The organism is Agrobacterium vacciniicorymbosi (assembly GCF_040427045.1).
Lineage (GTDB): Bacteria > Pseudomonadota > Alphaproteobacteria > Rhizobiales > Rhizobiaceae > Agrobacterium.
Map to the genome: position 1 here is coordinate 57,672 of NZ_JBETMF010000010.1, position 113,794 is coordinate 171,465.

Annotated in this window: 113 protein-coding genes, 1 tRNA gene and 1 pseudogene (1 of these 115 running past the window's edge); 70 read left to right on the forward strand and 45 right to left on the reverse strand. The window is 58.3% G+C overall.

The genetic code is table 11. The features are described from left to right. Positions 1-24: 24 nt before the first annotated feature. The 6 genes from ABUK73_RS16180 to ABUK73_RS16205 all read left to right on the forward strand — a co-directional run bounded on the left by ABUK73_RS16180 (position 25) and on the right by ABUK73_RS16205 (position 6,048). The gene (locus ABUK73_RS16180) at positions 25-576 is read left to right on the forward strand and encodes a YcxB family protein (protein WP_353578180.1); all 552 of its coding nucleotides are present in this window, start codon (positions 25-27) and stop codon (positions 574-576) included. After that, entirely contained in the window at positions 570-986 is a 417-nt protein-coding gene (rbfA, locus tag ABUK73_RS16185) for a 30S ribosome-binding factor RbfA (RefSeq protein WP_062587336.1), read from the forward strand. Before ABUK73_RS16180 ends, rbfA begins: the two co-directional genes overlap by 7 nt. Positions 987-989: 3 nt before the next feature. Continuing rightward, a complete protein-coding gene (gene truB / locus ABUK73_RS16190; RefSeq protein WP_113087283.1) occupies positions 990-1,937 on the forward strand; it encodes a tRNA pseudouridine(55) synthase TruB in 948 nt (315 codons plus the stop codon). Positions 1,938-2,142: 205 nt separating this feature from the next. Next, positions 2,143-2,412, forward strand: coding sequence for a 30S ribosomal protein S15 (gene rpsO / locus ABUK73_RS16195; protein ID WP_113087282.1), 270 nt, complete (start codon positions 2,143-2,145; stop codon positions 2,410-2,412). A gap of 301 nt (positions 2,413-2,713) precedes the next feature. After that, a complete protein-coding gene (gene pnp, locus ABUK73_RS16200) occupies positions 2,714-4,855 on the forward strand; it encodes a polyribonucleotide nucleotidyltransferase (RefSeq protein ID WP_353578181.1) in 2,142 nt (713 codons plus the stop codon). Between the two features lie 173 nt (positions 4,856-5,028). Beyond that, positions 5,029-6,048 carry a class I SAM-dependent methyltransferase gene (locus ABUK73_RS16205; RefSeq protein WP_353578182.1) on the forward strand — a complete coding sequence of 340 codons (1,020 nt, stop codon included), beginning with the start codon at positions 5,029-5,031 and terminating at the stop codon, positions 6,046-6,048. 58 nt (positions 6,049-6,106) lie between these two features. Here ABUK73_RS16205 and ABUK73_RS16210 read toward each other — a convergent pair whose 3' ends face one another. Further along, complete coding sequence (locus ABUK73_RS16210; RefSeq protein ID WP_113087279.1) at positions 6,107-7,051, reverse strand: AEC family transporter; 945 nt, start codon at positions 7,049-7,051, stop codon at positions 6,107-6,109. A gap of 315 nt (positions 7,052-7,366) precedes the next feature. Here ABUK73_RS16210 and ABUK73_RS16215 point away from each other — a divergent pair, with 315 nt between their 5' ends. Next, the gene (locus tag ABUK73_RS16215; RefSeq protein WP_113087278.1) at positions 7,367-8,359 is read left to right on the forward strand and encodes an adenosine kinase; all 993 of its coding nucleotides are present in this window, start codon (positions 7,367-7,369) and stop codon (positions 8,357-8,359) included. A 9-nt stretch (positions 8,360-8,368) separates the two neighbouring features. On the opposite strand, the gene ABUK73_RS16220 is transcribed toward ABUK73_RS16215, so the two are convergent. Continuing rightward, entirely contained in the window at positions 8,369-8,905 is a 537-nt protein-coding gene (locus ABUK73_RS16220) for an SH3 domain-containing protein (RefSeq protein ID WP_113087330.1), read from the reverse strand. Positions 8,906-9,089: 184 nt separating this feature from the next. Between ABUK73_RS16220 and ABUK73_RS16225 the strand changes: the two genes are divergently transcribed. Then, positions 9,090-10,094, forward strand: coding sequence for a 2-hydroxyacid dehydrogenase (locus ABUK73_RS16225; RefSeq protein ID WP_353578183.1), 1,005 nt, complete (start codon positions 9,090-9,092; stop codon positions 10,092-10,094). Positions 10,095-10,100: 6 nt separating this feature from the next. Here the strand turns inward: ABUK73_RS16225 and ABUK73_RS16230 are convergent, their stop codons facing one another. The 7 genes from ABUK73_RS16230 to ABUK73_RS16260 all read right to left on the reverse strand — a co-directional run bounded on the left by ABUK73_RS16230 (position 10,101) and on the right by ABUK73_RS16260 (position 16,242). Further along, a complete protein-coding gene (locus tag ABUK73_RS16230; RefSeq protein WP_353578184.1) occupies positions 10,101-10,574 on the reverse strand; it encodes a GNAT family N-acetyltransferase in 474 nt (157 codons plus the stop codon). Then, complete coding sequence (locus ABUK73_RS16235; RefSeq protein WP_353578185.1) at positions 10,571-11,332, reverse strand: molybdopterin-synthase adenylyltransferase MoeB; 762 nt, start codon at positions 11,330-11,332, stop codon at positions 10,571-10,573. Before ABUK73_RS16235 ends, ABUK73_RS16230 begins: the two co-directional genes overlap by 4 nt. Before the next feature lie 40 nt (positions 11,333-11,372). Beyond that, complete coding sequence (gene recF / locus ABUK73_RS16240) at positions 11,373-12,497, reverse strand: DNA replication/repair protein RecF (protein WP_353578186.1); 1,125 nt, start codon at positions 12,495-12,497, stop codon at positions 11,373-11,375. 101 nt (positions 12,498-12,598) lie between these two features. Further along, the gene (locus tag ABUK73_RS16245; protein WP_353578187.1) at positions 12,599-13,228 is read right to left on the reverse strand and encodes a nucleoside triphosphate hydrolase; all 630 of its coding nucleotides are present in this window, start codon (positions 13,226-13,228) and stop codon (positions 12,599-12,601) included. Then, on the reverse strand, positions 13,225-14,007 hold the full coding sequence (locus ABUK73_RS16250; protein WP_062451711.1) for an ATP-binding cassette domain-containing protein: 783 nt from the start codon (positions 14,005-14,007) through the stop codon (positions 13,225-13,227). Before ABUK73_RS16250 ends, ABUK73_RS16245 begins: the two co-directional genes overlap by 4 nt. Before the next feature lie 11 nt (positions 14,008-14,018). After that, positions 14,019-15,083, reverse strand: coding sequence for an ABC transporter permease (locus ABUK73_RS16255; protein ID WP_353578188.1), 1,065 nt, complete (start codon positions 15,081-15,083; stop codon positions 14,019-14,021). 136 nt (positions 15,084-15,219) lie between these two features. Then, positions 15,220-16,242: a sugar ABC transporter substrate-binding protein gene (locus tag ABUK73_RS16260; RefSeq protein ID WP_113087271.1), complete on the reverse strand. Its 1,023-nt coding sequence runs from the start codon at positions 16,240-16,242 to the stop codon at positions 15,220-15,222. A gap of 272 nt (positions 16,243-16,514) precedes the next feature. Here ABUK73_RS16260 and ABUK73_RS16265 point away from each other — a divergent pair, with 272 nt between their 5' ends. Continuing rightward, entirely contained in the window at positions 16,515-17,780 is a 1,266-nt protein-coding gene (locus ABUK73_RS16265) for an ROK family transcriptional regulator (RefSeq protein WP_353578189.1), read from the forward strand. 38 nt (positions 17,781-17,818) lie between these two features. Here the strand turns inward: ABUK73_RS16265 and rhuM are convergent, their stop codons facing one another. Next, a complete protein-coding gene (gene rhuM, locus ABUK73_RS16270; RefSeq protein WP_353578190.1) occupies positions 17,819-18,856 on the reverse strand; it encodes a RhuM family protein in 1,038 nt (345 codons plus the stop codon). Between the two features lie 229 nt (positions 18,857-19,085). Then, positions 19,086-19,175: transfer RNA gene (locus tag ABUK73_RS16275), tRNA-Ser, on the reverse strand. 234 nt (positions 19,176-19,409) lie between these two features. Here ABUK73_RS16275 and ABUK73_RS16280 point away from each other — a divergent pair. The 10 genes from ABUK73_RS16280 to deoA all read left to right on the forward strand — a co-directional run bounded on the left by ABUK73_RS16280 (position 19,410) and on the right by deoA (position 28,712). After that, positions 19,410-19,727, forward strand: coding sequence for a hypothetical protein (locus ABUK73_RS16280; protein WP_353578191.1), 318 nt, complete (start codon positions 19,410-19,412; stop codon positions 19,725-19,727). 67 nt (positions 19,728-19,794) lie between these two features. After that, positions 19,795-20,445 carry a peptide-methionine (S)-S-oxide reductase MsrA gene (msrA, locus tag ABUK73_RS16285; RefSeq protein ID WP_353578192.1) on the forward strand — a complete coding sequence of 217 codons (651 nt, stop codon included), beginning with the start codon at positions 19,795-19,797 and terminating at the stop codon, positions 20,443-20,445. A 297-nt stretch (positions 20,446-20,742) separates the two neighbouring features. Then, the gene (locus tag ABUK73_RS16290) at positions 20,743-21,735 is read left to right on the forward strand and encodes a BMP family lipoprotein (RefSeq protein ID WP_353578193.1); all 993 of its coding nucleotides are present in this window, start codon (positions 20,743-20,745) and stop codon (positions 21,733-21,735) included. An 82-nt stretch (positions 21,736-21,817) separates the two neighbouring features. Further along, a complete protein-coding gene (locus ABUK73_RS16295) occupies positions 21,818-23,323 on the forward strand; it encodes an ABC transporter ATP-binding protein (protein WP_353578194.1) in 1,506 nt (501 codons plus the stop codon). 19 nt (positions 23,324-23,342) lie between these two features. Further along, positions 23,343-24,446, forward strand: coding sequence for an ABC transporter permease (locus ABUK73_RS16300; protein WP_353578195.1), 1,104 nt, complete (start codon positions 23,343-23,345; stop codon positions 24,444-24,446). A 5-nt stretch (positions 24,447-24,451) separates the two neighbouring features. Beyond that, the gene (locus ABUK73_RS16305) at positions 24,452-25,423 is read left to right on the forward strand and encodes an ABC transporter permease (RefSeq protein ID WP_353578196.1); all 972 of its coding nucleotides are present in this window, start codon (positions 24,452-24,454) and stop codon (positions 25,421-25,423) included. Between the two features lie 3 nt (positions 25,424-25,426). Then, complete coding sequence (locus ABUK73_RS16310; protein ID WP_113087265.1) at positions 25,427-25,816, forward strand: cytidine deaminase; 390 nt, start codon at positions 25,427-25,429, stop codon at positions 25,814-25,816. Further along, positions 25,816-26,616 (forward strand): purine-nucleoside phosphorylase, encoded by an 801-nt coding sequence (locus tag ABUK73_RS16315; RefSeq protein ID WP_353578197.1) that lies wholly within the window; start codon positions 25,816-25,818, stop codon positions 26,614-26,616. The genes ABUK73_RS16310 and ABUK73_RS16315 overlap by 1 nt, the downstream gene beginning before the upstream one ends. 2 nt (positions 26,617-26,618) lie before the next feature. Then, positions 26,619-27,392 (forward strand): deoxyribose-phosphate aldolase, encoded by a 774-nt coding sequence (gene deoC, locus ABUK73_RS16320; protein WP_353578198.1) that lies wholly within the window; start codon positions 26,619-26,621, stop codon positions 27,390-27,392. A 6-nt stretch (positions 27,393-27,398) separates the two neighbouring features. After that, on the forward strand, positions 27,399-28,712 hold the full coding sequence (gene deoA, locus ABUK73_RS16325) for a thymidine phosphorylase (protein WP_353578199.1): 1,314 nt from the start codon (positions 27,399-27,401) through the stop codon (positions 28,710-28,712). Positions 28,713-28,715: 3 nt separating this feature from the next. Here the strand turns inward: deoA and ABUK73_RS16330 are convergent, their stop codons facing one another. Then, entirely contained in the window at positions 28,716-29,249 is a 534-nt protein-coding gene (locus tag ABUK73_RS16330; protein ID WP_353578200.1) for a retropepsin-like aspartic protease family protein, read from the reverse strand. A 775-nt stretch (positions 29,250-30,024) separates the two neighbouring features. Between ABUK73_RS16330 and coaBC the strand changes: the two genes are divergently transcribed. From coaBC to ABUK73_RS16345, 3 genes are all read left to right on the forward strand, one after another. Further along, positions 30,025-31,230 carry a bifunctional phosphopantothenoylcysteine decarboxylase/phosphopantothenate--cysteine ligase CoaBC gene (gene coaBC, locus ABUK73_RS16335; protein WP_353578201.1) on the forward strand — a complete coding sequence of 402 codons (1,206 nt, stop codon included), beginning with the start codon at positions 30,025-30,027 and terminating at the stop codon, positions 31,228-31,230. Further along, positions 31,227-31,589, forward strand: coding sequence for an MmcQ/YjbR family DNA-binding protein (locus ABUK73_RS16340; RefSeq protein WP_353578202.1), 363 nt, complete (start codon positions 31,227-31,229; stop codon positions 31,587-31,589). Before coaBC ends, ABUK73_RS16340 begins: the two co-directional genes overlap by 4 nt. Before the next feature lie 93 nt (positions 31,590-31,682). Continuing rightward, positions 31,683-32,504 carry a DUF3800 domain-containing protein gene (locus ABUK73_RS16345; protein ID WP_353578203.1) on the forward strand — a complete coding sequence of 274 codons (822 nt, stop codon included), beginning with the start codon at positions 31,683-31,685 and terminating at the stop codon, positions 32,502-32,504. 235 nt (positions 32,505-32,739) lie between these two features. On the opposite strand, the gene ubiB is transcribed toward ABUK73_RS16345, so the two are convergent. Together ubiB and ubiE are read right to left on the reverse strand one after the other, a co-directional pair. Continuing rightward, positions 32,740-34,314, reverse strand: a complete 1,575-nt coding sequence (gene ubiB, locus ABUK73_RS16350; protein WP_353578204.1) for a 2-polyprenylphenol 6-hydroxylase — start codon at positions 34,312-34,314, stop codon at positions 32,740-32,742. Positions 34,315-34,354: 40 nt separating this feature from the next. After that, positions 34,355-35,131 (reverse strand): bifunctional demethylmenaquinone methyltransferase/2-methoxy-6-polyprenyl-1,4-benzoquinol methylase UbiE, encoded by a 777-nt coding sequence (gene ubiE / locus ABUK73_RS16355; protein WP_353578205.1) that lies wholly within the window; start codon positions 35,129-35,131, stop codon positions 34,355-34,357. 146 nt (positions 35,132-35,277) lie between these two features. Between ubiE and mutM the strand changes: the two genes are divergently transcribed. The 4 genes from mutM (at position 35,278) to dnaA (ending at position 39,830) form a co-directional block, all read left to right on the forward strand. Further along, on the forward strand, positions 35,278-36,174 hold the full coding sequence (gene mutM / locus ABUK73_RS16360) for a bifunctional DNA-formamidopyrimidine glycosylase/DNA-(apurinic or apyrimidinic site) lyase (protein ID WP_353578206.1): 897 nt from the start codon (positions 35,278-35,280) through the stop codon (positions 36,172-36,174). Positions 36,175-36,192: 18 nt separating this feature from the next. Continuing rightward, a complete protein-coding gene (locus ABUK73_RS16365; RefSeq protein ID WP_353578207.1) occupies positions 36,193-36,966 on the forward strand; it encodes an enoyl-CoA hydratase in 774 nt (257 codons plus the stop codon). Positions 36,967-37,220: 254 nt separating this feature from the next. Continuing rightward, a complete protein-coding gene (rpsT, locus tag ABUK73_RS16370) occupies positions 37,221-37,487 on the forward strand; it encodes a 30S ribosomal protein S20 (RefSeq protein ID WP_062451605.1) in 267 nt (88 codons plus the stop codon). A gap of 873 nt (positions 37,488-38,360) precedes the next feature. Then, the gene (dnaA, locus tag ABUK73_RS16375) at positions 38,361-39,830 is read left to right on the forward strand and encodes a chromosomal replication initiator protein DnaA (RefSeq protein WP_454892382.1); all 1,470 of its coding nucleotides are present in this window, start codon (positions 38,361-38,363) and stop codon (positions 39,828-39,830) included. A gap of 357 nt (positions 39,831-40,187) precedes the next feature. Here the strand turns inward: dnaA and ABUK73_RS16385 are convergent. From ABUK73_RS16385 to rph, 6 genes and pseudogenes are all read right to left on the reverse strand, one after another. Beyond that, a pseudogene (locus ABUK73_RS16385) lies at positions 40,188-40,459 on the reverse strand (CopG family ribbon-helix-helix protein). Positions 40,460-40,533: 74 nt separating this feature from the next. Next, positions 40,534-40,890: a GNAT family N-acetyltransferase gene (locus ABUK73_RS16390; protein WP_353578208.1), complete on the reverse strand. Its 357-nt coding sequence runs from the start codon at positions 40,888-40,890 to the stop codon at positions 40,534-40,536. 115 nt (positions 40,891-41,005) lie between these two features. Then, entirely contained in the window at positions 41,006-41,461 is a 456-nt protein-coding gene (locus ABUK73_RS16395; RefSeq protein ID WP_353578209.1) for an HIT family protein, read from the reverse strand. Between the two features lie 42 nt (positions 41,462-41,503). Beyond that, on the reverse strand, positions 41,504-42,670 hold the full coding sequence (hemW, locus tag ABUK73_RS16400; RefSeq protein ID WP_353578210.1) for a radical SAM family heme chaperone HemW: 1,167 nt from the start codon (positions 42,668-42,670) through the stop codon (positions 41,504-41,506). Between the two features lie 38 nt (positions 42,671-42,708). Further along, positions 42,709-43,353, reverse strand: coding sequence for an RdgB/HAM1 family non-canonical purine NTP pyrophosphatase (gene rdgB / locus ABUK73_RS16405; protein WP_353578211.1), 645 nt, complete (start codon positions 43,351-43,353; stop codon positions 42,709-42,711). Between the two features lie 16 nt (positions 43,354-43,369). Beyond that, positions 43,370-44,086 carry a ribonuclease PH gene (rph, locus tag ABUK73_RS16410; RefSeq protein ID WP_062451601.1) on the reverse strand — a complete coding sequence of 239 codons (717 nt, stop codon included), beginning with the start codon at positions 44,084-44,086 and terminating at the stop codon, positions 43,370-43,372. A 160-nt stretch (positions 44,087-44,246) separates the two neighbouring features. Here rph and hrcA point away from each other — a divergent pair, with 160 nt between their 5' ends. Together hrcA and grpE are read left to right on the forward strand one after the other, a co-directional pair. After that, positions 44,247-45,338 carry a heat-inducible transcriptional repressor HrcA gene (gene hrcA / locus ABUK73_RS16415; RefSeq protein WP_113087252.1) on the forward strand — a complete coding sequence of 364 codons (1,092 nt, stop codon included), beginning with the start codon at positions 44,247-44,249 and terminating at the stop codon, positions 45,336-45,338. 126 nt (positions 45,339-45,464) lie between these two features. Further along, positions 45,465-46,100, forward strand: a complete 636-nt coding sequence (gene grpE / locus ABUK73_RS16420) for a nucleotide exchange factor GrpE (RefSeq protein WP_113087251.1) — start codon at positions 45,465-45,467, stop codon at positions 46,098-46,100. A 139-nt stretch (positions 46,101-46,239) separates the two neighbouring features. On the opposite strand, the gene ABUK73_RS16425 is transcribed toward grpE, so the two are convergent. The 7 genes from ABUK73_RS16425 to lptC form a co-directional block, all read right to left on the reverse strand. Continuing rightward, positions 46,240-47,391 carry a dienelactone hydrolase family protein gene (locus ABUK73_RS16425; protein ID WP_353578212.1) on the reverse strand — a complete coding sequence of 384 codons (1,152 nt, stop codon included), beginning with the start codon at positions 47,389-47,391 and terminating at the stop codon, positions 46,240-46,242. 83 nt (positions 47,392-47,474) lie between these two features. Continuing rightward, positions 47,475-47,936: a PTS IIA-like nitrogen regulatory protein PtsN gene (gene ptsN, locus ABUK73_RS16430; protein WP_113087249.1), complete on the reverse strand. Its 462-nt coding sequence runs from the start codon at positions 47,934-47,936 to the stop codon at positions 47,475-47,477. Between the two features lie 79 nt (positions 47,937-48,015). Beyond that, entirely contained in the window at positions 48,016-48,591 is a 576-nt protein-coding gene (hpf, locus tag ABUK73_RS16435) for a ribosome hibernation-promoting factor, HPF/YfiA family (RefSeq protein ID WP_113087248.1), read from the reverse strand. A 224-nt stretch (positions 48,592-48,815) separates the two neighbouring features. Further along, the gene (gene rpoN, locus ABUK73_RS16440) at positions 48,816-50,363 is read right to left on the reverse strand and encodes an RNA polymerase factor sigma-54 (protein WP_353578213.1); all 1,548 of its coding nucleotides are present in this window, start codon (positions 50,361-50,363) and stop codon (positions 48,816-48,818) included. 182 nt (positions 50,364-50,545) lie between these two features. Then, positions 50,546-51,352, reverse strand: coding sequence for an LPS export ABC transporter ATP-binding protein (lptB, locus tag ABUK73_RS16445; protein ID WP_353578309.1), 807 nt, complete (start codon positions 51,350-51,352; stop codon positions 50,546-50,548). A gap of 16 nt (positions 51,353-51,368) precedes the next feature. Continuing rightward, a complete protein-coding gene (locus tag ABUK73_RS16450) occupies positions 51,369-51,947 on the reverse strand; it encodes an LptA/OstA family protein (RefSeq protein ID WP_113087245.1) in 579 nt (192 codons plus the stop codon). A 13-nt stretch (positions 51,948-51,960) separates the two neighbouring features. Continuing rightward, on the reverse strand, positions 51,961-52,626 hold the full coding sequence (gene lptC / locus ABUK73_RS16455; RefSeq protein WP_353578214.1) for an LPS export ABC transporter periplasmic protein LptC: 666 nt from the start codon (positions 52,624-52,626) through the stop codon (positions 51,961-51,963). A 244-nt stretch (positions 52,627-52,870) separates the two neighbouring features. Between lptC and sppA the strand changes: the two genes are divergently transcribed. From sppA to trmB, 26 genes are all read left to right on the forward strand, one after another. After that, entirely contained in the window at positions 52,871-53,824 is a 954-nt protein-coding gene (sppA, locus tag ABUK73_RS16460) for a signal peptide peptidase SppA (RefSeq protein WP_353578215.1), read from the forward strand. Between the two features lie 2 nt (positions 53,825-53,826). Continuing rightward, positions 53,827-54,156: an integration host factor subunit beta gene (locus ABUK73_RS16465; RefSeq protein WP_268753650.1), complete on the forward strand. Its 330-nt coding sequence runs from the start codon at positions 53,827-53,829 to the stop codon at positions 54,154-54,156. A gap of 227 nt (positions 54,157-54,383) precedes the next feature. Next, a complete protein-coding gene (locus ABUK73_RS16470; RefSeq protein ID WP_353578216.1) occupies positions 54,384-54,734 on the forward strand; it encodes a lipopolysaccharide assembly protein LapA domain-containing protein in 351 nt (116 codons plus the stop codon). A 166-nt stretch (positions 54,735-54,900) separates the two neighbouring features. Next, on the forward strand, positions 54,901-56,076 hold the full coding sequence (locus tag ABUK73_RS16475; RefSeq protein WP_353578217.1) for a class I SAM-dependent methyltransferase: 1,176 nt from the start codon (positions 54,901-54,903) through the stop codon (positions 56,074-56,076). Further along, positions 56,073-56,933, forward strand: a complete 861-nt coding sequence (locus ABUK73_RS16480) for a TrmH family RNA methyltransferase (protein WP_062451590.1) — start codon at positions 56,073-56,075, stop codon at positions 56,931-56,933. Before ABUK73_RS16475 ends, ABUK73_RS16480 begins: the two co-directional genes overlap by 4 nt. Then, complete coding sequence (gene lspA / locus ABUK73_RS16485; RefSeq protein ID WP_353578218.1) at positions 56,933-57,427, forward strand: signal peptidase II; 495 nt, start codon at positions 56,933-56,935, stop codon at positions 57,425-57,427. The genes ABUK73_RS16480 and lspA overlap by 1 nt, the downstream gene beginning before the upstream one ends. A gap of 229 nt (positions 57,428-57,656) precedes the next feature. After that, entirely contained in the window at positions 57,657-59,903 is a 2,247-nt protein-coding gene (locus tag ABUK73_RS16490) for a PAS domain-containing hybrid sensor histidine kinase/response regulator (RefSeq protein ID WP_353578219.1), read from the forward strand. Positions 59,904-60,001: 98 nt separating this feature from the next. After that, on the forward strand, positions 60,002-60,883 hold the full coding sequence (locus tag ABUK73_RS16495) for a GNAT family N-acetyltransferase (RefSeq protein ID WP_062451588.1): 882 nt from the start codon (positions 60,002-60,004) through the stop codon (positions 60,881-60,883). 177 nt (positions 60,884-61,060) lie between these two features. Next, positions 61,061-63,712: a DNA mismatch repair protein MutS gene (gene mutS, locus ABUK73_RS16500; RefSeq protein WP_454892383.1), complete on the forward strand. Its 2,652-nt coding sequence runs from the start codon at positions 61,061-61,063 to the stop codon at positions 63,710-63,712. Positions 63,713-63,840: 128 nt separating this feature from the next. Further along, entirely contained in the window at positions 63,841-66,669 is a 2,829-nt protein-coding gene (locus ABUK73_RS16505) for a [protein-PII] uridylyltransferase (RefSeq protein WP_353578221.1), read from the forward strand. 7 nt (positions 66,670-66,676) lie between these two features. Then, on the forward strand, positions 66,677-68,278 hold the full coding sequence (gene murJ, locus ABUK73_RS16510) for a murein biosynthesis integral membrane protein MurJ (RefSeq protein WP_353578222.1): 1,602 nt from the start codon (positions 66,677-66,679) through the stop codon (positions 68,276-68,278). Positions 68,279-68,383: 105 nt separating this feature from the next. Next, positions 68,384-69,448, forward strand: coding sequence for a tryptophan--tRNA ligase (gene trpS, locus ABUK73_RS16515; protein ID WP_113087320.1), 1,065 nt, complete (start codon positions 68,384-68,386; stop codon positions 69,446-69,448). 94 nt (positions 69,449-69,542) lie between these two features. Continuing rightward, a complete protein-coding gene (locus ABUK73_RS16520) occupies positions 69,543-70,034 on the forward strand; it encodes a universal stress protein (protein WP_062451584.1) in 492 nt (163 codons plus the stop codon). A 133-nt stretch (positions 70,035-70,167) separates the two neighbouring features. Beyond that, positions 70,168-70,731, forward strand: coding sequence for a NifU family protein (locus tag ABUK73_RS16525; RefSeq protein ID WP_062451583.1), 564 nt, complete (start codon positions 70,168-70,170; stop codon positions 70,729-70,731). Positions 70,732-70,750: 19 nt separating this feature from the next. Next, the gene (gene tsaB / locus ABUK73_RS16530) at positions 70,751-71,419 is read left to right on the forward strand and encodes a tRNA (adenosine(37)-N6)-threonylcarbamoyltransferase complex dimerization subunit type 1 TsaB (protein ID WP_353578223.1); all 669 of its coding nucleotides are present in this window, start codon (positions 70,751-70,753) and stop codon (positions 71,417-71,419) included. 39 nt (positions 71,420-71,458) lie between these two features. Continuing rightward, on the forward strand, positions 71,459-71,953 hold the full coding sequence (locus ABUK73_RS16535; protein ID WP_353578224.1) for a GNAT family N-acetyltransferase: 495 nt from the start codon (positions 71,459-71,461) through the stop codon (positions 71,951-71,953). A gap of 64 nt (positions 71,954-72,017) precedes the next feature. Further along, the gene (locus ABUK73_RS16540) at positions 72,018-72,446 is read left to right on the forward strand and encodes a Fur family transcriptional regulator (protein ID WP_113087234.1); all 429 of its coding nucleotides are present in this window, start codon (positions 72,018-72,020) and stop codon (positions 72,444-72,446) included. 32 nt (positions 72,447-72,478) lie between these two features. Further along, positions 72,479-73,279, forward strand: a complete 801-nt coding sequence (locus ABUK73_RS16545; protein WP_353578225.1) for a lysophospholipid acyltransferase family protein — start codon at positions 72,479-72,481, stop codon at positions 73,277-73,279. A gap of 113 nt (positions 73,280-73,392) precedes the next feature. Next, complete coding sequence (gene miaB, locus ABUK73_RS16550) at positions 73,393-74,790, forward strand: tRNA (N6-isopentenyl adenosine(37)-C2)-methylthiotransferase MiaB (RefSeq protein ID WP_353578226.1); 1,398 nt, start codon at positions 73,393-73,395, stop codon at positions 74,788-74,790. Positions 74,791-74,836: 46 nt separating this feature from the next. Next, entirely contained in the window at positions 74,837-75,892 is a 1,056-nt protein-coding gene (locus tag ABUK73_RS16555) for a PhoH family protein (RefSeq protein WP_353578227.1), read from the forward strand. Between the two features lie 181 nt (positions 75,893-76,073). Continuing rightward, entirely contained in the window at positions 76,074-76,580 is a 507-nt protein-coding gene (gene ybeY, locus ABUK73_RS16560; RefSeq protein ID WP_353578228.1) for an rRNA maturation RNase YbeY, read from the forward strand. 17 nt (positions 76,581-76,597) lie between these two features. Then, positions 76,598-77,734, forward strand: coding sequence for a hemolysin family protein (locus tag ABUK73_RS16565; RefSeq protein WP_353578229.1), 1,137 nt, complete (start codon positions 76,598-76,600; stop codon positions 77,732-77,734). Positions 77,735-77,934: 200 nt separating this feature from the next. Further along, positions 77,935-79,524, forward strand: a complete 1,590-nt coding sequence (gene lnt, locus ABUK73_RS16570; protein WP_353578230.1) for an apolipoprotein N-acyltransferase — start codon at positions 77,935-77,937, stop codon at positions 79,522-79,524. A gap of 145 nt (positions 79,525-79,669) precedes the next feature. Beyond that, positions 79,670-80,089: a helix-turn-helix domain-containing protein gene (locus ABUK73_RS16575; protein ID WP_113087227.1), complete on the forward strand. Its 420-nt coding sequence runs from the start codon at positions 79,670-79,672 to the stop codon at positions 80,087-80,089. A gap of 174 nt (positions 80,090-80,263) precedes the next feature. Next, positions 80,264-81,529, forward strand: a complete 1,266-nt coding sequence (gene metK / locus ABUK73_RS16580) for a methionine adenosyltransferase (RefSeq protein WP_353578231.1) — start codon at positions 80,264-80,266, stop codon at positions 81,527-81,529. 107 nt (positions 81,530-81,636) lie between these two features. Continuing rightward, entirely contained in the window at positions 81,637-82,335 is a 699-nt protein-coding gene (gene trmB, locus ABUK73_RS16585) for a tRNA (guanosine(46)-N7)-methyltransferase TrmB (protein WP_353578232.1), read from the forward strand. Positions 82,336-82,338: 3 nt separating this feature from the next. On the opposite strand, the gene ABUK73_RS16590 is transcribed toward trmB, so the two are convergent. Then, positions 82,339-83,238 (reverse strand): ribokinase, encoded by a 900-nt coding sequence (locus ABUK73_RS16590; protein ID WP_353578233.1) that lies wholly within the window; start codon positions 83,236-83,238, stop codon positions 82,339-82,341. Between the two features lie 49 nt (positions 83,239-83,287). Beyond that, positions 83,288-84,484, reverse strand: coding sequence for a DNA recombination protein RmuC (locus ABUK73_RS16595; RefSeq protein WP_353578234.1), 1,197 nt, complete (start codon positions 84,482-84,484; stop codon positions 83,288-83,290). Between the two features lie 149 nt (positions 84,485-84,633). Between ABUK73_RS16595 and def the strand changes: the two genes are divergently transcribed. Genes def through arsC form a run of 4 tightly spaced genes read left to right on the forward strand, consistent with a single transcriptional unit; the run spans position 84,634 to position 87,322 of the window. After that, positions 84,634-85,146: a peptide deformylase gene (gene def / locus ABUK73_RS16600; RefSeq protein ID WP_353578235.1), complete on the forward strand. Its 513-nt coding sequence runs from the start codon at positions 84,634-84,636 to the stop codon at positions 85,144-85,146. A gap of 52 nt (positions 85,147-85,198) precedes the next feature. Then, positions 85,199-86,134 (forward strand): methionyl-tRNA formyltransferase, encoded by a 936-nt coding sequence (fmt, locus tag ABUK73_RS16605; protein WP_353578236.1) that lies wholly within the window; start codon positions 85,199-85,201, stop codon positions 86,132-86,134. Next, positions 86,134-86,940, forward strand: coding sequence for a tRNA pseudouridine(38-40) synthase TruA (gene truA, locus ABUK73_RS16610; protein ID WP_353578237.1), 807 nt, complete (start codon positions 86,134-86,136; stop codon positions 86,938-86,940). The genes fmt and truA overlap by 1 nt, the downstream gene beginning before the upstream one ends. Continuing rightward, positions 86,918-87,322: an arsenate reductase (glutaredoxin) gene (gene arsC, locus ABUK73_RS16615; RefSeq protein ID WP_353578238.1), complete on the forward strand. Its 405-nt coding sequence runs from the start codon at positions 86,918-86,920 to the stop codon at positions 87,320-87,322. Before truA ends, arsC begins: the two co-directional genes overlap by 23 nt. A 246-nt stretch (positions 87,323-87,568) precedes the next feature. Here the strand turns inward: arsC and ABUK73_RS16620 are convergent, their stop codons facing one another. The 4 genes from ABUK73_RS16620 to dapD are packed head-to-tail and all read right to left on the reverse strand — an operon-like array spanning position 87,569 to position 90,858. Continuing rightward, the gene (locus tag ABUK73_RS16620; protein WP_113086402.1) at positions 87,569-88,165 is read right to left on the reverse strand and encodes a hypothetical protein; all 597 of its coding nucleotides are present in this window, start codon (positions 88,163-88,165) and stop codon (positions 87,569-87,571) included. Positions 88,166-88,191: 26 nt separating this feature from the next. Continuing rightward, the gene (locus ABUK73_RS16625; protein ID WP_353578239.1) at positions 88,192-88,806 is read right to left on the reverse strand and encodes a hypothetical protein; all 615 of its coding nucleotides are present in this window, start codon (positions 88,804-88,806) and stop codon (positions 88,192-88,194) included. Then, a complete protein-coding gene (gene dapE, locus ABUK73_RS16630) occupies positions 88,793-89,986 on the reverse strand; it encodes a succinyl-diaminopimelate desuccinylase (protein WP_353578240.1) in 1,194 nt (397 codons plus the stop codon). The genes ABUK73_RS16625 and dapE overlap by 14 nt, the downstream gene beginning before the upstream one ends. 17 nt (positions 89,987-90,003) lie before the next feature. Continuing rightward, the gene (gene dapD, locus ABUK73_RS16635) at positions 90,004-90,858 is read right to left on the reverse strand and encodes a 2,3,4,5-tetrahydropyridine-2,6-dicarboxylate N-succinyltransferase (protein ID WP_353578241.1); all 855 of its coding nucleotides are present in this window, start codon (positions 90,856-90,858) and stop codon (positions 90,004-90,006) included. A 137-nt stretch (positions 90,859-90,995) separates the two neighbouring features. Between dapD and ABUK73_RS16640 the strand changes: the two genes are divergently transcribed. Continuing rightward, positions 90,996-91,856 (forward strand): LOG family protein, encoded by an 861-nt coding sequence (locus tag ABUK73_RS16640; protein WP_353578242.1) that lies wholly within the window; start codon positions 90,996-90,998, stop codon positions 91,854-91,856. Between the two features lie 149 nt (positions 91,857-92,005). On the opposite strand, the gene ABUK73_RS16645 is transcribed toward ABUK73_RS16640, so the two are convergent. Beyond that, complete coding sequence (locus tag ABUK73_RS16645) at positions 92,006-92,950, reverse strand: nucleoside hydrolase (RefSeq protein ID WP_353578243.1); 945 nt, start codon at positions 92,948-92,950, stop codon at positions 92,006-92,008. Positions 92,951-93,132: 182 nt separating this feature from the next. Between ABUK73_RS16645 and ABUK73_RS16650 the strand changes: the two genes are divergently transcribed. After that, complete coding sequence (locus ABUK73_RS16650; protein ID WP_112497855.1) at positions 93,133-93,558, forward strand: Hsp20 family protein; 426 nt, start codon at positions 93,133-93,135, stop codon at positions 93,556-93,558. Positions 93,559-93,615: 57 nt separating this feature from the next. Beyond that, positions 93,616-93,873, forward strand: a complete 258-nt coding sequence (locus tag ABUK73_RS16655) for a BQ00720 family protein (protein WP_113086283.1) — start codon at positions 93,616-93,618, stop codon at positions 93,871-93,873. A gap of 61 nt (positions 93,874-93,934) precedes the next feature. Here ABUK73_RS16655 and ABUK73_RS16660 read toward each other — a convergent pair whose 3' ends face one another. Then, positions 93,935-94,570, reverse strand: coding sequence for a trimeric intracellular cation channel family protein (locus tag ABUK73_RS16660; RefSeq protein ID WP_353578244.1), 636 nt, complete (start codon positions 94,568-94,570; stop codon positions 93,935-93,937). A 93-nt stretch (positions 94,571-94,663) separates the two neighbouring features. Between ABUK73_RS16660 and ABUK73_RS16665 the strand changes: the two genes are divergently transcribed. Continuing rightward, the gene (locus ABUK73_RS16665; RefSeq protein ID WP_353578245.1) at positions 94,664-95,182 is read left to right on the forward strand and encodes a hypothetical protein; all 519 of its coding nucleotides are present in this window, start codon (positions 94,664-94,666) and stop codon (positions 95,180-95,182) included. Positions 95,183-95,191: 9 nt separating this feature from the next. On the opposite strand, the gene ABUK73_RS16670 is transcribed toward ABUK73_RS16665, so the two are convergent. Further along, positions 95,192-95,899: a YoaK family protein gene (locus ABUK73_RS16670; protein ID WP_353578246.1), complete on the reverse strand. Its 708-nt coding sequence runs from the start codon at positions 95,897-95,899 to the stop codon at positions 95,192-95,194. 306 nt (positions 95,900-96,205) lie between these two features. On the opposite strand from ABUK73_RS16670, the gene exbB reads away from it, so the two are divergent. The 4 genes from exbB to ABUK73_RS16690 all read left to right on the forward strand — a co-directional run bounded on the left by exbB (position 96,206) and on the right by ABUK73_RS16690 (position 99,826). Then, entirely contained in the window at positions 96,206-97,318 is a 1,113-nt protein-coding gene (gene exbB / locus ABUK73_RS16675) for a tonB-system energizer ExbB (RefSeq protein WP_353578247.1), read from the forward strand. Positions 97,319-97,320: 2 nt separating this feature from the next. Beyond that, complete coding sequence (gene exbD / locus ABUK73_RS16680; protein WP_353578248.1) at positions 97,321-97,809, forward strand: TonB system transport protein ExbD; 489 nt, start codon at positions 97,321-97,323, stop codon at positions 97,807-97,809. Then, the gene (locus ABUK73_RS16685) at positions 97,806-98,750 is read left to right on the forward strand and encodes a TonB family protein (protein WP_353578249.1); all 945 of its coding nucleotides are present in this window, start codon (positions 97,806-97,808) and stop codon (positions 98,748-98,750) included. The genes exbD and ABUK73_RS16685 overlap by 4 nt, the downstream gene beginning before the upstream one ends. Before the next feature lie 86 nt (positions 98,751-98,836). Next, entirely contained in the window at positions 98,837-99,826 is a 990-nt protein-coding gene (locus ABUK73_RS16690) for an Ldh family oxidoreductase (RefSeq protein ID WP_353578250.1), read from the forward strand. Positions 99,827-99,840: 14 nt separating this feature from the next. Here the strand turns inward: ABUK73_RS16690 and phnN are convergent, their stop codons facing one another. The 9 genes from phnN to mepA form a co-directional block, all read right to left on the reverse strand. Beyond that, positions 99,841-100,443 carry a phosphonate metabolism protein/1,5-bisphosphokinase (PRPP-forming) PhnN gene (gene phnN, locus ABUK73_RS16695; RefSeq protein WP_353578251.1) on the reverse strand — a complete coding sequence of 201 codons (603 nt, stop codon included), beginning with the start codon at positions 100,441-100,443 and terminating at the stop codon, positions 99,841-99,843. Continuing rightward, on the reverse strand, positions 100,440-101,576 hold the full coding sequence (locus tag ABUK73_RS16700; RefSeq protein WP_353578252.1) for an alpha-D-ribose 1-methylphosphonate 5-triphosphate diphosphatase: 1,137 nt from the start codon (positions 101,574-101,576) through the stop codon (positions 100,440-100,442). Before ABUK73_RS16700 ends, phnN begins: the two co-directional genes overlap by 4 nt. Continuing rightward, the gene (locus ABUK73_RS16705; protein ID WP_353578253.1) at positions 101,573-102,262 is read right to left on the reverse strand and encodes a DUF1045 domain-containing protein; all 690 of its coding nucleotides are present in this window, start codon (positions 102,260-102,262) and stop codon (positions 101,573-101,575) included. Before ABUK73_RS16705 ends, ABUK73_RS16700 begins: the two co-directional genes overlap by 4 nt. A 462-nt stretch (positions 102,263-102,724) precedes the next feature. Then, a complete protein-coding gene (locus ABUK73_RS16710; protein ID WP_353578254.1) occupies positions 102,725-103,360 on the reverse strand; it encodes a 2,3-bisphosphoglycerate-dependent phosphoglycerate mutase in 636 nt (211 codons plus the stop codon). A gap of 21 nt (positions 103,361-103,381) precedes the next feature. After that, positions 103,382-104,209, reverse strand: coding sequence for a 4-hydroxy-tetrahydrodipicolinate reductase (gene dapB, locus ABUK73_RS16715; RefSeq protein WP_353578255.1), 828 nt, complete (start codon positions 104,207-104,209; stop codon positions 103,382-103,384). A 23-nt stretch (positions 104,210-104,232) separates the two neighbouring features. Continuing rightward, positions 104,233-106,017, reverse strand: coding sequence for an ABC transporter ATP-binding protein (locus tag ABUK73_RS16720; protein ID WP_353578256.1), 1,785 nt, complete (start codon positions 106,015-106,017; stop codon positions 104,233-104,235). Between the two features lie 95 nt (positions 106,018-106,112). Continuing rightward, complete coding sequence (locus ABUK73_RS16725; RefSeq protein ID WP_353578257.1) at positions 106,113-107,129, reverse strand: glucokinase; 1,017 nt, start codon at positions 107,127-107,129, stop codon at positions 106,113-106,115. 31 nt (positions 107,130-107,160) lie between these two features. Continuing rightward, positions 107,161-107,535: a methylglyoxal synthase gene (locus ABUK73_RS16730; protein ID WP_353578258.1), complete on the reverse strand. Its 375-nt coding sequence runs from the start codon at positions 107,533-107,535 to the stop codon at positions 107,161-107,163. Between the two features lie 100 nt (positions 107,536-107,635). Beyond that, positions 107,636-108,697 carry a penicillin-insensitive murein endopeptidase gene (gene mepA / locus ABUK73_RS16735; protein ID WP_353578259.1) on the reverse strand — a complete coding sequence of 354 codons (1,062 nt, stop codon included), beginning with the start codon at positions 108,695-108,697 and terminating at the stop codon, positions 107,636-107,638. Positions 108,698-108,870: 173 nt separating this feature from the next. Between mepA and ABUK73_RS16740 the strand changes: the two genes are divergently transcribed. From ABUK73_RS16740 to ABUK73_RS16755, 4 genes are all read left to right on the forward strand, one after another. Beyond that, complete coding sequence (locus ABUK73_RS16740; RefSeq protein WP_353578260.1) at positions 108,871-110,715, forward strand: extracellular solute-binding protein; 1,845 nt, start codon at positions 108,871-108,873, stop codon at positions 110,713-110,715. Positions 110,716-110,860: 145 nt separating this feature from the next. Continuing rightward, positions 110,861-111,952, forward strand: a complete 1,092-nt coding sequence (locus ABUK73_RS16745) for a microcin C ABC transporter permease YejB (protein WP_353578261.1) — start codon at positions 110,861-110,863, stop codon at positions 111,950-111,952. Then, a complete protein-coding gene (locus tag ABUK73_RS16750; RefSeq protein ID WP_353578262.1) occupies positions 111,952-113,097 on the forward strand; it encodes an ABC transporter permease in 1,146 nt (381 codons plus the stop codon). Before ABUK73_RS16745 ends, ABUK73_RS16750 begins: the two co-directional genes overlap by 1 nt. Next, positions 113,094-113,794, forward strand: the 5' portion of a protein-coding gene (locus ABUK73_RS16755) for an ABC transporter ATP-binding protein (protein WP_353578263.1). 949 nt of this gene lie beyond the right edge of the window; 701 of the gene's 1,650 nt are visible here — the first part of the coding sequence; its start codon is at positions 113,094-113,096; its stop codon lies beyond the right edge, outside the window. The genes ABUK73_RS16750 and ABUK73_RS16755 overlap by 4 nt, the downstream gene beginning before the upstream one ends.

Here is a 113,794-nt window from a genome sequence, read left to right on the forward strand (position 1 = left end):
TTTGCTGGTTTGATGGAGTGGACAATGTCCTATGCGTTTACAGAACTGGCGGCATCGCCGCCGGTTCTAAGCTACGTCTTGACTGAGAAAGACTACAACGCGATGGCCGATGCAGGACGCAGTCGGGCAACGCGTTACCTCAATAAATGGGCTTTTTGGCCGTTTGTTATTCTCAATGTCGGCTTTTCTGCATGGTTCATTGGAAAAGCGATCCAGGCGGACCGCCCCGTCGAGTTGGCATATGTGTGTAACGGCGCTATCGCAGTTTTGATGGTTCTGGGCCGCTTCTGTTTTGTTCCATGGATGCGTCGATGGCACATTCGCCAGTCCAAGCTGGACGGCAGGAGCTACGAAATTCGTTTCGGACAGGATGGCGTAGAGATGTCGGCTGGTGGGCTCTTCTCACGGATCAACCGTTCCGAAGTTTTGAATTATAGCGAAACCGAAGATTATTTCTTTTTTTGGATCAATCGGTTTCAAGCTATTATTGCCCCGAAGCGGGCTATTGATACCCCGCAAGGGGAAGCTGCGCTGCGCGCCTATGTGGCAGACGCGAAATGGAAGAAACGATGGTAAAAGCAACATCATCCGCGCCCTCGCAACGCATGCTGCGCGTTGGCGAACAGGTACGCGCCGCGGTGACCCAAATTCTGCAACGCGGAGAAGTCCGTGACGATCTGATCGAAAAGACGGTGATTTCCATCTCGGAAGTCCGTATGTCGCCCGATCTGAAGATCGCAACCGCTTATGTAACGCCGCTTGGCGTTTCCGATCACACCGACACGATTGCGGCCCTGAACCGCCACGCGAAATATCTGCGCGGGCGTCTGGGTCCGCATTTGCGGCAGATGAAATACGTGCCGGAACTGCGCTTCCGCGACGATACGAGCTTCGACAACTACAAGAAGATCGACGCGCTGCTGCGTTCGCCGGAGGTGCAGCGCGATCTGGGACCTTCAAACGAAAAAGACGACGAACAGAACTGAAGCATGTCCAAACCACGCAAACAGCAGAACCGTAAGCCCAAGGGCCGGCCGATTTCCGGCTGGCTCATTCTCGATAAGCCTTTCGATTTCGGCTCCACGGAAGCCGTGTCGAAGATCAAATGGCTCTTCAATGCCCAGAAGGCCGGTCACGCCGGTACACTCGATCCGCTCGCCTCCGGCATGCTGCCTATTGCGCTGGGCGATGCCACCAAGACCGTTCCTTATGTGATGGACGGGCGCAAGATTTACGAATTCACCGTCACATGGGGTGAAGAGCGTACCACAGACGATATGGAAGGCGAGGTTCTCAACACGTCCGCTGAGCGCCCGAACGAGCAGGCCATCCGCGATCTTTTGCCGAATTATACCGGCACGATCATGCAGATCCCGCCGCAGTTTTCGGCCATCAAGATCGCCGGCGAGCGCGCTTACGATATCGCCCGCGGTGGCGAGGCCGTGGAAATTCCCGCTCGCGAAGTGGAAATCCATCGCATCACTCTCATCGCCTGCCCGGATGCCGATACCGCGCATTTCGAAGTCGAATGCGGTAAAGGCACCTATGTCCGTGCGCTTGCCCGCGATATGGGCCGCGATCTCGGCTGCTACGGCTTTATCTCGGAACTTCGTCGCTCCATGGTCGCGCCCTTTGCGGAAGACGCCATGGTGCCGCTTGCAAAGCTGGTGGAGTTCGAAGCCATCGAAGATCGCGATGAGCGGCTGGCGGCACTCGATGCCTATCTGATCGATACGTCGGAAGCCCTGTCGTCACTGCCGCATCTCATCATCAATGACGATCAGGCCCACCGGCTGAAGATGGGCAACCCGATCCTGCTGCGCGGACGCGATGCGCCGACGCAGGAAATGGAAGCCTATGCCACGGCACGCGGCAAGCTGATTGCCATTGGCGAGATCGCCGAGGGTGAATTCCGCCCCAAGCGTGTTTTTGGTTAAAAGCAGGCGCGGAAACAGCAATGTTTCCGGCCATCTGTTGCCGGATAGACCAAAGAGCCGGTTCCAATCGCCTCTTTCCTTTATGGACCAATTGGTTTATAGGCAGCGGCAGCTTGGGCAGAGCCCGCGCTATTGAATGGCCAGTGCTGGACGACATCCCGGCGCTTGGCGTCCCGATTTTCCTTAAAATAGAAAGGATAACACGATGTCGATCACTGCAGAGCGCAAAGCCGCCCTCATCAAGGAATACGCAACCGTCGAAGGCGACACCGGTTCGCCGGAAGTTCAGGTTGCCATTCTGACCGAGCGGATCAACAATCTGACCGAACACTTCAAGGGTCACAAGAAGGACAACCACTCCCGTCGTGGCCTTCTGACCATGGTTTCCAGCCGCCGTTCGCTTCTTGATTATCTCAAGAAGAAGGACGAAGGCCGTTACACCAAGCTGATCACCAGCCTCGGCGTGCGTCGCTAAAAAACTTCCGGCGGGGTTCGATAGGATTCTCGCCGGTTTTTCTTTCGGCATTGTGCTGAAACACTGATGTTTGCGCCTGATACGCGCAATTTGGAAGAGACGGGCCGGATGGGCCGGTGCCGTCTGATACAACCGATGACCTGTCATGGGGCAGGATTGCCGGATGCTTTTGCAACGCCTTGGGGCGTTGCCGTGTTTCCAAGGGAACATGTCGCAAAGCGCCCTGCTGTCTTGCCCGTGATACGTTGAAGCCCGCGTGTTTTCCCCTCGTGTGAACCGCGGCTACATTTAAGGACAAGATATGTTCAATCAACACTCCGTGGAAATCGAATGGGCAGGCCGCCCGCTCAAGCTTGAGACCGGCAAGGTTGCCCGTCAGGCAGACGGCGCCGTCATCGCCACCTATGGCGAAACCATGGTTCTGGCGACCGTCGTTTCTGCAAAGTCTCCAAAGCCCGGTCAGGACTTTTTCCCGCTGACCGTCAACTATCAGGAAAAGACCTACGCCGCCGGTAAGATCCCAGGTGGCTATTTCAAGCGCGAAGGTCGTCCTTCTGAAAACGAAACGCTGGTTTCGCGTCTGATCGACCGCCCGATCCGCCCGCTTTTCCCTGAAGGCTACAAGAACGACACGCAGGTCGTTGTTACCGTCATTCAGCACGATCTGGAAAACAACCCGGACGTTCTGTCGATGGTTGCTGCTTCCGCAGCGCTCACACTGTCTGGCGTTCCTTTCATGGGCCCGGTCGGTGGCGCACGCGTCGGCTACATCAACGGCGAATATGTCCTCAACCCGCATCTGGACGAGATGGACGAATCGGTTCTCGACCTCGTCGTTGCCGGTACGCAGGACGCCGTTTTGATGGTTGAGTCCGAAGCCAAGGAACTCAACGAAGAAATCATGCTCGGTGCCGTCATGTTCGGTCACCGCGGTTTCCAGCCGGTTATCGACGCGATCATCAAGCTCGCTGAAGTTGCCGCCAAGGAGCCACGCGAATTCGAACCGGAAGATTTCTCCGCTCTCGAAGCTGAAATGCTCGGCCTTGCCGAAGCTGAACTGCGAGATGCTTACAAGATCACTGAAAAGGCTGCCCGCTACAACGCGGTTGACGCCGTCAAGGCCAAGGTCAAAGCACACTTCCTGCCGGAAGACGGCGAAGCCAAGTACACGGCTGAAGAAATCGGCGCGACCTTCAAGCACCTTCAGGCAAAGATCGTTCGCTGGAACATTCTGGACACCAAGAGCCGCATCGACGGTCGCGACCTGTCCACTGTTCGTCCGATCATCTCTGAAGTCGGCCTTCTGCCACGCACCCACGGTTCGGCACTTTTCACACGCGGCGAAACCCAGGCCATCGTTGTTGCCACACTCGGCACCGGCGAAGACGAGCAGTATGTCGATAGCCTGACGGGCATGTACAAGGAACGCTTCCTTCTGCATTACAACTTCCCTCCCTACTCGGTTGGTGAAACAGGCCGCATGGGCTCCCCGGGCCGTCGCGAAATCGGTCACGGCAAGCTGGCATGGCGCGCAATCCGCCCGATGCTGCCAACACCTGAGCAGTTCCCTTACACGCTGCGCGTCGTCTCCGAAATCACCGAGTCCAACGGCTCGTCCTCCATGGCAACCGTCTGCGGCACATCGCTGGCACTGATGGATGCAGGCGTTCCGCTTGCCAAGCCCGTTGCCGGTATCGCCATGGGCCTTATCCTCGAAGGCGAACGCTTTGCGGTTCTGTCGGACATTCTGGGTGATGAAGATCACCTCGGCGACATGGACTTCAAGGTTGCCGGTACGGCAGACGGCATCACCTCGCTGCAGATGGACATCAAGATCGCCGGTATCACCGAAGAGATTATGAAGGTCGCGCTGGAGCAGGCTCAGGGCGGTCGCAAGCACATCCTCGGTGAAATGGCCAATGCCATCACCGAAAGCCGTGGCCAGCTCGGCGAATTCGCACCGCGCATCGAAGTCATGAACATTCCGGTCGACAAGATCCGTGAAGTCATCGGCTCCGGCGGCAAGGTCATCCGCGAAATCGTTGAAAAGACAGGCGCGAAGATCAACATCGAAGATGACGGCACCGTCAAGATCGCCTCGTCCTCGGGCAAGGAAATCGAAGCCGCTCGCAAGTGGATCCACTCCATCGTTGCAGAGCCGGAAGTCGGTCAGATCTACGAAGGCACCGTCGTCAAGACGGCTGATTTCGGCGCATTCGTCAACTTCTTCGGCGCCCGTGACGGCCTCGTTCACATCTCGCAGCTGGCGTCTGAGCGCGTTGCCAAGACCTCCGACGTCGTCAAGGAAGGCGACAAGGTTTGGGTCAAGCTGATGGGCTTTGATGAACGCGGCAAGGTTCGCCTGTCCATGAAGGTTGTCGACCAGACAACCGGCAAGGAAGTCGCTGCCGACAAGAAGAGCGAAGGCGAAGCTGCCGAATAAGGCGGGCTTGCGCTTAACCGTTTTGAGGCGCGGGATTTTTACCCGCGCCTTTTTTCTATTGTTAGAGCGTCTTCGCTTTCCAGAAAGCGCGAAAACGCTCCATTGTTCTAACGCATTGTCCGCACGCAAAACCGCTTCGTACGTTTGCTGGAAATGCTCTTAAGGATGCTCCGATGAGCCGTGACGCTGTCAAAACCCTGCTCCACCCCTTTGCCGCAGATATGCTGGCTGCGCCCAAAGCAGGCGAGCGTGTCTTGTTTCTGGGTGCGGAAGCAGGCGCGCCGCGTCTGGATGGTTTCGATGCCGAGATCACCGCAGTCCAGAACCTGCGCCCGCTCTACCGCGCGCTGCAGGCGCAGGGCGCACAGGTCACACCTGACATTTCCGGCGAGGATTATGATGCGGCCTTCATTCTGTGCGGCAAGCATCGCGGCGAAAACGAAAACCGTCTGGCTGAAGCCCTGACACGCGTCAAGGCTGGCGGTCTAATCGTTGCTGCCGGTTCCAAGGAAGACGGCATCGTCACGCTCCGCAAGACCTTGTCGAAGCTCGGCATCGAAGCCGAATCGACACCGAAATATCATGGCGTCGCCATCTGGTTCGGACGTCCCGAAGATGTCTCGACCACCGTTTCCAAGCTCAAGCAGGACGCCGTCACCATCGAGCGCCGCTTTACCGCCATGCCCGGCATGTTCTCGCATGATCGCATCGATGGCGGTTCCGAGCTTCTGGCATCGCGCCTGCCGACGGATTTCGATGGCAATGCTGCGGATTTCGGCGCTGGCTGGGGTTACCTCTCCATCATGCTCGCTGAGAAGTCTTCGCGCACCGCCCGTATCGACCTGTTCGAAGCAGACTGGAACGCGCTGGAATTTGCCAAGACCAATCTTCTGGAAAACTGCCCGCGTCTGACGACCCGCTTCTTCTGGCAGGATCTGGCCGCCGAGCCACCGAAGGAAAAATACGACCTCATCATCATGAACCCGCCTTTCCATGCGGGTGGACAGGCAGCCGAACCGGCGCTCGGTCAGGCACTGATCAAGACCGCAGCGACGGCGCTGCGCAGCGGCGGCAAGCTGCTGATGGTCGCCAATCGCGGCCTGCCTTACGAGACGATCCTCTCGACCGAGTTCCGCAAGAGCGAAGAAGTCTGCCGCAATTCGCGCTTCAAGGTCTTGAGCGCGCAGAAGTAGTCCGAAACGGACGCCGGCCTCGGCTGCTTGGAGCGTTTCCATTTAACAAGGAAACGCTCTAGCTCAGCAGCCAGGCCCAGAGCGATACGCTCAGCACGCCAAACAGGGTGGAAATGCTGATCGTGGAGGCCGCAATGCTGTGGCCAATGCCGAAGCGGTTGGCCAAGAGCCAGGAATTGATGCCTGTTGGCACGCAGGATGTCAGAACCAGTGCCGCGGTCCAAGCGGGGCTGAGGCCCAGTGCATGGGCCATCAACCACACGCAGGCTGGCATCAGGATCAGCTTGAAGGCCGTCATGGTCACGGCGATGCGCAGGTTGCCGCGGATGGGATATTTGGTGAGCGCCATGCCCAAAGAAATCAGCGCTGCCGGGCCTGCCATGCTGGCCACCTGTTCGATGACCGTTGTCATCACCACCGGCATCGGTAGCCCAATCATGTTGAAGCCAAGTCCCAGAACGAGCGCAATCACCAGCGGGTTCTGCGCCAGATTGCGGCCAACCTGTTTTAAGACAGCAAGCGCGCTGCGCTTTTCGCCGCCCGTCACCTTGTGGGTGGCGTTCTCCATCAGAATTGTCCCGGCAATCATCATGATCGGCAGGTGGACGACCAGCAGAATGGAGATCGCAACAATCCCGTCGCTGCCGACAGAGCGTCCCACCAAGGGCAGGCCGATAAAGATGTTGTTGGCAAAGGCGGATGAAATACCGGCGATGACGCTGACGCGCAGATCCTGTTTGAAGATATGGCGGGTCATCATCTGCCCAGCCGCCCAGGTAATGGCCACGCCGGTAAAATAGGTCAGCCACAGCTTGAACGGCGATGCGCCATGGAAATCCGCTGCGGCCAGCGTGCGGAAAATCAGCGTCGGCACGGCGATCTTGAAGACGAAGTCGCTCAGCACATCGCCGGCTTCCGCTTTGAAAAGCTTTGCTTTGACGGTCAGCCAGCCAATGAGGATGAGAAGGAAGATCGGCGCGACATTAACGGCGACAGCATACATTGCGGAGAGACTTTCGCGGGCCTGAGACGCTTTCGGTCTAACGCATCTATCTTGACCGAACAACGCCAACCGCGCCCACAAAAGAAAAAAGCGAGGTCGCCCCCGCTTTCATCCGCTTGCCCCACCAGTACATCCGTGATGACGCAATGGGCATTCTATACCAACGCTGCATGACAGACACATGACGCGATCTTTTTTTGTGGCATTGAGGTTCTGTTGCAACCAGCACGCGGTTTTAGCTTTTCTTGTCCGTAGAAATCTTTAAGACCGAGTTCCGGATAACGCATCCGTCGATGCGGTTCGGACAAGAGGCTCATGACAAAATTCGACGTATTGACCGTTGGCAATGCCATCGTGGACATCATCTCCCGTTGCGATGATCGCTTTCTCAACGATAACGCCATCACCAAGGGTGCGATGAACCTGATCGACGCGGAACGCGCCGAACTGCTTTATTCCCTCATGGGCCCAGCTCTCGAAGCCTCCGGCGGCAGTGCTGGCAACACGGCGGCGGGCATTGCCAATTTCGGTGGACGCGCGGCCTATTTCGGCAAGGTGGCCGAAGATCAGCTCGGCGAGATTTTCCAGCACGATATCCGCGCCCAGGGCGTGCACTTCGAAACCAAGCCGGAAGGCACCTTCCCGCCAACCGCACGCTCGATGATTTTCGTCACCGAAGATGGCGAGCGTTCGATGAACACCTATCTCGGTGCCTGCGTCGATCTAGGCCCTGAGGATGTCGAGCCAGCGGTGGTTGCCGAATCCAAGGTCACCTATTTCGAAGGTTATCTGTGGGACCCGCCACGCGCCAAGGATGCGATCCGCGATTGCGCCCGCATCGCGCATGAAAATGGTCGCGAAGTTTCGATGACACTCTCCGACAGCTTCTGCGTCGGTCGTTACCGTGACGAGTTTCTGGAGCTGATGCGCTCCGGCACCGTCGATATCGTCTTCGCCAACAAGCAGGAAGCGCTCTCGCTTTACGAAACCGATGACTTCGATCTGGCACTGACGAAGATCGCTGCCGATTGTAAGATCGCAGCTGTCACCATGAGCGAAGAAGGCGCCACCATCGTTCGCGGCGCGGAGCGTGTGAAGGTCGAAGCCTACCCGGTTTTCGACGTGGTGGACACGACGGGTGCTGGCGATCTCTTCGCCTCCGGCTTCCTTTATGGCTACACGCAGGGACGTTCGCTGGAAGACAGCGGCAAGCTCGGCTGCCTGGCCGCCGCTGCCGTCATCCAGCAGGTCGGCCCGCGTCCCATGTCATCGCTGAAGGCGCTGGCGGAAAAGCACGGTCTTGTTTGAAGGCTTGTCTTATTTAAAGGCTTCGCCGGGATAGGCACCCCAGATTTCCCCTTGAGAAACCCAGCCGGTCACCTGATCGGCCTGGGCCTTGCACCAGTCGCCATTACACTCACCGATCCTGATCTGAACACCCGGCTCCAGCTTGGCAACGACGGATGCGCCGGATTGCGCTTCGCGGCGCATGTTGACGTAGACGTCCTTGCCCTTGCCGCGCATCCATGGGGCCGCGACGGCGGTGCGCTCGCCAGACAGCAGCGCCTGGTTAACCCAGCCTTCGGTGCCATCGGCATCGCGAATGCGTCGCCAGTTCTCATATTCCTGAATGATTTCGACAGGCATGCCTGACTTCATATACATCCAGGACACGGCGTAATCCGTGCTTGGCCCGATGCGCATGTTGACGCGCCGCGATTTCAGGCTGACGAAGCGCGGTAGCGGCAGGCCGCTTGCGCCCTTGGCAGCGCCCTGCGCAAACGCAGGGGCGCTTGCGGCGTCGAGAAAACCCAGCGACAATGCAATGCAGACAATAGAAACAATGCTACGCATGCCGGTTTCCGTTTCCTTGCGGTTTAGCAATTGAGATGACGATCGGGCCCACCATTTCCGAAGTCGAGGACGGCAACATGCGAGATTTGTTTGTCTTCGCCCGTGGGTCTGGTAGAAACGCCCGTGGTGAAGGAAATTATCGCTCTTTTTGGTTAACGACCTCTGAACAAGGTGCCATCGGACAATGACGAATAAGAAGAGACCAACCGTCTATTTGACACGCAAATTGCCGGATCTGGTCGAAACCCGCATGCGAGAGCTGTTCGACGCGGAACTGAACATTGAGGATGCTCCCCGCTCCAAGGACGAGCTGATTGCGGCCATGCAAAAAGTCGACGTGCTGGTGCCCACCGTCACGGACCGTATCACCGCCGAGATGATCGAGCAGGCAGGCCCGCAACTGAAGCTGATTGCCGGTTTTTCCAACGGCATCGACCATATCGATGTGGATGCCGCCGCCCGCAAAGGCATCACCGTCACCAATACGCCCAATGTGCTGACCGAAGACAGCGCCGACATGACCATGGCCCTCGTTCTCGCCGTCCCACGCCGTCTGGTGGAGGGGACACGCGTTCTCGCCAATGGCTCGGATGAATGGCTGGGCTGGTCGCCCACATGGATGCTGGGGCGGCGTCTTTCCGGCAAGCGCATCGGCATCGTCGGCATGGGCCGCATCGGCACGGCGGTCGCACGCCGCGCCAAGGCCTTTGGCCTGTCGATCCATTATCACAACCGCAAGCGCGTCAATCCGGCCACGGAAGCAGAACTCGAGGCGACCTATTGGGACAGCCTCGACCAGATGCTGGCGCGGGTCGATATCGTCTCGGTCAATTGCCCCTCGACACCAGCCACCTATCACCTGATTTCCGCCCGTCACCTCGCGCTGATGCAGCCGACGAGCTACATCGTCAACACGGCTCGCGGCGATATCATCGATGAAGCGGCGCTGATCCGTTGCCTGATAGACGGCAAGATTGCCGGTGCGGGTCTGGATGTTTTCGAAAACGAACCGGTCGTCAATCCCAAGCTCATCAAGCTCGCCAAAGAGGGCAAGGTCGTTCTCCTGCCGCACATGAGCTCGGCCACCATCGAAGGCCGGATCGACATGGGTGACAAGGTCATCATCAACATCCGCGCCTTTTACGATGGCCACCGCCCGCCCAACAGGGTCTTGCCGGGCCGCAATTGAACCAGCTTAATCGAGGTGCTTGGTCATCTCGATTGATGTCGTGCGGCTATAGCCCGGATGGGAATTTTCAGCGGTCTTGGCAAAACCCCAGGATGAGAAGCGCTGGTGATTTCCCACAAGCTCGATGCGCGTTTCGAGCCGAAGCGCTGGCAGCCCAAGGCCATGGGCCGTCTCTTCGGCTATGCGCAGCAGTGCTGAACCGACACCCTTGCCCTGCGCCGAAGGCGAAACGGCCAGCTTGCCAACATAGAGGCTCGCCGCTTCCGGCTTGCAGAAAATACATCCCATCAACTCACGGCCATCCAGCGCGACAAAGGCGATTTCGTCTTTGGCTTTCTGCGCCAGAGTATCCAGTGTCAGCCTGTGCGCGGAAGACGGCGGGTCGATGACACCATCCATATAGGCGAATGACGACAGGATCAGCGCCAGCAGTTCCTCGAACTGCTCGAAGCGTGCATCTAGCCTGACGATCTCGATCATGATCGCTCCCGTCTGCGCTTGTAGCGAACCGTATCGAAACGCGCCGCCAGCGCATCATATAACAACAGCCGCCCGATCAGCGGCTCGCCTGTCTGGGTGATCAGCTTGATCGCCTCCATCGCCATGATCGTGCCGATGACGCCGGTCAGCGCTCCGACAATGCCGGTTTCGGCGCAGGATGGAACGACGCCCTCCGGCGGTGGTGCGGGAAAAAGATCGCGGTAGCCCGGCAGCAAGGTGCCATCCGGCCCGGTCTCATAGGGTTTCAGCACGGTGACGGAACCATCGAACCGGCCCACAGCGCCCGTCACCAGCGGCACCTTTGCCGTTTCCGCCGCATCGGCTGCCGCATAACGCGTGTCGAAATTGTCGGAGCCATCGATGACCAGATCGAAACCCTTGAGGTAGTCCTGTGCCCAGACCATGGAGAAACGTTCTTCGAAATGCAGCGTCCGCACATGCGGGTTTAGCCGCGCAATGGAGCGGCGTGCGCTCTCGGTTTTCTGCTCGCCGATGGTGCCGGTATCGTGAATGACCTGTCGCTGGAGGTTGGACAGCGAAACCACATCGTCATCGATCATGCCGAGCGTGCCAACGCCCGCCGCCGCCAGATAATAGAGCACCGGCGCACCCAGACCACCCGCGCCGATGACCAGCACCTTGGCCGCCTTCAGGCGCTGCTGGCCCAAACCGCCGATTTCCGGCAGCAGAATATGGCGTTTGTAACGTTCGATTTCCTCTGGCGTCAGGGGGTCCAAAGTGGCGTCTCCAGTCATGATCAACTGGATTTAAGCACTATCACCCGACGCTTCCATGGGAAACATTGAAAAACTGCGCCCGGTCACCCAGACCTGCAAACATGGAGGCATCCGTGCCGGTCATGAAGCTCTGGCCGCCCAGCGCGTGGATGAGATCGAACAAAGCGGCGCGTCTGCCCTCATCCAGATGGGCGGCGATTTCGTCCAGCAGCAGAACCGGCGCATAGCCCGTCATATTGGCGGTCAGCTGCGCATGGGCCAGAACCAGCCCGACAAGCAGCGCTTTCTGCTCACCGGTCGAACAGCGGCCCGCATCCATGTCTTTTTCAGCATGGCGCACGAAGAGGTCGGCGCGGTGTGGGCCATCCAGTGTGCGCCCGGCGGCAGCATCGCGGTAGCGATTGTCCTTGAGTGTCGCGAGATATTCGTCTTCCAGATCGACCGCCGGACGGTGAAACTCACCATCCATAAAACCCGAAAGCGTCAGAGACGCCGTCGGAAAATTCGCATCATTGCTGCGGCTGTCGATCAGCGCTTTCAGGAGCCCCAGCATTTCATGACGCGCAACCGCCATTGAAATCCCCAGTTCCGCCATCTGTTTTTCGATGCCCTCCAGCCAGACGGGATCGAAGCGGCCATCCGACAGGAGACGATTGCGCCCGCGCATCGCCTTTTCGAAATCACTCGCCCTTCGCCCGTGGCTGGGGTCCAGCGACAGAACCAGCCGGTCGAGAAAACGGCGGCGGTCGGATGAGGAGCCGGTGAACAGGCCATCCATGGCCGGTGTTAGCCACAACACGCGAAGATGGTCGGTCAGTTCATCGACGGATTTGACCGATGTCCCGTTCAGCCGCAGGCGGCGTGACAGCGCCTCGCCTTCACCCTCGACACCGGTGCCAATGGCAACCTCGCCATCCATGCCGTTGACCTCGGCAAAAATGGAGAAGCCCACGCCCTCCGCGCCAACGCGTGTCACATCGGAAAGGGTGGCCCGACGCAGCCCGCGCCCCGGCGACAGAAAGGAGATGGCTTCCAGCAGATTGGTCTTGCCCGATCCATTGTCGCCCGTCAGCACCACATGGCGTGCATCAAGACGCAGGGCAACCTCCGCATAATTGCGAAACTCGCTCAGTTTCAGCCGGGAAAGAAAAACCTTGGCAGTCATGCTGCATCCAGAATCGTCATGGGATCATGACCTACAACATGCGACCGAAAATCGGAATGGATTTTGAGAAAAAGCGGGCGTTGAACAGCGGTTTGAAGCCGCTAGTCCCAGATATCGATGCTGACATCCGCACCCACGGAGTTTTCGACCACGCGTTTGCCGTTCGGCAGATCGTTCTCGTAAAGCTTGGCATGGATGCCGGCCTCGTCCAGCCCGTATCCAACCCAGCGATCCCGCAGCCGCTGCTCCAGAACCTCAACCGATGGGCCGACGAAAATCGAAAAGTCAAAGCTGCTTTTCAGCCGCGACCATGGCTCTTCATTGAGCAGAAGATAGTTGCCTTCCGCCAGAATGAAACGCGTATCCGGCGAAATCGCACGCGCCGAGGCAATGGCAATCTCCCTGGAACGGTCGAACACCGGCACCAGCACTTCCTGATCCGCCTTGCGGACGGCGGCGACAATGTCGGAGAAACCGCGCACATCGAAAGTCTCAGGCGCACCCTTGCGGGCCAGCAAGCCGCGATGTTGCAGAATGCCGTTGTCCATGTGAAAGCCATCCATGGGCAGGACTTCGGCTTTTTCACCGCGTCTGGTCAGCTCGTCCCGTAGCGCATCGGCCAGAGTAGACTTGCCGGCCCCAGGGGGACCGGCAATGGCAACAATGAAGCGGGGATTGTCTGACGCACGCGCGACGATGTCGTCAGCCATCGCATCCAGTGTCATGGTCATGCGGCAAGCGTCTCTCTGGGCGGCTCCTTGGCGCCTGTCATGAAGGCCACCGCATCCGACATCGTATATTCCTTCGGATTGATCACGCAGAGACGCTTCCCAAGCCGGTGGATATGGATACGGTCCGCCACTTCGAACACATGCGGCATGTTGTGCGAAATCAGCACGATGGGCAAACCGCGAGAGCGGACATCGAGAATAAGCTCCAGCACACGCCGACTTTCCTTCACGCCCAGTGCTGCCGTCGGCTCGTCCAGAATGACGACCTTGGAGCCGAAAGCCGCTGCACGTGCCACGGCCACGCCCTGACGCTGACCACCAGACAGCGTTTCCACCGACTGGTTGATGTTCTGAATGGTCATCAGGCCCAGTTCGGACAGCTTGTTGCGGGCAAACTTGTCCATGGCGGCGTGGTCGAGCTTGCGCAGAACAGAGCCCATGAAGCCCGGTTTCCGCAGCTCGCGCCCCAGAAACATGTTGTCGGTAATCGACAGGGCAGGGGACAGCGCAAGGTTCTGGTAGACGGTTTCGATGCCAGCATCGCGGGCTTCGAGCGGGGTCTTGAACTGCACCGGCTTGCCATCCAGCCTGATCTCGCCTTCGTCAGGGCGGATCGCGCCTGAGAGAGCCTTGATCAGGGAGGACTTGCCAGCACCATTATCGCCGATGACGGCAAGGATTTCGCCCGGGTAGAGATCGAAATCCGCATGGTCGAGGGCTGTCACGCGGCCATAGCGCTTGACGAGGCCATGGGCGGAAAGAATGGGTTGCTTGGTCATATCAACAGTCATCACACGCCTGCCTTTCTGATCCATTGGTCAATTGCAACGGCAGCGATGATGAGCCAGCCGGTCAGCATGACCTTCCATTGCGGGTCGGCACCCAGCATGTTGAGGCCCATGGAAACAACACCCACGAGCATGGCACCGAACAGCGTTCCCAGAATGGAGCCACGTCCGCCAAACAGCGAGATGCCACCGATAACAGTCGCCGTAATGGCCTGAAGGTTATAGTCGGTCACCGCAGCAGAGGGCGAGATGGAGCCGTTTCGGCCAATCGCAACCCAGGCTGCGAAGGCAGCGATGACACCTGCAACGGTATAGACGCTCAACAGAACCTTGCGGGTCTGAATACCGGAAAGCTTTGCCGCTTCCGGATCGTCACCCACGGCATAGACGTGGCGACCCCAGGCCGTGTGGTTGAGAATGTACCAGAGCAGGGCAACCAGCAGCACCATGGCGATGACGCCGAGCGTGAAGATGGCGGTACCGATGCGGAAATTGGTGGCGAAAATCTGGAGAAGCGGTGCGTTTTGCGAAACATCGGCATCGCGGATCGTCTGGTTCGCCGAATAGATGAAATTCGTCGCCATGACGATATTCCACGATCCGAGCGTTACGATGAAGGGCGGCAATTTGACGACGGCTACCAGAAAGCCGTTGAACAGACCGCACAGCCCGCCAACCACGAAACCGGCCAGAACCGCAATTCCGCTCGGCAGTCCGTAGGTCACGGCTACATTGCCCATCACCACGGATGAAATGACCATGACCACGCCAATCGAAAGATCGATACCGGCGGTGAGGATGATCAGCGTCTGCGCAGAGCCCAGAATACCGACTACGGCGATCTGCTGCAGGATCAGCGTCAGCGTATAGGATGAAAAGAAACGCCCGCCGATGGTCAGACCGAAAATACAGACTGACAGGATCAGCACGATCAGCGGCACCGCCGCCGGGGTCGAGTGCAGGAAATGCTGCGCGCGTTTCAGGGGTGAAATTTTCTGGTGTTCGAACGACGCGACATTCTTGTCGCTGCCGTCAAGCACCTGCTCGAATTCCTGTATACCGCTCATGGTTTCTCCTCCCGCTCGCCAGCCCAAGTCATCCAAGGCGCCCGATCTTTAGCCGGATAATCTGACAGCGAAATCTTCTGGGCGAAACCGGCCGGAACGATGTTCCGACCGGTATGGGTTTATCGAAGGGTAGGGATCAGCCCCAGCACTTGGCCAGGCCTTCCTTGACGCTGATCGAAGGTACGCCGGAAACCGGCTTGTCGGTGACGAGCGATACGCCTGTGTCGAAGAAGGACTTGCCTGCAGTCGGCTTTGGCTTTTCGCCGGTGTCAGCGAACTTCTTGATCGCTTCTACGCCGAGGGCCGCCATCATCAGCGGGTATTGCTGCGATGTAGCGCCGATCACGCCTTCCTGAACCGACTTCACGCCTGGGCAACCGCCGTCAACAGATACGATCAGCACGTTCTTTTCCATGCCGACGGCCTTCAGCGCCTGATAGGCACCAACGGCAGCAGGTTCGTTAATCGTGTGGATGACATTGATGCCTGGATCCTTCTGGAGAAGGTTTTCCATGGCCTTGCGGCCGCCTTCTTCATTGCCGTTGGTCACGTCATGGCCAACGATACGCGGATCGACTTCATCGCCAATCTTGGTCGGGTCCTTGGGGTCGATACCGAAGCCGATCATGAAGCCCTGGTCGCGCAGAACGTCGACGCTCGGCTGGTCAGGCGTCAGATCGAGGAAGCCGACCTTGGCATCCTTGACCTTGTCGCCCATCGTGCCCTTGGCCCATTCGCCGATCAGCTTACCAGCCAGAAGGTTGTCGGTCGCAAAAGTCGCATCGGCGGAGTCGACCGGGTCGAGCGGTGTATCGAGAGCGATCACGAGAACGCCTGCGTCACGCGCCTTCTTGATGGTTGGAACGATGCCCTTGGTGTCCGATGCAGTGATCAGAATGCCCTTTGCACCATCGGCGATGCAGGATTCAATTGCGGCAACCTGGCTTTCGGAATCGCCGTCGATCTTACCGGCATAGGACTTCAGCGTCACGCCGACTTCCTTGGCCTTGGCGGTCGCGCCTTCCTTCATCTTGACGAAGAAGGGGTTGGTATCTGTCTTGGTGATGAGGCAAACCGACGTATCGGCGGCAGATGCCACGGATGCAAAAGAAACGCCAAGCGCAAGCGCGCCGAGAAAGGCGGAAACGGTGCTTTTCATGTAGTCCTCCCAGTGATGAGACAAGTGCTTCTTGTGAAGCGACTGTTGCGGCCCTTCTCCTCCAAGATCGGGTGCCACTGCCGCAGATGGAAACACCAAATGAAGAAAGTGTCAATAAATAAATCCAATTGAATTATTAATTCCTTGTGGCATCTTATGAATTCCGTAATCGCTGGGAAATGTGGTGGGAGGACACCGCTTTTCCCGGACTTCGTGCTTGCGGAGCATAGGTCCAGACGGCATAGACGTCGCTGGCCGGGGAGGAAATGCGAATGACACGCTCAGCGGAGCCGATACAGCACGCGGCAGCAAATGCGCCGGATTTGAGTGGCGGCGCCAACCAGGTTCGCGTTCGCGCCTATAACGAGCGCCTCGTTTTGTCGCTGGTGCGACGCCACAGCGGCCTTTCAAAAGCAGAAATCGCCCGCAGAAGCGGCCTTTCGGCCCAAACCGTGTCGGTCATCATGCGCTCGCTGGAAAACGACGGGCTTCTCATCCGTGGTGAGCCCCTGCGCGGAAAGGTCGGCCAGCCCTCTACACCCATGCGGCTCAATCCCGATGCCGTCTTTTCCTTCGGTGTGAAAATTGGGCGCCGCAGCGTCGATCTGGTGCTGATGGATTTCGTCGGGCGCATCCGGCTCAAACTCCGCAACACCTACCCCTATCCCATGCCCGAATGGATATTGCCCTTCGTCATCGATGGCATTGCGGAGCTGGAAGCGCGACTGACGCCGAGTGAACGGCAAAGGATCGCCGGCATCGGCGTCGCCGCTCCCTTCGAACTCTGGAGCTGGGCACAGGAAGTTGGCGCGCCGCAAAAGGAAATGGACCGCTGGCGCGGTGTCGATTTGCGGGCGGAGATTGCCGGGCAGGTAAATTATCCGGTCTTCCTCCAGAACGATGCGACCAGTGCCTGCGGTGCCGAACTGGTCTTCGGTGTCGGCCAGAACTCTCCGGATTTCCTCTATGTTTTCATCGGCTCCTTCATCGGCGGCGGCGTGGTGTTGAACTCCGCCCTGTTTTCGGGCCGCACCGGCGCTGCCGGTGCCATCGGCCCGCTACCGGTTCAGGGCCGGGATGGATCGACTGTGCAATTGCTCAAGATCGCTTCCATTTTTGTGCTCGAAGACATGCTGCGCGAAAGCAATATCGATCCAAAACCGTTGTGGTTCTCACCGGATGACTGGGTGGATTTCGGAGAGCCGCTGGAACGCTGGATACAAAACACCGCCGCCGCACTGGCACAAGCCGTCGTCGCCGCCGCATCCATCATCGACTTCGCCTCCGTCATCATCGACGGCGGTTTCCCTAGCTGGGTCCGCGCCCGCATCACCGCCGCCACCCGCAAGGCGCTCGACCTGCACGACCTCCAAGGCGTCGTCGTCCCAGAAATCCTCGAAGGCGCCGTCGGCAGCCAGGCCCGCGCCATCGGCGGCGCAAGCCTTCCACTGTTTTCGAGATATCTGCTGGATCAGAACGTGCTGTTCAAGGAAACGGCGGGATTTGCGGAACAGGGTAATGCGCGTGTTTCGCAGTGAGCGCTTCACGGCTCCCAAACGCGTAGATTGGAAACCTGTTATTTTTTGCCGCGTGGAGCTTTCGGCAGCGCTTTCGCAACTCTTGCCAATTCATTGATCATGCCTTTGGCCAGTTGTTGCCGTTCTAGTTTTCGCTGCTGATCAAACTGGTCGTACTGGGCCTCCGCATGACGTTTTGCTTGTGCCGAACTGACACTCCCGCCATCCTGTAGCACGCGACGGCCAAGGCCTTTCAGTTGCTGTTCCAACAGTCGTTCAGCATCCTGCATGACGACCAGACGGCCGATATCCAGCTGATCTTCAAAAATATCCAGAAGGATTGTTGTCAGCCTGTTGAGTTCTTTCACCTCGGCTTCTGCAAGGTAGTTTTTGGAAACCGTCGTATCCGTTTTTCGAATATTGTCATTGGGCCACGTTTGCAGACCCATGTTTTCCGTGTCGTGATTTGCGCGGGACACAACAATTTCCGCGGGCGTTTGAGACACTACGGCAAAGATAAGCTTGGCCTGCGTGTGCTGATAAAATTCGCGAGCGGTGTCAGTCGAGCCGTCGTAGTCCTGGCACATGGCGCAAATTTTGCGAAGTTCAGCATAAATATTCGCCTCATCAGAACGAATGTCTCTGATGATTTCCTTGAGTTCGGCAATTCTTGAAGCGTTTTCAGGCTGCTTCAGACGAGGCGCATCAATAACGAAACCCTTCTTTGCGAACTGCACAAGAATGGTCGTCGCCCATCGTCTGAACAAAGTCGCTTGGGTTGATGATACGCGGTAGCCTACGGATATCACCACGTCGAGATTATAAAGGATCGCGGGTCTACCATGAGTTGTTTGCACTTTTTGCAAAGAAGTCGCTTCAGATAATTCGCCTTCTTCAAATATGTTGGTGATATGCCGGGAAATGCTGGAGACGTCGCGTCCGAACAACTCGCCTATTTGCGCTTGCGTCATCCAAAGGGTGTCCCCTTCGTATTTGATGTCCAGCCGCAGACCTTTATCGGTGCCGTAAACGAGAAACTTGTCTCCCGTCTGCGCATCCTCAAAGAGGTGGATAGGTCCATCGATGTCGTCGCTCATATAACTCCCCGTTTCAGCATATGTACCACAGCGACAGTCTCAACCTCACGACCGGTCCTTCGCCGGTTTCGCTTTAGTGAGCTCTGTTGGTCTCGACAGAGCTGCACCTGCTGAAAACAGCTTAAAGCAATTCCCGAGATCAAAACAAGAACAAGCGCGCCCGACGACGAAAAAGCTTGGACAAACGAGAGGTGGGTATGTGGAAAAATCAACAATTTGTTGAAGAGGATGGCGGACAGGGTGGGATTCGAACCCACGGTACGCTTTCACGCACACACGCGTTCCAGGCGTGCGCCTTAAACCACTCGGCCACCTGTCCGTCTAAACGTCTGCATGTTTGGGAAAACTGCAAATCACTGGAACGGCGCGATATATACCGATGAATTCGCGGGGATCAACCCGGAATCTGACAGTTTTTTTATTTGTGCAATAAATCCTTCGCATTGGTGCGATTGCAAAGCATGCTCGGCCTCTTTATCCAGAGGGTAGGATGCGCGGGTCAGATGCGCGTTTGTGGGGCAGATATCTGCATGGAAATCGGGAGAGTGTGTTCGTGAAAGCGGTTTTCCGGTTCATCAGTTTTGTTTTTCTGGCAGCAGCCGTCGGCGTCGGCGTACTGGATTCGATCCGTTCGGTTTCCACCTCCTCGGTCGATCTCCTGAGCGCGCAAGATGCCTGGGTGAAGTTTTTTCCTGCCTCGCTTGCCATGGCAGAAGGGCTTGTGGCGCACTATATTCACCCCGAAGCGTGGCGTTGGGTCGCAAACGGCCTGTCTGCGGTTCCTGCCTTTGCAATTCTTCTTGGCCTTTCCCTCCTGTTCTGGATGGCTGGCTATAAGAAGCGGAAGGTCATGGGCCGCTTTTCCGCCTGAGACGATCTCGTCACGCACATGATGCAGAAACCAGATGGCGACCCTTGAGGGGCGCAAGGAGAATGCAATGTTCGGATTTGATACCCAGTCCAAGAAAACCACCATGCCGACCCCGGAAACCGCCTATCCCGGTCGAGAAGAAGCCGTCGCCGTGCCGGAGCATCATTTCGTCAATGGCAATCCGCTGAAAGAGCCTTATCCGGATAATCTGGAAACGGTCTATCTCGGCATGGGCTGCTTTTGGGGTGCGGAGCGCCTGTTCTGGAAGACGCCCGGCGTCTGGGTAACGGCAGTCGGTTATTCCGGCGGCATCACCCGCAACCCGTCATATCAGGAAACCACCACGGGGCTGACCGGCCATGCCGAGGTGGTGAAGGTGGTCTATGACCCCGCCAAGGTTTCTCTCGCGGCTCTGCTCAAGACATTCTTCGAAGAACATGATCCGACGCAGGGCATGCGTCAGGGCAATGATGTCGGCACGACCTATCGCTCCGTCATCTACACCACCAGTGATGCGCAACTGGCGCAAGCCAAGGCCGCCCGCGATACGTTCCAAGAGGCTTTGAAGGCTGCCGGACACCGCCCTGAGATCACCACGGAAATCGAGCCACTGGACATCTTCTATTATGCTGAAGACTATCATCAGCAGTATCTGGCGAAGAATCCCGGTGGTTATTGCGGCCTGCGCGGTACGGGCGTCAGCTGCAATATTGGATAAAATTTGCGAGCCGCCCGCTCGTGACATCACAAAGCCCGGCGATATCTCATATTCGCCGGGCTTTGTTTTTGCTCGTTGTTTTAGCAGATTGCCTGCGCAGAACAGGCCGATTTGCCGTAAAAACGCGCAGTTAACGGTTTTTCCACCGGGTCAAAAAAACCGGGTGAATTTTTCTTGCAGCCGTGCAAGGATATCCTTACGCACAGTCAGAAAGACTGGCAGTTCCGCAGACATGCTCTTAACTGGGCTTGCGGGAGGACCCTTTAAAAAACCAAACTGCAACAACAGGGCTGCACAATGAAAAAATCCCTTCTGACGCTTTTCGCGCTGGCCGCGATGTCGGCTTCCGCTTTGGCTGCGGATATCAAGCCTGCGCTGGTCTATGGCACGGGCGGCAAATTCGACAAGTCGTTCAATGAGGCTGCTGCCGCAGGCGCCGAGAAGTTCAAGGCGGAGACGGGCACCGAATACCGCGATTTCGAGCCGACCAGCGACACGCAGGGTGAACAGGCAATTCGCAACTTCGCAAGCCGCGGCTTCAACCCGGTTGTTGCCGTTTCCTTCGCCTGGACCTCGGCCATGGAAAAGGTTGCTGCAGAATTCCCCGACACGAAGTTCGTCATCGTCGATTCCGTTGTTGAACTGCCGAATGTGCGCTCGGTCGTTTACAAGGAAGAAGAAGGTTCCTACCTCGTCGGTCTTCTGGCCGGCATGGCATCCAAGACCGGCAAGGTCGGCTTCATCGGCGGCATGGACATTCCGTTGATCCGCAAGTTCGCCTGCGGTTACGCACAAGGCGCCAAGGCTGCCAACCCCAAGATCGAAGTCTTCCAGAACATGACCGGCACCACCGGCGCTGCCTGGAACGACCCGGTTCGCGGTGGCGAGCTGACCAAGAACCAGATCGACCAGGGCGCGGACGTGATTTACGCGGCAGCCGGTGCGACGGGTCTCGGCGTTCTTCAGACCGCAGCCGACAACAAGAAATTCTCCATCGGTGTGGACAGCAACCAGAACCACCTGCATCCGGGCTCCGTTTTGACCTCCATGGTCAAGCGCGTCGATCTGGCCGTTTACAACGCATTCAAGGACACCAAGGACGACAAGTTCACCGGTGGCGTCACGTCTCTGGGCGTGAAGGAAGATGGCGTTGCCTATGCACTTGACGACAACAACAAGGCGCTGATCACGCCGGAAATGACGGCTGCTGTCGATAAGGCAAAGGCTGACATTATCGCTGGCACGGTCAAGGTTCACGACTATATGTCGGACAATTCTTGCCCAAAGTGATGTGATTTTTCGGATCAGGGCGCATCGCGAATTCCGCGCTGCGCCCTTTTCATATCCAGCTCCGGAGACGTTTGGGTTGACGATGGAACCTGCAATCGAGCTTGTCGGTATCGATAAAAAATTCGGCACCGTACATGCCAACAAGAATATCAATCTCACCGTTGCCAAGGGGACGATCCACGGCATCATCGGGGAAAATGGAGCGGGAAAATCGACGTTGATGTCGATTCTCTACGGCTTCTACCATGCCGATTCCGGTGAAATCCGCATCGACGGCAAACCCGTCAACATTAGGGATAGCCAGGCCGCCATCGATGCCGGCATCGGCATGGTGCATCAGCACTTCATGCTGGTCGAGAATTTCTCGGTGCTGGAAAACATCATGCTGGGTGCCGAAGGCGGCGCTTTGCTGGCCAAGGGCACGGCGGCGACCAGGAAAGAACTGAAGCGGCTGGAAGACGAGTACGGCCTCGAGGTCAATCCCGATGCGATCATCGAGGATTTGCCGGTAGGCCTTCAGCAGCGCGTTGAAATCCTCAAGGCCATGTATCGCGGTGCCGAAATCCTCATCCTCGATGAGCCGACCGGCGTGCTGACACCGGCTGAAGCCGATCACCTCTTCAAAATCTTGGGCGTGCTGCGCGATCAGGGCAAGACCGTCATTCTCATCACCCACAAGCTGCGCGAAATCATGGCCATTACCGATGAAGTCTCGGTCATGCGCCGCGGCGAAATGGTCGCCACCCGCAAGACCTCGGAAACGACGGTCGAGGAACTGGCAGAACTCATGGTCGGTCGCCGCGTGCTTCTGCGTGTGGAAAAGGGTGAAACGAACCCCGGTGAAGTCCTGTTTTCCGTCCGCAATCTCACTGTCAAGGACAGCCGTGGTGTGACCATGGTGGACGATGTGTCCTTCGATGTGCGCGCTGGCGAAATCGTCGGCATTGCCGGTGTGGCCGGTAACGGCCAGTCGGAATTGCTGGAAGCCATTGCTGGCATCCGCAAACCCTATTCCGGTGAAATTCTCATGGGCGGCAAGACGGTCGATAAGGTCGATCCCGCCATTCTGCGCAAGCTGGGTCTGGCCCATATTCCCGAAGATCGCCACCATATGGGTCTGGTCCTGAAATTCGAGGAATACGAGAACTCCATCCTCGGCTATCACCGCGATGACCGTTACGGTAAAGGCATGTTCCTCAGCCCAGAAGCCATCCGCAAGGATGCCATCGAGAAGATCGAGAAATACGATATCCGCCCGCCGAATGCCCGGCTGAAGACCGCTAATTTCTCCGGCGGTAATCAGCAGAAGATCGTCGTTGCGCGCGAAATCGAACGCGATCCCAAAATGTTGATCATCGGCCAGCCCACGCGTGGCGTGGATATCGGTGCCATTGAGTTCATCCATCGCCGCATCATCGAAATGCGCGATGCGGGCAAGGCCATTCTGCTGGTTTCGGTGGAGCTGGATGAAATCCGCTCTTTGTCGGACCGCATTCTGGTGATGTTCGCGGGCCGGGTCGTCGGAGAAAAAACGGCGGAAGCCGAAGAACAAACGCTGGGCCTGATGATGGCCGGCATCGCCGCATAAGGCAAAGGCTTTAAAGCTCATGAGTACAGCTTCCGTCCCTCTTCCCAACTGGATCAGCTACGGCCTTCTGCCGTTCCTGAACATCGTCACCGCCTTTTTCATCTCCGGCCTTGTCGTCTGGGGCATTGGCGAAAATCCCTTTGCAGCATTGCGGCTTCTGATCGAAGGTTCGCTGGGCCGAGGTGACGCCATCGGCTTCACCCTGTTTTATACCACCAGCTTCATCTTCACCGGCCTGTCGGTGGCGGTCGCCTTCCATGCGGGCCTGTTCAATATCGGCTCGGAAGGTCAGGCCTATATCGGCGGTTTGGGCGCTGCCATGGTCGCGCTGGCACTGGACCGCTACGTACCCTGGTATGTCACCATGCCCTTCGCGGTCATCGGTGCTGCGGTGTTTGGTGCGGCCTGGGCCTTCATTCCCGGCTGGCTCCAGGCAAAACGCGGCAGCCACGTCGTCATCACCACCATCATGTTCAACTTCATCGCAGCTGCGCTGATGGTCTATCTGTTGGTCAACGTCTTCATCGTCCCCGGCAAGATGGCGCCGGAAACCCGCACCTTCCTGCCTGGTGGCCAATTGCCGAAGCTGGACTGGTTGATGGCGATGTTCGGCCTGAAACTCGGCCCCGCGCCCTTCAACGTGTCCTTCCTCATCGCGATCGTTGCCGCGTTTCTGGTCTGGGTGCTGATCTGGCGCACGAAGCTGGGTTATGAAATGCGCACGCTCGGCATCAGCCCGTCGGCTGCGGTCTATGCGGGCATTCCCTATTCGCGCACCGTCATCATCGCCATGCTCATCTCTGGCGGCTTAGCGGGCATGATGGCGCTCAACCCGGTCATGGGTGCGTCGGCACGTTTGCAGGTGGAGTTCGTCGGTGGCGCAGGCTTTGTCGGCATTGCCGTGTCGCTCATGGGCCGCAGCCATCCGCTTGGCATCGTCTTTGCGGCTCTGCTTTTCGGCATCCTCTATCAGGGCGGTGCCGATCTGTCGTTTGAAATGCCCAACATCACCCGCGAGATGATCGTCGTCATTCAGGGTCTCGTCATCCTGTTTGCAGGCGCGCTCGAATATATGTACCGCCCCGCTGTGGTGCGGATCTATCAGCAATTTGTGAAGAGGTAAGGCCCATGGAAACCTTCGATATGCTGGTCAGCATTCTCGGTTCGACCGTCCGCCTGACCATTCCGCTGCTGTTTACGGCCCTTGCAGGCCTGTTTTCGGAACGCGCCGGTGTGTTCGATATCGGTCTTGAGGGCAAGATGCTGGCTGCGGCCTTCGCATCCGCATGCGTTGCCTATCTCACCGCCGATCCATGGGCGGGTCTTGCCGCCGGTATCGGCGTGTCGATCTTCTTCTCGCTTGTGCACGGCTTTGCCGTCATCACCAACCGGGGCAACCAGATCGTCTCGGGCGTGGCGCTCAACTTCGTCGCCGCTGGTCTCACCGTCGTTCTGGGGCAAGCATGGTTTGGGCAGGGCGGTCGCACGCCGCAGATCACTGGCGAAGGCCGTTTCACGCCCATCATTCTGCCGGGCGTGGATGTCATGCGGGAAATTCCCTTCATTGGCCCGCTCTATGCCAATGTCATCTCGGGTAACAATATCCTCACCTATCTCGCCTTCATCGCCGTGCCGATTTCCTGGTGGGTGCTTTACCGCACGCGCTTTGGCCTTCGCCTGCGCGCGGTGGGTGAAAATCCCGGCGCTGTCGATACGGCTGGCATTTCCGTGACATGGATGCGCTTCCGCGCCGTCATCGTCGCCGGTTTCCTCTGCGGCTTTGCCGGAACATATCTGGCCGTCGCACAGTCCGCCGCCTTCATCGCCAATATGTCTGCGGGCAAGGGCTATATCGCGCTCGCGGCCCTGATCTTCGCCAAATGGAAGCCGGTGCCGGTCATGTTCGCCTGCCTTCTGTTCGGTTTTCTGGATGCTGTCGCAAACTTCATGCAGGGCAAGGCCATTCCGGGTATCGGTGAAGTGCCGGTCCAGATTTTCCAGGCGCTGCCTTATATCCTCACCTGCATTCTGCTGGCCGGTTTCATCGGCGTTGCCAAGCCGCCGAAGGCCGGTGGCGTTGCTTACTCGAAGGAGCGTTAAACCATGTCTCATGAGCTTTTCGAAGCCGCCCGCGAGGCCATGGCCTTTGCCCACGCACCCTATTCGAAGTTCCCCGTCGGTGCTGCCATCCGCGCCGAAGACGGCAAGATCTACAAGGGCGCCAATATCGAGAACCTGTCCTTCCCTCAAGGCTGGTGCGCGGAACCCTCCGCCATCAGCGCCATGGTCATGGGCGGGGCAAAGAAGATCACCGAAATCGCCGTCATCGCAGAGAAACTGGCGCTCTGCCCACCCTGCGGCGGCTGCCGCCAGAAGATCGCGGAATTCGCATCTGCCGATACGAAGATCTATCTCTGTGACGAAGCGGGCGTACAGAAGGTCATGACCATGGACGAACTCCTGCCCTTCAGCTTCAAGACAGAGCTGCCTTGATGGATCACGCGATCATCGATGTGCTCGTGGACAGGCTGAACGGGCTGATGCCGCGCACCGCCGTGGTTCTCGGCTCCGGCTTAGGCTCCCTGGTGGACGAGGTGACCGACCCGATCCGCATTCCCTATGTCGATATTCCGGGCTTTCCGGAAAGCGCCGTCTCCGGCCATGCGGGCGAACTGGTCGCTGGTTATCTGGGTGGCCAGCCCATCATCATGCTGGCCGGTCGTGTGCATTATTACGAACAGGGCGACGCGAGCGCCATGCGCCCGGCCATCGAGGCTTTGGCAGGCATCGGTGTGCAGTCTCTTATTCTGACCAATTCCGCAGGCTCCGTTCGACAGGACATGCCACCCGGATCGGTCATGCAGATCACCGATCACATCAATTACTCCGGCATGAACCCGCTGATTGGCGAAGACAGCGACCGCCGCTTCGTCGGCATGACCAGCGCTTATGACGCTGACCTGTCGCTTGCCATGCGCAATGCCGCCATTCGCGCAACCGTGCCGCTGTTTTCGGGCGTTTACATGTGGTTCTCCGGCCCAAGCTTCGAAACGCCTGCGGAAATCCGCATGGCCCGCACGCTGGGTGCGGATGCTGTTGGCATGTCCACGGTGCCGGAAGTCATCCTCGCGCGCTTTTTCGGGATGCGCGTTGCCGCCGCTTCCGTTATTACCAATTACGGTGCCGGCATGACCGGGGCCGAACTGAGCCATGAAGAAACCAAAGACATGGCGCCCATAGGCGGCAAGAGACTGGCCGCAATCTTAACGGAAATGATTTCAGGAGGAAATTGAGCATGGAACTTCAGCGCCCGCGCGAAGCCGCCGCTCTCGCCTTGTCCTTGCTGGACCTCACCAATCTCAAGGAAGACTGCACGCCGGAGCAGATTGCCGCTCTGTGCCAGAAGGCCCATACGCAGTATGGCACCACGGCCGCCATCTGCATCTGGCCGCGCTTCGTGGCGCAGGCCCGTGCCGCCTTCGGCAAGGATCACTCGATCCGAATCGCAACCGTCGTCAATTTCCCCTCGGGCGATCTCGATGTCGCAACCGTGGTTGGCGAGACGGAACGCGCCATCGCCGATGGTGCCGATGAAATCGATCTCGTCATCCCCTACAAGAAATTCATCGCAGGCGATGAAAACGCGGTGTCAGACATGGTCGCTGCCGTGCGCACGGCCTGCGTTGCCCCGGTTATGCTGAAAGTCATTCTCGAAACAGGCGAGTTGAAGGACAAGGCGCTTATCCGCCGCGCATCTGAAATCGCCATTGCCGAGGGTGCGGATTTCATCAAGACCTCCACCGGCAAGGTATCAGTCAATGCCACGCTGGAAGCCGCCGACATCATGCTGCAGGCTATCAGGGACAGCAAAAAGAAGGTCGGCTTCAAGCCTGCCGGTGGCATCGGCACGGTGGAAGACGCAACGCTTTATCTGCGTCTGGCGGAAACCATCATGCAGCCCAACTGGGCCATGCCATCTACCTTCCGCTTCGGCGCATCCGGCATTCTGGACGATATTTTGAACGTGCTGGGCGGCGGCGAACCGGCCAAGTCCGCCAGCGGATATTGATCTGACATGATCCCGCAGGAAATCATCCGCCGCAAACGCGATGGACAGGCGCTGACGGCGGATGAGATTTCCGCCTTCATCAGCGGTTTGTCCAGTGGTTCGATTTCCGAAGGACAGGCCGCAGCCTTCGCCATGGCCGTCTTCTTTCGCGGCATGAACCGGGATGAGACGGTGGCGCTGACGCTTGCCATGCGCGACAGTGGCGATGTTCTTTCCTGGGCCGATATCGGCAAACCCATTGCCGACAAGCACTCCACCGGCGGCGTGGGCGACAATGTCTCGCTCATGCTCGCCCCCGTCGTTGCCGCTTGCGGTCTGGCGGTCCCGATGATTTCGGGCCGTGGCCTTGGCCACACCGGCGGCACGCTGGACAAGCTCGAAGCTGTTACCGGCTATGATGTGATGCCGGATGAGACCCTGTTTCGCCGCACGGTTAAAGATGTCGGTTGCGCCATCATCGGCCAGACGGGCGATCTCGCCCCCGCCGACAAGCGGCTCTATGCTATCAGAGATGTGACCGCGACCGTCGACTCCATCCCACTGATTACGGCCTCCATCCTGTCCAAAAAACTGGCCGCCGGGCTGGAAACACTGGTGCTGGATGTCAAATTCGGCAGTGGCGCTTTCATGCTCAGCGCCGACGAATCGGAACTGCTGGCCCGTGCGTTGGTGGACGTCGCCAATGGCGCAGGCGTCAAAACCTCAGCCCTCATCACCGATATGAACGAGCCCTTGGCGGATGCCGCAGGCAACGCTCTGGAAATCGTGCATTGCCTAGATTTTCTAAGCGGCAAGAAGGCCGGAACTCGCATCGAAACACTGGTTCTCACCTTCGCCGCTGAAATGCTCGCGCAATCCGGCGTCGTCTCCAGTCTTTCGGAAGGCGAAGACGTGGCGCGCAAGGCGCTTGCCTCCGGCGCGGCCATGGAGCGTTTCGGCCAGATGATCTCGGCCCTCGGCGGCCCCTTGGATTTCATCGAAAAGCCGGGCCAGTATCTCAAACCCGCACCGCATATCGCGCCTGTTTTGGCAACCGAGACCGGGTTTCTATCCTCCTGCCAGACACGCGATCTCGGCATGGCCGTGGTCAGCCTCGGCGGCGGTCGCCGCCACCCAAGCGATGTCATCGATCATCGTGTGGGCATTTCGGATATCCTGCCCTTGGGAACGAGGGTGGAGAAGGGCCAGCCGATTGCCATGGTGCATGCGGCAACGCAGGAGAGCCTAGCCATGGCCATTCAGGACGTGTCTGACGCCTATGGCCTGTCGCAGGAAACGCCCGACGAACAGCCGATCATCGTTTCGCGCATCGGTGCCTGAACGCTATCGGGTTAGAATCAGCCTGCCGTTTTCCGATTTGAAGGATTTGAGCTGCTTCAGAAAGCTCATGCCGATCAGCACCGTGTCCAGCCCGCCATCTTTCGAAACGGCTGCCTGCACGTTGCGCGCAACGATATTGCCGAGCTCGACCCTCTCCAGTGTAATGACGGCAACGGATTTGACGCCGTTTGCGGTTGAGGTCTGATATTTATAGTCACTGTCCTTCAGCACATAACCCAGCCGCCGGGCAGTGCTCTCATCAAAGGCAACCAGCGAAGCGCCGGTATCGATCATCCCTTCGATCTGCTTTCCATTGATTCTAAGCTTGGCGGCATAGTGGCCACGCCTGTCGGCCGTCAGCGTCACCGTGCCTGCACTTGGCGGCGGCGCCGGCGTGCTGGCTTTGGTTACCGGTAAAGCAGCGCTGTTCGCCTCCGTCTCGGAGGGAATGGCGACATAATCCTCAAGGAATTTGGGCGCTGAAACGGCCAGAATGATGATGCCGCCCGCCGCGAACAGAAATCCCCGTGACATCATCTTCGCTCAATTTCCCTTGTGCCCCACCTTAAGCCGTATGATGTGGGAAGAAGGCGTGAAAAAGTTGCTAACGGTCCGATGAAAGCGCCCTTTGATGTGCGGCTTTGAGGGCGTCAATGCGGGTTTTGGTTAATCGATATCTCAAATCCGGATCACCCGGTCCCAAATACGAACAGCCAGCTATCACGTCGATCAAGATCGATAGAATAAAATAACAAAATCAATGGCTTAAAATTAAATCGCCAAAAACATCAAAAAAACTTCCGAAATTTCATTCACGGCCTCCGAATCAGCCGCACACTGTTTCCACTTTCGCCGCGGAGGTGTTTCGCGAGACATCGAGGTGGCGAGGGCTGGTGGGTGGACGCAGACGTGCGGCCAGACATTGGGAATACCATGTCAGGGTAAGACCGGTGGACCTGATTTTCTCGACGCGAAAGACCATTCACGGCTTTCGGACAGGGCGAGGCGAGACGGTTCATCGGATACTGCCTGTCACGCTCAGCCCGGATCATTCACGGTCCGGTCTGGGCAAGACATGGCCTGCAAGAACGAAAGACCAGAGGCCACGCAAATGCGGAAGCCAACGACAACACCATACCAGAGACCCATCCCGCGTTTGCGTGTGTTCTCCGGGTTGAAGCAAAACATGCCACGGGTGAATCGCACCGCGTGAACGGCGAAGCACGTCTTGAGCGATGTGTGGCCGTTCACGCGATTGCACTTTGAAAGCCAAGGGCTTAGTTTCCCATCAAACAGGAATTCGGTCGGCATCATGGCACTTTCGGGCAAGCATATTCTTCTCATCATTTCCGGTGGCATTGCGGCCTATAAGAGCCTTGATCTCATCCGCCGGCTGAAAGAGCGCGACGCGAAGGTGACGCCTGTGATGACGCGCGGGGCGCAGGAATTCGTGACGCCACTTGCCGTCGGCGCACTCTCGGCCACCCATGTTTTCACCGAACTGTTCTCGCGTCAGGACGAACAGGATGTCGGCCATATCAGGCTGGCGCGGGACTGCGATCTCATCCTCGTCGCACCGGCGACCGCAGATCTCATGGCGAAGATGGCAAACGGTCTGGCCGACGATCTGGCCTCCACCGTGTTGCTGGCCACGGATCGCAAAGTGCTCGTCGCACCCGCCATGAACCCTAAAATGTGGACGGCCAGGGCAACCCAGCGCAACATTTCGACCCTGAAAGCCGATGGCATCAGCTTCATCGGCCCCATGGCAGGTGAAATGGCGGAGAAAGGCGAGTCAGGCCTTGGCCGCATGGCCGAGCCCTTGCAGATCGTGGAGGCTGCCGAAAAGCTTCTGGACGACAGGCCAAGGCCGCTGGCAGGCAAAAAAGCCATCGTCACTTCCGGCCCGACCCATGAGCCTATCGATCCCGTGCGCTACATCGCCAACCGCTCCTCCGGCAAGCAAGGCCATGCCATTGCAGCAGCGCTGGCGGAACTGGGTGCCGAGGTCACGCTGGTCTCCGGCCCGGTGACGATTGCCGATCCCGCAGGTGTCTCGACCCTTCATATCGAACGTGCCGAGGAGATGCGCGACGCCGTTCTGTCACAGCTGCCCGCCGACATCGCCGTCATGGTCGCCGCTGTCGCCGACTGGCGCGTCGCAACCGCTGTGGATCAGAAGATCAAGAAGCAACCCGGCGACCAGCCGCCCGCCCTGCAAATGGTGGAAAATCCGGATATTCTGAAGACTGTAGGCCATCACGCCCAAAGGCCGAAAATCGTTGTCGGCTTTGCTGCGGAAACGCAGGATGTCGAGATCAATGGCCGCGCCAAGCTGGAGCGCAAAGGTGCCGATATCATCGTTGCCAATGACGTTTCCGCCGCGACGGGCATCATGGGTGGAGATCGCAACAGCGTAAAGATCATCTCGAAAACCGGGATCGATGCCTGGCCTGATCTCGATAAGGCCGAAGTCGCAAAACGCCTCGCGGCCCTCATCGCGGAGAAACTGGCATGAGCCTGTTCGACCGCACAAGCTTCGATGCCACCCTGGGCAAATGGCCCGGCGTTTCCTTCGTCGATCAATGGGACTCCTATGTCGCCAAGGTGGGCGAGAAGGTTTTTGCCGTTCTGGGCGAACGAGACGACTGGCGCCTCGTCGTCAAATGTTCGGAAGAAAGTTTCGAGATTCTCACCTCGCTGGAAGGCATCGCCCAGGCACCCTATTTCGCCAAGCGCAAATGGGTATCAATCTCGGACCATTCACCGCTTGAAGCGGCAGAACTGGAGCATTATGTGCGCCGGTCTTACGAGCTGGTCGCAGCTGGGCTGACGAAGAAGCTGCGGGCGGAATTGGGGATTGTGTTGCCGCTTTAATTATTTGTTTCCGCAGCGAGTTTGCTCAAGGCTATAATCTGCTTAATGCCCGATTCTTCATGATAATTCTATCGCCTACCGTGAGAGATTGCATTGCCTGTCACCTTAAACCTCTACCTCGACGATTCCGGAACCAGACATCCTGCTCACAAAGTCGGAAAGAAAGCGGCGCATGGTTATGATTGGTTCGCGCTCGGGGGAATTTTGGTTCGGAGCGATGACGAGGAACTTGCGCGAGAACTGCATTTTAAGTTTTGCGAGAAATGGGAAATCGCGGCGCCTTTGCACTCGTCTGAAATTAGATCGCAGAACGAGAATTTTGATTTCCTGCGGCGGTGGGATAAGGAGAAGCTCGGAGCATTTTACGAGGAGCTATATGTCCTCATGCGAGAGGCGCCGGTGATTGGTATCGCGTGCACTGTTGATCGCCCAGGATACAATGGGCGATACCTTGAGCAATACAAACAGAATCCATGGATGCTCTGCAAAACCGCGTTCACGGTGGTGGTAGAGCGGGCGGCGAAATACGCTATCGGTCAAAATATGAAGCTACGGGTGCATCCCGAACGTTGCAACAAGGCGGAAGATACGAACTTGGAGGGCTACTACAAAGCGCTTAAGGATGAAGGAATGCCCTTCGCGAAAGACAATTCCGATAAATATGGTCCTCTGACTTCTGAGCAATTGAACCAGACACTCTATGAATTCCAGACCAAAAACAAAACGTCGCCAATGGCGCAATTAGCGGATTTGTATCTTTGGCCTATCTGTATGGGTGGCTATCACATGAGCAATCGTCCATACCAGCGCCTGATCGAAGACGGAAAGCTGATCGATTGCCATATAAAGGAAGACGAGCGTCCTATGCTCGGATCCAAATATAGCTGCTTTGAAAACGTACAAAAGAAAGCCTAAAAACTCAAAAAGCCTCCGACATTTCTGTCGAGGCTTTTAGGCGACCGCAAAGGCGATCTCGTGGGCCAGGCCCGACAGAATAATTATCCTACCCTGTGATTGGTTGCAAGGGATTTTTGGGTAAATCAAATTTGTACATTGTGCTTACGATAGTTAAGAATACGAGCCGTCGCTCTGATTCTTTGTTTCAGTGTCGTATTTTTCTGAAAATCCACTTACAGTTTCAGCAAGACCCTCAGCTAACCCTCACCGCAATATAAACCAGCACCAGCGCAATCACCCAAAGCGCAATCCGTCCCCAGCGCGTATGCCGCGCCTCGGCCTTGCCGATGGCTTCTGCCGTGCTGGCATCGAAGCGTAGGCCGTGTTCGCTCATATAGACGAGATCGGCATGCAGCTTTTCCGTCTTGGCGGCGATTTCCGGGGCGGCTTCGGCGAGTTTGACGGCTGCTTTCAGGCCGTCCTTCAGGTCGGTCACGATGCGCTTGGGGCCGAGATTGTCGCGGATCCAGCCGCTGACGACGGGGTCTGCCGCTTTCCACATGTTGAAGCGCGGGTTGAGAATGCGCGAAACGCCTTCCACCACCACCATGGTCTTTTGCAGCATCACCAGTTCAGGCCGCGTTTCCATGTCGAAGAGTTCGGTCACTTCGAAGAGAAGCGTCAGCAGCTTGCCCATGGAAATGGTTTCGGCAGGCTGGCCATGGATCGGCTCGCCGATGGCGCGTATGGCCTGAGCGAAGCTGGCGATGTCATGGTGGCCGGGCACGTAGCCCGCTTCGAAATGCACTTCCGCCACGCGCATGTAATCGCGGGTGATGAAGCCATAGAGAATTTCGGCCAGAAACCGGCGTTCCTTTTTGCCGAGCCGCCCGGCAATGCCCATATCCACGGCAACGATCATGCCCTTGGGATCGACGAAGAGATTGCCGGGGTGCATGTCGGCATGGAAGAAGCCGTCGCGCAGCGTATGGCGCAGGAAGGACTGGATCAGCGTATCGGCCAGCGCGTTGAGATCATGACCAGCAGCCTTCAGGCCCTCGACATCCGACATCTTGACGCCGTCGATCCATTCCATGGTGACGACATCGCGGCCCGTACGCTCCCAGTCCACCTCCGGCACGCGAAAGCCGGGATCACCTTGCGTGTTCTCCGCAAGTTCAGACAGGGCAGCCGCTTCCAGCCGCAAATCCATTTCAATCTTGGTCGTCTGTTCCAGCGCGCGGGTCACTTCCACAGGCCGCAGACGGCGGGCGGAACGGATGAAGCGCTGCTGAAGATCGGCAATCAGATACATCGCCTCCAGATCGTTCTGGAAGCGCTGGCGCACGCCGGGGCGAATGACCTTCACGGCCACCTTCTTCTGTCCCGAGGGGGTGCGCACAATGGCCGGGTGCACCTGCGCAATGGAGGCAGCGGCAATCGGGTCACGGAATTCGAGGTAGAGATCGGAAACCGGACGACCGAGCGACCCCTCTATATTTGCCTTTGCCGCAGCATTGGGAAAGAAGGCCATGCGGTCCTGCAGGCGCGAAAGGTCTTCGGCAAAATCCGCGCCCACCACATCCGGGCGGGTGGCCAGAAACTGGCCCATCTTCACATAGGAAGGGCCGAGACGTTCTACGGCAGTTGCCAGCCGGTCACGACGGTCTGCATGTTTTGCGCGGTTGCGGGCAAAGGGTTTGAGCAGCGCTTTGGCAAATTTCGCCGTGGCCGGCAGTTCCTCGGATGGCAGAGCCAGCACCACGCCTTCGCGCACGAGAACCCAGCCGACCCTTGCAAGCCGGAAATATGCGCCAAGCGTACTCATGCAAATGCCTTCTTCCTGCTGCTGCAAGCCTTCATGTGGATCAAAGCTTCCAGCCGGAATGCAGCGCGGCGATGCCGCCGGTATAATTAGTATAGCTCACGCGCGAGAAACCGGCGGTGCGGATCATCGCTGCAAAGTCTTCCTGATTGGGGAATTTGCGGATCGATTCCACCAGATACTGATAGGGCTCGGCATCACCGGTAATCATCTTGCCGAATTGCGGAATGGCGTTGAAGGACCAGGCGTCATAGACCTTGTCGAGCAGCGGCATCTCCACTTCGGAAAACTCCAGCACCAAAAGACGTCCGCCGCGCTTCAGCACCCGATGCGCTTCTTTAAGCGCCACATCGATACGCGGCACGTTGCGAATGCCGAAGGCGACCGTATAGGCATCGAAACTACCCGCCTCGAAAGGCAGCTCCTCGGCATTGGCTTCCACGAAGGTCAGATTGTCGGAAAGCTTCTTCTTTGCTGCCCGCTCTTCGCCCACCGCCAGCATCGAGCCGTTGATGTCGAGAACGGTGGAATGGGCGAGGCGATTGGAAGCTTCGATGATGCGGAAAGCGATGTCGCCGGTGCCGCCAGCCACATCCAGTGTCTTGTAGGACGGGTCCTTGCGCGGGTTGAGCGCTGAGATCATCGCGTCTTTCCACAAACGGTGCATGCCCGCAGACATGACATCATTCATGATGTCGTAGCGCTTGGCGACCTTGTGAAAGACCTCGTTGACCATGCCCTGCTTCTGGCCTTCGTCAACCTTGTGAAAGCCGTAAGAGGTTTCCATGCCGCCATCTGCGGTGGTGCGGGCTTCGGTCATCAGCGGTCTCCATCTTTAATTGCGGTGCGGACCATAGCGGAAAGGCGATTGCGACGCTATCTGTTGCGACACAACATGCCTGCGACATGTATGCCCGCAGGCATGAGATCACAAGACCGTTGCGGTAAACATGTGGGATAAACTCCATGCCAGAATTGCCCGAAGTTGAAACCGTCCGACGCGGCCTTGCGCCGACCATGGAGGGTGCGCGCGTGGAGAAAGTCGTGCTTGCCCGGCCCGACCTGCGCTTTCCCTTTCCCGATGGGTTTTCAGCACTGGTGGAAGGCAAGCGCATCGTCTCTCTGGGACGTCGGGCCAAATATCTGCTGATCGAGCTGGAAGACGGGCTCACCATCATCGCGCATCTGGGCATGTCCGGCTCCTTCCGCATCGAGGAGCAGGCAGGGCCGTCGGAAACGCCGGGCGAGTTTCATTATGCGCGCTCCAAGGATGGCAAGCATGACCATGTCATCTTCCATCTGCAAAAGGAGACAGGGGCGTCTGCGCAGGTCATCTATAATGACCCGCGCCGTTTCGGCTTCATGCATCTGGTGGAGCGCGCCCATATCGACCTCTACCCTGCCTTTGTCGATCTCGGGCCCGAACCGACCGGCAATGCGCTGAGCGCCGATTATCTCGCAAGCCGCTTTGATGGCAAAAGCCAGCCGCTGAAAAGCACGCTGCTGGACCAGAAGGTCATTGCCGGGCTTGGCAATATCTATGTCTGCGAGGCGATGTGGCGCGCGCATCTGTCTCCCTTGAGAGCGGCAGGGACGCTGGTGACGAAAACCGGAAAGCCCAAGGCGCAGCTGGTCGATCTCACCCAGAAAATCCGTGAGGTCATTGCCGATGCGATTGCGGCGGGTGGCTCGTCCCTGCGCGACCATATCCAGACCGACGGCACGCTCGGCTATTTCCAGCATTCCTTTTCGGTTTACGATCGCCAAGGTCATGCTTGCCCCACACCCGGTTGCGGGGGTACGGTCGAGCGGATCGTGCAGGCCGGGCGCTCCACCTTCTATTGCGCCGCCTGTCAAAAATAATGGGAGAGGACCACCCACATGGATTACGAAACGCTGATCGTTGAAAAGCGTGATGATGTCGGCGTCATCACGCTCAACCGACCGCAGGCTCTGAACGCGCTGAACTCGACCCTCTTAAAAGAACTACGGCATATATTGACGTCGTTTTCGAGCGATGATTCCATCGGCGCCATTGTCATCACCGGTTCGCCAAAGGCCTTTGCCGCCGGTGCGGATATAAAGGAGATGCAGTCGCTGGATTTCGTAGACGCCTATCTCGGTGATTTCCTAGGCGGCTGGGACGATGTGGCCGCTGCCCGCAAGCCGGTCATTGCTGCTGTCTCCGGCTTTGCGCTGGGCGGTGGCTGCGAGCTTGCCATGATGTGCGATTTCATCATCGCGTCCGAGAGTGCCAAATTCGGACAGCCGGAAATCACGCTCGGCGTCATTCCCGGCATGGGCGGGTCGCAGCGCCTGACGCGCGCCGTCGGCAAGGCCAAGGCCATGGACCTGGTGCTGACGGGCCGCAAGATGGATGCAGCTGAGGCGGAGCGGGCGGGGCTGGTGTCACGCATCGTGCCGCAGGAGCGGCTGATGGATGAAGCGGTGGAGGCGGCCAGCACCATCGCATCCCTGTCGCGTGCATCCGTGCTGATGGCAAAGGAAAGCGTCAATCGCTCCTTCGAGGTCTCTCTGAGCGAGGGCCTGCGCTTCGAGCGCCGCCTGTTCCAGTCGCTTTTTGCGACCGAAGACCAGAAAGAAGGCATGGCGGCTTTCGCGGAGAAGAGAAAACCTGTATTCAAGAATCGCTAATGCAATCCTATGGCGGAATAGACACAAAACCTTCATGTGTTTTGGTCTCCAGCGACGCCAAGGATTCGGAATATCAGCGTTTTTGCTGAAAATGCGCGTTGACGGGCAGCAGCTTTAGGGTTATATGCCCGCCCACGGTTAGGAAAAGCCATCCGGCTTGTTCCAATTACTCCCGCACTCTTTGGAACGCGAGGTCTTTGACGGACCTGATCCTGTGGTTGCGGATTTTGGTTTGAATTCGAAGAGAGGCATACATGGCCAATACAACTTCGGCGAAAAAGGCGACTCGCAAGATCGCTCGCCGTACCGCAGTCAACAAGGCTCGCCGTTCGCGCGTTCGCGGTTTCATTCGCAAGGTCGAAGAGGCCATCGCATCGGGTGATCTGGCAGTCGCAACAGAAGCGCTCAAAGTAGCCCAGCCTGAGATCCAGCGCGCAGCTACCCGCGGCGTTCTGCACGGCAACACGGCGTCCCGCAAGGTGTCCCGTCTGGCCCAGCGCGTGAAGGCACTTTCCGCCTAATCCGGCTAATACAAATTTATTACAAAAAAGCCTGGTCGAAAGACCGGGCTTTTTCTGTTTCTAACGACTTGTTAACATTGTGCTGCATAGCATGACACTTCTGCGTCAGAGCGATGACGAAAAAAGATAATAAAAAACAATGGCTTACAAAAGGTCTTTAAAATCCGACCGTCCTTCCCCTGCGGAAGGTTACCGAAGTATAGAGTCAAGAGAATTTTTATTTTTCCGCCAAATCGCGCTTTAAAAAAGCCACGAAATTGAATCTCATTGATTCATAAGAGATTCTCCAGACGGCCCTTCAATCGATGCAAAACGGCCTGTGTGAGTCAATGGCCGATCTTCCGTTTCGCAGAAAAATCGCCATTGATCTCCACCCCCGATCCTGCCTAAATGCATCTCGACAAGGGGCAAGGATTTCTATCCACAAGCTATCTCGATCCTTGAGTATCGAAGGTACATGCTCCTTGCGGACGAGTTCTGTTTGAGTTCGTTTTTTCAAGTATCGGGGCCGGTTTGGCCGCAATCCAGCAGGTTGCGGAAATGCGAAACCGTGCCTTGATCGGCATATGTTAAAGTTGTGTTGTGGGAGTAGTTGTTGAGTAATCGCAGGCCTCTCCATGATGTAGAGGGAAATGGGATAACCGGCTCGCGGTAATACAAATGGCTTGAGGACATGTCTTTCGAGGGGAGTGTCCGAGAGTAAGAATGAACGAGGGGTATCCCTGATGGACGTTGGTTCGTCAGGCTATGATTGGCAATTTGAAAGGCGGCAATATGCAATTGAATTTGGTGATGGGTGCGGTGGCAAACGGGGACCGCACACCAAAGGCATGTGATGCAGCTGGCACTGATGCGGCAGGGGACAAACAGGATATGAAGCATGACGCGCTGTTCGAGCGTTTTAGCGCGCGGCTGAAAGCACAGGTTGGACCCGAAGTTTACGCAAGCTGGTTCGCTCGGCTCAAACTTCATTCCGTTTCCAAAAGCGTTGTGCGTTTTACCGTTCCAACGACATTTCTGAAGTCCTGGATCAACAACCGTTACATCGACCTCATCACTACGCTCATTCAGAGCGAAGATGCTGATGTGTTGAAGGTGGAGATCCTGGTGCGTTCGGCCAGCCGTCCAGTACGTCCGGCACCGGTTGAAGAACGCGCACAGCCTGTGGTCGACATGAGCGCGTCCGCACAGCGGGCAAAGCCGTTCATTCCGCCGCAGCCGACGTCAAGCGCGCAGCAGTCTCATACCGCAGCATCCGCGTCCACGACCCGTCACTCGGGTTCCGGCCCGCTGTTCGGCTCGCCGCTCGATACACGTTTCACCTTCGATACCTTTGTCGAAGGCGCGTCCAACCGCGTGGCCCTGGCAGCAGCCAAGACCATTGCCGAAGCCGGTGCTGGTGCCGTGCGCTTCAATCCACTCTTCATCCATGCGGGTGTGGGCCTTGGAAAGACACATCTTCTTCAGGCCATCGCCAATGCGGCCATCGACAGTCCGCGCAATCCGCGCGTGGTCTATCTGACGGCGGAATATTTCATGTGGCGCTTCGCAACCGCGATCCGTGACAATGATGCGCTGACGCTGAAGGATACGCTGCGCAATATCGACCTTCTGGTCATCGATGACATGCAGTTCCTGCAGGGCAAGATGATCCAGCACGAGTTCTGCCATCTGCTCAACATGCTGCTCGACAGCGCCAAGCAGGTTGTGGTGGCCGCAGACCGCGCGCCATGGGAACTGGAATCGCTCGATCCCCGCGTGCGTTCGCGCCTTCAGGGTGGCATGGCCATCGAAATCGAAGGCCCGGACTATGAGATGCGCTATGAGATGCTGACGCAGCGCATCGCAACCGCCCGTCAGGAAGATCCGAGCTTCGATATTCCCGAAGAGATCGTCTCCCACGTTGCCCGCAGCGTGACAGCCAGCGGTCGCGAGTTGGAAGGTGCTTTCAACCAGCTGATCTTCCGTCGCTCCTTCGAGCCGAACCTTTCGGTTGAACGCGTGGACGAGCTTCTGGCCCATCTGGTCGGCACCGGTGAAGCCAAGCGTGTGCGCATCGAAGATATCCAGCGTATCGTCGCACGGCATTACAATGTCTCGCGACAGGAACTGGTCTCCAACCGCCGCACCCGCGTCATCGTCAAACCACGCCAGGTGGCCATGTATCTCGCCAAGATGCTGACCCCACGCTCCTTCCCCGAAATCGGTCGCCGTTTCGGCGGACGCGATCACACCACCGTTCTGCACGCGGTGCGCAAGATCGAAGAACTGATCGGTGGAGACAGCAAGCTGGGCCACGAAGTGGAACTGCTGAAGCGGTTGATCAACGAGAATAATGCTTGAGACATCAAACGGTCAGGGAAACCTGACCGTTTTTGCTGCAAGATGAATCCGTAAGCCTGTTGGCTTGGTGCCAAGCTCTAATAGCCAGCTTCTTTCTGATGCCGGAAGGCGAGGATATAAACCGTGTTGCCTACCGGCTCGTGCCGGTAAAGTGCCGCGTAACCGGAATCCCCAAAGGCGATAACCAATTCGCGCAATTCCGTGGCATCGAGAATGGGCATCCCATATTGGGAGACGTCTCCATTAGCACGAATTGTTGTTGAATGGCTTTACCGGCACGCCGTGCGGCTTCTGGAGCTTTGGCGACGAGAAATTTTCGACACCGCTCCAAGCCTTGCACGGCACCTTAGGTCATGATTACTCGTGGCAAACGGGCACAGGCTTTTCATCATCCGTACCCCAGCTTTCCAACCAGGTGCTGACTTTTTTTCCGGTCAGGTGGCGGCCCGTTTCCTGATAGCTTTCCAAGAGGTTAGCGCCTCCTGCTTAAAGCTCTCTCTCGCCTCTTCCCGCTCGACATATTGTTGAATGGCTTCCAGCATGATCCAGTGCGATGACCGACGACGCTGGCTGGCCAGTTGCTGGACGCGCTCTTTCAGCGTGTTGTCGATCTTGAGAGAGGTAGCGATTGAGGCCTCACATCACGAGGTAATACCAAGTGATAATTTATCGCAGCAACATCGCCAAATCCACTGCGGAAAATTTACAAGCAATATCGCATGACGACATTGTCCTCGCCGTTGGCGGGGTCGCGGCCAATCGTTTGCCAGCCGAGTTTACGGTAGTAGGCTTCTTGATCGGGCGTGTAGAGATAAAGATCGGTGATTCCAATCTCTGCGGCGTGGGCGGTAATGGCGTTCATCATCAATGTGCCGATACCGCGACCACGTTGATCGGCTGCCACGATGACATCACCGATCCAAAATGTCTTGTCCGGGTGGTGTGGGAGTTCGTCTCGCGTAATGCTGACGCTTCCGGCGAATTTCGTACCGTCGAGTGCGATCAGTGCCAGCGGTGCCGCATGGATTTGCAACCGACCTTCGATAACAGTCTTAAGCACTACAGGGTCGCTCCAATTTGAGAGCGAGCCCCATTCCATATGTAGCATTTCGACCAACGGCGCCACATAATGCGAATGTTCGCTCAGCGGCACTATTCTGATTTGGCCCATATCTTCAATCCTGCTTCGATGACTGGATATCGGCGACGGCTTGTCTCAGCTTGGACACCAGCGCTACGTAATCATCACCGGACGATTTGGGTGCATCAGGCCAGGAATAGCCCATGCAAGCGGGACGGTGGCGTTTGTCTGTCGGTTCGGAATCGTATCTGGGCATGATATGGGCGTGCAGGGCAGGCTCTGCATTTCCCCAAATCTCATAGTTTATCCGCGCACATCCTGTGACGTTCAGAAGCGCATCACCCACCACAGCCATATCGTTCAAAAATATGAGACGCTCTTGGGCATCAAGATGGTTGAGGCTTGGGACAACCGGGTCCGCAAGCAAAAGACAATAGCCCGGAAGGGGCTGTACATCCCCGATGACCAGCCAACCTGAAGCCATTCGGGTAATGACGAAGGGGTTTGTGCCCGCCCGTGCCGTCGCTACCCGTTCCTCAATCAGATTCATGGATGCCTTTCTTCAAACACCGGATTTTGAATCGACGTGTCATCAACACGCCAGATCAGCGACCACCGAGTCCAGTATCAACATGCCCGATGGCGTGCAGCGTAGGCGCGAATTGCCGATGCGCTCTATGAAGCCGTGTTGCAACAGGAACTCTTCCTTGTCGGGGTCGAGGTCGCGGCCCGAGAGGTCGCTCCAGCGGGCGAGATCGACGCCTTCGCGCAGGCGCAGGCCCATCAGCAGCAGCTCGTCGGACTGTTCTTCGACACCAAGCATCTCCTGATCCAGAATGCCATGGCCTTCGCGTTCGACGGCGTCCAGCCATGTTTCCGGGTGGCGTTCGGTGGCGGTTGCGAGTTTTGCGCCGCCTTTGGTCAGGCGTCCATGTGCGCCGGGGCCGATGCCGGCATAGTCGCCATAGCGCCAATAGGTGAGGTTATGGCGGCTTTCGGCACCCGGTATGGCGTGGTTGGAGACCTCGTAAGCGGGCATGCCGTGGCGCGCAGTGATCTCCTGTGTTGCCTCATAGAGCAGCGCGGATTGATCGCCGTCGGGCACGATCAGCTTTCCTGCCTTGTGCAGACCGTAAAAGGCGGTGCCTTCCTCGATGGTCAGCTGGTAGAGCGACAGGTGATCGACAGCATAGGAAATGGCTTCGACAAGCTCTTTTTCCCATTCCTCGACAGTCTGGTTCGGGCGGGCATAGATGAGGTCGAAGGACATGCGCGGGAAGATGTCGCGGGCAAGGCGGATGGCTTTCAGCGCATCGGCCACATCATGCAGACGGCCCAGAAATTTCAGGTCGCGGTCGTTCAGCGCCTGCACGCCCATCGACACGCGGTTGACACCGGCGGCGCGGTAGCCGCGAAAACGTTCCGCTTCCACGCTGGACGGGTTGGCTTCCATGGTGATTTCGATACCGTCAGGCACATGCCAGAAACGGGCGATGCCATCCAGAATGGCGCCCACCGTCTGCGGGTCCATCAGCGATGGCGTGCCGCCGCCCATGAAGATGCTGGTCACGACCTTTGCGCCGCTTAAGCTTCGCATCGTGTCCATTTCCTTGAGGAAGGCGGCAACAAAACGGTCCTGATCCACCGGCTTGTGACGGACATGGCTGTTGAAATCGCAATAGGGACATTTGGCCGCGCAGAAGGGCCAATGCACATAGATGCCAAAACCGGGATCACCGGTATCGGGTGCAATCGTCATATTGGGGGCAGGGGAGAACCTGCTCCCAAGATCGGTCATCATGCGTTAAGACAGGTTTCGACGAATTTTTTGAAGGCGCGGGCGCGGTGGGAGAGAGCCTGCGGATCGCCGGGCTTCCAGCCGTGCTTTTCCTCGGCGCTCATTTCACCAAAGGTGGTCTCGTAGCCTTCCGGCTGGAAAACTGGATCGTAGCCGAAGCCGCTTGTACCGCGCGGTGGCCATGCGACCGTGCCTTCGATTTCGCCGCGGAAGAACTCCGTATGACCATCGGGCCATGCAAGGCACAGCACGCTGACGAAGCGGGCCGTGCGGGCGGAAGGTTCGGTTGCGCCACGTTGCTGAAGTGCGTCTTCTACCTTCTGCATTGCCATGGCGAAATCACGCGTGCCGTCCGCCGTCTCGGCCCAATTGGCCGTGTAGACGCCGGGATTGCCATCCAGTGCGTCGATCACCAAGCCACTATCATCGGACAATGCGGGCAGGCCGGAGGCTTGCGCCGAGGCCAAAGCCTTGATCGCCGCATTTTCCTCGAAGGTCGTGCCGGTCTCATCGGGTTCTGCGAAGTTCAGCTCCGCAGCCGACTTGGCGGAAAAGCCGAAGGGGCCGATCAGGTCGGCGATTTCGGCGATCTTGCCCTTGTTATGGCTGGCAACGACAATGGTGCGTGTATCGAGTTTGCGCATGGTCTTCCGCTCCGGATCAGGCAATAGCCTGCTTTTGCAGCTCAACGAGTTCCGCACAGCCGGTCTTGGCAAGGCCGAGCAGCGTCAGAAATTCTTCTTCCGAGAAAGGTGCGCCTTCGGCTGTGCCCTGAATTTCGACAATGCCACCGGAGCCGGTAATGACGAAATTGGCGTCGGTTTCAGCCGAGGAATCTTCGAGGTAATCGAGATCGATTACCGGCTGGCTGGCGAAAATACCGCAGGAAATGGCGGCGATATGGTCTTTCAGGACCTTCTCCACCTTGATCATGTTGCGGCTTTCCATCCACTTCAGGCAATCGTGAAGGGCAATCCATGCGCCGGTGATGGAGGCGGTGCGGGTGCCGCCGTCTGCCTGGATGACATCGCAGTCGATGCTGATCTGGCGCTCGCCCAGCGCCTGCAGATCGACCACGGCGCGCAGCGAGCGGCCAATGAGACGCTGGATTTCCTGCGTTCTGCCACCCTGCTTGCCGGATGCGGCTTCGCGGCGCATGCGTTCATGGGTGGAGCGGGGCAGCATGCCATATTCGGCGGTGACCCAGCCCTTGCCACTGTTGCGCAGCCATGGTGGCGTCTTTTCTTCAAGGCTGGCGGTGACGAGAACATGCGTATCGCCAAATTTTACCAGACAGGAACCTTCGGCGTGCTTGGAGAAATTGCGCTCGAAAGAAACTTTGCGCATCTGATCGGTTTTTCTGCCTGAAGGCCGCATATGGTTCGTCTCCGTTTTGATCTCCGCCTTCTAAGGCCGCGACACCGGTTTTGCAAAGGAAAAGCGGGCTTGGGTTTACCCTGTACGGAATTTCCGTTTTCACTTAACGACGCGAGAGACTATATTCGCTTTGTTACTGACATTATGAAGAGCGAGCGAAATGGGCCTTTCTCCTCCAATCGGAAAAGAACCGGGTGCGTTGCTGGATGATCGCTCGCGCGAAATCTTCCGCCGCATCGTCGAAGGCTATCTGGAAAATGGTGAGCCGCTGGGCTCGCGCAACCTGTCTCGCCTGTTGCCCATGTCACTCTCCCCCGCCTCCGTGCGCAATGTTATGAGCGATCTGGAAGAGCTGGGCCTTATCTATTCGCCGCATATCAGCGCCGGTCGTCTGCCCACCCAGACCGGATTGCGCTTTTTCGTGGATGCCTTCATGCAGGTGGGCGATCTGCCCGCCGAGCAGCGCGCCAGCATCGACCGGCAGATCGGCCCCGTTTCGGGCCGGGAGCAGCCGATAGAGGGTCTGCTCACCGAAGCCAGCCGCATGCTCTCTGGCATGTCGCGTGGTGCGGGTCTGGTGTTGACGACCAAGAGTGACGCGGTGCTGAAGCATGTTGAGTTCATTCGTCTCGAGCCGACGAAGGGGCTTGCCATTCTGGTGGGTGACAACAATCAGGTCGAAAACCGCATCATCGATCTGCCCGCCGGTATTACCTCCTCGCAGCTGACGGAGGCCGCAAACTTTATCAACGCCCATCTGTCAGGTCAGACGCTTCCCGAATTGCGCACGCAACTCCTGCAGCAGAAATCCGAGCTTCAGACGGCGCTCAGCACGCTGGCGCAGGATCTGGTGACGCGCGGACTGGCGGTGTGGTCTGGCGACAATGAAGAGGGCAAGCTCGGACGGCTGATCGTGCGCGGGCGCTCCAACCTGCTGGAAGGGCTGGCGGGGGAAGAGGACATCGACCGCGTGCGGTTGCTGTTTGACGATCTGGAGCGCAAGGACAATCTGATCGAGGTTCTCAATCTGGCCGAGACCGGTTCCGGCGTCAGAATTTTCATCGGGTCGGAAAACAAATTGTTTTCGCTGTCCGGCTCATCGCTGATCGTTGCGCCCTACAGGGACGATGAGAACCGCGTGGTGGGCGCCGTGGGCGTGATTGGCCCGACGAGGCTCAATTACTCGCGCATCGTGCCCATGGTCGATTATACCGCCCAGATCATGGCGCGGCTTTCCAGCCAAAGACGCTGATATCGAAAAGACATCATTGAATCCTAGATGGTTTGACTGGCAAGCCTTGATTTTTGCTTGGCAAAGCTCGATATCGGGCGCAACCCCTAACACTAAGCCATTACACATGTGAAGCTGGAGAACGTCATGACCGATGACACAAATAAAGCCGGACCTGACGCAGACGTCGTAGACGAGGCTAACGAAGCGGCAACGGCGGAGAACGCTGTGCCCGAGCAGGCAGAGCCCGATCCGATTGATGTGCTGAAGGCCGAAAATGCCGATCTGCGCGACAAATTCCTGCGCCTTGCCGCCGAAATGGACAATCTTCGTCGCCGCACCGAGCGTGAAGTGAAGGATGCCAAGGCCTATTCCGTCGCCGGTTTCGCCCGCGACATGCTGGCCGTATCCGACAATCTTCGCCGCGCTCTCGAAGCCATTCCCGAGGAACTGAAGACCAATGCCGAAGCGGGCATTACCGGCCTGATCGAAGGCGTCGACATGACCGAGCGCGCCATGCTGTCTGCGCTGGAACGTCACGGCGTGCGCAAGATGGATGCGGAAGGCCAGAAATTCGACCCGAATTTCCATCAGGCCATGTTCGAAATCCCCAACACGGCGGTTCCGAACAACACCGTCGTTCAGGTGGTACAGGCTGGCTTCACTATCGGTGAACGAGTTCTGCGCCCTGCGATGGTCGGCGTTGCCAAGGGTGGCCCGAAGGGCGAAGTGCCTGTCACGGCAGAGCCGGGCACCAGCGGCGTTAATGAGAAAGACGCTTAACCTCGGTCTTCCGTCATTCCGGCCTTGAGCCGGAATCCAGTCAGCCCAAGTCCTTGGGCTGAAAGAGTCCTTCGACCCGACAGACGTCGGGTCACTGGCCCCCGGATCAAGTCCGGGGTGACGGTCGCTTCAGTCGAAATCACCGCCCAAACTGCCTATCCAGCCAGTCAAACGCATAGTCCTGCTGATCCGCTTCGAACACATGGCCGCCCGGCCAAATTTTGCTTTCGAACCGATCCGCCGCATTCCACGCAGCCCAGACATCTTTCATCTTCCCAAAGGCTTCCGTCACGGACGCAGGCGGGAAAAGCGTGTCCTTCTCACCTGCCAAGATCAGCATCGAGTTGGGGGCAGCAAGGCTGGCGACATCGGGGTAGTCCATATGCTGCATCAAGCCGGGATGCGTCATGTGCCACGCAGAGCCGCCACGCAGCTGGTTGTTGCCGGGCACCATCAGGCCCTTGGCCGTTCCCATCCAGTTGACCGCGACCGTGGCTGTGATGTCGTCGCTGAGGGCCGCCGCCTGCCACGCACGGAATGCGCCCATGGAAAAGCCGATGGCCGCAATGCGCCCCTTGTCCACCTCTGGAAGGCTTTTGAGAAATGCCGCAGCGCGAACGTCTTCCAGCGCCATGGAGCCTGCCAGCGAGCTTCCCAGATTGGCGAAATTGGCGGCAAGCGCCTGCTGGGCCTCATAAGTCAGCGGGCCGCGATCTCCCCAACCCAGAGCGTCTGTGGCCAAGACGACATAGCCGCGACGCGCAAGCTCATCACCGGGGAAACGGCCCGAGAAAAACTTTTGGCCCCACCCTTGAGAAGAGATCAGCCTGGCCTCGTCACCCCATGTCTCGATCAGCTTTTCCTTGCCGATATCAAAATTCGATCCGTGATCGTGGTAGAAAACCGCTGCCGGAAAAGGGCCCTTCCCTTTCGGCACCAGCATTAGCGCGATGATGCGATTGTGTTGGGTCAGGTTGAACGCGACCTTGCGCGCGACGTATGTGCCGCGATCGACCTCGTCGATCATATGGGGATTGAATTGTGTCTGGTCCGCCGTCTGGAGCGTCAGTTCCCATAACTTTGAGCGTGCCTTTGTTTTCCAAACTGCTGGATCGGAAACATGCGACGACCATCCCAGCGGAAAGGTCAGCTGTTGTTTCAGGTGATCGGCGTAAGCAGGCAGATTATCCGCAGTGACGCCTTGTGTCTGAAAGTCGGCAGTTTGCGCCAAAGCCATCTCGCCACCGCAAGCTGCCATGAGTGTACCAATCGCCATGATTGTCCGAAACATCCATGATGTCTCCTCCCATTGCCAGCCATTGCAGGTCTGACGTCCGGAAGGTTTAAACCCATCGAGCTTGAATGCAAAACCGCTCAGGCGGCGGTTGCCTGTTCCTGATTGAGGAAGGTGTAGATGGCCGTATCGGATTCGGTGGCGCGCAGTTTTGCCACCAGTTCGGCATCGCGCAGCACGCGGGCAATGCGCGACAAAGCCTTCAGGTGATCGGCGCCAGCGCCTTCGGGCGCCAGAAGAAGGAAGACCAGATCGACCGGCTGGTCGTCCAGCGCTTCGAAATCGACAGGATTTTCAAGGCGCGCAAAAACGCCGACGATCTTGTCGATGCTGGCCAGTTTTCCGTGTGGAATGGCGATGCCATGACCGACGCCGGTCGAGCCGAGCCGCTCGCGCTGCAAGATGACGTCGAATACTTCCCGTTCCGGCACTCCGGTAATCTTGGAGGCTTTTGCCGCCAGTTCCTGGAGGAGCTGCTTTTTGGAATTGACCTTGAGGGCGGGAATAATCGCATCTTGTTGCAGCAAATCTGCCAACGCCATTCTCTTTATCCTTCATGCCATCGAGACAAACCGGAAGTGCAACGCATGACGCTGCACTTCCGATGTCTTGTCAGACTATTCAGTTCTTTATCGTCGCCGCGTCAATCCAACCGATGTTTCCATCGTTGCGGCGGTAAACGATATTCAGTTCCTTACCCGGGCTGCGAAACAGCAGGACCGGCTCGTCTGTCATGTCCAGCGCCATGACCGCGCTTGCAACCGTCATCGTCTTTACCTGCTTGGAGGTTTCAGCGACGATGGTCGGTGCGAAATCTTCAGGCAGTTCGTCGTCTTCATCAGGCATGGCATCCATGACTGTATAGGGAAACTCTTCCAGAATGCCGTTTGCCGAAGAACCGTTGTGGTGATCCTTCAATTTTCTCTTGTATCTGCGAAGCCGCTTTTCGATACGCGCAGCGGCGGCATCGAAGCTCGCTTGCGGATCGTTGGCCTGTCCGGCCGCATGCAGGACAATCCCGGTATCGAGATGAATCTTGCAATCCGCGTCGAAACGCGCACCGGACTTCTCCACAGTTACTTGACCAGAATACCCCCCATCAAAGTATTTGGTAATCGCCAGGCTAATGTTGTCCTCGATCCTCTGACGGAACGATTCGCCGATATCCATATGTTTACCAGATACACGCACACTCATGGAATTTTTCCTTTTTCAGTGATTTGCGTGTAACAGCTTACGTCAAGCGACGCCCTCATCCAAGCGTTTCGAGTCCGTTTCGGTCTCATTACGACTTGGCGCCCAGGCGCCTTCTACAATTTACCGTTGATCTGGCCCCTGCCTTCTGTGCGGCGAGCTTCTAGCCTTGGTGGCAGTAAGAGTCAATTAAGATTATTAACGATTTGAAATATATGAAGATTTCGTTACGCCGTTGCCACTTTTGCCATGGCTTTTTTCTCCCGTCGCCGCTGCACGGAGGAGGGAATATTCATGGCTTCACGATATTTTGCGACGGTTCGTCGCGCCAGCTCGACGCCATTTTTTTTCAGAATATCAACGATATCGTCATCTGAGAGAACAGCTTCAGGCGCTTCCTGGGCAATCATGATCTTGATGCGGTGACGCACGGCCTCCGCCGAATGGCTGTCGCCACCTTCCACGGCCCCAATGGAGACGCTGAAGAAATATTTCAGCTCGAAAAGGCCGCGTGGCGTCAGCATGTATTTTCGCGATGTGACACGGCTGACGGTCGATTCATGCATCTTGATGGCGTCTGCCACCTGCCGCAGATTGAGCGGGCGAAGGTGGTCGACGCCGTGCAGCAGAAAGGCGTCCTGCTGGCGCACGATTTCGCTGGCAACCTTCATGATGGTCTTGGCGCGCTGGTCCAGACTGCGGGTCAGCCAGCTGGCGGTCTGCATACATTCGGAGATGAATTCGCCGTCTTCGCCTTCGCGGGTCTTGAGCTTGGAGACCTGTGCAAAATAGGTCTGGTTGACGAGGACGCGGGGCAGGGTTTCTGGATTGAGTTCGATCAGCCAGCCGCCATCGCTCGATGGACGCACGATAATGTCGGGCACAATCGTTTCAGAAACACCGGTTTCGAAACCCGCGCCGGGGCGTGGGTTGAGGCAGCGGATTTCCGCGAGCATGTCGAGAAGGTCTTCCTCACCGACGCCGCAAAGCCGCTTGAGCGAGGCGAAATCGCGCTTGGCCAGAAGTTCGAGATTGCCGACGAAAGCCTTCATGGCGGGATCGAGGCGATCCTTCTGGGCGAGCTGGATGGAGAGGCATTCGCTGAGCGAGCGCGCAAACACACCCGGCGGATCGAGCGTCTGCAAGGCAGACAAAATGGCCTCGACGTCTTTTCTGGATTTGCCCAGCCGCTCGGCCACATCATCCACGGCGTCTGCGGCAAGATATCCGGTCTCATCCAGATGATCGAGCAGCACATCCGCGATCATGCGGTCCTGGGCTGAGGAAACGGTGAAGGGCAGTTGCTGGCCGATATGCTCGCGCAGGCTCGGCTTTCCGGCAACGAAATCATCGAGATCATAGGCCTCCGATCCTTCCGCGCCCGGCATGGATTTCCACTGGCCGACCAGTTCCGGCGCATCCGCCTTTTGCTGCGGACCATCATCGGGAAACACGTTTTCGAAGCTGGTATCCAGCTGTTCGTTGAGGCTGCTGGCGCGGTCGCCATACCACTCGTCGGGATCGGCGCTGTTTTCGGAAAACGTGTCCGGCGCAAGGGGCGCATCATCGAAACCGTCATCCACGGAGGCAGAAGCGCTGCCCAAATCACTGTCGTTTGCTACTATTTCAAGCAGCGGGTTCTTTTCGACTTCCTGGGCGATGAATTGCGTCAGCTCAATATGCGTCATCTGAAGCAGCTGAATGGACTGCATCAGTTGTGGGGTCATGACCAGAGACTGGCTTTGACGCAACAAAAGACTGGCGGACAAGGCCATGGCGGACGCTAAACTCCCATAAACCCCTTCATCGCTCGTATTTCTAAAATAATTGAGCGGTAAAGTCTGAACTGGCCCAAAAATTGCTTTTTATTCTTGTTTGGTCAAGCTCAACTATGGGGCTGGGCGGAAGAATCTTTGCCGGGACTGCAAGGCGTCAGTCGATTTTTTCAGCTTTGATGTCAGAGGCTGAAATTATTACCCAGATACAGTCTGCGGACATCGGCATTGTTGACGATCTCAGACGCGCGGCCATGGGTCAGCACTTCACCGGCATGGATGATATAGGCGCGATCGATCAGACCCAATGTTTCGCGAACATTGTGGTCGGTGATCAAAACGCCGATGCCGCGAGCGGTCAGGTGACGCACGAGGTTCTGGATATCGCCAACGGAAATGGGATCGACGCCCGCAAAGGGTTCGTCCAGCAGCATGAAGGTCGGGTCTGTCGCCAGCGCGCGGGCGATTTCCAGACGGCGACGTTCACCACCTGACAGGGCGACCGCTGGTGACTTGCGCAGCTGTGAAATGTGGAATTCTTCCAGCAGTTCATCGAGCTTGCGCTTGCGCTTCTTTTCGTCGCGCTCGTGCACTTCGAGAACAGCAAGAATGTTCTCCTCGACCGTCAGGCCACGAAAGATCGACGCTTCCTGCGGAAGGTATCCGACGCCCAGACGCGAACGGCGATACATCGGCATGCCGGTAACGTCATTGCCGTTGATGGCGATCTTGCCGCTGTCGACAGGAACGAGGCCGGTGATCATGTAGAAGCAGGTCGTCTTGCCGGCACCATTCGGTCCGAGCAGGCCAACGGCCTCGCCACGGCGAACGACGAGCGAGACGCCATTGACGACGCGGCGGGTGTTGTAGGTCTTGGTCAGGCCATGGGCGATCAGCGTGCCTTCATAGCGCGCCTTGTCGCCGGAGGCGATATCCGCTTCCGGAGCGCGCGCGGAACCGGCGCCGAACAGCTTTGGAATTGAGAGCATCTTCACGGGGTGCGGACTACTGCTTTTTCTGCGTTTTGGGATCGAGCATGATGCGAACAGGTCCACCACAGCTTTCCAGCTTCGCTTCGCCCGTCGTCATGAAGACGGTGAGCTTGCAACCGGTGAAGACGTTGGTTTCCTGCGACAGCACGACCTGCTTGCCGGACAGAATGAAGGTCTGTGCCGCCATGTCGAATTCACCCTTGTCGGCTGTCGCCTTCTGGGTGCCTGACGTGAGGTAGACGGAGTTATCGACGAAAATCTTGTCGATATCGGCACCACCACTGGTGATAGAGGAATTGGCGGCAGCGCCATCACCCTTGCTCTTGTAAAGCACGGTCATCTTGCCTGCCTGCAACGTCGTCGTGCCCTGCACAACCTTCACGTTACCGGTGAAATAGGCCTTGTGTTCCTGATCGCGCACTTCCAGCTGGTCGCTTTCGATGGCAATCGGCTGATCGTTGGAAAGCTTCAGGCCTTCCATGCTGCTTGTCGCGTTCTGCGCGGCAACGGGGCCGGCAAGACAGGCGAGCGCAATGGCGGCAGCATAGGTGGCGGCGTTGGTGCATCGGGCGGGGCGCGAAATCTGCATCATCTGGGTCGGGCTCTCACTTGCCTGCGTTCTGAATGGTGGATGCAGCTATACGAGCTCGTACCTGCCCCGAGAATGTAATCGTCTTGCCATTATCTGCTATGTGCATGCTTTCTGCAACAATCGAACCATCCTTGGTGGTGATGGAGACAGGCGTCGTGCTGTCCATCGTTCCGGCTTTCAGGTCGACATTTGCAGACTGGAACTTAGCTTGTATGCCATTGCTGAGATTGATGTCAAAGGGTGCCGTCATTTGCAACCGGTTTGTGGCGCGGTCAAACAGGCCTTCCTGCGCCACCACCTGTGCGACGATGTCGTTCATGGGCACGGCGGCCAGCACTTTTTCCAGCGTCATCAGGTTGGGGCTGGCAATATCCTGCAAGGCCCGTTCGGCATTCATGGAGTAATCGAAGCCCTTGTTGTTGCGCCCGGCAAGGGCCGGTTTTTCCATGACGATCTTGCCGTTTTCAACCGTTGCGCTTTGCAGCGAAACCTCGTCCGGCAGCCAAGTGCGGGCCAGAGATACGGCAATGAAGGCAAGCGATATGATGGCCGCGCCGAGCGGAAGAATGATCTTCAGTTTCTTCACGCGTGCGGAATGGCGGAGCGCCATATCATAGGCACCCGTATGTCCACCGGACATCGGGAAACCGGGCGCTGGCTGGCTTAGTCGTTCAAGCATCTCATAGGTCCGGGGCAATATCGTCGCAATCAAAAGGCTTGGGCCGCGACGTTATCCATGGTTGCAGTTGTCTTTCGCACGAGGGCCTTGCCCTGCCAATATGGTTTTTCTCTGAAATAGCACAAGAGGAACGATATTTTTATCAAATCGATGCTTTCCCGTTTGTTTCCTTGCAAGAGGTGGTTACAAGGCTCCATATGGCGGGCTTGAAAACGCTGTTACGGGCTTAATCGAAGGTGAGTCAATGGATCAGATGGCAATCGCAGATCGCAGACAGTTGCGGCGCAAGCTGACATTCTGGCGCATCGCAGCCGTTCTTCTTCTGGTAGCGGGATGTTTTGCGATCTACCGCTTCGCCTTTGCCGAACCGACGAAGAGCGTGCGCCCGCATATTGCCCGCGTCGAAATCAGCGGTCTCATTCAGGACGACACCGAACTTCTGGAGCGCCTGCAAAAGATCGCCGAGAGCGACAGCGCCAAGGGCCTGATCGTCTCGATCTCTTCGCCCGGCGGAACCACCTATGGCGGCGAGCGCATTTTCAAGGCGATCCGTGCCGTTGCCGAAAAGAAGCCCGTCGTTTCCGATGTGCGCACTTTGGCGGCTTCTGCCGGTTACATGATTGCCACGGCTGGTGATACGATCATCGCCGGCGACACCTCTATCACCGGTTCCATCGGCGTCATCTTCCAGTATCCGCAGGTCAAGCCTCTGCTCGACAAGCTCGGCGTCTCCTTGCAGGAAATCAAGTCGTCGCCGATGAAGGCTGAGCCATCGCCCTTCCATGAGCCGCCCGAGGAATCCAAGACCATGATCCGCAACATGGTCATGGACAGCTACAGCTGGTTCGTTGACCTCGTGGCAGATCGCCGCAAGCTGCCGCGTGAAGACGTGCTGAAGCTGGCCGATGGCTCGATTTTCACCGGTCGTCAGGCCGTTGCCGTGAAGCTCATCGACACGCTGGGCGGCGAAAAAGAAATTCGCAGCTATTTCGAAAGCCGCAACGTTGCCAAGGATCTGCCCATCGTCGAATGGACGGCTCCTCCCAAACGCTCGCCATTTTCACTCTTCAGTCTTGCGGGCATTGCTCAAATGCTCGGATATGACGAATTTCTGCCATTCAACGTGCCTCGCCAGCTGGGTGCCGACAAGTTGTTTCTTGACGGTCTGGTTTCGGTTTGGCAGGTTGGTGACCATTAAAAATCCAATTCTTTCAGGGGGCAACCGTGATTAAGTCTGAACTGGTGCAGATTGTCGCTGCGCATAACCCGCATCTTTACCACCGTGACGTGGAAAATATTGTCAACGCCGTGCTCGATGAGATCACGGATGCGTTGGCAGCGGGCAACCGTGTGGAGCTGCGCGGCTTCGGTGCCTTTTCAGTCAAGAATCGCCCCTCGCGTTCCGGACGGAACCCACGCACGGGTGAGTCCGTTTTTGTCGAAGAAAAATGGGTACCCTTCTTCAAGACCGGCAAGGAGCTGCGCGAGCGTCTCAACCCGGGCATGAGCGACGTAGAAGACGAAGACTAAGTCCGGGCGCAATCGTTTTATTGATTTTGCGCTTTGGAGAGTGGTTGAGACCGAGCAGTCGGGCTCCTATCTGACGTCCATGCAGGTTTGTCTGAAGGCCCCTGCAGCATCGGCCCGAAAATCGGTTACGATTTTCGGAAAGCACGATGCGTAGATTTAAAGAGTTAGAGCGTCCTTATGTAGCGTCCTCAAGGACGCACGGCGCTCTAAAGACGGAGTATCGTTGGATGTCTAAGAAGATCGTCAATCTCGTGATTCTGGTGCCGCTCGCCATCATTCTGGTGGTATTGTGCGTGGCCAACCGGCAGGCGGTGACGCTGGCGCTCAACCCGTTCCGACCCGATGACAGCGTTTTGTCCTTCTCCGCACCGTTCTTCGTCTTCATCTTCCTCGCCGTCATTTTCGGTGTGTTTCTCGGCTCTCTGGTCACATGGTTCTCACAGGGCAAGTACCGCAAGCGCGCCCGCACCGAAGCCAAGGAGGCCGTTCGTTGGCATGACGAAGCCAACCGGCAGAAGGCAGCCGCCAATGCTGTTGTCATCGCCCCGTCCACGGATGCGCGCATCGCCGCCAAGTGAGGTCTCCACGACGTGATGGGTGTTGAAACCGCAGCCCTTTGATAATATTGCGCTGTGATGTTATTCGCTGTCGCATGAGAGTCTGTTTGGAAACTCGGGGCTGGGTCGGCCCGTCCGATGTTTTCAAACAGACTCTAGAATGCGGTCAGACTTGGAAAGAACCCCGTTGAAGAAAAAAGACAACCGCCCGGGCGCCAAGTCGCGCGCGGGGCAGGAACCCCGGCAGCGCAATGCCGGTAAACCGGCAAGACAAAAAGACACCGCTCCCCGCAGCCGCGCGCCGGACCATGTCCGCGCTGCCGCCAGCGCGCCATCCAAACCCGGCAAACCCGCTGCGAAAGCGGGCGCTCAGGACAGTGTGAAGGTCAAGATTGCCCCGCAAGAGACGGAGCAGGTTCCACCACGCCCTCTCAAGCAGCGGACCGGCGATCTGCCGGGCGAACAGGTTCCGATTATTCTGGAATCGCTGGGCGCAGGCGATTTTCACCTGATCGACACCGGCAACGGGCTGAAGCTGGAGCAATATGGCAATTACCGCATCGTGCGGCCCGAGGCGCAGGCGCTGTGGCGTCCGAGCCTGCCGGAGCGTGTCTGGGAAAACGCCGATTCCATTTTTACCGGCGATACGGATGAAGACGGCATGGGCCGCTGGCGCTTTCCCAAGGAGCCGCTGGGCGAAACATGGCCGCTCTCTCTTCTTGGCGTCAATTTCCTCGGTCGTTTCACCGCCTTTCGCCATGTCGGCGTGTTCCCGGAACAAATCGTTCATTGGGAATGGCTGAAACATACGGTCGAGACGGCGGGTCGCCCGCTCAAGGTTCTCAATCTCTTCGGTTATACCGGCGTCGCCTCGCTGGTGGCGGCTGCTGCCGGTGCGGAAGTCACCCACGTGGATGCTTCCAAGAAGGCAATTGGCTGGGCGCGGGAAAATCAGGCGCTGGCAGGGCTTGAAAATGCTCCGATCCGCTGGATTTGCGAAGATGCGATGAAGTTCATCCAGCGCGAAGAACGGCGCGGCAACACCTACGACATTATTCTCACTGATCCGCCGCACTTTGGCCGTGGCACCCATGGCGAGATCTGGCAGCTGTTCGACCATTTGCCGCTGATGCTGGATGTTTGCCGCGATATCCTGTCGCCCAAGGCGCTGGGTCTCGTGCTGACGGCCTATTCCATCCGCGCCAGTTTTTATTCCATGCATGAGCTGATGCGCGAAACCATGCGCGGTGCGGGCGGCGAGGTTGCCTCGGGCGAACTCGTTATCCGCGAGGCCGGTCTTGACGGCAAGACCCGGGGCCGTGCGCTTTCCACCTCACTCTTCAGCCGCTGGGTGCCGAAATGATCGATGACCGCCGTGAAAACAGACCGGGCCGGGTAGGGCAGGTCAAAGAGGTCACCAGCCTTGCCAACCCCATCATCAAGGACATCAAGAACCTGACCCAGAAGAAGGGCCGGGAAGAAACCGGCACCTTCATGGCCGAAGGGCTGAAGCTGGTCATCGACGCGCTGGAGCTGGGCTGGACGATCCGCACTTTGGTTTATGCGAAAAATGCCAAGGGCAAGCCGCTGGTCGAGCAGGTGGCGACGAAGACCGTCGCGTCCGGCGGGCTGGTTCTGGAAGTGACTGAAAAAATCCTCTCCTCCATCACCCGTCGCGACAATCCGCAGATGGTGGTCGGTATTTTCGATCAGAAATGGACGCCGCTGAAGGACATTCAGCCGCAGGACGGCCAGACTTTCATTGCGCTTGACCGCGTGCGCGACCCCGGTAATCTCGGCACCATCATTCGCACCGCCGATGCGGCGGGTGCATCCGGCGTCATTCTCGTTGGAGATTGCACCGACCCGTTTTCGCTGGAAACAGTGCGCGCCACCATGGGCTCGGTCTTCGCCACCCCCGTTGCGCATGCAACGGTGGAAGAGTTTCTGGCCTGGAAGAAATCGGCTGGTGTCAGCGTGGTCGCCACCCATCTTGCCGGGTCTGTCGATTACCGGACCATCGATTACAAGCGCAAGCCGACCGTGATCCTGATGGGCAACGAACAGTCCGGCCTGCCGCCGGAACTGGCTGCGAAGGCAGACCAGCTGGCGCGCATTCCCCAGCAGGGGCGTGCCGATTCTCTTAATCTGGCGATTGCAACGGCCGTCATGCTGTTTGAAGCCCGCCGTCATCTTCTCGAACTCGCACCGGTAAAATGATGGCCAAGCCCGCTCTGTTCTCCAAGCCCATTCCGGCCATCGCCCTGATCGTCTTTGCGCTGATCGCAGACCAGATCATCAAGCTTCTGGTGGAGGCTTATCTACCTTTGCAGCAGATGGTGCCGGTCATGCCTTTCTGGGCGCTCTACCGCACCTATAATCTGGGCGTTGCCTTTTCCATGCTGGCGGACATGGAAGGCTGGTTCATCGTCACCATGCGTCTCGCCATCGTTGGTTTCGTCATCTGGCTGTGGCGCAAGACGGACAAGGACCGCACCTTTGCGCATCTGGGCTTTGCACTCATCATTGCCGGTGCCGCAGGCAATATTTTCGACCGGTTTTTATACGGCCATGTGATCGATTATATTCTCTTCCACACCGACACTTGGTCCTTTGCGGTGTTCAATCTTGCCGATAGCTTCATCACCATCGGTGCCGGTTGCGTTATTCTGGACGAGATCTTGCATGCCAGAGCAACAAGCCGAAAAGCGTGATTCCTTTTCGTCCGTCATCCCGCACTTGATGCGGGATCCAGCCGACGCGCGTCTGCGCGGCGAAAGAGGTCTTCAAGCCCAAAGACTTGGGCTGACTGGATACCGGCTCAAGGCCGGTATGACGGAAGCTTTGGGGTCGTGCGCGTGCACCTCTTAAAATGATGAAATACTAAAAATTTAGCGTTCCAACCAAGCCAATCCAAACGGCTGGCGTGTTAGCTTTTGCTCCATGAGCGAACTGGCGAAACTGAAAGAGCAGCTTTCCGAAGCCTTCGGCCCGACTGAGGCGGATGCGGTTTCTCCGGTCGTTTCGAAAAAAGTGCGTTCACAAGAGGCGGACGCCCTTCCTTTCTACAACAAAATTCTGCGCCGGGTGACGCTGTTTACCGCTGGCTGCGGCTTTGCTTTTGCAAGCGCTGTCTATCTGGGTGGAAACGCCGCACTTTATATGGCGGCACTATCGGTCGCTATCTGCGTATCCTGCGCGCTCTACATGATGGTCCGATCCTCCATGCTGCGGCAGGCATCCGTGCGCGATGCGAAAATCATCGAAGCGCGGCAGATGCAGAATGCGGCGCTGATGGCCGAAATCCATGAGGCGATGGGCGATATCGTCGTGACGCGCGACATGGAGCGGCGCATTCTGCATGCCAATGCCGCCTTTTGCGAAATGACCGGCTGTGCGGCTCCCCGCGGCAAGACCTGCGAGGAAATCGGCATTGCCTTCCGCCCCGGTGGAAAGGCGCATTGCTACGATGTGGAGATAGCAACGCCCTATGGCCAACGCATTTTCACCTGGCACGATGTGGTCGCCAATGATTCCTCCAGCAGCCGTCTGGTCATCAGCAGCATCGCCCGCGATATCACCGACGAGCGGGCAGCGCTGAGGGCGCGTGAGGACGCAAGGTTGCGCGCGGAAAATGCCAATGCCGCCAAGGGCAGGCTACTGGCCACCGTCAGCCACGAAATCCGCCTGCCGCTGTCGGGCATTTTGGGCATGAACCATCTTCTGTCGCAGACGAAGCTCAGCCACGAGCAGCGCAATTATCTGGATGGCATGCGCCAGTCCGGTCAGGCGCTGGTGCAACTGGTGGAGGATCTGCTGGACTTTTCCACCATGGAAGCGGGACGTTTCCGGCTCAACCCGCGTGCGGAGAACCTGCGTCAGCTGATCGAAAGCGTGGTGGAAATGCTGTCCCATCGCGCCCATGAAAAAGGCATCGAAATCGCCTCCATCGTCGCACCCGACGTGCCGGATTATCTGGACTTCGACCCGGCCCGGCTTCGGCAGGTCCTGTTCAACCTCATCGGCAATGCAGTGAAATTCACGAGCAAGGGTGGCGTGCTGGTACAGGCCTCCATGCTGGGCGACACGCTGTCGATTGCCGTTGAAGACACCGGCCCCGGCATGAGCAAGACCGAACAGGCCCGTATTTTCGGAGAGTTCGAGCAGGCGGGCTCCACCTCGCAACGCAGCGCTGGCACCGGGCTTGGCCTTGCCATCTCCGCCCGCATTATCCGCGAATTCGGTGGCCAGCTGTCGGTGACGAGCAAGAAGGGCAAGGGCAGCATCTTCACGCTCACCTTCAAGGCAGACTCCGCGACGGCATCGGCAGGGCCTTCCAGCCGCATAGGCGCGCTGGGCAGATCGAATGTGCTGCTGCTTGCCCCGGCAGGCATTGCCGCGAACGCCACCATCGAATCGATACAGGCGCTTGGTGGCGAGTGCATGCTGGTCTCGACCACGCGTCAGCTGGAAGCGCTGCGCTCGAAAACCCCAGTCGATCTGGACCGCGTCACCGATATCATCATCGATCACCGCGCCGCGCCGGAGTTTCGCGAGAGCCTCCAGAACTGGCCCGTCGTGGCGGATCGGACGGTGCGCCACATCCTTCTCGTCAATCCGGAGGACCGCGCCTCGCAGCAGCAGGAGGATTTCGATGCCTGGCTGATCAGGCCGCTGCGGGAAAAGTCGCTGACGGATGTGCTGTGCGGTCGCCTGCGCGGTGTGGAGCGGCGCGATGCCATCAACGACAATAACCATCCCGGCCTCGGTTTCTTCTCCCTGCTGGATGAGAAATCTCACGACCTCGACGTTCTCGTGGCCGAGGACGATCCGGTCAATGCCCGTATCCTGCGTGCGGTGCTGGAAAAATCCGGCTGCACGGTACGGCTGGTCAGCGATTTCGACGCTCTGTCTGCTGCTCTTGATGGCGCTGAAACCTTGCCTGATCTGATCATTTCGGATTTGAACATGCCGGGTGGCGACGGGCTGCAAGTGCTGCCACGCCTCTGCGCCTCGCTGGCAGGTAAAAGCACACCTTTGATGGTGCTGAGCGGCGATACGACGCCGGATACCAAATCGGCTTTGCTGCGTGCTGGCATCGCCGCCGTGCTGGCAAAACCCGTGGAGCCGAAGCGGCTGATCGAGGAAGTGCTGCGGTTGTTTCCCCAAAAAAGCACAGGCAGATTTTAGATTTGATCTGCGGGCCGTTACGCGGCTAACTGTCACTGTTTTGTCGTCAATAAGTGATTTATGACAGTCAGAACCAAACGGTGGTGGGACGATTCTCCATGATCACGGAAATTCTCGAGCACGACATTCGCGAGCGAAATGTCATCACCAGCGCCCGTCCCGTTTCGCAGACGCGCAACGACGACGTCTTCGGCCGTATCGGCCCGTTGGAAACGCGGCTTGCGCGCAATGACCGCGAAATAGACGCCGCGCAACATGTCCGCTTCCGAGTTTTCGTGGAAGAAATGGGCGCGAGACTTCCTGCCGATGCCATGCGCCGCAACCGCGATGCCGACGCATTCGACGCCGTCTGTGACCATCTGCTGGTCCTCGACAATTCCATCGAAGGCGACACAGAAGACCAGATCGTCGGCACATACCGCCTGCTGCGGCAGGAAACGGCCTTTGCCCATAACGGTTTTTACTCCGCCAGTGAATTCGATATCGAAGGGCTGATCGCCCGGCATCCCGGCAAGAGCTTCATGGAGCTGGGCCGCTCCTGCGTGCTGCCGGAATATCGCACCAAGAGAACGGTGGAACTGCTGTGGCAGGGCAACTGGGCCTATGCCGTGCGCCACCGCATGGATGCCATGATCGGCTGCGCCTCCTTCCCCGGCGTGCAACCGGAAGCGCACGCGCTGGCGCTCTCCTTCCTGCATCATACCTGTGGCGCAAAGGGTGACTGGGCGGCGCAAGCCTTGCCGGAACTCTATCGCGAAATGGACATGATGCCGATGGAGGCCATCAACCCACGCCGCGCACTGTTCGCCATGCCGCCGCTGATCAAGGGCTATATGCGCCTCGGCGCCATGTTCGGCTCCGGCGCCGTCGTCGATCACGCCTTCAACACCACGGATGTTCTGGTCATCCTGCCGGTTTCTTCGATTGCGGGCCGCTACATCAATTATTACGGCGGCGACGCCTATCGCTTTACGGGTTGATGCTTTCCGGCCAAGCTTCCTGTGGGCAGGTGGCTTCTATGTGTTGTCCTGGTGGGGCGGGGCCGTTAGTCTCTGCGCTCGTTTCCCGCAACACATAGCGATATTGAAAAGCCATTGACGGACGTTCACTCCACTGCCTCGCTCATATCCGAGGAGAGCCGCGCCTCGGCCACTCCGATGATGGAGCAATATATCGAGATCAAGGCGAACAATCCCGGTTCGCTGCTCTTCTATCGCATGGGCGATTTCTACGAGCTGTTCTTCGATGATGCGGCGGAAGCCTCGCGAGCGCTGGGCATTACGCTGACCAAGCGCGGCCAGCATCTCGGGCAGGATATTCCCATGTGCGGCGTGCCGGTGCATGCAGCCGATGATTATCTGCAAAAGCTGATCCTGCGCGGTTACCGCGTGGCGGTGTGCGAGCAGACGGAAGACCCGGCGGAGGCCAAGAAGCGCGGCTCGAAATCCGTGGTGCGGCGGGATGTCGTGCGGCTGGTGACGCCGGGCACGCTGACCGAAGAAAAGCTGCTTTCGCCAACGGAATCCAATTATCTGATGGCACTGGCGCGTATCAGGGGCAGCGGCGATGCTCAGTTCGCGCTGGCCTGGATCGATATTTCCACCGGCGTTTTCCGCCTGGCCGAAACGACGCTGACGCGGCTTCTGGCCGATATCTGGCGCATCGATCCGCGCGAGCTGATCGTCGCCGACAGCCTGTTTCATGACGAAGAGCTGAAGGCCACCTTCGATGTGCTGGGCCGCGTGGCCGTGCCGCAACCTGCCGTTCTGTTCGATAGTGCAACCGCTGAAGGCCGTATCGCGCGCTATTTTGGCGTCACCACGCTGGATGGCTTCGGCACGTTTTCCCGCGTCGAAATGGCCGCTGCTGCCGCAGCCGTTGCCTATGTCGAGAAAACCCAGATTGCCGAGCGTCCGCCTTTGGCAGCACCCGAACGGGAAAGTGCGGCCTCCACCCTCTTCATCGATCCCGCGACCCGCGCCAATCTGGAACTGACCAAGACGCTGTCGGGCGAGCGCGATGGATCGCTGCTGCACGCCATCAACCGCACGGTCACGGGCGGCGGAGCGCGGCTTCTGGCCGAGCGGCTGATGTCGCCGCTGACGGATGCCGACAAGATCAATGCCCGACTGGATGCTGTCGCCTATCTGCTAGATGACGTATCGCTTTCGGATGGCTTGCGGGATGCGTTGAAGCAGGTGGCGGATATGCCGCGCGCCTTGTCGCGTCTTGCGCTTGATCGCGGCGGGCCACGGGATCTCGGTGCCATCAGGATCGGGCTTTCTGCCGCAGCCCATGTTGCGGAACTACTGGATCAGGGCCTGTTGCCGGATGAGCTGGCGGATGCACTTGCCGCGCTGAAAGCGCTGCCGACGGCGCTGGAGGCGATGCTCGCAGCCACGCTTGCCGACGAATTGCCCTTACTGAAGCGCGATGGTGGTTTCGTGCGCGAGGGCTCCAACCTAGAGCTGGACGAGATCAGAGCGCTGCGCGACCAGTCTCGCCGGGTCATTGCCGGGTTGCAGCTGCAATATTCCGAAGAGACGGGCATCAAGTCGCTGAAGATCAAGCACAACAATGTGCTGGGCTACTTCATCGAGGTCACGGCGGGCAATGCCGATGTGATGACGACGGGTGATGAGGCCAAAGCCCGCTTCATCCACCGCCAGACCATGGCCGGTGCCATGCGCTTTACCACGACGGAACTGGCCGATCTGGAAAGTCGCATCGCCAATGCCGCCTCTCAGGCGCTCACCATCGAACTGCAGGCTTTCGAGCAGATGGTGCGGGCCGTCGTTTCCCATGCCGAAGCCATCAAGGCCGGGGCGTTGGCGCTTGCGGCCATCGACGTTGCCACCAGCCTTGCTTATCTGGCCGCAGAACAGGCCTATTGCCGCCCCGTGATCGATGGTTCGATGATGTTCGACATCAAGGGTGGACGCCACCCGGTGGTGGAACAGGCGCTGCGTCGCCAATCCTCTGGCCCGTTCATCGCCAATCATTGCGATCTTTCGGCGGTCAACGGCAATCGCAATGGTGCAATCTGGTTGCTGACAGGCCCGAACATGGGCGGTAAATCGACCTTCCTGCGCCAGAACGCGCTGATTGCCATTCTGGGCCAGATCGGCTCCTTCGTTCCGGCGGAAGCGGCCCATATCGGCATTGTCGACCGGCTTTTCTCCCGCGTCGGCGCATCGGATGATCTGGCGCGCGGGCGCTCCACCTTCATGGTGGAAATGGTGGAAACTGCCGCCATTCTCAATCAGGCAACCGACCGCTCGCTGGTTATTCTGGACGAGATCGGTCGCGGCACGGCGACCTTCGATGGCCTCTCTATTGCCTGGGCGGCTGTCGAACATCTGCATGAGGTCAACCGCTGTCGTGGACTTTTCGCCACCCATTTCCACGAATTGACGGTTCTGTCGGAAAAGCTCGGTCGTCTGTCCAATGCCACCATGAAGGTGCGTGAATGGGAAGGTGACGTGATCTTCCTGCACGAGGTGGGGCCGGGTGCGGCGGATCGATCCTACGGTATTCAGGTAGCAAGGCTGGCCGGGCTTCCGGCTTCGGTCGTGGAGCGGGCGCGGACGGTTCTGACCCAGCTGGAAGATGCCGACCGCAAGAACCCGGCCAGCAAGCTGATCGACGATCTGCCGCTGTTTCAGGTGGCGGTGCGGCGCGAGGAAAGCCGCAGCCATGGCAATTCCAAGGTGGACGAGGCGCTGAAGGCGCTCAACCCGGATGAGATGACCCCGCGTGAGGCGCTGGATGCGCTTTATGCGCTCAAGAAACAACTTGGCAAGGCTTGAGCCTTACAGTGCCCCTTGTGAAGGGGCACTGAACTTTTAAGATGCGCATCGTGCCTGTCCATCACGCCCTAAAATCGTTATAGGGCTATGCCAAAACTATAGCCCGTATGAAATGGATATCGGCATCAATGGCCACGAAAGACCTGGATTTCTCCGCAATACTGGATGTCGATGCGCTGAAGCGGGAATGCGAAGCCGTGTTTCAGGGCGATGGGCAGCGCGTGTCGGATGTGCGTGCCGACCTTTTGCCGATTTTCAAGAAAGCCAGCGCACAGGGCCGCGACAAGGCGCGCGAACTTCTGGACACCGAAGGCGGCGGCATCGATTGTGCGCGCCGAATTTCGTGGCTTCAGGATCGGTTGATCGAAGTTCTCTATGATCTGGCCTGCGTTTACGTCTATCCCAAGGATGCGCCGCAGGTGGCCATAACAGCCGTTGGCGGTTACGGGCGTGGCACACTGGCACCGGGCTCCGATATCGACCTGCTGTTTTTGCTGCCGCCCAAAAATACGCCTGACATGAACAAGGCGATCGAGTTCGTTCTCTACATTCTCTGGGATATCGGCTTCAAGGTGGGTCATGCCACGCGTTCCGTGGATGAGTGCATCCGTCTGTCCAAGGCCGACATGACCATCCGCACCGCCATTCTCGAAATGCGCTCCATCTGCGGCAAGCAATCGCTGGCCGATGAGCTGGAGCGCCGTTTCGAAACGGAAGTCGTGACCAATAGCGGCCCCGAATTCATCGCCGCCAAGCTTGCCGAGCGCGACCAGCGCCACCGTAAGGCAGGCGATACGCGCTATCTGGTGGAGCCCAACGTCAAGGAAGGCAAGGGCGGCCTGCGTGACCTGCATACGCTGTTCTGGATTGCCAAATATTATTACCATGTGCGCGACACGGCAGAACTGGTGAAGCTGGGTGTGCTGTCGAAGCGCGAATTGAAGCTGTTCGAAAAGGCCGACGATTTTCTCTGGACCGTGCGTTGCCAGATGCACTTCATCACCGGCAAGGCGGAAGAGCGGCTGTCCTTCGACATCCAGCGCGAAATCGCAGCCGCACTGAACTATCAGCCACGTCCCGGCCTGTCTGCCGTCGAGCGCTTCATGAAGCACTATTTCCTCGTGGCCAAGGATGTGGGTGATCTGACCCGCATTCTCTGCGCGGCACTAGAGGACAAGCAGGCCAAGGATGTTCCGGGTCTCTCAGGTGTGTTCAGCCGTTTTGCCCATCGCCTGCGCAAAATTCCCGGCTCCGACCAGTTCGTGGAAGATCGCGGCCGCATTGCGCTGGCCAATGCTGATGTGTTTCGCAGCGATCCGGTCAGCATCATCCGCCTGTTTCACGTGGCCGATATCAACAATCTGGAACTGCACCCGGATGCGCTGCGGGTGCTGACCCGCTCGCTCGCTCTGATCAATCACGAGCTTCGCGACAATGAAGAAGCCAACCGGCTGTTCCTCTCCATTCTGACCTCACGGCGCGATCCGGCGCTGACGCTGCGGCGTATGAATGAGGCGGGTGTTCTGGGTAAATTCATCCCGGAATTCGGCAAGATCGTCGCGATGATGCAGTTCAACATGTATCACCACTATACCGTGGATGAGCATCTGATCCGCTCTGTTGCCGTGCTCTCGGAAATCGAAAAAGGTCAGGCAGTCGATACGCACCCGCTGGTCAATCAGTTGATGCCCGGGATCGAGGACCGCGATGCGCTCTACGTCGCCGTACTGCTGCATGATGTGGCCAAGGGTCGGCAGGAGGATCACTCCATTGCCGGTGCCCGCGTTGCACGCAAACTGTGCCAGCGCTTCCGGCTCAGCAGCAAGCAGACGGAAACGGTTGTCTGGCTGATCGAGCAGCATCTGCTGATGTCGATGGTGGCGCAGACCCGCGACCTGCATGACCGCAAGACGATCACCGATTTTGCCGACAAGGTGCAGTCCATGGAGCGGCTGAAAATGCTGCTGATCCTCACCGTCTGCGACATCAGGGCCGTGGGGCCGGATGTGTGGAACGGCTGGAAGGGCCAGCTTCTGCGCACGCTTTATTACGAAACAGAGCTTTTGCTCTCCGGCGGTTTCTCGGAAACCTCCCGCAAGGAGCGCGCCAAGATCGCGCGTCAGGCGCTCTATGATTCGCTGACGGACTGGGGCCAGAAGGCACGGCGCAAATATACCGGCCTGCATTACGAGCCCTATCTTCTGTCGGTCGATCTGGAAGACCAGATTCGCCATACGCGGTTTCTGCGCGAAGCGGACAAGCAGGAAAAAGCGCTGTCCACCATGGTGCGCACCCATTCCTTCCACGCGATTACCGAAATCACAGTGCTGGCGCCGGACCATCCGCGCCTGCTGTCCATCATCACAGGCGCCTGTGCTGCTGCCGGGGCCAATATTGCCGATGCGCAAATCTTCACGACGTCGGATGGGCGCGCGCTCGACACTATCCTCATCAACCGCGAATTCCCCATCGATGAGGACGAGACGCGGCGGGCCAACAATATCGGCAAAATGATCGAGGAGGTTCTGGCAGGCAAAAAGCGCGTTCCCGAGATCATCGCGACGCGCACCAAAGGTCGCAAGAAGAGCAAGACTTTCAACATTCCGCCATCCGTTACCATCTCCAACGGTCTCTCCAACAAGTTCAGCGTAATCGAGGTGGAATGCCTCGACCGCACCGGCCTGCTGGCGGATATGACGGCTGTTCTGGCCGATCTGTCGCTGGATATCACCTCCGCCCGCATCACCACCTTCGGTGAGAAGGTCATCGACACTTTCTATGTGACCGATCTCTTCGGCCAGAAGGTCATGACCGATAACCGGCAGGCGAGCATCGCTTCGCGGCTGAAGGCTGTCATGGCCGAGCAGGAAGACGAATTGCGAGACCGCATGCCGCCCGGCATCATTGCCCATCCCGATGTCGCGGCCTTGCCCGCCTCACGCACCGCGAAAGCTTAGATAGACAATGGGTTTGATCGCGAAATTCGCAACCGTCGGCACCGCGACGCTGGGTAGCCGGCTATTCGGCTTCGTCCGTGAGATGTTGATGGCCGCTGCGGTGGGCACCGGCCCGGTGGCGGATGCCTTCAATGCGGCATTCCGTTTTCCCAACACCTTCCGCCGCCTGTTTGCCGAAGGGGCGTTCAACTCCGCCTTCGTGCCGCTCTTTGCCAAGGAAATCGAAGCCAATGGCATGGAGGGCGCGAAGCGCTTTTCGGAAGAGGTCTTCGGTGTTCTCTTCACGGTGCTGATGGCGCTGACGATCCTCATGGAACTGTCGATGCCCTTCATCGTGCGGACGGTGATTGCGCCGGGCTTCGTTGAAGACCCGACGAAGTTCGAAAATACGGTGCGTCTCGCAACCATCATGTTTCCCTATCTCGCCTGCATGTCGCTGGCGGCAATGATGGGTGGCATGCTGAATTCGCTGCATCGGTATTTTGCAGCGGCGATTGCGCCTGTCTTCCTCAATATCATTCTGATCGGCGTGCTGGGCATGGCCTGGTGGAAGAGCTACGATCCGCTTCAGGTCGGTTACGCCCTGTCCTGGGGCGTGCTGGCCGCCGGTTTCGTGCAATTGGCCATCGTCTGGATTGCCGTGCGCCATGCCGGTATCAAAATCGGCTTTCGCCGCCCGCGCATGACCGGCAATGTCAAACGCCTGCTGGTACTGGCACTTCCTGCCGCCATTACCGGCGGCATCACGCAGATCAACCTTTTGATCAACACCAATATCGCATCCGGCAAAGAGGGCGTCATCTCCTCGCTTGCCTATGCGGATCGCATCTATCAGCTGCCGCTCGGCGTTGTCGGCATTGCGGTGGCGACCGTGCTATTGCCGGAACTGGCGCGCGCTCTGCGTGGGGGCCATCAGGTGGAAGCGGCCAATCTGCAAAACCGCTCGGTCGAATTCGTGATGTTCCTGACCCTGCCAGCCGCAGCCGCCCTGCTTGTGATGGCCGAACCCATCGTGCGGTTCTTGTATGAGCGCGGTAATTTCTCGCCCTCCGCCACCATTACGGTTGCGCAAATCCTCGGCATTTACGGGCTTGGGCTTCCTGCCTTCGTGCTGATCAAGGCCTTCATTCCCGGCTTTTTCGCCCGCGAAGACACCCGCACGCCGATGATTTTTGCCGCCGTTTCCGTGGTCGTCAACGTGTCGCTGGCGCTCACCCTGTTCCCGTCCTATGGCGGGCCGGGCATTGCGACGGCTGAAATCACCGCAGGCTGGGTCAATGCCGCCCTTCTCTTCGGCATGCTGCTGTGGCGCGGCCACTGGAAGCTCGACATTCCGCTCCTGACCCGCATTCCCCGGCTGCTGTTTGCAGCGGCGGTCATGGCCATCGCCATCCACTATGCGCTGGCCTATCTCGCCTTCGAGCTGTCATCCGCATCCTCTATCGCGGTACGGGCCGGAACGCTGGTCGGTCTCGTCTTTGCGGCGATGATCCTTTATTTCGGACTGGCCTTCCTTACGGGTGGTGCCAGTCTTGGCATGGTCAAACGCGGATTGAAGCGTCGGCAGGCCAAGAAGGAAACTCCGGCGGAGACGACCGAAACCCCTTGATTGCAGGCTGTTGCGGGTGCATAAGCGCGGCCAATTTGAAACCGAGTCTGAAACCCAATCCGAAACGCGGGGCAAGGCCCTCCACAAGCCTTTTCGAGGATGATCATGAACGCATTCAAGCCGCTGGTTTTCTCAGGCGTCCAGCCGACCGGAAACCTCCATCTCGGCAATTATCTCGGTGCCATCCGCAAATTCGTTGCGCTTCAGGAAGACAATGACTGCATCTACTGCGTCGTGGATATGCACGCCATTACCGCACAGTTGGTACATGCCGACCTGAAGGCGCAGACGCGCTCGATTGCGGCGGCCTTCATTGCGGCGGGCATCGATCCGGTCAAGCACATCGTCTTCAACCAGTCGGCGGTGCCGCAGCATGCGGAACTGGCGTGGGTGTTCAACTGTGTGGCGCGCATCGGCTGGATGGAGCGTATGACGCAGTTCAAGGACAAGTCCGGCAAGAATGCCGAACAGGTCTCCTTGGGTCTGCTTGCCTATCCAAGCCTGATGGCTGCCGACATTCTGGTCTACCGCGCGACCCATGTTCCTGTCGGTGACGATCAGAAGCAGCATCTGGAACTGGCACGCGATATCGCCCAGAAGTTCAACATCGACTTCAGCGATAATATCCGCACGAACGGTCTCGGCGTCGATATCACTGTCGGCAATGAGCCGGTTCATGCCTATTTCCCGATGGTGGAGCCGTTGATCGGTGGTCCTGCACCGCGCGTCATGTCCTTGAAGGATGGCACAAAGAAAATGTCGAAGTCCGATCCGTCCGACCTGTCGCGCATCAACCTGATGGACGATGTCGATGCGATCTCCAGAAAGATCAAGAAGGCAAAGACCGACCCGGATGCGCTGCCAAGCGAAGTGGATGGCCTGAAGGGCCGTGCAGAAGCGGAAAACCTCGTCGGCATCTATGCGGCCCTGTCTGACAAGACCAAGGCCGAAGTTCTCTTAGAATTCGGCGGCCAGCAGTTCTCGGCCTTCAAGCCGGCACTGGTCGATCTGGCGGTCAATGTTCTCGCTCCGATCAATGGCGAAATGCGCCGTCTGCTGGATGATGTCAGCCATATCGATGCGATCCTGAAGCAGGGTGGCGAGCGGGCTGGCGCGATGGCAGAAAAAACCATGAACGAGGTGCGCGACATCATCGGCTTCCTGCGTTGACACGCAGAAGCATTTTTTAATCCTGGGATTTGATATAAAGTCCGCCCGAACCGCCGGGCGGCTTTGGCCGCTACGGCGAAAACAGGAGTATGCAATGGTATCGAAACGGCTTTCGCGTCTCGAAGGACACCGCCGCAAATTTCTGGCGGTTATTGACGGAACACCCGAATGCGAAAGGGCCGTTCATTATGCCGGGCGCCGTGCCAAGAATTCCAATGGCGCTCTGGTGCTTCTCTATGTGATCCCGGAAGGCGACTTCCAGCAATGGCTCGGCGTCGAGCAGATCATGCGGGCCGAAGCGCTCGAAGAGGCCGAGGCGTCGCTGGCCAAGGTGGCGCAGAAGGTGCGTGAGAGTGTGGGCATCGAGCCGGAAGCGGTGATCCGCGAAGGCAATGCCGCCGAGCAGATCCACGGGCTGATCGAGGAAGACCGCGATATCGCCATTCTGGTTCTGGCGGCGGGATCGACCAAGGATGGTCCGGGTCCATTGGTGTCTTCCATCGCCGGGCGTGGGGCTGCATTCCCCATTCCGGTGACGGTTCTGCCTGACACGCTGACCGATGAGGAAATCGACGCGCTCTGCTAAGGAGTGGCAGGCTGCGATGCAGATTTCTTGACTATGTTTATCATGTCAGGACTTGAAGTCAGGCTTCGTCCGGCGTATTTTGGAAGTATTCTAAATTCCGGGATGTCCTCCTGACGTCCTGAAGGAGATTGCAATGTTCATTCAGACGGAATCCACGCCGAACCCGGCAACGCTGAAGTTTCTTCCCGGCAAGGTCGTTCTGGAGAGCGGCACGGCGGAGTTCCTGAATGCCGCGCAGGCGCAAGCCTCTCCGCTGGCTGCGGTTCTGTTCGAAATTCCGGGTGTCACCGGCGTTTATTACGGCTTCGATTTCATCACCGTCAGCAAGGACGGCGCGGAATGGCAGCACCTGAAGCCCGCCATCCTCGGCTCGATCATGGAGCATTTCATGTCCGGTCGCCCGCTGATGGGTACGGCTGTCGCGGCTGAAATCTCGGATGAGGAAGAAGAGTTCTTCGAAGCAGGCGATGAAACCATCGTAGCCACCATCAAGGAACTGCTCGAAACCCGCGTTCGTCCTGCCGTTGCGCAGGATGGTGGCGACATCACCTTCCGTGGTTTCCGTGATGGTACTGTCTTCCTCAACATGAAGGGTGCATGCTCCGGCTGCCCGTCTTCCACGGCAACGTTGAAGCATGGTGTGCAGAACCTGCTGCGCCACTTCGTGCCTGAAGTGCAAGAGGTCGAGGCCGTCTGATACAGAGGCGGCTCAAGCGATGATCGTTCTATCCATCGACACATCGGGTGTGGATTGCTCTGCCTGTCTCTATGACAGTGCTGAGGATGTCGTGCTGGGTGAAGTCACCGAAAATATCGGCAAGGGCCATGCGGAACTGCTGATGGGTATCATCGATGGTGCCCTGGAACAGGCGTCCGTGGCGCTGAAAGATGTCGAGCGGATTGCAGTCACCATCGGTCCCGGTTCCTTTACCGGCATTCGTGTTGGTGTGGCCGCTGCGCGTGGCTTTGCCCTGTCGCTGGGCATCGAGGCGGTGGGCATTACCACGCTGGAAACACTGGCGGCGCATTACCAAGCTCAAAATCCCGGCCTGCCGGTGGCCGTCGGGCTGGATGCCAAGCGTGACGAGGCCTATCTCCAGACCTTTGCGGCGGATGGATCGCCCTTGAGCGAGCCAGCGCTTTTGTCGCTGGACGATGCGAAAGCTGCGCTTGCGGGCTTTGCTGGCACTGTTATCGGCTCTGCCGCACCGCTTTTCGCGGGTGGCGAAACAGGCTCCGGGCCGGACAGGTTTGCGATTGCGACGGTTGCCCGTCTGGGTGCGCAAAAGCCTGAAGGCATGCCGAAGCCCGCACCGCTTTATCTGCGCGGACCGGATGCAAAGCCGCAGGCGGGATTTGCGCTGGAACGCCGCCCGGTTGCCTGATAGGGCAATCGATAGCTATTCTGCGGATGATTCCCTGCAATGTTTGACGATTATCTCAGCTGGAAACCGTTTTTCGAAGTCGTGACGATGGAGCACGCTGACTGCGCCGACGTGGCCACACTCCATCAGGAGCGCTTTCCGCGACCGTGGAGCGACGGCGAATTTTCGAGCCTTCTGGGCCAGTCCAGCGTGTTCGGTTTCATCGCGCGCCAGACCAATGCGTTTTTCAGCAAGCCGCTGGGTGGTTTCGTTCTGTCGCGCGAAGCAGGTGGAGAGGCCGAAATCCTGACCGTTGCCGTCAGCGACAAGTTTGCCCGCTCCGGCCTCGGCTGGCGGCTGATGCAGGCGGCGATGCGCGAAGCGGGCATGCGCGGCGCGGAAACCATGTTTCTGGAGGTGGATGGCGGTAATCTGTCGGCCATCGGTCTCTATAAAAAGCTCGGCTTCAAGACGGTCGCCGAGCGGCAGGCGTATTACACAGCGAAAGACGGTACGAAATCGACGGCGCTTGTCATGCGTCGTGATCTTCGCTAGTTCGTGTAGACATTGAAATCAGCGCTTTGCGCCATCCAACGGAAGCATCTGGAAGCCGGACGACGTGATAGACCTCTCTAAAACCCTGGAAGAACTTTGTGCCGAGCGCGGTATGCGCATGACCGATCAGCGTCGTGTGATTGCCCGCGTTCTCCAGGAATCCGACGATCACCCAGATGTCGAAGAGCTGTATCGTCGATCGTCCGCGGTCGATCCGCGTATCTCCATTTCCACGGTCTATCGCACGGTCAAGCTGTTCGAGGATGCCGGTATCATCGAGCGGCATGACTTTCGTGATGGCCGTTCGCGCTATGAGACAATGCCGGAAGAGCATCACGATCACCTGATAGATCTCAAGCATGGTGTGGTGATCGAGTTTCATTCCCCGGAAATCGAAGCGCTTCAGGAAAAGATCGCCCGTGAACACGGCTTCAAGCTGGTGGATCACAGGCTCGAACTCTATGGTGTTCCGCTCAAGCCCGAAGAAAACTGAACCGGACATGGGGCCACGGAGCGAATGAAGCGATGATGTGGCTGCGGGTTATCTATCTGGGTGTCCTTCTGGCGCTGGTGACACTGGTCCTGCTGCCGGTGCAGCTTCTGGCCCTTTGTTTCGATTGGCCGATCAGGCGTCGTCTGCCGCGCTGGTGGCACAGGGTCGCCTGCCACGGGCTGGGCATCAAGGTTCATGTTCACGGCTCGCTGGAGCGGGCAAAGCCGCTGCTTCTGGTGGTCAATCATGTGTCGTGGAAGGACATCATGATTGTCGGCAGCGTGGCCGACGTGGCCTTTATTGCCAAAACGGAAGTGCGCCACTGGCCAATCTTTGGGGTTTTGGCCCGTTTGCAGAAAACCATTTTCGTAGCGCGCGAGCAGAAGCGTGCCGCAGGCGTGCAGGTCAATGAGATCGCGGAACGTCTGGCAGGTGGCGAAATCGTCGTTCTGTTTCCGGAAGGGACAACATCCGACGGCAACCGGCTGCTGCCCATCAAGTCGTCGCTGTTCGGTGCAGCCTCCAGTGCTGCCGATCAGGTGCCAGGGCAGATGGTCTATGTCCAGCCCGTGGCCATTGCCTATACCGGCATTCAGGGCATGGCGATGGGGCGTTACCACCGCAGCGTTGCAGCCTGGCCCGGCAGTCTGGAATTGCTGCCATCGCTTTTCGGGTTGATGAAGGCGGGCGCTATCGATGTGGACGTCTCCTTTGGCGACGCCATTCCCTTCCACCGGGGCGATAATCGCAAGACCCTGAGCGCGGATGCGACGGCGTCTCTAAGGTCCATGCTCAATTTCTCTTTGCGCGGCGGATGGCGAAAGTCTCGTTGATTCCCTGTTTTCAGCATCGGACTGTCGGAAAACCGCGATACACTTTTCGGTCCGATGCTGTGAATCCACATTTTTCTGTTTAATCTGGCGCTCAAAATCATTAGATAGCGGCCATGACCCAGGAAACGATCGGCCTCGAGGCCGCCCCAACTGCTCTTCGCGAAGGCGCAAACAGCCGTAAGGTCTTTATCAAGACCTATGGCTGTCAGATGAATGTCTATGATTCCGTTCGCATGAGCGATGCTCTGGCGAAGGACGGCTACGTGCCGACCGAAGACATGGGCGAGGCGGATCTGGTTCTTCTCAATACCTGTCACATCCGCGAAAAGGCTGCCGAGAAGGTCTACTCCGCACTGGGCCGTCTTCGCGACATGAAGAAATCCCGCGAGGAGCAGGGCCGCGAATTCATGATCGGCGTTGCCGGTTGTGTGGCGCAGGCCGAGGGCGAGGAAATTCTGCGCCGTGCACCGGCGGTCGACGTGGTCATCGGCCCGCAGACCTACCACCGCCTGCCGGAAGCCTTGAAGCGCGTGCGTGGCGGCGAGCGCGTCATCGAAACCGAATATGCGGTTGAAGACAAGTTCGACCATTTGCCGGTCGCGGAAAAGTCGAAGCTGCGCGCGCGTGGCGTAACAGCCTTTCTGACGGTGCAGGAAGGCTGCGACAAGTTTTGTACCTTCTGCGTGGTGCCCTATACGCGCGGGTCGGAAGTCTCGCGGCCCGTGCACCAGATCGTCGATGAGGCCATGAAGCTGGCGGATGCCGGCGTGCGCGAAATCACGCTGCTTGGCCAAAACGTCAATGCCTGGCGGGGAACCGGCCCAAAGGGCGAGCAATGGGGCCTTGCCGAACTGCTGTATCGTCTGGCCGAAATCCCCGGTCTTGCCCGACTGCGTTACACCACCAGCCACCCGCGTGACATGGATGATCAGCTGATTGGCGCGCATCGCGATCTGCGCAGCCTGATGCCCTATCTGCATCTACCGGTGCAATCCGGCTCGGACCGAATTCTGAAAGCCATGAACCGTCGCCACACCGGCGAGGAGTATATTAGGCTTATTGAAAAGATTCGTGGCGCCCGCCCTGATATTGCCATGTCCGGGGATTTTATTGTTGGTTTCCCCGGTGAGACGGATCAGGATTTCGAAGATACGCTCGCCATCGTGGATCATGTGAAATACGCGCAGGCCTTTTCGTTCAAATATTCGACACGCCCCGGCACACCGGGGGCGGATTTGACCGATCAGGTACCCGAGGATGTGAAGGCCGAAAGGCTGGAGCGACTACAGGCTTTGTTGCTGAAACAGCAGCATGACTTTGCCGGATCGCTGGTCGGCAAGACCATGGATGTGCTGCTGGAAAAGCCGGGCCGGATGCCTGGCCAGTTGATCGGACGATCTCCTTGGCTACAATCTGTGAATCTTGATGCAAACGACATGAAAATCGGCGACATTATTCATGTACGAATCACCGCAACGGGTCCAAACAGCTTGTTTGCCGAGGTGGCATAAAGCTAGAGTGAGGAACCCACACTGATTAGGACGGGAGCCTGACCGCTTGAACGCACACGAATTGGTATCACCCTCATCGCGCCAGCCACGCCCAGCCGCGACCGACGCCAATCACTTCGTCCTCACGTTCGAGAATAACAGGATAGCCGGAGAGCTATTCGGTCAGTTCGATCAAAACCTGAAATTGCTGGAACAGCGACTGAACATCGATGCGCGCCCGCGCGGCAACTCCGTTGCCATTACCGGTGAACTGGTTGCCACCAATCAGGCACGCAGGGCGCTGGATTTCCTCTATCAGCGTCTGCTGAAGGGCGGAAGTGTCGAGGAATCGGACGTCGAAGGTGCCATCCGCATGGCGGTGGCTGCGGATGACCAGCTGACCCTGCCGACCATGGAACGCAAAGCCAAGGTCTCCATGGCGCAAATCTCCACCCGCAAGAAGACCATCGCAGCGCGCACACCGACGCAGGACGTCTATATGCGGGCGCTGGAACAGTCGGAGCTTGTCTTCGGTGTCGGTCCTGCCGGTACGGGCAAGACCTATCTGGCCGTGGCCCATGCTGCGCAGCTTCTGGAACGGGGCGTGGTGGATCGTATCATCCTGTCGCGTCCAGCGGTGGAAGCGGGTGAACGTCTGGGCTTCCTGCCCGGCGATATGAAGGAAAAGGTCGATCCCTACCTTCGTCCGCTCTATGACGCGCTCTACGACATGATGCCGGGCGACAAGGTGGAGCGTGCCATTCAGGCGGGCGTCATCGAAATTGCGCCGCTCGCCTTCATGCGCGGACGCACGCTTGCCAATGCCGCCGTCATTCTCGATGAGGCCCAGAACACCACGACGATGCAGATGAAGATGTTTCTGACGCGTCTGGGTGAAAACGGCCGCATGATCGTGACCGGTGACCCAAGCCAGGTGGACTTGCCACGCGGCGTGAAATCCGGCCTCGTGGAAGCGCTGCAAATCCTGCCCGATGTCGAGGGTGTGTCCGTCGTCCGCTTCAAGGACGTCGATGTCGTTCGCCATCCGATGGTCGCACGCATCGTCCGCGCCTATGAAGCTCAGACGGCAGTGCCGGATGAAAGCCTGCCAAGAGGCATGTGATTTTAGATTTTCGTCATCCTCGGGCTTGTCCCGAGGATCTGCTACGCCTCATGTGTCTCAACGTGATTAGATCCTCGGGACAAGCCCGAGGATGACGGAACACTGAGAAGACGTTTCATGATAGAAGCGGCCTTCAAAAATATTTTGTTACAGCCGCTAACAGGAACTAAAAAGCATAAGCATGACTGTGCTGGATATTCAAATAAGTGTCGAGGCCGAAAGCTGGACCTCGGAAGAAGAGCTTTATGTCTTCAGCACGAAGGTGCTAGATGCGGCTGTCGATTTTCTAAAATCGGAAGAGAATCAGCCCTTTCCGAAACAGCCGGTCGAGCTGTCGCTGGTCTTTACGGATGACGAAGCCATTCGTGAAATCAATGCCGAATGGCGCGACAAGGACAAGGCGACGAATGTCCTGTCTTTTCCGGCCTATCCGCTGGAGCCGGGCGGCATGCCGGGGCCGATGCTGGGTGATATCGTCATCGCGCGCGAGACTGTTGAGCGCGAGGCCTTTGATCTGGAGAAGAGTTTCGAGGATCATTTGACACATCTTCTGGTGCATGGATTTTTGCATCTTTTCGGTTACGATCATCTGGACACCGAAGAAGCGGAAGAAATGGAAGGGCTTGAGACTCGCATTTTGGCGAAGCTTGGTCTATCTGATCCCTATGCGGGACAGGAACCGCTTTGATTTAACAGTTTGGGACCATGAACGAACATTCGGCACGACCGCCCCTGGAGGGCAAAGACACCGGGGAACAATCCTCATCGGAGGAGGGCAGTAGTCCCTTACGGCAGGACTATCAGGCCAAACCCAGAGCCAGCATCTGGTCTCGCATCTCGAGGCTTCTAAAGCCATCGCAGGGCGAGCGTCTTCGAGAAGACATTACCGACGCGCTGATGACCGATACCGAAATCGGTGCCGCGTTCACGCCCGAAGAGCGGGCAATGCTCAACAACATCCTGCGTTTCCGGGAAGTCCGCGTCGAGGACATCATGATCCCGCGCGTCGATATTGACGGGCTCGATCAGGACATGACCATCGGCGAAGCGATGATCCTGTTTGAAGAAACGGGCCGCTCGCGCATGCCTGTCTATGACGAGACGCTGGATAACCCCAAGGGCATGATCCATATTCGCGATCTTCTGTCCTTCATCGGCAAGCAGGCCCGCAACAAGCGCCGCGTCGGTTCGCGTGCTAGCGCGGCGGGTGAAGCCAAGGCGGCAAAATCGCCCCGCGCCAATTTCGACCTTGCCCGCGTCGATCTGGAAAAAACGCTGGCGGAAGCGGGCATCATCCGCAAAATCCTCTTTGCGCCACCGTCCATGCTGGCGTCGACGCTTCTCAAGACCATGCAGGCGCAGCGCACCCAGCTGGCGCTGGTCATCGATGAATATGGTGGCACTGACGGTCTGGTCAGCCATGAAGACATCGTGGAAATGGTCATTGGCGATATCGATGACGAGCACGATAAGGACGAGACGATGTTCTCGCGCCTGTCCGCCGACGTGCTGATTGCCGATGCGCGTGCCGAACTGACCGAACTGGCCGAGGCCATCGGCCCGGATTTCGATGTGCGCGAGCATATCGAGGAAATCGATACGCTGGGCGGTCTGATTTTCTTCGCGCTGGGCCGTATTCCGGTCAAGGGTGAAGTGGTTCGGGCGGTATCCGGTTTCGAATTCCATATTCTGGATGCCGATTCCCGCCGCATCAAGGGCGTGCGCATCGTGCGCAACCAGTCTTCCGAGGGCGAGGATGATCAGGCGCCTGCCGAAGCGGTCAGCGATGTCGTGCTGGCGCTGCCATCTCCGACCAGCCGTGCGGATAGTGCGTCCGCCTGAATTTAAGGCAATGATTTCAGATTGAAGGCCGCGGACTGTTCGTTCTGCGGCCTTTCTGTTTCAGGCCGGTGCGTGTCTGTAAAATAGGCGAAGTGGAGCCTGTGGACGCGCGCTTTTTTTTACAGTAAGTCCCGTTAAGCAGACGGTGTCGCCTCCCGTGTATCTTGTGTCGGACGGTGCCTTAACAAGGTGGAGACTGCATGGAGCGGCTGGCGGGCAAGATCATGTTGAGTAGTGGTTTTGGCCGCACAATCACCGCCATTCTTGCCGGTGCCGTGGGTGCGCTTGCCTTTCCGCCCTTCGGTTTCTTCGCGGCCCTCTTCATCTCTTTCACGCTGCTGGTCTGGTTGATCGATGGCACCACGGGCAGTCCCGAGGGTGGCGTCTGGTCTCGTGGCTGGAAAACCTTCGTCATAGGCTGGCTGTTCGGCCTCGGCTATTTCGTGGCGGGCCTGTGGTGGCTGGGCAATGCGCTGCTGCTGGAGGCGGATGAATTCGCCTGGGCCCTGCCGCTCGCCATTCTCGGCCTTCCCGCCTGCCTAGCCATATTTTACGGGCTTGCCGTCATGCTGGCCAACCTGTTGTGGTCGGATGGCTGGGGCAGGATCGCTGCACTGGCTGCATCCTTCGGCCTGATCGAATGGCTGCGCAGCTTCATTCTCACCGGCTTTCCATGGAATACGGTGGGCTACGGCCTGATGCCCATTCCGATGATGATGCAGACATCCAACCTGATCGGCATTTTCGGCATGTCGATGGTGGCCGTCTTCGTCTTTTCCAGCCCGGCGCTGTTGGGAACGAAGAAAGGCATGCTTCCGGGCCTGTCCATCGCCCTGCTGATGCTGGCGGCACATCTCGGTTACGGTGCTAACCGTTTGCAGCAACCGCTGCCGGTTGCCGATGATGCGCTGACCGTTCGGATCGTGCAGCCCGGCATCGATCAGTCCCGCAAGATGCTGAACGAGGACCGGGCGGAAATCTTCAAGGAGCATCTGCGCCTGTCTGCGCTGCCGCCGACGGCAGGCCAGAAGCGGGCGGACATCATCGTCTGGCCGGAAACCTCGGTTCCCTTCATTCTGACCCAGAACCCGGACGCACTGGAAGAGATCGCCAAGACGCTGGAAGACGGGCAAATCCTGTTGACCGGTGCGGTGCGGATGGAAGATGCGGGGGCGGGCCATGCGCCACGCTATTATAATTCGGTCTATGCCATCGATAGCCAGGGCCAGATCATCGGTGCGACCGACAAGGTGCACCTCGTGCCATTCGGTGAATATGTGCCGTTCGAGAATGTGCTGCGCAATTTCGGCATCAACAATCTGATCAGCCTGCCGGGTGGCTTTTCACCGGCGGTGACGCGGGAGCCGATCACACTGCCATCGGGCAAGAAGCTCGATTCCTTCATCTGCTATGAGATCATTTTTCCGGGCGAAGTGCCATCTGACATCGCCACCTCGACGGCCATCGTCAACGTCACCAACGATGGCTGGTTCGGCAATACGCCGGGCCCGTATCAGCATTTTCAGCAGGCGAGAATCCGCGCGGTCGAAACCGGCGTTCCGGTGATTCGCGCGGCCAATACGGGCATTTCGGCCTTTATAGACCCTCTGGGGCGAATTGTCGCAGGTCTTGACTACGGTCAAAAGGGAATAATCGATTCTACTTTAAGTAGTCACGCTACTGGCGTGATGACCGCAGATATGCGACAAATGCACTTTTGGTTGTTCTTTGGTCTATTACTCGTCATCGCATTCATTTCAAGGATTGGTTTGATGAATCGGAAGAATTGACCAAAAACCCCTAAAATTGCATAGTGAACTTGTTAGGTTGCACAACGCACATGATATATTCCGTGTTGCGACAATCCTACAGTTCAGGATTTGCACAGGTGTGTAGTCGATAACCCCGAATAAACTGAATGTCAGGACCATAACAATGACAGAGAACAAGAAGAAGCCGAACCCGATTGACATTCATGTCGGGAGCCGCATCCGCCTCCGCCGCACCATGCTGGGCATGAGCCAGGAAAAGCTGGGTGAGAGCCTTGGCATCACCTTCCAGCAGATTCAGAAGTATGAAAAGGGAACGAACCGCGTTGGCGCCAGCCGCCTGCAGAACATTTCCGGCATTCTGAACGTTCCGGTTTCCTTCTTCTTCGAAGATGCGCCGGGCGACCAGGCTGTCAACCCAACCGGCATGGCCGAAGCAACCAGCTCCAACTACGTGGTCGACTTCCTGTCTTCCTCCGAAGGCCTGCAGCTGAACCGCGCCTTCGTGAAGATCAACGATCCCAAGGTTCGCCGCCGCATCGTCGATCTGGTCAAGGCGCTGGCCGCCGAAGGCGACGCCGAGTAATTTCACGGCTTCAAAACAGTCGGACGACTACAACGGCCCTTCGGGGCCGTTTTTTATTGGGTAAGCATGAGTTAGGAATTCTCATATAAAGATATATTTATGTCGTTGTGTCCTTGTTTTTTTCGACCAAACTGACTAACAAACCGGAAGACACTTCTTTGAGGGGAATCCCGCATGCGCGCTAATTACCTGTTCACCAGCGAGTCTGTTGCTGAAGGTCACCCTGACAAGGTGTGTGACCGCATTTCCGATGAAATCGTCGATCTCATCTATCGTGAAGCCGCCAAGACCGGCGTCGATCCGTGGACTGTGCGCATTGCTTGCGAAACGCTTGCCACGACCAATCGCGTGATTATCGCTGGCGAAGTCCGCGTTCCCGACACGCTGTTGAAGAAAGACAAGGAAGGCAACGTCCTGAAGGACGCGAGCGGCCATCCGGTCATCAACCCGGCCAAGTTCAAGGCTGCGGCGCGCAAGGCCATTCGTGACATCGGTTACGAGCAGGACGGCTTCCATTGGAAGACGGCCAAGATCGACGTGCTGCTGCACCCACAGTCTGCCGACATCGCGCAGGGCGTGGACAATGCATCCGACAAGCAGGGTGACGAAGGCGCTGGCGACCAGGGCATCATGTTCGGTTACGCCTGCAAGGAAACGCCGGACCTGATGCCGGCCCCGATCTATTATTCGCACCGCATTCTTCAGCTTCTGGCCACCGCCCGCAAGAGCGGCGAAGGCGAAGCTGCAAAGCTTGGCCCTGACGCGAAGAGCCAGGTGACCGTGCGCTACGTCGATGGCAAGGCATCCGAAGCAGTCTCCATCGTTCTCTCCACGCAGCATCTGGATGCCAGCTGGGATTCGAAGAAGGTTCGCGACGTCGTGGAGCCTTACATCCGCGAAGCTCTTGGCGACCTCAAGATCGCCAATGATTGCCAGTGGTACATCAACCCGACCGGCAAGTTCGTGATCGGTGGTCCTGATGGTGACGCGGGCCTGACGGGCCGCAAGATCATCGTGGACACTTACGGCGGTGCAGCCCCACACGGCGGCGGTGCATTCTCCGGCAAGGACACGACCAAGGTCGACCGTTCGGCTGCCTATGCTGCCCGCTATCTCGCAAAGAACGTCGTGGCTGCTGGTCTCGCAGAACGTTGCACCATTCAGCTGTCCTACGCCATCGGCGTGGCCCAGCCGCTGTCGGTCTATGTCGATCTGCACCAGACCGGCAAGCTGAGCGAAGACGAAGTCGAAGCAGCGATCCGCAAGGTCATGGATCTGTCTCCTTCCGGCATCCGTCGCCACCTTGACCTCAACAAGCCAATCTACGCAAAGACGTCCTCCTACGGCCATTTCGGTCGCAAGGCCGGTCGTGACGGTTCCTTCTCCTGGGAGAAGCTGGATCTCGTCAAGCCGCTCAAGGATGCATTGAAAGCCGCATAAGGCTTGTCAATCGCCGTTGATTGAGAGATACGGTCTGAAGGTTTTGAAACCCGCACAGCGCCATAAACAGGCGCGGTGCGGGTTATCCATTTGCTGAGAGTGTTGACATGACGGAAGAGCGGCGTTCACGCGCAACGGAAGCGTTTTTTGGCCGGCGTAAAGGCAAGCCGCTGCGCAACCAGCAGGTCGATACGATCGAGAACCTTCTGCCTTTGCTGAAGGTGGACCTGGCGACGCAGCCGCCCAAAAACCTCGCGGCGCTTTTTCCCGCCGATGTGAAATCCATTCGCCTCGAAATCGGCTTTGGCGGTGGTGAGCATCTGATTCACCGCGCCTCTGAAAATCCTGATACCGGTTTCATCGGCGTCGAGCCCTTCGTCAATTCCATGGCAAAGCTTCTGGGCAGCGTGAAAGAGCGCGAGCTGATGAACATCCGCCTCTATGACGACGACGCGACGCAATTGCTGGACTGGTTGCCGGATGCGTGCATCGACCATATCGATCTGCTCTATCCCGATCCATGGCCGAAGAAGAAGCATTGGAAGCGCCGTTTCGTATCGGACGTCAATCTGGCGCGGTTCCACCGGGTGCTGAAGCCCGGCGGCAAGTTCTGCTTCGCCTCCGATATCGACACCTATATCAACTGGACGCTGCAGCATTGCGCCGCCCATGGCGGTTTCGAATGGACGGCGCAGGTCTCTGCCGACTGGACGACGCCCTTCGCCAATTGGCCGGGCACGCGTTACGAGAACAAGGCGAAGCGTGAGGGTCGCAGCTCCGCCTATCTCACCTTCATCCGCACCTGATTGTCAAATCTTCGCATCCACCTCGGATGCGACGGGAATGGATGGCTGGGCGCCGGGCTTGGTGCAGGCCAGCGAACCGGCGACGGCAGCACGGCGAAGCGCTGCCTCGAAATCCAGACCGGCATCGAGGCTCGCGGCCAGATAGCCGCAGAACGTATCACCCGCACCGACCGTATCGACCGGCTCGATCTTCAGGCCCTTGGCCTTGACGAGCTTGCCGTTGCGAATGGCAATCACGCCTTCTGCGCCCAGCGTGACGATCAGCGTCTGGCCAGTTTCGTCATGCAGGGCGGCGAGTTCCTTCTCCCGCTGGTCGGAAGACAGGCCGTTTTTGCCGATCAGCAGTTCGAATTCAGTCTCATTGGCAATGACGACATCCGCCAGTCGCGACAGGCGCTGCGCCTCAGACGTCAGCGGCGCGGTGTTGATGAGCGTGGTCACGCGCTTTGCCTTGGCGGCCTTCAGCGCGGCTTCGATGGCTTCGGCGGGAACCTCGAACTGCAACATCAGGATATCGCCTGCCGCCATTTCAGAGAGGGCGCGTTCTGCATCGGCTTCCGAGACTTCGCCATTGGCGGCGGGAATGACCGAAATCATGTTTTCACCGCCCTCACCAATGAGGATAACGGCGGTTCCGGTGGGGACGGCAACGGTCTTGACCAGTGACAGGTCCGCCCTTGCATCACGCAGCAGGGTCAGGGCAGGCGCAGCGAAACTATCGTCGCCAACGGCACCCGCCATTTTCACCTCTGCACCCGCCCGGCGTGCCGCCAGCGCCTGATTGGCACCCTTGCCACCGGCTGCGGTCGAAAATGTCTTGCCAGTCACCGTCTCGCCCGGCTTTGGCAGGCGGTCGGAAATGGCAACGAGGTCCATGTTGATGGAGCCGAAAACTGTGATCATGCGGGTCATTCCATAAGGGACGAAAAAGAAGGCGACTTTGCCGAGTGGATCACTCGTCGTCAACCACCCTCAGCTTGGCGGTGCCAGCGCGCACATCCGCGATGCGCCGCAACTGTTCGGCCTCCAGATGGGCGATTTCCTTTTGCGATGGTGCGAAATCGAGGCTTTCGATCTTGATACCGCGCGCCAGCACCTTGTCTGACGAGGTCAGCATCATGTCCACATCCTTCTGCACCAGCCCGAAATGCGCCTGCAATTTGCGGGTCCGCTCGTCCAGACGCCGCACATCATCCATCAGCATCGCCACTTCGCCCTGAATGAGATGCGCCTGTTCGCGCATTCGCTGGTCTTTCAGCACCGACTGGATGACCTGCACGGAGAGCATCAGCAAGGATGGCGAGACGATCACCACGCGCGAGCGGTGGGCGCGCTGAACCAGATTTTCGAAATGCTGGTGGATATCGGCAAAGATCGATTCCGAGGGAACGAATATGAAGGCCGTATCCTGCGTTTCGCCTGATATGAGATATTTGTCCGCGACATCGCGAATATGCACCTCCATATCGCGGCGAAACTGCTGGGTGGCGGCGCGTTTGCCGTCGGCCCCCTCTTCCGCCTTCAGCGCATTCCATGCTTCCAGCGGAAACTTGGCGTCGATAACCAGCGGTGGCGCATTGTTCGGCATCTTGATCGTGCAATCAGGACGAAACCCGTTCGAAAGTGTGGGCTGCAAGCTATAGGAGCCGGAGGGCAGCGCGTCGGCAATCAGCGCTTCCATACGCGCCTGCCCGAACGCACCGCGCGTCTGCTTGTTGTTGAGGATCGCCTGCAGGCCGATGACGTCCTTGGCCAGGTCCTGAATATTGCCCTGCGCGGCATCGATGACTGCGAGGCGTTCCTGCAACTTGCTGAGATTCTCGTGCGTGGAGCGTGTCTGCTCCGTCAAGGTGGTGCCGATGCGCTGCGACATGCCGTCCAGCCTGTCGTTCAGCGTCTGGCTCATCTCGTTCTGGCGGGCGCTCAGGCTTTCCGTCATGGCGGCGATGCGGCCATGCAGTTCCGATTGGGTTCTGAGAAGCTCGGTGATTTCATCGCGCGACTGATCGACGACAGGCGGTCTGCGCCAGACGAAGGCGGCAGCCACCAGACAGCCTGCGACGATGATGCCGAGCAAAGCGCCGACCGATATATGCAGGTCGCCGAGACTGAAAGCTGTCGTACCAAGGGCAGTGAGATCGATGTTCATGCGCAAATCTACCAGATTTCTCGTGATTCGTAAGATCAAACCAAGAACATTTCTGGGGCCTAATTGAGTCCTATGGATCGCTGAAACAGACCTTATTCCGGGCCTTTATTTTTTGTTTCCTCCAAAGATGAGATGCGTTATGGGAAGCCATGACCATCAAACCGCTTATTATTTTGCCTGATCCGTTGTTGCGCCAGCAATCCAAGCCTATCGAACGGGTGGATGCCGAGATCGTGCGTCTTGCCGATGATATGCTGGAAACCATGTATGATGCGCCGGGCATCGGCCTTGCCGCCATCCAGATCGGCGTGCCGCGCCGCATGCTGGTCATCGACATCTCGCGCGAAGACGAAGACCGCAAGCCGGTCGTTTTCATCAACCCGGAAATCCTCACAGTGTCGGACGATGTTTCGACCTATGAGGAGGGCTGTCTATCCATTCCGGATTATTATGCCGAGGTGGAGCGTCCAGCTTCGCTGACGGTTGGCTATATCGACCGCGACGGCAAACAGCAGACGGTGGAAGCCGATGGCCTTCTGGCCACCTGTCTGCAACATGAAATCGACCATCTGAACGGTGTTCTGTTCATCGACCACATTTCCCGCCTGAAACGGGATATGGTCATCAAGAAATTCACCAAGGCGGCCCGCGCAAAAGTCTGATTTGCCTGACTTGGCGGTCGGCATATCGGGTCTTTGAGGGCAGGGGGCGAGCATGGCACTGCGCATTATTTTCATGGGAACACCGGAATTTTCCGTTCCCACGCTGCGCGCGCTGGTCGATGCGGGCCATCAGATCTCCGCTGTCTATACGCAGCCGCCACGGCCCGGTGGTCGTCGCGGGCTCGATCTCCAGAAATCGCCCGTGCATCAGGCTGCCGAATTGCTCGGCATTCCGGTGCTGACGCCGCTAAATTTCAAGGCGGAAGAAGACAGGGTGGAGTTCAAGGCCTTCAATGCTGACGTGGCCGTCGTCGTTGCCTATGGCCTGCTGCTGCCAGAGGCCATTTTGAATGGCACAGACCTTGGTTGCTACAATGGTCACGCCTCGCTGCTGCCGCGCTGGCGCGGCGCGGCCCCCATTCAGCGCGCGATTATGGCTGGCGATACCGAAACCGGCATGATGGTGATGCAGATGGAAAAGGGGCTGGACACCGGCCCCGTCGCGCTGACGGCAAAGGTTGCCATCGGTCCGAACACGACCGCTGGCGAATTGCATGACAGCCTGATGCTGGCGGGTGCGCGGTTGATGCGCGAGGCGATGCTGAAGCTTGAAGATCGCGATCTGCCGCTGACACCGCAGGCGGAAGAGGGCGTTCTCTACGCCGCCAAGATCGACAAGGCCGAGACCCGCATCAATTTTTCCTGGTCCAGCCAGGATGTGCACAATCACATTCGCGGCCTCTCGCCCTTTCCCGGCGCTTGGTTCGAAATGGAGATCAATGGCAAGGCGGAGCGTGTGAAGGTTCTGGAGACGGAACTGGCAAGCGGCATGGGCGAAGCTGGCTCCGTTCTGGACGATGCCCTGACGGTCGCCTGCGGAAGCGGTGCGGTACGGCTGGTGCGTCTGCAAAAGGCGGGTGGTAAGCCGATGCTGGCCGCAGACTTCCTGCGCGGTACGCCCGTTGCTGTCGGTACGAGGCTCGGCTGATGCCACGCTTCCGCATGACCGTCGAATATGACGGTTCCCCCTATTTCGGCTGGCAGCGACAGACCAATGGTCCGTCCGTTCAGGGCGCGCTGGAAGCAGCCGTGCTGTCGCTGACGACAGAGACGGTCAGCTTTCGTGGCGCAGGCCGCACCGATTCTGGCGTTCACGCCAGGGGTCAGGTTGTGCATGTCGACCTCATCCGCGCCTGGGAGCCTTACAAGCTGCGCAACGCGCTGAATGCGCATCTGGCCATGGCCGGAGAGGCAGTTTCGGTTCTCGATGTTGAAGCTGTCACCGAGGATTTCGACGCACGCTTTTCGGCGCTGCGCCGCCACTATCTCTACCGCATCATCTGCCGCAAATCCCGGTTGGCGCTGGAACACAAGCGGGCCTGGTGGGTGTCGAAAGACCTCGACCATGAGGTCATGCATGCGGCAGCCCAGACGCTGGTCGGTCGGCATGATTTCACCACCTTCCGCTCCGTTCACTGCCAGGCCAACAGTCCGGTCAGAACGCTCGACCGGCTGGATGTGACGCGCGATGGCGACCTGATCGAGATCCGCGCGACGGCGCAAAGCTTTCTGCACAATCAGATCCGCTCCTTTGCCGGCACGCTGAAGCTGGCCGGTGATGGCGGCATGACGGTCGATGATGTGAAAGCAGCGCTGGAGGCGCGTGACCGCAAGGCCTGCGGCCCGGTCGCCCCGCCTGATGGCCTCTATTTCATGCAGGTCGATTATCCTGACGTGATACCGCCGCGCCTGCCCAGAACGGAGACGAACAATGACGGTGACGATCTATCATAACCCCGCCTGCGGCACGTCGCGCAACACGCTGGCCATGATCCGCCAATCTGGCGAAGAACCCGTTATCATCGAATATCTGAAGACGCCGCCATCACGCGCCGAGATCGTCTCTCTTGCGCAAAAGATCGGCGTGCCGCTGCGCAGCCTCCTGCGGGAAAAAGGCACGCCCTATGCGGAGCTTGGCCTTTCGGACGAGAGCTTGAGCGACGATGCCTTGCTGGATGCCATCGAAGCGCATCCAATCATTCTAAACCGGCCTATCGTGGTGACGGACAAGGGCGCGCGCCTCTGCCGCCCGTCGGAACTCGTGCTGGATATTCTGGCCGATGGCAGCATCGGTCGCTTCACCAAGGAAGATGGCGAGGTTGTGCCTGAACGCTGATTTTTGCGGAAGCCAGGCGACAGTAGGCGGTGGCGGGTTTGGCTCACCCCCCCTCTGTCCTGCCGGACATCTCCCCACAGGTGGGGAGATCGACTTGTTGCTAGCTCTCGCCCATCTTTAACCCTGCTGGTGAGGCACGCGTTTGCGTCTTGCCGATCTCCCTCCTTGTGGGGGAGATGTCCGGCAGGACAGAGGGGGTGAGCCACGCCCGCCACGCCTGTAATGAAACGATTCACAAACCAGTCTTCAGCTGGGATAGACGCCCAGAAAGCGTTGCAGCACTTCCGACAGGATCATGCCGGGAATGAGCAGTGTCATGACGAGTGCGGCGACGAGCAGGGGCTGTTCCCGCACGAAGAACTTCACGATACGGGAAAAGCTGAAGACCAGCGTCAGCAACAGCGAAAACCACAGGATCGCGACCAAACCCTGCAAGGAAGGAACCAGCAGCGCGATCAGGATCAGCGTTGCATAGGCATAGGAAAAGGGCAGCGACAGCCAGTTGGCGACGACGACGAGGGCGGAAAACTTCTGCTTGGCACCGAATGCCACCAGCAAGAGCCCGATGAGGATCAGCGGCACCATCCAGCAGATGGCCTCGACCATGGCCAGCCGCAAAAAGAAGATGGCGCCGGTGCCGACACCTTTCGGCAAAACGGACAGATAGGCCTCATGCCACCAGTACCATGACAGGGCCATGGACGGCAGGCACCACAGGGCCGCATAGAAAGACCGGGCCATGCCGCGATCCGTCAAATCCAGCAAACGCCCACCAGCCGGATCGCCCAGAAACAGCAGCCACAGGCCTCTAACGTATAAGGTTATCTCGTTATACGATGGCATGATGTCCCCGCGCGCTCTTCGCAAATCTATTCATAGGCAGGGGATATCCCTAGAAAGCTCGCCAAAGCCGTGCTGATCAAAGACTGCGGTGCGAGTGTGAGAACGAGCAGACAAAAGATTTTCCACACATGCGCGCCACTTGCGGTTCTTAACACAGTCCAAAGCCATGCGGCGAGCAGCAGAAATCCTCCAGCAAGCACCACAAGGGAAATTATCGAACTCAACTTACCTGCCTGATCAAAGATAGATGCGAGATAAATGAGAGCGACTGATACGTAGCTCGATGGCACCAGAAACCAGTTCGTGAGAACAATCAGTGCGCTTGCCGATATGTTCATTCTCAACAGCGGAACGAACAGACAAATCAGAAGCGGCGTTAAGATCAGGGCAACGGCTTCGATTGCACCGACTTTGACGTAGAAATCGACGCTGCCTTGATCGGCATCTGGCGTTTCAGTGAGAAACTCCAGCCTTAGAAATATGAAATAGGCAATGATAGCCGGTAGTGACCAGACGATCGCAAGAAATGAGCGCGCCACGCCCGCAATCAATGTATCAAAAGCCTGCATGCCTTCTTGGTCGCCCGCTCCCAGCGCCCAAAGGCCCTTTAAACTGCGCGCAACCTCGCTACGCGACGGCATGGTCAAACCAGCGTTCGAGGAAGGTCTCGTAGATACGGGTCAGGGTTTCCAGATCTGCGACGGCCACGCGCTCATCCACCATGTGCATGGTCTGGCCGACGAGGCCGAATTCCACCACCGGGCAATAGTCCTTGATGAAACGGGCATCGGACGTGCCGCCGGTGGTCGATAGCTTCGGCTCGTTTCCGGTGACTTCTGCCACCGCGCCCGACAGCGATGAAATCAGCGCATTGTTGCGGGTCAGGAAAACATGGGCTGGGCGGTCGGCCCAGACGAGGTCATATGTGACCGGCGAACGATCCGGGCGCAGCACGCCATCGGCAGCGGCTTCATCCAGACGGCGAATGATCTCGGCGCGCAGTGTCTCTGCCGTCCACGTATCGTTGAAACGGATGTTGAATGCAGCCGTCGCCTTCGCCGGAATGACGTTGGTTGCCGCATTGCCGGTGTCGATGGTCGTCACTTCGAGGTTGGATGGCTGGAAATTATCCGTGCCGTTATCGAAGGGCGGGTCCATCAGCGCGTGGGTCAGTTGCAGCAGGCCGCGAATGGGATTGTCGGCCAGATGCGGATAGGCGGCGTGGCCCTGCACGCCATGAACCACGATGCGGCCAGAAAGTGAGCCGCGGCGGCCGATCTTGATCATGTCGCCCAGCTGGTCCGGGTTGGTGGGTTCGCCCACGACGCAGGCATCCCATGTCTCGCCCTTGGCGGCGGCCCATTCCAGAAGCTTGGATGTGCCGTTGATAGACGGCCCCTCTTCATCGCCGGTGATGAGGAAGGACACGGAGCCCTCAGGTTTCCCGTGTTTTTCGATATGGCGTGCAATGGCCGCGACGAAGCAGGCAATGCCACCCTTCATATCGACAGCACCGCGCCCGAACATCTCACCACCTGCAATTTCAGCGGCAAAGGGCGGATGGCTCCAGGCGGTCTCGTCACCCACGGGCACGACATCCGTATGGCCCGCAAACATCAGATGCGGGCCTTGATCGCCAAGCCGGGCGTAGAGATTTTCGACGTCAGGCGTTCCCTCTTCCGTCGCCATCACACGCTCCACCGCAAAGGCGAGTGGGGAGAGCAGGCTGTCGAGCAGCGTCAGCGCGCCACCTTCTTTGGGTGTCACCGACGGGCAACGGATGAGGGCGGCGAGATTGGCGACGGGATCGGTGGCGTGCATGGGTCAGTCTACTTCTATCAGTCGCGCAGCAACTCGTTGATGCCGGTCTTGGAGCGGGTCTTCTCGTCCACGGTCTTGACGATGACGGCGCAGTAGAGGCTTGGACCCATCTCGCCATTCGGGAACGGCTTGCCCGGCATGGTGCCAGCGACGACGACCGAGTAGGGCGGCACTTCGCCATAGGTGATCGAGCCAGTGGCGCGATCCACGATCTTGGTGGACTTGCCGATGAACACGCCCATGCCGAGAACGGCACCTTCGCGAATGATGCAGCCCTCGACGACTTCCGAGCGAGCGCCGATGAAGCAATTGTCTTCGATAATGGTCGGGCCAGCCTGAAGCGGCTCAAGCACGCCACCGATGCCGACGCCGCCGGACAGGTGGACGTTCTTGCCGATCTGCGCGCAGGAACCGACGGTCGCCCATGTATCGACCATCGTGCCTTCATCGACGTAGGCGCCGAGATTGACGAAGGACGGCATCAACACGACGTTCTTGGCTACGTAAGCGGAGCGGCGCACGACGGCATTCGGCACGGCGCGGAAGCCTGCGGCGCGGAACTGGTTTTCACCCCAGTTCTCGAATTTGGAGGGCACCTTGTCCCACCATGTGGATTCGCCGGGACCGCCGGTGACGATCTCCATATCGTTGAGACGGAAGGACAGAAGCACGGCCTTTTTCAGCCACTGGTTCACTTTCCAGCTTCCGTCGGCCTGCTTTTCAGCAACGCGTGCCTTGCCGCCATCGAGCAGGTTCAGCGAGGTTTCGACGGCATCGCGAACTTCGCCCTTGGTCGATATTGTAACGCTGTCGCGATGATCGAATGCGGTTTCGATGATTGTTTCAAGGGAGCCAAGATCCGAGATGCTCATGAGAATTCCTTAAACTTCGCTGACTATCGTCACATACAGGGAAACATCCGCGCGCTGGCCGGATATGGTCAATTGCTCTAAGCGAGTGTTTCAAGGGCGTCAATGTGATTTGGCGCGGCTGTACGAAAGGCATGGACATGGCAAAACTGAAAAATGGCAAGTTGCGGCGCAAGGATGGCGTCTGGGACCCGTTGAAATCCAGCTCGGATGACAAGCAGCAGGCAGAAGGCCTGCCCAAAACCCCGCAATCTGCCTCACCATCCTATCGTCTGGCCTATACCGACACCGATTTTCTGTGCCGCGAAGAATTGCGTCCCATCCGGTTGCAACTGGAACTGATGAAGCCGGAAATGATCCTGACCGAGCGCGGCATCAAATCCACCGTCGTTCTGTTTGGGGGCGCGCGCATTCCCGAACCGGGCGGCGAAGCCTGGGCGGCGCGCAACGAAACGCAGAGAAAGAATCTCGAAGCGGCATCCGTTTATTATGATGAGGCTCGTAAGTTCGCAAAACTCTGCGCCGGTGAATCCGAAAAGCATGACCACCGCGAATATGTTGTCATGACGGGTGGCGGACCGGGCGTGATGGAGGCGGGCAATCGCGGCGCGTCGGAAGCCGGTGCGCCATCAATCGGCCTCAACATCCTGCTGCCGCACGAGCAGGCACCCAACCCGCATGTGACGCCGGACCTCAGCTTCAACTTCCACTATTTCGCCATCCGCAAGATGCACTTTTTGATGCGCGCCAAGGCAGTCGTGGTGTTCCCCGGCGGCTTTGGCACCATGGACGAGCTGTTTGAAACGCTCACCCTGATCCAGACCAAGCGCATGGCACCCATTCCACTCATTCTGTTTGGCGAGGCTTTCTGGCGCTCCATCATCAATTTTGAAGCGCTGGCTGATTTCGGCACCATTGCGCCAGATGATATGGATCTGCTGCATTTCTGCGAAACGGCTGAGGATGCTTGGAAGGTCGTTGCGGATTTTTATGAGCTTTGAGTGTTCGAAGGGCAGCACCGTGCCCACCACTCGTCATCCTCGGCCCTGTGCCGAGGATCTAACGAACCACAACATGAAACGTGGTTAGACCCTCGGGACAAGCCCGAGGGTGACGTGAGGAGAGGGCGGCACCCGCCCTCAACTCACCATCAAATCCGCGCAAACCGCTCCGTCAAAAGCGCGAAGAAGCCATCCGCATCCACATCGCGCATGACGCGGGCATTCGGTTCACGGCCCGTAACCTTCCACCAGTCGACAACCGTCATGCCGATGGTGAGTTCGGAATTCACCTCGATCTCGACATTGCAATCGCGGCCTTCGAACAGGTCCGGCTTGATGAGATAGGCAATCACGGTCGGGTCATGCAGCGGGCCGCCGTCGGAGCCGTATTTCTCCACGTCGAAGCGTTCGAAGAATTCCAGCATTTCTGCCATGGCAATCGCCGGGCGGGTGCCGATATCGCGGATGGCGGCAACGCGGGACTTGGTGGTCAGCAGCTTGTGCGTCACATCGAGCGGCATCATGACCAGCGGAATGCCGGACCGAAAGACGATGTCGGCGGCCTGCGGATCGACATAGATGTTGAATTCGGCAGCGGGCGTGATGTTGCCGCCTTCGAAGAAGCCGCCACCCATCAGCACCAGTTCTTTTACACGCGGCGCAATATCGGGCGCCTTCTGTAAGGCGGTGGCGATGTTGGTCAGCGCGCCCAGCGTGCAGAGTGTTACAGTGCCTTCCGGCTCGCGGCGGATCGTCTCGATGATGAAGTCGATGGCGTTTTGCGATTGCGCTTCGAGAACCGGCTCCGGCAGGGTTGGGCCGTCCAGCCCGGTGCTGCCGTGAACGTGCTCGGCAGTAATCGGTGCGCGGACCAGCGGGCGCTCGCAGCCTTCATAGACAGGGATTTCCGTGCGGTTGCACAGTTCCAGCATGATGCGAATGTTGCGGCTGGTCAGCTTCAGCGGCACGTTGCCTGCAACGGCGCAAAGACCGAGGACTTCGATTTCCTCCGGGCTTGCCAATGCCAGCATGATGGCGGCTGCGTCGTCCTGCCCCGGATCGGTGTCGATAATGATTTTTCTGCGCTCGGCCATGATTGTCCTGTTTTTTCTATCACACGCCTTTTCAGGCCTGTTTCGAAAGCTTGTCAAGCACGCGCCAGTGCAGAGTTTTAGCAGCACGGCATTCTTGCGTTGCAAACACTATATTACCATATGCAGGAAAGCCGCCGTAAACGGGGCTGACGATCGTCGCTTGGGTACAAGGACTGAAACATATGAGTCGCATGACACCTTTCACGCACCCGCTGATGCTGGGTTTCGATGCCATGGAAAAAACGCTGGAGCGCATGGCAAAGGCGAATGATGGTTATCCGCCCTATAATATCGAACGCCTAGCCGCCGAGGGAAACAGCCCCGAGCGCCTGCGAATCACCATTGCGGTGGCCGGATTTTCCGAAGACGATCTGGAAGTGACGACGGCTGACAATCAGCTCGTCATCCGTGGACGCCAGCAGGAACAGGATGCAAAAGACTATCTCTATCGCGGCATTGCTGCGCGCCAATTCCAGCGGGTTTTCGTGCTGGCGGATGGGATGCAGGTCAATGATGCGCGCTTGCGCAACGGGCTGCTCTCCATCGATCTGACGCGACCGGAAATCTCCAACGTGGTGAAGAAAATTAACATTTCCGTCTCACAGTAGGATTCTGCACGCCACCGATTCTCACGTCGCGGCGTCTTAGAATGTGGAGACTGAAATATGCTCTTGAAAGAAGCGCATGCGCGTTTGACCAAGTCCCAGCTGGCTCATATCGGAGCAGGCGAAGTCGGATATATCCGCAAAATTCGCGCCGAAGACGTGAACCGTTGTTTCCCCGAAGCACCCAGTATCGATCCCGGCCTTGATCTGTGGGCCCTGTTTGGTGCGGATGGCACGCCGATCCTGTTGACCGACAACCGCTCCAGCACCTTTTTCAAGGCAGCGGAAGACGAGCTTCGCACCATCAGCGTGCACTGAGACGAACCAGTTGCTCTGTTGAATATGATCAAGGCGCCCACGGGCGCCTTTTGTCTTTGTCTTACATCACGTCTTCCGGCGGTCTGCCGGGACGGGGATGGTAGCGCGGAAAGGTCCAGCCGAAGATCAGCGCGCCGCTTCGGATCGCAAAGGCGGTCAGAACGCCAGCACCGGATGCAACGAGAAGCGGCAGACCGATGGCATGGGCAGCGGTAAAGACGCAGGCTCCCATCAGGGCGCAGCTGATATAGACCTCGGGCCGCAGCAGGACGGATGGCTCGCCCGCCAGAATATCACGCAAAACACCGCCGAATGTGGCCGTCATGGTGCCGGTCACGATGGCGACGGTGGGAGAGCCGCTGACGGCCAGACCCTTGGCCGCGCCCATGACGCAATAGGCCGAGAGACCGATGGCATCGAGCCAGATCAGCAGCCGGTAGCGGGATTCCAGCAGATGCGCCGTCAGATAGACGAGCGCGGCGACGACCACGCAGACGAGAATATAGGTCGGGTTGACGACCCAGAAGACGGGTGCGCGGCCCAGCACCAGATCACGCAACGTACCCCCGCCAATGCCGGTAACGGCTGCAAAAAACAGAAAGCCGATCAGATCCAGCTGCTTGCGGGAGGCGGCAAGCGCACCGGTGGCGGCAAAAACGGCAACGCCCGCATAATCGAGAAAGGCCAGAAGGGTCATGGGCAGGCGCTCCTCAGATAATGCGCGCAGGGTCAGTGTCACGCAAGGGACAGGACCTATCTTCCGTCGCCGGATCGACAAAGCGACAGTCCCATGCTGCCCGCATCCATAGCCGAAACAGACCTAAAGGAAAATGCCGTGAAACGCCTTCTCTTCGTAACGCTTCAAGCGCTGGTATTTCTGGCCGTTCCGGTGGTGGCGCTGGCACAGCAGGAACTCGTCAGCGATCCGGAAATTTACGAGAAGGACCATTTTCGCCAGGAATGCAAAGTGGCCGAGTTCGGTCCGGGTTTCGTAACACGGCTCGATATCAACAATGACGGGCTGGTAGATGCCGTCACCAATCGCGGCGAACTGACCTGCGATGGCGACAAGGCACGCGCCTGCAACGATGATGGCTGCCCCTATAATTTCTATGTGCAGGTCAAGGAAGGCGGCTATCTGATGATCGCCACCGCCACGATCTACAGCTATGATTTCGTCCAGCGCTTTGGAAACATGGTCTTCGTGCTGAAAATGCACCCCCGCTTCTGCGACCGCACGGATAGCGAACCCTGCGAAATGACGGTGCGCGTGCGTGGCACGAAATTCGTGACGATCTCGCGGAAATAATCTGCGAACCTATTTACTGGTCCTGATCGCGACGCCCTGATTGTAGCGGCGGCGCAGCGAAGGCGGCATGAACATGCTGGCAATGGCGACGACGAAGACCAGCAGGCTGACGCAAGCAAGGGCGATTGCGGAATAGGCTGTCGCCAGAACCGCGCCGCAAATCGCACCCGCAACCATGCCGATCCACGGCACCATCTGGATCGTCCAATCCAGCTTTCGCTCGCCCAGAATGAACCTTCCGATGCCGCGCCCGAAACGCGAGAGTGCGCCGGTGACATAGGTGAGGCCAATCGGCAGGCCCTCGATATGTTCGACAGCGGCATTGATCATGCCCATGGCAAAGACGACCAGATAGAACTGGGTGAGCTTCATTTCCTGCATTTGCAAAAGAGCGGCGGCGAAAAGCAGCAGGCCGACGCAGCACAGAACGGTGAAAACGCGCCTTTGGGATCGATAGGCAATGACGATGCCGCCCGCATTGCCAGCAACGAAGGTGAGAATGGCCAGCAACAGAATGCCCGCATGGGCATAATCACCAGCTTGCAGCGACAGGGCCGCGCGGGTGGTGTTGCCGGTCATGAAGGACACGAAATCGCCGGACATCGTGAGCCCGATGGCATCGGTCATTCCGGCAATGAAGGACAGCGCTGCCACCAGCGCAATGCCGGTTGCCGTGCGTCTTGCGCGAATGATCTTTCGCCGTCTCTGTCTGGTCATGGACGTCTCGCAATACGGGTTCGATGCGGAGTTTAGGGGGCCAAGATTTCCACCCCGTTAAACCGGGTTGGCGTCCTCAATTGCCCGCAAACTCCCGCCCTGGCTTGCCGCATCACGAACAGCCTGGCCGAATCAGAAGGCCGTTTTCGTAAAAGAGGAGTTTACAGGACAGGTTTCAGCAAGGTATTAGTTGTCAATCCTACTCAACTTTGTTAGCGGAATGCGCAGAACGCTTGCAAGGTTTGAGAATGCAGGCTCTGGCTGCAGAAGATCGGCGCATTGTTACGGAACTCCGGGAATATCATGATGGCATCTGAAAAATTGACCCATTCGTCAAACCTCAAGGCTTTGCCGGGCAAACGACGCGGGTCTGCCGCACTCATGCTGTCACTCGTTGCCTGCCTTTATGCTGGCGCAGGCGTGGCGCAAACGACGCCGCCCGCCCCGGTCAATGAGCCTGCCGCATCTGGCCAGACCGTAACACCACAGGCACAGGCCCCTGCCGCTCCTGCTCCCGCAGCGCCAGCAACCGAGAATTCGGCTCAGCCGACCCCTGCGGCCCCGGCACCGCAGCCAACAGCGCCCACGTCTGCCGCAGAACAGCCAGCACCGGCAGCCGCCAGCCAGCCTCTGGTTCAGCCAAGCCTTGCCGACCCGGCGCAGCAGCCTTCGGGCACGCCTGAAAAGCGCACCGATATTCCGCACAATCTGTCCCCTTGGGGCATGTTCATGGCCGCCGACTGGGTGGTGAAGGGCGTGATGATCGGTCTTGCCTTTGCGTCGCTGATCACATGGACCGTATGGGTGGCAAAATCCATCGAACTGGCTGGTGCACGCATTCGCGCCGGTTCCACGCTCAAGATCATCCACAAGGCAAAGACCCTCTCTGAAGCCATGGGTGCGGTGGAAAAGAAGGGTGGCCCGGCTGCTCTCATGCTGCGCATGGCGACCCATGAAATGCATCTTTCCGACGCCGTGGTTGAACATACCGATGGCGGTGGCATCAAGGAGCGCGTGTCCTCCGTTCTCGGTCGCATCGAAACCCATGCGGGCCGTCGCATGTCGCGCGGAACCGGTATTCTGGCAACCATTGGCTCCGTCTCGCCCTTCGTCGGCCTGTTCGGCACGGTCTGGGGCATCATGAATTCCTTCATCAGTATCTCGGAATCGCAGACGACCAATCTGGCCGTCGTTGCACCCGGCATTGCCGAAGCGCTGCTGGCAACCGCCATCGGCCTCGTTGCGGCCATTCCGGCTGTGGTGATCTACAATATCTTTGCCCGCTCCATCACCGGTTATCGCCACCTGCTGGCGGATGTTGCCGCTGGCGTCGAGCGTCTGGTCAGCCGTGACCTCGATTTCCGCCGTATTCCGCCCGGCAATGCCGCCAAGCCTGCCGTCTCGCTCGTGGGTCGCTGATCATGGCTGGTGGTATTCGTGAAAGCGGAGGGGACGAACTCTCCGAAAACCATGAGATCAACGTCACGCCTTTCATCGACGTGATGCTGGTGCTGCTCATCATCTTCATGGTGGCAGCGCCGCTTGCGACTGTCGATGTGAATGTCGATCTGCCTGCATCCTCGGCCAAGCCCGCCGAGCGCCCGGATGAACCGCTGTATCTGACCGTCAAGAACGACCTGTCGCTCAATCTCGGCAACGACGCCGTGGCGCGTGAAGCGCTGGCGGCGAGCCTCGATGCGCGCACCGGCGGCAACAAGGATACGCGCATTTTCCTGCGGGCCGACAAGGCCGTGGATTACGGGCATTTCATGGAAATCATGAACATGCTGCGAGACAACGGCTACCTGAAGATTGCGCTGGTTGGCCTTGAGAATGCTGCGGCTGCAACGCAGCCTGCCGCCGCTGCCCCCGGCACACCTGCACCCGCGCCTGCTGGAGCGACGCCATGAGTGCCACGTCTTTTCCCCGTTCCGGACGCTCCCGGCTGGGAGAAGTGGTGCTATGGTCAGTTGCCGGCCTCTTGACGCTCTCCGTCCATGCTGGGGCGGCTTACTACCTAATGCAGGACCAGCCGGAACCCGACGCCGATGGTGGACCGCCTGCGGCCATCATGATCGAGCTTGCCGCCCTTCCCGAAGCTGTCGAAACCGAAGAAACGGTGGAGGCAAATGATGTGGAAGACGTGCAGGAGGTAAAGAGCGAGGTTCCCGAAAAGGTGGAAGAAGTTCCGCCAGAGGAAGCGCCTCAGCCCCAGCCTGAACCGCAGCCAGAACCCGTTGTCGAGGAAACGCCGCCCGAGCCTGAACCGATGCCGGAGCCGCCACAGGAAGTGACGGAGCCTCTGCCGGAAGAAGTGCCCGAGCCGGTGGAAGAAATCGACCCCATTCAGCAGGAACAGATGGCCGCTCTCGAAAATGTCGAGGTGCCATTGCCTGTCATGCGTCCGCCACCGCCTCCCGTCGAGAAGAAGGTGGAAAAGAAGGAAGAGCCTGAAAAGAAGAAGGTCGAGCGCAAGCAGACAGCCGCGCCGCCACCTTCCGTTGCCAAGGAAACCGCCAAGGTCGAGACGACACAGTCCAACCGCACGGCGGCATCCCGCAACAGTTCGGGTCTGTTTTCGTCTGCCATGACGCCTGCAAAATGGCAGTCGCGCATCCGCTCGCAGATTTCGCGCAAAAAGCCCTCGTCGCTCAGCGCTGGCGGCAAGGTCGTGACGGTGACGTTCCGGGTCAATGATAATGGCGCCTTGAGCTCGATCCGATTGCAGGGATCGACAGGCGATGCCTCCATCGATCAACAGGTTCTGGCCTGGATCGAAAGAGCCTCTCCCGTGGCAGAGCCACCACCGGATGCAAACCGGACTGTCACACTGCCGATCAAGATTCAGTAGCCCGGGGCGGAGCAGACCGAAAAGCGTTTCGCTCCGCTGCCGCTTGCGCTATGGCTGGCTTTTACCCACCGCAGGTCAAGCCAGTCATGAAATTCAGCATAGAGCAGGCGGAAGAGTTCGTTTCTTCCATCTTTGAAAACAACGGTGTTCTGCAGGACAATGCGCGCTCCGTCGCGCGCGCCCTTGTAGCAGCAGAAGCTGCGGGGCAGGGTGGTCACGGGGTGCGCCGCATACCTGCCTATATCGGCCAGCTGCGCGTCGGGAAAATCGAAGGCAAGGCCCGGCCTGTCGCCATTCAGACACGCCCCGCCGTGCTATCCGTCGATGCCGGTCACGGCTATGCTTATCCGGCTATTGATCTCGTTGTCGAAAAGCTTCCCGATATTGCCCGCTCGCAGGGCATTGCTCTCGGTCTCATCGGTCGATCGCACCATGCCGGTGTCATGGCGCTGACGGTGGAGCGTTTTGCGGAACAGGGCCTCGTCGCTTTCATGGTCGCCAATGCACCCGCATCCATGGCGCCCTGGGGTGGCATCAAGCCGCTTTACGGAACCAACCCTATCGCCTTCGCCGCACCGATCGACGGTGCCGATCCGCTGGTCATCGACCTTGCTCTGTCCAAGGTCGCGCGCGGCAAGATCATGGCAGCACGCCAAAAGGGCGCCGAAATTCCCAATGACTGGGCGCTGGATGCTTCGGGACAACCGACGACCGATCCGAACGAGGCGATCAACGGTACCATGGTGCCTGCGGGTGAGGCAAAGGGTGCTGCGCTGGCATTGATGGTGGAGGTTATGGCCGCAGGCCTGACCGGTGGCAATTTCGGCTTTCAGGCCTCGTCGCTGCTGGACGATACGGGAACGGCGCCGTCATTGGGCCACACCATCATCGCCATCGATCCGCTGATTGCCGGATACGACGTCTTCGCCAAGCGGCTTGCTCTCATGGCAAGTGAAATCGAGGGGCAGGAAAATGCGCGTTTGCCGGGACGCCGCAGTCAGGGCATTCGCAAGCAGTCGCTGGAAAACGGCATCGTCATTGAAGACGATATTCTGGCCCAGATCAAAGCCTTGTAATCAAAGCCCCGTCATCATTGGCAACGGCTGAGCTGTTCTTCGAGCAGTTCAGCAAAAGCCGCGCCTGAAACCTCCAGCGCTCCGCTATTGTCTATCGTCGTCACATCGAAGTCGCCGCAGACTTCGAGCGAACTACGCTGGAGCCGGCGGAGAATTTCCTCCCGGCTTTCGCGGCCACGGCTTTCCAGCCGCGCGGCCAGCACATCCAGCGTGGCGATGATGTTGACGACCTTCAGCGTCGGAAAGGCCGCCTTGAAATGGCTGAGCGCGGACCGTGATCCATTGGCGATGACGATCTTGCCTTGCGCCAGCTGGTCCCGAACCGAGGTCGGAATGCCGTAGCTTAGGCCATGGGCCTGCCAGGACACGCAAAAATCACCGTTATCGAAGCGGCGCGCGAACTCTTCAGGCGTCACCGCATCATGGTTCTCACCGCCCGCATCCCTGCTGCGGGTAATGGCGCGCTGGGCAAAGTGAATATCCTCCCGTTGGCCGAGCCGCCGTGCCGCAAATTCCATCAGCGTGTCCTTGCCGGCACCGCTTGGGCCGACGACGACGATCATCACGCCGTGACGGTTCGCAGCCGGGTTGGAAAGATGCGGCGCGCTCTCGTTCATGCCACGCGCCTGCCTTGCCGCCAGACGGAGCGGACGATTGGAACATCCTTGTCCCTGTGAACACGCAGCATGTCCGCGCGAAGGCCGGTAGCAATACGGCCGCGGTCGCTGAGACCCACGGTGCGTGCTGGTGTTGCGGTGACCATGGAGAGCGCCTTCGGCAGCGTCATGCCCTCGACCTGATCGGCCAGTAGAAACGGCGCATACAGCAGGCTGAAGGGGACATAGTCGGACGACAGGACATCGAGCACGCCGAGTTCGGCGAGATCGCGCGCTGCGATATTGCCGGAATGGGATTTGCCACGAACGATGTTGGGTGCACCCATCAACACGCTCATGCCCGCGCTGTGCGATGCCTGTGCCGCCTCGACGCTGGTCGGAAACTCGGCCAGCTTGACGCCGTGGCCGATGGCTTCCTCGACATGCGCATGGGTGGCATCGTCATGGCTGGCAATGGTGATGCCCCTCTCAAGGCAACGGGCAGACAGATAATCGCGGTTCGGGGCGGAATATTTGGCCGATGCAGCGACACGCCGTTCCATGAAAGCCTTGAAGACCTCGTCGCTGAGCCCGCGCTTCTTTTGATAGAAGACGATATATTGATCCATGGTCTGGAACTGGCGCTGCCCCGGGGAATGGTCCATCAACGAAATCAGCTTCACATGTGGGTCGTTTTCGAAGTCCTCGAAATGATCCAGCACGTCGCCAGCCGCAACCTCGCAGCGCAGATGCAGCAGGTGGTCGGCGCGCAGGCGGTTTTCGTTCTGCGCCTGCTCGATGGCGTCTGCCATGTCGCGCATTTCGCCCTTGGCAAAGCCGCCATCTTCATCCGAGCCGAGGCGAAGACAATCGAAAACGGTTGTAATGCCTGACGAGGCGATCTGCGCATCATGCGCCTGAATGGCGGCAATCTTGTTCCAGGTCACGCCCGGGCGCGGCGAGTAATGCTGCTCCAGATGGTCTGTGTGCAATTCCACGAGGCCGGGGATCAGATAGTCACCCTCGAAATCCTCGCCAATGCGGGATGTGCCTTCGCTGACATCGGCGATCAGCCCATCGCGAACCAAGACAGAGCCTTCGATGATATCGTCTTCGAGAACGATGCGGGCGTTGGAGAATATCTGTTCCGTCATGCTATTGCTTCTTTCATATCAGGTGCGGCAAGCGGCAGCCATGTGTGAATGGTGAAGGCCTCGCCACGCGCCTTCTCAACGAAGAGGCCAAGTCCCGAAATGGACAGTGGCCGATCCGTGAAGTTGGAAAATTCTGAAGCCAGCACGCCGGATATGTGCGCGCTGTCTGCCTCATCCACCGGTCCGGTGAGTGTCATGTGAAAGCGAAAATCGTCCATGACATGCGGGTAGCCCCAGAGCGACAGATTATGCCGCTGGCTTTCCGTGAGGTTCTGTGGCCTGCGGCGGGCAATGTCACTGTCGGACAAGGGTGCGCGGAAGGGCTCGAAATAATCGACCACATCTGCTGCAAAATCCTGAAGCGGCTGATACGGCGCGTGCGGCACCAGCGCAAAGAAGGGTCCGAGAGATCCGACCACCAGTTTGGGGATGTAAAAAGCCTGCCGCGAGGCGGCAAACGCCTGCAAAGCGGCCAGAAGATCGGTTTCGCTGCGCTTCTCGGACAGCTCGAAGGGCGCTTTCAGCGTGGCGTGGAAACCGTAACGACGTGGCTCGGCGGTGATCTCCGCATAGGCATCATGGTCATCATGAGCAATACCGGAAAACGCATTACGCCCCAGCCATCGCGATGCCTTTTCGGTCAGGGCATCATTCTCGGCGGGGGTAAAATAGATGGCGTAGCGCACGTCGGTCGCACTTTCAGTATCAGGGATCAGAGCGGTATTTGGAATGACTCGCCTTGGCGAAGCAAGGCCGCAACAGCGAATTAGAACCTCTACGTGACGGAATGATGATAGCGGCGAAAAACTCTGCCCTAGAGATGCATTTTAGGGGTGAGATCGCTGCTCGCTACTCCACGCCCGAAATCCATGATGAAACTTCTTCAACCATTCTGCGTTAGTCTTGCAAGTATTCACGGATGCAAGGAGCACAGGCTCATGGAAATCGGAATTCTCGTCGCACTGTTCTTTACAGTATTTGCCGCTTCAAGCGTATGTTGCGCCTATTGGTTCGGAGAACATCGCAATTTCTGACGTTAACCCGGGCGCAATATTCTCATTGTGCTGAAACGATCGGGTAAGAAGCAGATAAAATACAAAAAGCGCCGGCAGCTTCACGCTGCGGCGCTTTTTTGATTCTGCGCACTATTAATGCGCGGCGGACATATCGCCCAGCACTTCCTTGGAAGCGACGGTGGAATCCGCATTTAGCTTGTAGACCATGGGTACACCCGTCGCGAGGTTGAGCTTGAGGATTTCTTCCTTGCTCAACTTGTCCAACACCATGACCAGCGAGCGCAGCGAATTGCCGTGCGCCGCAACCAGTACCTTTTCGCCGCGCAGAACGCGCGGCAGGATTTCCGTCATGTAATAGGGCCAGACACGGGCGCCGGTGTCGCGCAGGCTTTCACCGCCCGGAGGGGGAATATCGTAGGAACGGCGCCAGATATGCACCTGTTCTTCACCCCATTTTTCGCGGGCATCATCCTTGTTGAGACCGGAGAGATCGCCATAGTCGCGTTCGTTCAGCGCCTCATCCCGGATTGTCTGGAGATCGGGCTGGCCGACATTGTCGAGCACCATCTGGCAGGTTCTTTGGGCACGGATCAGCGAAGAGGTGTAGGCAATATCAAATTTGATGCCGTAATCGGCAAGCGCCTTGCCGCCCGCATTGGCTTCCTGCACACCGAGTTCGGTGAGGTCAGGGTCGCGCCAGCCGGTGAAGAGGTTCTTGAGGTTCCAGTCACTTTGGCCGTGACGAACGAGGACGAGGGTTCCGCTCATATCAATTGCTCTCCGAGTTGATTATTGGTCTTTCGCCAGACCGAGAACGTCCAGCATGGAATAAAAGCCGGGCTTCTGCCCATGTGCCCAGACGGCAGCAGCGATGGCACCACGTCCGAAAATCGTGCGGTCTGCCGCATGATGAGACAGCGTGACCTGCTCACCCTCTGCAGCAAAAATAACGGAATGGTCGCCGACGACCGAGCCGCCGCGCAACGTGGCAAAGCCAATCGTGCCACCTTCACGAGGGCCGGTATGGCCATCACGCACGCGCACGGATTTGGATGCAAGGTCGATACCCCGGCCCTTGGCCGCGGCCTCACCGAGAAGCAGGGCGGTGCCCGAGGGCGCATCGACCTTGTGCTTATGGTGCATTTCGAGAATTTCGATATCCCAACCGCTGGCATCCAGCGCCTTTGCTGCCTGCCGGGTGAGAACGCTGAGCAGATTGACGCCAAGGCTCATATTGCCGGATTTCACGACACGGGCGTGGCGCGCCGCAGCCTCGAATTTTTCCTCATCAGCCACCGAGCAACCCGTGGTGCCGATGACATGGACGATGCGGGCTTGTGCGGCGAGACCGGCAAAGGCGACGCTGCCAGCGGGTGAGGTGAAATCGATGACACCTTCGGCGTGGACGAAAGCCTCGAGCGCATCGCTGGTGATTGCCACGCCGTTGGGACCGAGGCCGGAAATCTCGCCGGCGTCACGACCGATGAAGGGCGAGCCTTCACGCTCCACGGCGGCATGCAGTTGGACACCCGGTGTTTCGTGGATCAGGCGGATCAGCGTTTGCCCCATCCGTCCAGCTGCACCGACCACCACCAGTTTCATGCCATTGCCGCTCATGCTGCCCCACTCAATGCTTTCGTTTAAAGACCGCGAACGCCCGTCGCCTGAAGATTGTTGAGGCGAGCGTAAAGACCATCTTCCTGACGCGCAAGCGTCTCGTGGACGCCTTCTTCCACAACGAGGCCTTCATTCATCACGACGATCTTGTCCGCCTTGACCACGGTCGAAAGACGGTGGGCGATGACGATGACGGTGCGCCCGGTCATGGCCGTATCGAGCGCCATCTGCACGACGGCTTCCGATTCCGTATCGAGCGCGGAGGTCGCTTCGTCCAGCAGCAGGATCGGTGCATTGCGCACCAGCGCGCGGGCAATCGACAGGCGCTGGCGCTGACCGCCGGAAAGCGTCATGCCGTTCTCGCCGACCGGTGTTTCGTAACCCTGCGGCTGGGCGAGAATGAAGTCATGCGCAAAAGCAAGTCGTGCCGCTTCTTCGATCTCGGCATCCGTCGCTTCAGGACGACCGTAGCGAATATTGTCGCGGATGGTGCCTTCGAAGAGATAGGGCTGCTGGGAGACGTAGGCGAGGTTCTGGCGAACGGACATGGTCGTGACATCGGCGATGTTTTGACCATCGATCAGGATCGCGCCGCCATTTGGATCGTAAAAGCGCGGTATGAGATTGATGATGGTCGATTTGCCCGCACCGGAGGGGCCGACCAGAGCGGTCGTCTTGCCACCTTCGGCAACGAAGCTCACGCCCTTCAGGATCGCACCGCCATCCTTGTAGGAAAACACCACGTCGCGCAGTTCAACCGTCGCGTTGGAAACGGCCAGGGGCTTTGCATCGGGCTTCTGGCGCTGGACGGGCTCCATGTCCAGAATGTCGTAGATCATCTGCGCATTGACGACAGCGCGCTCCAGCGAAATCTGAACACGCGCGAGACGGCGTGCGGGATCATAGGCCAGGAGAAGCGCTGTCACGAAGGCAAAGAATGCACCTGGCGGGACATTGTCGTAAATGGCGCGATAGGCGGCATAGGCCAGAACGCCGGAAACGGCGAGACCTGCAATGGTTTCCGTCAAGGGCGCGCTTTTTTCCGTCAGGCGGGCAATACGGTTAGCGCGCCATTCTGCGGAATCGATGACCGCGTCAACTCTGGTCTCCAGCTGCTTTTCCATCGTGAAGGCTTTGACGATGGCAATACCCTGCAATGTTTCCTGCATGGCGCCCAGCACGCGGCTGTTGAGAATGACCGCGTCGCGCGTGGCGCTACGCAGCCGTTTGGAAATGTAGCGCAGGCCAAGGACGAGAGGCGGCACGATGAAAACGATGACGATGGAAAGCACCGGATCCTTGAAGATCATCACAGCAACCAGTGCGATGAAGGTCAGGAGATCGCGGGCAACTGTCGTCACGGTCAGGTTCATGACATCGCGGATGCCGCCGATATTCTGGCTGACCTGCGCTGCGAGATGCGCGGAGCGGGATTCGCTGAGATACCCGACCGACAGGGTCATGAGATGGGAATACAGGCGCTTCTGATAGCGCGCGACGATGTTGTTGCCGATTTTCGACAGCGCCACCGACTGGCCATAGGTTGCCAGTCCACGGATGAAAAAGGCTGCGAAAATGGAGAAGCAGATAATCCAGACGAGATCGGCCCGTCTGTTGACGAATGCTTCGTTGATGATGGAGTCCATGATCCAGGCCGTAAAAGCCGTGGTACCGGCAACGGTCAGCAGGCAGAAAATCGCAAATGCGTAGCCGGAAATATGATCACGGGCGTTTTCTGCAAAAATGCGTTTCAGGACAGATGTGATTGTGTCGGTATCCAGGGGATGCCGTGTCTTGGCGGTCTTCAAGCTTTATCCACCTTGTGCGGTTCTGGCGAGCAAGCCGCCTTCTTTACGGGCGTCTATAGCCATTCGGGCAGGTTTTGACCAGTGCCGAGTGCGCTCTAAGCCTGCCAGCGCCGACCGTCCAGCGCCAGGCCGAAGTCTGCAGGTCTGCGGGCATAGGTCGATAGCCCTGCTAGAGCGGCTTGCGGATGGGTGACGACATAGGTCGGAATGCTGCGCATCAAGGCGCTGTGCGGAGCCTTGTCTTCGAAGGCCGCGCGGAACTCCGGCAGTTTCAAAGCGGGGATGATTTTCTGAGAAATCCCGCCGGCGAGATAGACCCCGCCTCGCGCCATGAAGATCAGTGCCAGATCGCCTGCGATGCGACCGAGATAGGTGCTGAACAGAGACAGGGTTTCTTTCGCCTCGCGGTTTTCGCCGCTGAGGCCCGTCGCGGTAATTTCGGCTGGGTCCGAGAAGGAAGGCGTCACGCCATCCGTCTTGCAGATAGCCCGGTAGAGATTGACGAGGCCGCGTCCGCACAGGATTTGCTCACCGGCAATGCGGCCTTCGATGGTTTCGAGATGCGGGAAGACCTGATAATCGCGTGCACTGCGTGGACCGATATCGATGTGACCGCCTTCGCCCGGCACCGGAAACCACATGTGGCGGGCATAGACCAGCCCGGCGACACCCAGACCCGTGCCCGGCCCAAGCACCACGCGTGACGCCATCATGTCGGGGCGCTGCGGGCCAATCGTGTCCCTGTTGTCGTCGCCGAGAGTGGCAATGGCGAGTGCCTGTGCCTCGAAATCATTGATGACGATGACGTCTTTCAAACCGAGATTGACGAGCATCTCCTTCGGTTTGACCACCCAATGGCAGTTTGTCAGCGGAATTTCATCCGTCTCAATGGGACCGGCGACTGCGAGAATGGTCGAAACCGGTTTTAACGACGTCTTGTCGAGAATGGCGATCCTGATCGCATCATCGATGGTCTTGAAATCTGCCGTCTTGACGCTGGTCAGTTGCACCGGCTCTGCGTCGGCATCCTGCAAAATACAGAAACGGGCATTGGTACCGCCGATATCTCCAATGAGAATGGGAAAGAAAAGAGTATCGTTCTGCTTGGGCATTGCTGCTCCTGGATCGCCGGATATCAATGTTTCAATTAAAGTCTGTCAGCATTTCCGCTGTGGCGCGGTTCAGCGCCATGGGAATGTCGTAAACCGTTGCAAGTCGCGTCAAGGCCTTCACGTCAACATCATGCGGCAAGGCTGTGAGGGGATCGACAAAAAAGATCAGCATATCCACTTCGCCCGTCGCGATCATAGCGCCGATCTGCTGGTCACCGCCAAGCGGGCCGCTTTTCAAGCGGATGACATTCAGGCCCGGGCACGCATCCTGCACGCGCCCGCCGGTGGTGCCAGTGGCAACAAGGCGAAATTGCGATAGCGCCGCCTGATGCTCGCGGGCGAAATCCGCCATATCGTCTTTTTTTAGGTCATGTGCGATCAGTGCGATACAGCGTTGCCCGGTCATCTCATGTCCTGCGCCAGCGTTATTTGCGTTGCGATTTTTAAATCGATTTGAAGCCTTCTATAGCAACTCGACACCGTTTGAAAAGCGGTGTCGCGTCACATCAGTTCAGCGATGGGCGCGATGAGGGGCGTGGAACGTCTGCGGGTGGCATGGGAACGCCAGAGCCGCCGGACTGCGACCGTGCCGGGGCAGGCGCCTGCGGTGCTGCTGCCGCTGGCACGTAGGTTTCCCGAACAGCCATGCTGGCTCCGTTTGCAGCGGGCGCAGCCGCGACGGCGGCGCAGGCCTTCGGCAGATCGGACACCATCATCGGGCGCGGCGGCTTTGGCGGCTTGGCGTTGGGGTCTTTTTTCGGCGTGGCCCAAGGCTCCTTCGTGAACCACCATGCCAACGACTTGTCGCAGCCATCGCCTGCCGCAACGGGTGCCTGCGGCTTGCAATTGGTCGCGCCCGGCGGGCATTCCAGACGAACGTGGAAATGTTCGTCATGCCCATAGATCGGCCTGATCTTGCCCATGAAGGTGCGGTCGCCGGTCCATGACTGGCACAGCTTCTGCTTGATGGCCGGATTGACGAAGATACGCTCCACCTGCGGATAGCTCGCCGCCATCATCACCAGTTTCGCATTGAGCGGCGACCATTTGCGGTCATCCACCGTCAGGAATTTGCTCTTGTCGAGCATGGAAATGAAGGGCGTGCTTTCCCTCTGTTCGGCGCTCATCACCTGATTGGGCATCTGTCGCCACCAGATATCGACGTCGAGGCCTATCTGGTGCGACGCATGGCCGGTTAGCATCGGACCGCCACGCGGCTGCGAGATATCGCCGATCAACAGGCCCGGCCAACCGATCTTTTGGGCATCCTGCGCAAAGTGTTCGATAAAGGAAATCAGTTGCGGCTGACCCCAGCGCCGGTTGCGCGACAGCCGCATGGCCTGAAAGCCCTGACCTTCCGTGGGTAGCGCCACCGCTCCGGACTGGCAGCCCTTGGCATAGGAACCGTAGGAAATGGAAGGACCGGCAGATGGAAGGGCAATATTGCCGAACACCTGTTTGGCCGGGCCGTCCTGCGCGAAAGCGGCCCCGATATCAACAGACATCATTGATATGACCGAGAGGGCCAGAAGGGATGCCTTGCGCAGGCCCGTTGCCTGTTTTTCCATATCGTCCGCCGCCTGCAATGCTTGAGCTGATTCTCTTTTGAATATTACGCTGGAACGGGAATTTGGTGAAAGCATGTTTGCGGGCTCTCGAAGGATTGAGGTAGGCCCCCTATTTTTTGCCCATGTTTGTCTTATGCTGCACGGCAATGAAAACCAAAAAGGACTGTCGCCCCATGGCATTGGCAATGTTGAAATCCGGCTTGTTCGCTCTGGCCACCCTGTCTCTTGCGGTCGCGCCCATGGGAGCATCGGCTGCGGATGGCGATGTCTGGCGAAGCGGGATTTCGACGATCGGTGAGCTGAGGCACCCCAACGGTTTCGAGCGCTTCGACTACGTCAACCCGGATGCGCCGAAGGGTGGCGCCCTGCGCATGTCGACCGCCGGCACTTTCGATACGGTCAATCCGCTTCTGGCCAAGGGCGAGCTTGCGACCGGACTAAGCCTCGTTTTCGATACGCTGATGAAATCTTCAGAGGAGGAGCTGTCTTCGTCCTACGGTCTTCTTGCCGAGGCGGTCAGCTATCCCGACGATATCGCCAAGGCCAGTTTCCGTTTGAGAAAAGAAGCGAAATGGGCCGATGGCCAGCCGGTGACGCCGGAAGACGTGGTTTTCAGTTTCGATAAAGCGAAGGATCTGAGCCCGCAACTCGCCACCTATTACACTCATGTCACCAAGGCGGAAAAGACCGGTGAGCGTGAAATCACTTTCACCTTCGATGAGAAAAACAACAAGGAACTGCCGCAGATCGTCGGCCAGCTTCTCGTTGTGCCCAAACACTGGTGGGAGGCCAATGGCGCTGACGGCAAGCCACGCGACATTTCCCGTGGCACGCTGGAGCCCGTCATGGGGTCTGGCCCATACAAGATCGCGTCCATCGCACCAGGTTCGACCATTACCTATGAGCGGCGCGACGATTATTGGGGCAAGGACGTCAACGTCAATGTCGGGCTGAACAACTTCAAGACGATCACTTATACCTTCTATACCGACCGCGATGTCGAGTTTCAGGCTTTCAAGGCCGGGAATACGGATTTCTGGCAGGAGAATTCGGCAGGGCGCTGGGCAACTGGTTATGATTTTCCAGCCGTGAAAGACGGTCGAATCAAGAAGGAAGAGCTGCCCAATATCTATCGCTCTGTCGGCATCATGCAGGCGCTGGTTCCAAATGGGCGACGGGACAAGTTCAAAGACCCGAAAGTCCGTCTGGCTTTGAATTATGCGTTCGATTTCGAAGACATGAACCGCACGCTGTTTTATAATCAGTACCAGCGGATCAACAGCTTCTTCATGGGCAGCGATCTGGCGTCATCCGGTTTGCCGCAAGGCAAAGAACTGGACGTCCTCAACGAGATCAAAGATCAGATACCGCCTGAAGTCTTTACCAAGGAATATCATAACCCGGTTGGTGGCGATCCGGCCAAGCAGCGTGACAATCTCCGCGAGGCCGTCAAACTCATGAAGGATGCCGGATATGAGCTGCGCGGCAACCGCATGGTCAATGCGTCCACCGGTCAGCCATTCGATTTCGAAATTCTCGTTGATTCCGCTGCGATGGAGCGCGTTGTCGTTTCCTACACGCAAAATCTGAAGAAGATCGGCATCAACGCGACGGTGCGGCTTGTCGATACGTCGCAATACACGAACCGCACCCGCTCCTTCGATTTCGATATGATCGTCAATCTCTGGGCTCAGAGCGCCAACCCCGGAAACGAACAGTCCGATTACTGGGGATCCAAGGCTGTGGACCGTCAGGGCTCGAAGAACTTCGCGGGCATCAGCAGTCCTGCCATTGATACCCTTATTCGCAAAATCATTTTTGCAGCAAACCGGGACGATCAGGTTGCCGCCGTAAAAGCTTTGGATCGCGTGCTTCTGGCCGGAAACTACGTCATTCCGCAATTCTATCGCGGTGAGATGACGCTTGCCTACTGGAAGACGCTGGTGCAGCCGCAAAACCTTCCCCGATACGGCATCGGCTTTCCCGACGCATGGTGGTCCGCAAACGCCGGGAAATGATGCGGGACTTGCTTTATAAGCCAAGCCTTGATTCACATGGACCATTACGAATCACGCCGCCTGCGGCATAGTCCGCAGGCCCGAAAGGAAACGGTTTGACGAAACCGATGATGACCGAACCTCTTGCCATGCAGGGACGCGCCTGATGGGAGCTTATATTCTGCGGCGTTTGGCCCTGATGATACCGACCATTATCGGCATCATGGGCATTTCCTTCCTCGTCATTCAGTTCGCGCCGGGTGGACCTGTGGAGCAGGTCATCGCCCAGCTTTCCGGCTCCGGCGACAGCGCTTCCGACCGACTTTCCGGCGGTGGCGACCTCATGGGGCAGGGCGGTCTAGATGAGAGCGGTTCGAAATATCGCGGTGCGCAGGGTCTCGACCCGGATTTGATCGCGAAGCTGGAAAAACAGTTCGGTTTCGACAAGCCGCCGCTGACCCGCTTTCTGGACATGATGTGGAACTACATCCGCTTTGATTTCGGCGACAGTTTCTTCCGCAATTCCTCGGTCATTGATCTCATTATCGATAAATTGCCGGTGTCGATTTCGCTTGGCTTCTGGATATTGATCATTTCCTACGCCATCTCCATTCCGCTCGGTATCAAGAAAGCGGTTTCGGACGGATCGCGATTCGACGTCTGGACCTCCGGCATCATCATCGTCGGTTATGCGGTGCCGAGCTTCCTGTTCGGGATTCTGCTGATCGTGGTTTTTGCCGGTGGCTCGTTCTTCGACTGGTTCCCGCTACGCGGGCTGACCTCGGACAATTTCGCGGAACTGACATGGTGGCAGAAGATCATCGACTATTTCTGGCACTTAGCGCTGCCGCTTACAGCACTTGTTCTCTCAGCCTTTGCCACCACGACGCTTTTGACCAAGAATTCCTTCATCGATGAAATCAAGAAGCAATATGTGGTCACGGCCCGCGCCAAGGGGCTTTCGGAACGCAAGGTGCTGTATGGGCATGTGTTCCGCAATGCCATGCTGATCGTCATTGCCGGTTTCCCCGGCGCCTTCATATCCGCCTTCTTCACCGGTTCGCTGTTGATCGAAAACATCTTCTCGCTGGATGGTCTCGGACGGCTGGGTTATCTCTCGGTCGTCAACCGCGATTACCCCATCGTGTTCGGCACGCTGTTCATCTTCTCGCTGATGGGCCTCGTCGTCAGCCTCATCTCCGACCTCATCTATACATGGATCGATCCGCGCATCGATTTCGAGCGGAGGGATGTGTAATGACGCTTGTTTCACCCGCCGCCACCGATGCAGCGCCATCGCAAAAGCGCCCCTACTTCTCGCCCACAAGCGTGCGGCGCTGGCAGAACTTCAAGGCCAACCGCCGCGGTTACTGGTCGTTCTGGCTTTTCCTGCTTCTGTTCGGGCTCAGCCTATGTGCGGAATTCATCGCCAACGATAAGCCCATTCTCGCCTCCTACAAGGGCGAGCTTCTAGTGCCTGTCATGGTCGATTACCCGGAAGAGAAATTCGGCGGCTTTCTGGCCCAGACGGATTACAAATCCTCCTTCATTCAGGATGAGATAAAAGCCAATGGCTGGATGATCTGGCCACCGATCCGCTACTCCTACCAGACGGTCAATTCGAACATTCCGCATTCCGCACCCACGGCACCTTTCTGGCTGATGGATGCACAGGAACGCTGCTCCGGTTACCCGCAAGGGGCCGCAGATCCCGGCTGTACCATTGGCAATCTCAATTGGCTGGGAACCGACAATCAGGCACGCGATGTCGCTGCCCGTGTCATCTATGGTTTCCGGATCTCAGTGCTGTTCGGTCTGGCGCTCACCATTGCATCTGCCATCGTCGGCGTAACCGCCGGTGCCGTTCAGGGTTATTTCGGAGGTTGGACAGACCTTTTGATGCAGCGTTTCATCGAGATATGGTCGTCCATGCCGGTGCTCTACATCCTGCTGATCATCGCCGCCATTCTGCCGCCCGGCTTCTTCGTGCTGCTGGGCATCATGCTGCTGTTTTCATGGGTGGGCTTCGTCGGTGTCGTGCGCGCGGAATTCCTGCGGGCGAGAAACTTCGAATATGTGAATGCCGCCCGCGCGTTAGGTGTCGGCAACGGCACGATCATGTTCCGCCATTTGCTGCCCAATGCTATGGTGGCAACGCTGACCTTCCTGCCTTTCATCCTCTCGGGCTCGATTACTACGCTGACTTCGCTCGACTTCCTCGGCTTCGGCATGCCACCGGGTTCGCCTTCGCTGGGAGAACTGATCGCGCAGGGCAAGAACAACCTTCAGGCACCCTGGCTGGGCCTGACGGCCTTTTTCACCATGTCGATCATGCTGTCTCTGCTGATCTTCGTCGGTGAAGCGGTGCGCGATGCCTTCGACCCGAGAAAGACCTTCCGATGAGTGCCACGAAGGATATGATGACCACTCCGCTTCTTTCCGTCCGCGATCTCTCCGTTGCCTTCCATCAGGGTGGTAAGGAGAGTGTGGCTGTCGATCAGGTGTCGTTCGACATCATGCCGGGCGAGGTCGTGGCGCTGGTGGGGGAGTCGGGTTCCGGCAAATCGGTGACGGCGAATTCCATTTTGAAGCTTTTGCCCTATCCGGCGGCGAGCCATCCCTCGGGGCAAATCCTGTTCGAAGGCAAGGATTTGCTGAATGCGTCGCTGCGCGATCTTCGCAGTGTGCGTGGCAACGATATCACCATGATCTTTCAGGAGCCGATGACGTCGCTCAACCCGCTGCACAGCATCGAGCGGCAGATTGGCGAAATCCTCGAGCTTCACCAGTCCATCACCGGCGTCGAGGCGCGCAAGCGAACGCTGGAACTGCTGTTGCAGGTTGGCATTCGCGAGCCGGAAAAGCGGCTGAAGGCCTATCCGCATGAACTCTCCGGTGGCCAGCGCCAGCGTGTGATGATTGCCATGGCGCTCGCCAACCGACCGAAGCTGTTGATCGCGGACGAACCGACGACGGCGCTGGATGTGACGGTGCAGGCCCAGATTCTGGAGCTTCTGGGTGATTTGAAGAACCAGCATGATATGTCCATGCTGTTCATCACCCATGATCTCGGCATCGTGCGCAAATTCGCCGACCGCGT

Bases quoted from the DNA above. Each gene is read 5' to 3' on its own strand.
- ABUK73_RS16180 (WP_353578180.1), top strand. From the start codon at position 25: ATGTCCTATGCGTTTACAGAACTGGCGGCATCGCCGCCGGTTCTAAGC.
- rbfA (WP_062587336.1), top strand. From the start codon at position 570: ATGGTAAAAGCAACATCATCCGCGCCCTCGCAACGCATGCTGCGCGTT.
- truB (WP_113087283.1), top strand. From the start codon at position 990: ATGTCCAAACCACGCAAACAGCAGAACCGTAAGCCCAAGGGCCGGCCG.
- rpsO (WP_113087282.1), top strand. From the start codon at position 2,143: ATGTCGATCACTGCAGAGCGCAAAGCCGCCCTCATCAAGGAATACGCA.
- pnp (WP_353578181.1), top strand. From the start codon at position 2,714: ATGTTCAATCAACACTCCGTGGAAATCGAATGGGCAGGCCGCCCGCTC.
- ABUK73_RS16205 (WP_353578182.1), top strand. From the start codon at position 5,029: ATGAGCCGTGACGCTGTCAAAACCCTGCTCCACCCCTTTGCCGCAGAT.
- ABUK73_RS16210 (WP_113087279.1), bottom strand. From the start codon at position 7,051: ATGTATGCTGTCGCCGTTAATGTCGCGCCGATCTTCCTTCTCATCCTC.
- ABUK73_RS16215 (WP_113087278.1), top strand. From the start codon at position 7,367: ATGACAAAATTCGACGTATTGACCGTTGGCAATGCCATCGTGGACATC.
- ABUK73_RS16220 (WP_113087330.1), bottom strand. From the start codon at position 8,905: ATGCGTAGCATTGTTTCTATTGTCTGCATTGCATTGTCGCTGGGTTTT.
- ABUK73_RS16225 (WP_353578183.1), top strand. From the start codon at position 9,090: ATGACGAATAAGAAGAGACCAACCGTCTATTTGACACGCAAATTGCCG.
- ABUK73_RS16230 (WP_353578184.1), bottom strand. From the start codon at position 10,574: ATGATCGAGATCGTCAGGCTAGATGCACGCTTCGAGCAGTTCGAGGAA.
- recF (WP_353578186.1), bottom strand. From the start codon at position 12,497: ATGACTGCCAAGGTTTTTCTTTCCCGGCTGAAACTGAGCGAGTTTCGC.
- ABUK73_RS16245 (WP_353578187.1), bottom strand. From the start codon at position 13,228: ATGACCATGACACTGGATGCGATGGCTGACGACATCGTCGCGCGTGCG.
- ABUK73_RS16250 (WP_062451711.1), bottom strand. From the start codon at position 14,007: ATGACCAAGCAACCCATTCTTTCCGCCCATGGCCTCGTCAAGCGCTAT.
- ABUK73_RS16255 (WP_353578188.1), bottom strand. From the start codon at position 15,083: ATGAGCGGTATACAGGAATTCGAGCAGGTGCTTGACGGCAGCGACAAG.
- ABUK73_RS16260 (WP_113087271.1), bottom strand. From the start codon at position 16,242: ATGAAAAGCACCGTTTCCGCCTTTCTCGGCGCGCTTGCGCTTGGCGTT.
- ABUK73_RS16265 (WP_353578189.1), top strand. From the start codon at position 16,515: ATGACACGCTCAGCGGAGCCGATACAGCACGCGGCAGCAAATGCGCCG.
- rhuM (WP_353578190.1), bottom strand. From the start codon at position 18,856: ATGAGCGACGACATCGATGGACCTATCCACCTCTTTGAGGATGCGCAG.
- msrA (WP_353578192.1), top strand. From the start codon at position 19,795: ATGTTCGGATTTGATACCCAGTCCAAGAAAACCACCATGCCGACCCCG.
- ABUK73_RS16290 (WP_353578193.1), top strand. From the start codon at position 20,743: ATGAAAAAATCCCTTCTGACGCTTTTCGCGCTGGCCGCGATGTCGGCT.
- ABUK73_RS16295 (WP_353578194.1), top strand. From the start codon at position 21,818: ATGGAACCTGCAATCGAGCTTGTCGGTATCGATAAAAAATTCGGCACC.
- ABUK73_RS16300 (WP_353578195.1), top strand. From the start codon at position 23,343: ATGAGTACAGCTTCCGTCCCTCTTCCCAACTGGATCAGCTACGGCCTT.
- ABUK73_RS16305 (WP_353578196.1), top strand. From the start codon at position 24,452: ATGGAAACCTTCGATATGCTGGTCAGCATTCTCGGTTCGACCGTCCGC.
- ABUK73_RS16310 (WP_113087265.1), top strand. From the start codon at position 25,427: ATGTCTCATGAGCTTTTCGAAGCCGCCCGCGAGGCCATGGCCTTTGCC.
- ABUK73_RS16315 (WP_353578197.1), top strand. From the start codon at position 25,816: ATGGATCACGCGATCATCGATGTGCTCGTGGACAGGCTGAACGGGCTG.
- deoC (WP_353578198.1), top strand. From the start codon at position 26,619: ATGGAACTTCAGCGCCCGCGCGAAGCCGCCGCTCTCGCCTTGTCCTTG.
- deoA (WP_353578199.1), top strand. From the start codon at position 27,399: ATGATCCCGCAGGAAATCATCCGCCGCAAACGCGATGGACAGGCGCTG.
- ABUK73_RS16330 (WP_353578200.1), bottom strand. From the start codon at position 29,249: ATGATGTCACGGGGATTTCTGTTCGCGGCGGGCGGCATCATCATTCTG.
- coaBC (WP_353578201.1), top strand. From the start codon at position 30,025: ATGGCACTTTCGGGCAAGCATATTCTTCTCATCATTTCCGGTGGCATT.
- ABUK73_RS16340 (WP_353578202.1), top strand. From the start codon at position 31,227: ATGAGCCTGTTCGACCGCACAAGCTTCGATGCCACCCTGGGCAAATGG.
- ubiB (WP_353578204.1), bottom strand. From the start codon at position 34,314: ATGAGTACGCTTGGCGCATATTTCCGGCTTGCAAGGGTCGGCTGGGTT.
- ubiE (WP_353578205.1), bottom strand. From the start codon at position 35,131: ATGACCGAAGCCCGCACCACCGCAGATGGCGGCATGGAAACCTCTTAC.
- mutM (WP_353578206.1), top strand. From the start codon at position 35,278: ATGCCAGAATTGCCCGAAGTTGAAACCGTCCGACGCGGCCTTGCGCCG.
- ABUK73_RS16365 (WP_353578207.1), top strand. From the start codon at position 36,193: ATGGATTACGAAACGCTGATCGTTGAAAAGCGTGATGATGTCGGCGTC.
- rpsT (WP_062451605.1), top strand. From the start codon at position 37,221: ATGGCCAATACAACTTCGGCGAAAAAGGCGACTCGCAAGATCGCTCGC.
- dnaA (WP_454892382.1), top strand. From the start codon at position 38,361: ATGAAGCATGACGCGCTGTTCGAGCGTTTTAGCGCGCGGCTGAAAGCA.
- ABUK73_RS16395 (WP_353578209.1), bottom strand. From the start codon at position 41,461: ATGAATCTGATTGAGGAACGGGTAGCGACGGCACGGGCGGGCACAAAC.
- hemW (WP_353578210.1), bottom strand. From the start codon at position 42,670: ATGACGATTGCACCCGATACCGGTGATCCCGGTTTTGGCATCTATGTG.
- rdgB (WP_353578211.1), bottom strand. From the start codon at position 43,353: ATGCGCAAACTCGATACACGCACCATTGTCGTTGCCAGCCATAACAAG.
- rph (WP_062451601.1), bottom strand. From the start codon at position 44,086: ATGCGGCCTTCAGGCAGAAAAACCGATCAGATGCGCAAAGTTTCTTTC.
- hrcA (WP_113087252.1), top strand. From the start codon at position 44,247: ATGGGCCTTTCTCCTCCAATCGGAAAAGAACCGGGTGCGTTGCTGGAT.
- grpE (WP_113087251.1), top strand. From the start codon at position 45,465: ATGACCGATGACACAAATAAAGCCGGACCTGACGCAGACGTCGTAGAC.
- ABUK73_RS16425 (WP_353578212.1), bottom strand. From the start codon at position 47,391: ATGTTTCGGACAATCATGGCGATTGGTACACTCATGGCAGCTTGCGGT.
- ptsN (WP_113087249.1), bottom strand. From the start codon at position 47,936: ATGGCGTTGGCAGATTTGCTGCAACAAGATGCGATTATTCCCGCCCTC.
- hpf (WP_113087248.1), bottom strand. From the start codon at position 48,591: ATGAGTGTGCGTGTATCTGGTAAACATATGGATATCGGCGAATCGTTC.
- rpoN (WP_353578213.1), bottom strand. From the start codon at position 50,363: ATGGCCTTGTCCGCCAGTCTTTTGTTGCGTCAAAGCCAGTCTCTGGTC.
- lptB (WP_353578309.1), bottom strand. From the start codon at position 51,352: ATGCTCTCAATTCCAAAGCTGTTCGGCGCCGGTTCCGCGCGCGCTCCG.
- ABUK73_RS16450 (WP_113087245.1), bottom strand. From the start codon at position 51,947: ATGATGCAGATTTCGCGCCCCGCCCGATGCACCAACGCCGCCACCTAT.
- lptC (WP_353578214.1), bottom strand. From the start codon at position 52,626: ATGCTTGAACGACTAAGCCAGCCAGCGCCCGGTTTCCCGATGTCCGGT.
- sppA (WP_353578215.1), top strand. From the start codon at position 52,871: ATGGATCAGATGGCAATCGCAGATCGCAGACAGTTGCGGCGCAAGCTG.
- ABUK73_RS16470 (WP_353578216.1), top strand. From the start codon at position 54,384: ATGTCTAAGAAGATCGTCAATCTCGTGATTCTGGTGCCGCTCGCCATC.
- ABUK73_RS16480 (WP_062451590.1), top strand. From the start codon at position 56,073: ATGATCGATGACCGCCGTGAAAACAGACCGGGCCGGGTAGGGCAGGTC.
- lspA (WP_353578218.1), top strand. From the start codon at position 56,933: ATGGCCAAGCCCGCTCTGTTCTCCAAGCCCATTCCGGCCATCGCCCTG.
- ABUK73_RS16490 (WP_353578219.1), top strand. From the start codon at position 57,657: ATGAGCGAACTGGCGAAACTGAAAGAGCAGCTTTCCGAAGCCTTCGGC.
- ABUK73_RS16495 (WP_062451588.1), top strand. From the start codon at position 60,002: ATGATCACGGAAATTCTCGAGCACGACATTCGCGAGCGAAATGTCATC.
- mutS (WP_454892383.1), top strand. From the start codon at position 61,061: ATGATGGAGCAATATATCGAGATCAAGGCGAACAATCCCGGTTCGCTG.
- ABUK73_RS16505 (WP_353578221.1), top strand. From the start codon at position 63,841: ATGGCCACGAAAGACCTGGATTTCTCCGCAATACTGGATGTCGATGCG.
- murJ (WP_353578222.1), top strand. From the start codon at position 66,677: ATGGGTTTGATCGCGAAATTCGCAACCGTCGGCACCGCGACGCTGGGT.
- trpS (WP_113087320.1), top strand. From the start codon at position 68,384: ATGAACGCATTCAAGCCGCTGGTTTTCTCAGGCGTCCAGCCGACCGGA.
- ABUK73_RS16520 (WP_062451584.1), top strand. From the start codon at position 69,543: ATGGTATCGAAACGGCTTTCGCGTCTCGAAGGACACCGCCGCAAATTT.
- ABUK73_RS16525 (WP_062451583.1), top strand. From the start codon at position 70,168: ATGTTCATTCAGACGGAATCCACGCCGAACCCGGCAACGCTGAAGTTT.
- tsaB (WP_353578223.1), top strand. From the start codon at position 70,751: ATGATCGTTCTATCCATCGACACATCGGGTGTGGATTGCTCTGCCTGT.
- ABUK73_RS16535 (WP_353578224.1), top strand. From the start codon at position 71,459: ATGTTTGACGATTATCTCAGCTGGAAACCGTTTTTCGAAGTCGTGACG.
- ABUK73_RS16545 (WP_353578225.1), top strand. From the start codon at position 72,479: ATGATGTGGCTGCGGGTTATCTATCTGGGTGTCCTTCTGGCGCTGGTG.
- miaB (WP_353578226.1), top strand. From the start codon at position 73,393: ATGACCCAGGAAACGATCGGCCTCGAGGCCGCCCCAACTGCTCTTCGC.
- ybeY (WP_353578228.1), top strand. From the start codon at position 76,074: ATGACTGTGCTGGATATTCAAATAAGTGTCGAGGCCGAAAGCTGGACC.
- ABUK73_RS16565 (WP_353578229.1), top strand. From the start codon at position 76,598: ATGAACGAACATTCGGCACGACCGCCCCTGGAGGGCAAAGACACCGGG.
- lnt (WP_353578230.1), top strand. From the start codon at position 77,935: ATGGAGCGGCTGGCGGGCAAGATCATGTTGAGTAGTGGTTTTGGCCGC.
- ABUK73_RS16575 (WP_113087227.1), top strand. From the start codon at position 79,670: ATGACAGAGAACAAGAAGAAGCCGAACCCGATTGACATTCATGTCGGG.
- metK (WP_353578231.1), top strand. From the start codon at position 80,264: ATGCGCGCTAATTACCTGTTCACCAGCGAGTCTGTTGCTGAAGGTCAC.
- trmB (WP_353578232.1), top strand. From the start codon at position 81,637: ATGACGGAAGAGCGGCGTTCACGCGCAACGGAAGCGTTTTTTGGCCGG.
- ABUK73_RS16590 (WP_353578233.1), bottom strand. From the start codon at position 83,238: ATGATCACAGTTTTCGGCTCCATCAACATGGACCTCGTTGCCATTTCC.
- ABUK73_RS16595 (WP_353578234.1), bottom strand. From the start codon at position 84,484: ATGAACATCGATCTCACTGCCCTTGGTACGACAGCTTTCAGTCTCGGC.
- def (WP_353578235.1), top strand. From the start codon at position 84,634: ATGACCATCAAACCGCTTATTATTTTGCCTGATCCGTTGTTGCGCCAG.
- fmt (WP_353578236.1), top strand. From the start codon at position 85,199: ATGGCACTGCGCATTATTTTCATGGGAACACCGGAATTTTCCGTTCCC.
- truA (WP_353578237.1), top strand. From the start codon at position 86,134: ATGCCACGCTTCCGCATGACCGTCGAATATGACGGTTCCCCCTATTTC.
- arsC (WP_353578238.1), top strand. From the start codon at position 86,918: ATGACGGTGACGATCTATCATAACCCCGCCTGCGGCACGTCGCGCAAC.
- ABUK73_RS16620 (WP_113086402.1), bottom strand. From the start codon at position 88,165: ATGCCATCGTATAACGAGATAACCTTATACGTTAGAGGCCTGTGGCTG.
- ABUK73_RS16625 (WP_353578239.1), bottom strand. From the start codon at position 88,806: ATGCCGTCGCGTAGCGAGGTTGCGCGCAGTTTAAAGGGCCTTTGGGCG.
- dapE (WP_353578240.1), bottom strand. From the start codon at position 89,986: ATGCACGCCACCGATCCCGTCGCCAATCTCGCCGCCCTCATCCGTTGC.
- dapD (WP_353578241.1), bottom strand. From the start codon at position 90,858: ATGAGCATCTCGGATCTTGGCTCCCTTGAAACAATCATCGAAACCGCA.
- ABUK73_RS16640 (WP_353578242.1), top strand. From the start codon at position 90,996: ATGGCAAAACTGAAAAATGGCAAGTTGCGGCGCAAGGATGGCGTCTGG.
- ABUK73_RS16645 (WP_353578243.1), bottom strand. From the start codon at position 92,950: ATGGCCGAGCGCAGAAAAATCATTATCGACACCGATCCGGGGCAGGAC.
- ABUK73_RS16650 (WP_112497855.1), top strand. From the start codon at position 93,133: ATGAGTCGCATGACACCTTTCACGCACCCGCTGATGCTGGGTTTCGAT.
- ABUK73_RS16655 (WP_113086283.1), top strand. From the start codon at position 93,616: ATGCTCTTGAAAGAAGCGCATGCGCGTTTGACCAAGTCCCAGCTGGCT.
- ABUK73_RS16660 (WP_353578244.1), bottom strand. From the start codon at position 94,570: ATGACCCTTCTGGCCTTTCTCGATTATGCGGGCGTTGCCGTTTTTGCC.
- ABUK73_RS16665 (WP_353578245.1), top strand. From the start codon at position 94,664: ATGCTGCCCGCATCCATAGCCGAAACAGACCTAAAGGAAAATGCCGTG.
- ABUK73_RS16670 (WP_353578246.1), bottom strand. From the start codon at position 95,899: ATGACCAGACAGAGACGGCGAAAGATCATTCGCGCAAGACGCACGGCA.
- exbB (WP_353578247.1), top strand. From the start codon at position 96,206: ATGGCATCTGAAAAATTGACCCATTCGTCAAACCTCAAGGCTTTGCCG.
- exbD (WP_353578248.1), top strand. From the start codon at position 97,321: ATGGCTGGTGGTATTCGTGAAAGCGGAGGGGACGAACTCTCCGAAAAC.
- ABUK73_RS16685 (WP_353578249.1), top strand. From the start codon at position 97,806: ATGAGTGCCACGTCTTTTCCCCGTTCCGGACGCTCCCGGCTGGGAGAA.
- ABUK73_RS16690 (WP_353578250.1), top strand. From the start codon at position 98,837: ATGAAATTCAGCATAGAGCAGGCGGAAGAGTTCGTTTCTTCCATCTTT.
- phnN (WP_353578251.1), bottom strand. From the start codon at position 100,443: ATGAACGAGAGCGCGCCGCATCTTTCCAACCCGGCTGCGAACCGTCAC.
- ABUK73_RS16700 (WP_353578252.1), bottom strand. From the start codon at position 101,576: ATGACGGAACAGATATTCTCCAACGCCCGCATCGTTCTCGAAGACGAT.
- ABUK73_RS16710 (WP_353578254.1), bottom strand. From the start codon at position 103,360: ATGAGCGGAACCCTCGTCCTCGTTCGTCACGGCCAAAGTGACTGGAAC.
- dapB (WP_353578255.1), bottom strand. From the start codon at position 104,209: ATGAGCGGCAATGGCATGAAACTGGTGGTGGTCGGTGCAGCTGGACGG.
- ABUK73_RS16725 (WP_353578257.1), bottom strand. From the start codon at position 107,129: ATGCCCAAGCAGAACGATACTCTTTTCTTTCCCATTCTCATTGGAGAT.
- ABUK73_RS16730 (WP_353578258.1), bottom strand. From the start codon at position 107,535: ATGACCGGGCAACGCTGTATCGCACTGATCGCACATGACCTAAAAAAA.
- mepA (WP_353578259.1), bottom strand. From the start codon at position 108,697: ATGGAAAAACAGGCAACGGGCCTGCGCAAGGCATCCCTTCTGGCCCTC.
- ABUK73_RS16740 (WP_353578260.1), top strand. From the start codon at position 108,871: ATGGCATTGGCAATGTTGAAATCCGGCTTGTTCGCTCTGGCCACCCTG.
- ABUK73_RS16745 (WP_353578261.1), top strand. From the start codon at position 110,861: ATGGGAGCTTATATTCTGCGGCGTTTGGCCCTGATGATACCGACCATT.
- ABUK73_RS16750 (WP_353578262.1), top strand. From the start codon at position 111,952: ATGACGCTTGTTTCACCCGCCGCCACCGATGCAGCGCCATCGCAAAAG.